This is a genomic window from Enterobacter sp. EC_64, from assembly GCF_019584165.1.
GTDB lineage: Bacteria > Pseudomonadota > Gammaproteobacteria > Enterobacterales > Enterobacteriaceae > Enterobacter > Enterobacter roggenkampii.
In genome coordinates this window covers 1-113,562 of the sequence record NZ_VDAS01000012.1, presented here as the reverse complement: position 1 = coordinate 113,562, position 113,562 = coordinate 1, and the positions used below count along the sequence as shown (strand labels likewise).

The 113,562-nt window shown below is 57.3% G+C and carries 109 protein-coding genes (1 of these 109 only partly in view); 61 read left to right on the top strand and 48 right to left on the bottom strand.

The window, feature by feature from the left end; genetic code table 11:
• Positions 1-271, top strand: the 3' portion of a protein-coding gene (psiE, locus tag FHC52_RS12090; protein WP_021242727.1) for a phosphate-starvation-inducible protein PsiE. 140 nt of this gene lie to the left of the window's left edge; only the last 271 of its 411 coding nucleotides appear in the window; its start codon lies off the left edge, out of view; the stop codon is at positions 269-271.
• Between the two features lie 97 nt (positions 272-368).
• Here the strand turns inward: psiE and malG are convergent, their stop codons facing one another.
• The 3 genes from malG to malE all read right to left on the bottom strand — a co-directional run bounded on the left by malG (position 369) and on the right by malE (position 4,130).
• Positions 369-1,259 carry a maltose ABC transporter permease MalG gene (malG, locus tag FHC52_RS12085; RefSeq protein ID WP_008500077.1) on the bottom strand — a complete coding sequence of 297 codons (891 nt, stop codon included), beginning with the start codon at positions 1,257-1,259 and terminating at the stop codon, positions 369-371.
• Between the two features lie 14 nt (positions 1,260-1,273).
• Positions 1,274-2,818, bottom strand: coding sequence for a maltose ABC transporter permease MalF (gene malF, locus FHC52_RS12080; RefSeq protein WP_023345256.1), 1,545 nt, complete (start codon positions 2,816-2,818; stop codon positions 1,274-1,276).
• 121 nt (positions 2,819-2,939) lie between these two features.
• On the bottom strand, positions 2,940-4,130 hold the full coding sequence (gene malE, locus FHC52_RS12075; protein ID WP_008500079.1) for a maltose/maltodextrin ABC transporter substrate-binding protein MalE: 1,191 nt from the start codon (positions 4,128-4,130) through the stop codon (positions 2,940-2,942).
• 370 nt (positions 4,131-4,500) lie between these two features.
• Between malE and malK the strand changes: the two genes are divergently transcribed.
• The 5 genes from malK (at position 4,501) to ubiA (ending at position 9,633) form a co-directional block, all read left to right on the top strand.
• Complete coding sequence (gene malK, locus FHC52_RS12070; protein WP_008500080.1) at positions 4,501-5,610, top strand: maltose/maltodextrin ABC transporter ATP-binding protein MalK; 1,110 nt, start codon at positions 4,501-4,503, stop codon at positions 5,608-5,610.
• A gap of 71 nt (positions 5,611-5,681) precedes the next feature.
• Positions 5,682-7,007 carry a maltoporin gene (locus FHC52_RS12065; protein ID WP_008500081.1) on the top strand — a complete coding sequence of 442 codons (1,326 nt, stop codon included), beginning with the start codon at positions 5,682-5,684 and terminating at the stop codon, positions 7,005-7,007.
• Between the two features lie 112 nt (positions 7,008-7,119).
• Positions 7,120-8,073 carry a maltose operon protein MalM gene (gene malM / locus FHC52_RS12060; protein ID WP_008500082.1) on the top strand — a complete coding sequence of 318 codons (954 nt, stop codon included), beginning with the start codon at positions 7,120-7,122 and terminating at the stop codon, positions 8,071-8,073.
• A gap of 180 nt (positions 8,074-8,253) precedes the next feature.
• Positions 8,254-8,751 (top strand): chorismate lyase, encoded by a 498-nt coding sequence (ubiC, locus tag FHC52_RS12055; protein ID WP_220420085.1) that lies wholly within the window; start codon positions 8,254-8,256, stop codon positions 8,749-8,751.
• A 12-nt stretch (positions 8,752-8,763) separates the two neighbouring features.
• Positions 8,764-9,633 carry a 4-hydroxybenzoate octaprenyltransferase gene (ubiA, locus tag FHC52_RS12050; RefSeq protein ID WP_023293539.1) on the top strand — a complete coding sequence of 290 codons (870 nt, stop codon included), beginning with the start codon at positions 8,764-8,766 and terminating at the stop codon, positions 9,631-9,633.
• A 90-nt stretch (positions 9,634-9,723) separates the two neighbouring features.
• Here ubiA and zntA read toward each other — a convergent pair whose 3' ends face one another.
• Together zntA and FHC52_RS12040 are read right to left on the bottom strand one after the other, a co-directional pair.
• Positions 9,724-11,895 (bottom strand): Zn(II)/Cd(II)/Pb(II) translocating P-type ATPase ZntA, encoded by a 2,172-nt coding sequence (gene zntA, locus FHC52_RS12045; protein ID WP_126288996.1) that lies wholly within the window; start codon positions 11,893-11,895, stop codon positions 9,724-9,726.
• 76 nt (positions 11,896-11,971) lie between these two features.
• On the bottom strand, positions 11,972-12,598 hold the full coding sequence (locus FHC52_RS12040; protein WP_008500086.1) for a lysoplasmalogenase: 627 nt from the start codon (positions 12,596-12,598) through the stop codon (positions 11,972-11,974).
• A gap of 129 nt (positions 12,599-12,727) precedes the next feature.
• On the opposite strand from FHC52_RS12040, the gene FHC52_RS12035 reads away from it, so the two are divergent.
• Positions 12,728-13,087 carry a DUF2500 domain-containing protein gene (locus tag FHC52_RS12035; RefSeq protein WP_008500087.1) on the top strand — a complete coding sequence of 120 codons (360 nt, stop codon included), beginning with the start codon at positions 12,728-12,730 and terminating at the stop codon, positions 13,085-13,087.
• Positions 13,088-13,169: 82 nt separating this feature from the next.
• Here the strand turns inward: FHC52_RS12035 and FHC52_RS12030 are convergent, their stop codons facing one another.
• Both FHC52_RS12030 and rsmD read right to left on the bottom strand, forming a co-directional pair.
• Positions 13,170-13,451, bottom strand: a complete 282-nt coding sequence (locus tag FHC52_RS12030) for a DUF1145 family protein (protein ID WP_008500088.1) — start codon at positions 13,449-13,451, stop codon at positions 13,170-13,172.
• Positions 13,435-14,037: a 16S rRNA (guanine(966)-N(2))-methyltransferase gene (gene rsmD, locus FHC52_RS12025; RefSeq protein WP_008500089.1), complete on the bottom strand. Its 603-nt coding sequence runs from the start codon at positions 14,035-14,037 to the stop codon at positions 13,435-13,437. The genes FHC52_RS12030 and rsmD overlap by 17 nt, the downstream gene beginning before the upstream one ends.
• Positions 14,038-14,164: 127 nt before the next feature.
• On the opposite strand from rsmD, the gene ftsY reads away from it, so the two are divergent.
• From ftsY to livJ, 6 genes are all read left to right on the top strand, one after another.
• A complete protein-coding gene (gene ftsY / locus FHC52_RS12020; RefSeq protein WP_039266986.1) occupies positions 14,165-15,625 on the top strand; it encodes a signal recognition particle-docking protein FtsY in 1,461 nt (486 codons plus the stop codon).
• Between the two features lie 2 nt (positions 15,626-15,627).
• Positions 15,628-16,299, top strand: coding sequence for a cell division ATP-binding protein FtsE (ftsE, locus tag FHC52_RS12015; protein WP_008500091.1), 672 nt, complete (start codon positions 15,628-15,630; stop codon positions 16,297-16,299).
• The gene (gene ftsX, locus FHC52_RS12010) at positions 16,286-17,341 is read left to right on the top strand and encodes a permease-like cell division protein FtsX (protein WP_023326488.1); all 1,056 of its coding nucleotides are present in this window, start codon (positions 16,286-16,288) and stop codon (positions 17,339-17,341) included. Before ftsE ends, ftsX begins: the two co-directional genes overlap by 14 nt.
• Before the next feature lie 251 nt (positions 17,342-17,592).
• Entirely contained in the window at positions 17,593-18,450 is an 858-nt protein-coding gene (gene rpoH, locus FHC52_RS12005; RefSeq protein WP_008500093.1) for an RNA polymerase sigma factor RpoH, read from the top strand.
• 136 nt (positions 18,451-18,586) lie between these two features.
• Complete coding sequence (locus tag FHC52_RS12000; RefSeq protein ID WP_023326489.1) at positions 18,587-19,852, top strand: 4-aminobutyrate--2-oxoglutarate transaminase; 1,266 nt, start codon at positions 18,587-18,589, stop codon at positions 19,850-19,852.
• Positions 19,853-20,049: 197 nt separating this feature from the next.
• Entirely contained in the window at positions 20,050-21,150 is a 1,101-nt protein-coding gene (gene livJ / locus FHC52_RS11995; protein ID WP_021242735.1) for a branched chain amino acid ABC transporter substrate-binding protein LivJ, read from the top strand.
• 177 nt (positions 21,151-21,327) lie between these two features.
• Here livJ and panM read toward each other — a convergent pair whose 3' ends face one another.
• Entirely contained in the window at positions 21,328-21,711 is a 384-nt protein-coding gene (gene panM / locus FHC52_RS11990) for an aspartate 1-decarboxylase autocleavage activator PanM (RefSeq protein ID WP_008500097.1), read from the bottom strand.
• A 424-nt stretch (positions 21,712-22,135) separates the two neighbouring features.
• Here panM and livK point away from each other — a divergent pair, with 424 nt between their 5' ends.
• The 10 genes from livK (at position 22,136) to ugpQ (ending at position 32,235) form a co-directional block, all read left to right on the top strand.
• Positions 22,136-23,245, top strand: coding sequence for a high-affinity branched-chain amino acid ABC transporter substrate-binding protein LivK (gene livK / locus FHC52_RS11985; protein WP_008500098.1), 1,110 nt, complete (start codon positions 22,136-22,138; stop codon positions 23,243-23,245).
• Positions 23,246-23,291: 46 nt separating this feature from the next.
• Complete coding sequence (gene livH, locus FHC52_RS11980; protein ID WP_008500099.1) at positions 23,292-24,218, top strand: high-affinity branched-chain amino acid ABC transporter permease LivH; 927 nt, start codon at positions 23,292-23,294, stop codon at positions 24,216-24,218.
• Positions 24,215-25,492: a branched chain amino acid ABC transporter permease LivM gene (livM, locus tag FHC52_RS11975; protein ID WP_008500100.1), complete on the top strand. Its 1,278-nt coding sequence runs from the start codon at positions 24,215-24,217 to the stop codon at positions 25,490-25,492. Before livH ends, livM begins: the two co-directional genes overlap by 4 nt.
• Positions 25,489-26,256, top strand: a complete 768-nt coding sequence (gene livG, locus FHC52_RS11970) for a high-affinity branched-chain amino acid ABC transporter ATP-binding protein LivG (protein ID WP_008500101.1) — start codon at positions 25,489-25,491, stop codon at positions 26,254-26,256. The genes livM and livG overlap by 4 nt, the downstream gene beginning before the upstream one ends.
• Position 26,257: 1 nt before the next feature.
• Positions 26,258-26,971, top strand: a complete 714-nt coding sequence (livF, locus tag FHC52_RS11965; RefSeq protein ID WP_008500102.1) for a high-affinity branched-chain amino acid ABC transporter ATP-binding protein LivF — start codon at positions 26,258-26,260, stop codon at positions 26,969-26,971.
• A 245-nt stretch (positions 26,972-27,216) separates the two neighbouring features.
• On the top strand, positions 27,217-28,533 hold the full coding sequence (gene ugpB, locus FHC52_RS11960) for a sn-glycerol-3-phosphate ABC transporter substrate-binding protein UgpB (protein WP_023326491.1): 1,317 nt from the start codon (positions 27,217-27,219) through the stop codon (positions 28,531-28,533).
• Positions 28,534-28,690: 157 nt separating this feature from the next.
• Positions 28,691-29,578: a sn-glycerol-3-phosphate ABC transporter permease UgpA gene (gene ugpA / locus FHC52_RS11955; protein WP_021242739.1), complete on the top strand. Its 888-nt coding sequence runs from the start codon at positions 28,691-28,693 to the stop codon at positions 29,576-29,578.
• Positions 29,575-30,420: a sn-glycerol-3-phosphate ABC transporter permease UgpE gene (gene ugpE / locus FHC52_RS11950; RefSeq protein ID WP_013099125.1), complete on the top strand. Its 846-nt coding sequence runs from the start codon at positions 29,575-29,577 to the stop codon at positions 30,418-30,420. Before ugpA ends, ugpE begins: the two co-directional genes overlap by 4 nt.
• A 1-nt stretch (position 30,421) precedes the next feature.
• Positions 30,422-31,492, top strand: a complete 1,071-nt coding sequence (locus FHC52_RS11945; protein ID WP_126288999.1) for a sn-glycerol-3-phosphate import ATP-binding protein UgpC — start codon at positions 30,422-30,424, stop codon at positions 31,490-31,492.
• Complete coding sequence (gene ugpQ, locus FHC52_RS11940; protein ID WP_039266982.1) at positions 31,489-32,235, top strand: glycerophosphodiester phosphodiesterase; 747 nt, start codon at positions 31,489-31,491, stop codon at positions 32,233-32,235. Before FHC52_RS11945 ends, ugpQ begins: the two co-directional genes overlap by 4 nt.
• Here the strand turns inward: ugpQ and FHC52_RS11935 are convergent.
• Positions 32,219-32,596 (bottom strand): DUF2756 family protein, encoded by a 378-nt coding sequence (locus tag FHC52_RS11935; RefSeq protein WP_008503356.1) that lies wholly within the window; start codon positions 32,594-32,596, stop codon positions 32,219-32,221. The two genes, ugpQ and FHC52_RS11935, sit on opposite strands and share 17 nt — an antisense overlap.
• A 123-nt stretch (positions 32,597-32,719) precedes the next feature.
• Here FHC52_RS11935 and ggt point away from each other — a divergent pair, with 123 nt between their 5' ends.
• Entirely contained in the window at positions 32,720-34,465 is a 1,746-nt protein-coding gene (gene ggt, locus FHC52_RS11930) for a gamma-glutamyltransferase (RefSeq protein ID WP_206513388.1), read from the top strand.
• An 86-nt stretch (positions 34,466-34,551) separates the two neighbouring features.
• Here the strand turns inward: ggt and yhhY are convergent, their stop codons facing one another.
• The gene (gene yhhY, locus FHC52_RS11925; RefSeq protein WP_021242744.1) at positions 34,552-35,040 is read right to left on the bottom strand and encodes an N-acetyltransferase; all 489 of its coding nucleotides are present in this window, start codon (positions 35,038-35,040) and stop codon (positions 34,552-34,554) included.
• Between the two features lie 256 nt (positions 35,041-35,296).
• Between yhhY and FHC52_RS11920 the strand changes: the two genes are divergently transcribed.
• The 5 genes from FHC52_RS11920 to gntU all read left to right on the top strand — a co-directional run bounded on the left by FHC52_RS11920 (position 35,297) and on the right by gntU (position 40,248).
• On the top strand, positions 35,297-36,334 hold the full coding sequence (locus FHC52_RS11920; protein WP_126289005.1) for an oxidoreductase: 1,038 nt from the start codon (positions 35,297-35,299) through the stop codon (positions 36,332-36,334).
• 123 nt (positions 36,335-36,457) lie between these two features.
• Entirely contained in the window at positions 36,458-37,153 is a 696-nt protein-coding gene (locus FHC52_RS11915; RefSeq protein ID WP_008503360.1) for a pirin family protein, read from the top strand.
• A gap of 101 nt (positions 37,154-37,254) precedes the next feature.
• Positions 37,255-38,250 (top strand): gluconate operon transcriptional repressor GntR, encoded by a 996-nt coding sequence (gene gntR, locus FHC52_RS11910; protein ID WP_021242747.1) that lies wholly within the window; start codon positions 37,255-37,257, stop codon positions 38,248-38,250.
• 126 nt (positions 38,251-38,376) lie between these two features.
• Positions 38,377-38,904 carry a gluconokinase gene (gene gntK / locus FHC52_RS11905; RefSeq protein WP_008503362.1) on the top strand — a complete coding sequence of 176 codons (528 nt, stop codon included), beginning with the start codon at positions 38,377-38,379 and terminating at the stop codon, positions 38,902-38,904.
• Between the two features lie 3 nt (positions 38,905-38,907).
• Entirely contained in the window at positions 38,908-40,248 is a 1,341-nt protein-coding gene (gntU, locus tag FHC52_RS11900; protein WP_220420084.1) for a gluconate transporter, read from the top strand.
• Between the two features lie 102 nt (positions 40,249-40,350).
• Here gntU and plsB read toward each other — a convergent pair whose 3' ends face one another.
• Entirely contained in the window at positions 40,351-42,771 is a 2,421-nt protein-coding gene (gene plsB / locus FHC52_RS11895) for a glycerol-3-phosphate 1-O-acyltransferase PlsB (RefSeq protein ID WP_021242749.1), read from the bottom strand.
• 154 nt (positions 42,772-42,925) lie between these two features.
• Between plsB and FHC52_RS11890 the strand changes: the two genes are divergently transcribed.
• The 4 genes from FHC52_RS11890 (at position 42,926) to FHC52_RS11875 (ending at position 45,742) form a co-directional block, all read left to right on the top strand.
• Positions 42,926-43,294 carry a diacylglycerol kinase gene (locus tag FHC52_RS11890; protein WP_021242750.1) on the top strand — a complete coding sequence of 123 codons (369 nt, stop codon included), beginning with the start codon at positions 42,926-42,928 and terminating at the stop codon, positions 43,292-43,294.
• Between the two features lie 108 nt (positions 43,295-43,402).
• Positions 43,403-44,011, top strand: a complete 609-nt coding sequence (gene lexA, locus FHC52_RS11885; RefSeq protein WP_008503366.1) for a transcriptional repressor LexA — start codon at positions 43,403-43,405, stop codon at positions 44,009-44,011.
• A 63-nt stretch (positions 44,012-44,074) separates the two neighbouring features.
• The gene (dinF, locus tag FHC52_RS11880; RefSeq protein ID WP_021242751.1) at positions 44,075-45,412 is read left to right on the top strand and encodes an MATE family efflux transporter DinF; all 1,338 of its coding nucleotides are present in this window, start codon (positions 44,075-44,077) and stop codon (positions 45,410-45,412) included.
• Positions 45,413-45,532: 120 nt separating this feature from the next.
• A complete protein-coding gene (locus FHC52_RS11875; RefSeq protein ID WP_014830284.1) occupies positions 45,533-45,742 on the top strand; it encodes a CsbD family protein in 210 nt (69 codons plus the stop codon).
• A 69-nt stretch (positions 45,743-45,811) separates the two neighbouring features.
• On the opposite strand, the gene zur is transcribed toward FHC52_RS11875, so the two are convergent.
• Positions 45,812-46,324, bottom strand: a complete 513-nt coding sequence (zur, locus tag FHC52_RS11870) for a zinc uptake transcriptional repressor Zur (RefSeq protein ID WP_008503369.1) — start codon at positions 46,322-46,324, stop codon at positions 45,812-45,814.
• A 115-nt stretch (positions 46,325-46,439) separates the two neighbouring features.
• Here zur and FHC52_RS11865 point away from each other — a divergent pair, with 115 nt between their 5' ends.
• The 4 genes from FHC52_RS11865 (at position 46,440) to pspG (ending at position 49,868) form a co-directional block, all read left to right on the top strand.
• Entirely contained in the window at positions 46,440-46,928 is a 489-nt protein-coding gene (locus FHC52_RS11865; RefSeq protein ID WP_023293524.1) for a cupin domain-containing protein, read from the top strand.
• A gap of 172 nt (positions 46,929-47,100) precedes the next feature.
• Positions 47,101-48,411 (top strand): conjugal transfer protein TraF, encoded by a 1,311-nt coding sequence (locus FHC52_RS11860; protein WP_021242754.1) that lies wholly within the window; start codon positions 47,101-47,103, stop codon positions 48,409-48,411.
• An 82-nt stretch (positions 48,412-48,493) separates the two neighbouring features.
• Positions 48,494-49,489, top strand: a complete 996-nt coding sequence (gene dusA / locus FHC52_RS11855) for a tRNA dihydrouridine(20/20a) synthase DusA (protein WP_126289007.1) — start codon at positions 48,494-48,496, stop codon at positions 49,487-49,489.
• A 136-nt stretch (positions 49,490-49,625) separates the two neighbouring features.
• Positions 49,626-49,868, top strand: coding sequence for an envelope stress response protein PspG (pspG, locus tag FHC52_RS11850; RefSeq protein ID WP_126289009.1), 243 nt, complete (start codon positions 49,626-49,628; stop codon positions 49,866-49,868).
• 184 nt (positions 49,869-50,052) lie between these two features.
• Here pspG and FHC52_RS11845 read toward each other — a convergent pair whose 3' ends face one another.
• On the bottom strand, positions 50,053-51,036 hold the full coding sequence (locus FHC52_RS11845) for a quinone oxidoreductase (RefSeq protein ID WP_126289011.1): 984 nt from the start codon (positions 51,034-51,036) through the stop codon (positions 50,053-50,055).
• Positions 51,037-51,096: 60 nt separating this feature from the next.
• On the opposite strand from FHC52_RS11845, the gene dnaB reads away from it, so the two are divergent.
• From dnaB to FHC52_RS11805, 8 genes are all read left to right on the top strand, one after another.
• A complete protein-coding gene (gene dnaB / locus FHC52_RS11840; protein WP_008503375.1) occupies positions 51,097-52,509 on the top strand; it encodes a replicative DNA helicase in 1,413 nt (470 codons plus the stop codon).
• A 16-nt stretch (positions 52,510-52,525) separates the two neighbouring features.
• The gene (gene alr, locus FHC52_RS11835; protein WP_126289013.1) at positions 52,526-53,605 is read left to right on the top strand and encodes an alanine racemase; all 1,080 of its coding nucleotides are present in this window, start codon (positions 52,526-52,528) and stop codon (positions 53,603-53,605) included.
• A gap of 22 nt (positions 53,606-53,627) precedes the next feature.
• The gene (pnuC, locus tag FHC52_RS11830) at positions 53,628-54,185 is read left to right on the top strand and encodes a nicotinamide riboside transporter PnuC (RefSeq protein WP_032656782.1); all 558 of its coding nucleotides are present in this window, start codon (positions 53,628-53,630) and stop codon (positions 54,183-54,185) included.
• Positions 54,182-55,192, top strand: a complete 1,011-nt coding sequence (locus FHC52_RS11825; protein ID WP_126289015.1) for an AAA family ATPase — start codon at positions 54,182-54,184, stop codon at positions 55,190-55,192. The genes pnuC and FHC52_RS11825 overlap by 4 nt, the downstream gene beginning before the upstream one ends.
• Before the next feature lie 75 nt (positions 55,193-55,267).
• The gene (tyrB, locus tag FHC52_RS11820; RefSeq protein WP_126289017.1) at positions 55,268-56,461 is read left to right on the top strand and encodes an aromatic amino acid transaminase; all 1,194 of its coding nucleotides are present in this window, start codon (positions 55,268-55,270) and stop codon (positions 56,459-56,461) included.
• A 253-nt stretch (positions 56,462-56,714) separates the two neighbouring features.
• Entirely contained in the window at positions 56,715-57,428 is a 714-nt protein-coding gene (gene aphA, locus FHC52_RS11815) for an acid phosphatase AphA (protein WP_021242762.1), read from the top strand.
• Between the two features lie 113 nt (positions 57,429-57,541).
• Entirely contained in the window at positions 57,542-57,958 is a 417-nt protein-coding gene (locus FHC52_RS11810; RefSeq protein ID WP_008503381.1) for a secondary thiamine-phosphate synthase enzyme YjbQ, read from the top strand.
• Between the two features lie 2 nt (positions 57,959-57,960).
• Complete coding sequence (locus FHC52_RS11805; protein ID WP_008503382.1) at positions 57,961-58,314, top strand: MmcQ/YjbR family DNA-binding protein; 354 nt, start codon at positions 57,961-57,963, stop codon at positions 58,312-58,314.
• 3 nt (positions 58,315-58,317) lie between these two features.
• Here FHC52_RS11805 and uvrA read toward each other — a convergent pair whose 3' ends face one another.
• Positions 58,318-61,140, bottom strand: coding sequence for an excinuclease ABC subunit UvrA (gene uvrA / locus FHC52_RS11800; RefSeq protein WP_008503383.1), 2,823 nt, complete (start codon positions 61,138-61,140; stop codon positions 58,318-58,320).
• A 251-nt stretch (positions 61,141-61,391) separates the two neighbouring features.
• Here uvrA and ssb1 point away from each other — a divergent pair, with 251 nt between their 5' ends.
• Positions 61,392-61,916, top strand: coding sequence for a single-stranded DNA-binding protein SSB1 (gene ssb1, locus FHC52_RS11795; RefSeq protein WP_008503384.1), 525 nt, complete (start codon positions 61,392-61,394; stop codon positions 61,914-61,916).
• Positions 61,917-61,978: 62 nt separating this feature from the next.
• On the opposite strand, the gene FHC52_RS11790 is transcribed toward ssb1, so the two are convergent.
• On the bottom strand, positions 61,979-62,260 hold the full coding sequence (locus FHC52_RS11790) for a YjcB family protein (protein ID WP_008503385.1): 282 nt from the start codon (positions 62,258-62,260) through the stop codon (positions 61,979-61,981).
• Positions 62,261-62,895: 635 nt separating this feature from the next.
• Here FHC52_RS11790 and FHC52_RS11785 point away from each other — a divergent pair.
• Positions 62,896-64,461, top strand: a complete 1,566-nt coding sequence (locus FHC52_RS11785; protein WP_220420083.1) for an EAL domain-containing protein — start codon at positions 62,896-62,898, stop codon at positions 64,459-64,461.
• Between the two features lie 6 nt (positions 64,462-64,467).
• Here FHC52_RS11785 and soxS read toward each other — a convergent pair whose 3' ends face one another.
• Positions 64,468-64,794, bottom strand: a complete 327-nt coding sequence (gene soxS, locus FHC52_RS11780; RefSeq protein WP_008503387.1) for a superoxide response transcriptional regulator SoxS — start codon at positions 64,792-64,794, stop codon at positions 64,468-64,470.
• Positions 64,795-64,892: 98 nt separating this feature from the next.
• On the opposite strand from soxS, the gene soxR reads away from it, so the two are divergent.
• The 4 genes from soxR to FHC52_RS11760 all read left to right on the top strand — a co-directional run bounded on the left by soxR (position 64,893) and on the right by FHC52_RS11760 (position 69,826).
• Positions 64,893-65,351 (top strand): redox-sensitive transcriptional activator SoxR, encoded by a 459-nt coding sequence (gene soxR, locus FHC52_RS11775; protein WP_008503388.1) that lies wholly within the window; start codon positions 64,893-64,895, stop codon positions 65,349-65,351.
• Positions 65,352-65,713: 362 nt separating this feature from the next.
• Positions 65,714-66,385, top strand: a complete 672-nt coding sequence (locus FHC52_RS11770; RefSeq protein ID WP_008503389.1) for a glutathione S-transferase family protein — start codon at positions 65,714-65,716, stop codon at positions 66,383-66,385.
• Positions 66,386-66,679: 294 nt separating this feature from the next.
• Positions 66,680-68,029 carry a guanine/hypoxanthine transporter GhxP gene (gene ghxP, locus FHC52_RS11765; protein WP_008503390.1) on the top strand — a complete coding sequence of 450 codons (1,350 nt, stop codon included), beginning with the start codon at positions 66,680-66,682 and terminating at the stop codon, positions 68,027-68,029.
• Positions 68,030-68,179: 150 nt separating this feature from the next.
• Positions 68,180-69,826, top strand: a complete 1,647-nt coding sequence (locus tag FHC52_RS11760; RefSeq protein WP_008503391.1) for a Na+/H+ antiporter — start codon at positions 68,180-68,182, stop codon at positions 69,824-69,826.
• Between the two features lie 81 nt (positions 69,827-69,907).
• On the opposite strand, the gene FHC52_RS11755 is transcribed toward FHC52_RS11760, so the two are convergent.
• On the bottom strand, positions 69,908-70,795 hold the full coding sequence (locus FHC52_RS11755) for a LysR family transcriptional regulator (RefSeq protein WP_021242768.1): 888 nt from the start codon (positions 70,793-70,795) through the stop codon (positions 69,908-69,910).
• 102 nt (positions 70,796-70,897) lie between these two features.
• On the opposite strand from FHC52_RS11755, the gene FHC52_RS11750 reads away from it, so the two are divergent.
• Positions 70,898-71,308, top strand: coding sequence for a CidA/LrgA family protein (locus FHC52_RS11750; RefSeq protein ID WP_021242769.1), 411 nt, complete (start codon positions 70,898-70,900; stop codon positions 71,306-71,308).
• Positions 71,301-71,990, top strand: a complete 690-nt coding sequence (locus tag FHC52_RS11745) for an LrgB family protein (RefSeq protein WP_008503394.1) — start codon at positions 71,301-71,303, stop codon at positions 71,988-71,990. Before FHC52_RS11750 ends, FHC52_RS11745 begins: the two co-directional genes overlap by 8 nt.
• A gap of 32 nt (positions 71,991-72,022) precedes the next feature.
• Here the strand turns inward: FHC52_RS11745 and actP are convergent, their stop codons facing one another.
• The 3 genes from actP to acs form a co-directional block, all read right to left on the bottom strand.
• Positions 72,023-73,672 (bottom strand): cation/acetate symporter ActP, encoded by a 1,650-nt coding sequence (gene actP / locus FHC52_RS11740; RefSeq protein WP_008503395.1) that lies wholly within the window; start codon positions 73,670-73,672, stop codon positions 72,023-72,025.
• The gene (locus FHC52_RS11735) at positions 73,669-73,983 is read right to left on the bottom strand and encodes a DUF485 domain-containing protein (protein ID WP_008503396.1); all 315 of its coding nucleotides are present in this window, start codon (positions 73,981-73,983) and stop codon (positions 73,669-73,671) included. The genes actP and FHC52_RS11735 overlap by 4 nt, the downstream gene beginning before the upstream one ends.
• Positions 73,984-74,117: 134 nt before the next feature.
• A complete protein-coding gene (gene acs / locus FHC52_RS11730; protein WP_126289022.1) occupies positions 74,118-76,076 on the bottom strand; it encodes an acetate--CoA ligase in 1,959 nt (652 codons plus the stop codon).
• A gap of 423 nt (positions 76,077-76,499) precedes the next feature.
• Between acs and gltP the strand changes: the two genes are divergently transcribed.
• Positions 76,500-77,813, top strand: coding sequence for a glutamate/aspartate:proton symporter GltP (gene gltP / locus FHC52_RS11725; protein WP_008503398.1), 1,314 nt, complete (start codon positions 76,500-76,502; stop codon positions 77,811-77,813).
• A gap of 83 nt (positions 77,814-77,896) precedes the next feature.
• Here gltP and FHC52_RS11720 read toward each other — a convergent pair whose 3' ends face one another.
• The 3 genes from FHC52_RS11720 to fdhF all read right to left on the bottom strand — a co-directional run bounded on the left by FHC52_RS11720 (position 77,897) and on the right by fdhF (position 81,314).
• Complete coding sequence (locus FHC52_RS11720) at positions 77,897-78,571, bottom strand: tetratricopeptide repeat protein (RefSeq protein WP_055322339.1); 675 nt, start codon at positions 78,569-78,571, stop codon at positions 77,897-77,899.
• Between the two features lie 121 nt (positions 78,572-78,692).
• Positions 78,693-78,845, bottom strand: coding sequence for a Hok/Gef family protein (locus FHC52_RS11715; protein WP_045909184.1), 153 nt, complete (start codon positions 78,843-78,845; stop codon positions 78,693-78,695).
• 321 nt (positions 78,846-79,166) lie between these two features.
• Positions 79,167-81,314: a formate dehydrogenase subunit alpha gene (gene fdhF / locus FHC52_RS11710; RefSeq protein WP_084833282.1), complete on the bottom strand. Its 2,148-nt coding sequence runs from the start codon at positions 81,312-81,314 to the stop codon at positions 79,167-79,169.
• 256 nt (positions 81,315-81,570) lie between these two features.
• On the opposite strand from fdhF, the gene FHC52_RS11705 reads away from it, so the two are divergent.
• Positions 81,571-82,302: a response regulator gene (locus FHC52_RS11705; protein WP_023293508.1), complete on the top strand. Its 732-nt coding sequence runs from the start codon at positions 81,571-81,573 to the stop codon at positions 82,300-82,302.
• A 3-nt stretch (positions 82,303-82,305) separates the two neighbouring features.
• On the opposite strand, the gene lpxO is transcribed toward FHC52_RS11705, so the two are convergent.
• The 7 genes from lpxO to FHC52_RS11670 form a co-directional block, all read right to left on the bottom strand.
• The gene (gene lpxO / locus FHC52_RS11700; RefSeq protein ID WP_126289025.1) at positions 82,306-83,214 is read right to left on the bottom strand and encodes a lipid A hydroxylase LpxO; all 909 of its coding nucleotides are present in this window, start codon (positions 83,212-83,214) and stop codon (positions 82,306-82,308) included.
• A 143-nt stretch (positions 83,215-83,357) separates the two neighbouring features.
• Entirely contained in the window at positions 83,358-84,362 is a 1,005-nt protein-coding gene (locus tag FHC52_RS11695) for a carbohydrate kinase family protein (protein ID WP_032655361.1), read from the bottom strand.
• Entirely contained in the window at positions 84,362-85,222 is an 861-nt protein-coding gene (locus FHC52_RS11690) for a ketose 1,6-bisphosphate aldolase (RefSeq protein ID WP_032622740.1), read from the bottom strand. Before FHC52_RS11690 ends, FHC52_RS11695 begins: the two co-directional genes overlap by 1 nt.
• 10 nt (positions 85,223-85,232) lie before the next feature.
• Positions 85,233-85,919, bottom strand: a complete 687-nt coding sequence (locus tag FHC52_RS11685; protein WP_023293504.1) for a D-lyxose/D-mannose family sugar isomerase — start codon at positions 85,917-85,919, stop codon at positions 85,233-85,235.
• Positions 85,920-85,968: 49 nt separating this feature from the next.
• The gene (locus FHC52_RS11680) at positions 85,969-86,910 is read right to left on the bottom strand and encodes an ABC transporter substrate-binding protein (RefSeq protein ID WP_021242935.1); all 942 of its coding nucleotides are present in this window, start codon (positions 86,908-86,910) and stop codon (positions 85,969-85,971) included.
• 30 nt (positions 86,911-86,940) lie between these two features.
• On the bottom strand, positions 86,941-87,936 hold the full coding sequence (locus FHC52_RS11675) for an ABC transporter permease subunit (RefSeq protein ID WP_008500046.1): 996 nt from the start codon (positions 87,934-87,936) through the stop codon (positions 86,941-86,943).
• Positions 87,933-89,453, bottom strand: coding sequence for a sugar ABC transporter ATP-binding protein (locus FHC52_RS11670; RefSeq protein WP_021242933.1), 1,521 nt, complete (start codon positions 89,451-89,453; stop codon positions 87,933-87,935). The genes FHC52_RS11675 and FHC52_RS11670 overlap by 4 nt, the downstream gene beginning before the upstream one ends.
• Before the next feature lie 181 nt (positions 89,454-89,634).
• Here FHC52_RS11670 and FHC52_RS11665 point away from each other — a divergent pair, with 181 nt between their 5' ends.
• The 3 genes from FHC52_RS11665 (at position 89,635) to yjdP (ending at position 93,058) form a co-directional block, all read left to right on the top strand.
• Positions 89,635-91,911: an ATP-binding protein gene (locus FHC52_RS11665; RefSeq protein WP_126289027.1), complete on the top strand. Its 2,277-nt coding sequence runs from the start codon at positions 89,635-89,637 to the stop codon at positions 91,909-91,911.
• Positions 91,912-92,032: 121 nt separating this feature from the next.
• Positions 92,033-92,659: a GNAT family N-acetyltransferase gene (locus FHC52_RS11660; RefSeq protein WP_008500049.1), complete on the top strand. Its 627-nt coding sequence runs from the start codon at positions 92,033-92,035 to the stop codon at positions 92,657-92,659.
• 75 nt (positions 92,660-92,734) lie between these two features.
• Positions 92,735-93,058, top strand: a complete 324-nt coding sequence (gene yjdP / locus FHC52_RS11655) for a DDRRRQL repeat protein YjdP (protein WP_126289029.1) — start codon at positions 92,735-92,737, stop codon at positions 93,056-93,058.
• An 82-nt stretch (positions 93,059-93,140) separates the two neighbouring features.
• Here yjdP and phnP read toward each other — a convergent pair whose 3' ends face one another.
• The 16 genes from phnP to FHC52_RS11575 form a co-directional block, all read right to left on the bottom strand.
• Positions 93,141-93,899 (bottom strand): phosphonate metabolism protein PhnP, encoded by a 759-nt coding sequence (gene phnP, locus FHC52_RS11650; RefSeq protein WP_220420082.1) that lies wholly within the window; start codon positions 93,897-93,899, stop codon positions 93,141-93,143.
• Positions 93,900-93,908: 9 nt separating this feature from the next.
• Positions 93,909-94,343, bottom strand: a complete 435-nt coding sequence (gene phnO / locus FHC52_RS11645) for an aminoalkylphosphonate N-acetyltransferase (protein WP_044597303.1) — start codon at positions 94,341-94,343, stop codon at positions 93,909-93,911.
• On the bottom strand, positions 94,336-94,887 hold the full coding sequence (gene phnN, locus FHC52_RS11640) for a ribose 1,5-bisphosphokinase (protein WP_220420089.1): 552 nt from the start codon (positions 94,885-94,887) through the stop codon (positions 94,336-94,338). Before phnN ends, phnO begins: the two co-directional genes overlap by 8 nt.
• On the bottom strand, positions 94,884-96,020 hold the full coding sequence (gene phnM / locus FHC52_RS11635; RefSeq protein WP_220420081.1) for an alpha-D-ribose 1-methylphosphonate 5-triphosphate diphosphatase: 1,137 nt from the start codon (positions 96,018-96,020) through the stop codon (positions 94,884-94,886). The genes phnN and phnM overlap by 4 nt, the downstream gene beginning before the upstream one ends.
• Positions 96,017-96,697, bottom strand: coding sequence for a phosphonate C-P lyase system protein PhnL (gene phnL, locus FHC52_RS11630; protein ID WP_220420080.1), 681 nt, complete (start codon positions 96,695-96,697; stop codon positions 96,017-96,019). The genes phnM and phnL overlap by 4 nt, the downstream gene beginning before the upstream one ends.
• A 106-nt stretch (positions 96,698-96,803) precedes the next feature.
• The gene (phnK, locus tag FHC52_RS11625) at positions 96,804-97,559 is read right to left on the bottom strand and encodes a phosphonate C-P lyase system protein PhnK (protein ID WP_008500057.1); all 756 of its coding nucleotides are present in this window, start codon (positions 97,557-97,559) and stop codon (positions 96,804-96,806) included.
• The gene (locus tag FHC52_RS11620) at positions 97,556-98,401 is read right to left on the bottom strand and encodes an alpha-D-ribose 1-methylphosphonate 5-phosphate C-P-lyase PhnJ (protein WP_095429364.1); all 846 of its coding nucleotides are present in this window, start codon (positions 98,399-98,401) and stop codon (positions 97,556-97,558) included. The genes phnK and FHC52_RS11620 overlap by 4 nt, the downstream gene beginning before the upstream one ends.
• A complete protein-coding gene (locus FHC52_RS11615) occupies positions 98,394-99,458 on the bottom strand; it encodes a carbon-phosphorus lyase complex subunit PhnI (RefSeq protein ID WP_021242918.1) in 1,065 nt (354 codons plus the stop codon). The genes FHC52_RS11620 and FHC52_RS11615 overlap by 8 nt, the downstream gene beginning before the upstream one ends.
• Positions 99,458-100,042, bottom strand: a complete 585-nt coding sequence (gene phnH, locus FHC52_RS11610; RefSeq protein ID WP_008500060.1) for a phosphonate C-P lyase system protein PhnH — start codon at positions 100,040-100,042, stop codon at positions 99,458-99,460. Before phnH ends, FHC52_RS11615 begins: the two co-directional genes overlap by 1 nt.
• Positions 100,039-100,491 carry a phosphonate C-P lyase system protein PhnG gene (phnG, locus tag FHC52_RS11605; protein ID WP_021242917.1) on the bottom strand — a complete coding sequence of 151 codons (453 nt, stop codon included), beginning with the start codon at positions 100,489-100,491 and terminating at the stop codon, positions 100,039-100,041. The genes phnH and phnG overlap by 4 nt, the downstream gene beginning before the upstream one ends.
• The gene (gene phnF / locus FHC52_RS11600) at positions 100,492-101,217 is read right to left on the bottom strand and encodes a phosphonate metabolism transcriptional regulator PhnF (protein ID WP_220420079.1); all 726 of its coding nucleotides are present in this window, start codon (positions 101,215-101,217) and stop codon (positions 100,492-100,494) included.
• Between the two features lie 20 nt (positions 101,218-101,237).
• Positions 101,238-102,017: a phosphonate ABC transporter, permease protein PhnE gene (phnE, locus tag FHC52_RS11595; protein WP_021242916.1), complete on the bottom strand. Its 780-nt coding sequence runs from the start codon at positions 102,015-102,017 to the stop codon at positions 101,238-101,240.
• A 102-nt stretch (positions 102,018-102,119) separates the two neighbouring features.
• Entirely contained in the window at positions 102,120-103,136 is a 1,017-nt protein-coding gene (gene phnD, locus FHC52_RS11590) for a phosphonate ABC transporter substrate-binding protein (RefSeq protein ID WP_220420078.1), read from the bottom strand.
• Between the two features lie 24 nt (positions 103,137-103,160).
• Entirely contained in the window at positions 103,161-103,949 is a 789-nt protein-coding gene (gene phnC / locus FHC52_RS11585; protein ID WP_021242914.1) for a phosphonate ABC transporter ATP-binding protein, read from the bottom strand.
• Between the two features lie 173 nt (positions 103,950-104,122).
• The gene (gene yjdN, locus FHC52_RS11580) at positions 104,123-104,563 is read right to left on the bottom strand and encodes a VOC family metalloprotein YjdN (protein ID WP_126289035.1); all 441 of its coding nucleotides are present in this window, start codon (positions 104,561-104,563) and stop codon (positions 104,123-104,125) included.
• A gap of 123 nt (positions 104,564-104,686) precedes the next feature.
• On the bottom strand, positions 104,687-105,022 hold the full coding sequence (locus FHC52_RS11575; protein ID WP_008500067.1) for a zinc ribbon domain-containing protein YjdM: 336 nt from the start codon (positions 105,020-105,022) through the stop codon (positions 104,687-104,689).
• A 594-nt stretch (positions 105,023-105,616) separates the two neighbouring features.
• On the opposite strand from FHC52_RS11575, the gene crfC reads away from it, so the two are divergent.
• Positions 105,617-107,962: a clamp-binding protein CrfC gene (crfC, locus tag FHC52_RS11570; RefSeq protein WP_021242912.1), complete on the top strand. Its 2,346-nt coding sequence runs from the start codon at positions 105,617-105,619 to the stop codon at positions 107,960-107,962.
• Positions 107,959-108,834, top strand: a complete 876-nt coding sequence (locus tag FHC52_RS11565) for a diguanylate cyclase regulator RdcB family protein (protein ID WP_008500070.1) — start codon at positions 107,959-107,961, stop codon at positions 108,832-108,834. The genes crfC and FHC52_RS11565 overlap by 4 nt, the downstream gene beginning before the upstream one ends.
• 57 nt (positions 108,835-108,891) lie before the next feature.
• Here the strand turns inward: FHC52_RS11565 and kdgT are convergent, their stop codons facing one another.
• Entirely contained in the window at positions 108,892-109,884 is a 993-nt protein-coding gene (gene kdgT, locus FHC52_RS11560) for a 2-keto-3-deoxygluconate transporter (RefSeq protein WP_008500071.1), read from the bottom strand.
• A gap of 650 nt (positions 109,885-110,534) precedes the next feature.
• Between kdgT and proP the strand changes: the two genes are divergently transcribed.
• Positions 110,535-112,037 carry a glycine betaine/L-proline transporter ProP gene (proP, locus tag FHC52_RS11555; RefSeq protein ID WP_008500072.1) on the top strand — a complete coding sequence of 501 codons (1,503 nt, stop codon included), beginning with the start codon at positions 110,535-110,537 and terminating at the stop codon, positions 112,035-112,037.
• Between the two features lie 32 nt (positions 112,038-112,069).
• Here proP and FHC52_RS11550 read toward each other — a convergent pair whose 3' ends face one another.
• The gene (locus FHC52_RS11550) at positions 112,070-113,023 is read right to left on the bottom strand and encodes a nickel/cobalt transporter (protein ID WP_025912324.1); all 954 of its coding nucleotides are present in this window, start codon (positions 113,021-113,023) and stop codon (positions 112,070-112,072) included.
• Positions 113,024-113,562 lie beyond the last annotated feature (539 nt).

Below are 113,562 nucleotides of genomic sequence, written 5' to 3'. Positions count from 1 at the left end.
CGCCCCTGAACAAACCAGCAAATATGCGCTGGTGGAAGGCCTGGTGGTCTACTTTCTCTACTTTGAATTTATCGCCCTGATTGTGAAGTATTTTCAGTCCGGCTTTCACTTCCCGCTGCGTTATTTTGTCTACATTGGGATCACCGCGATTGTGCGGCTGATCATCGTCGATCATAAATCCCCGCTCGATGTGCTGATCTACTCGGCGGCGATCCTGCTGCTGGTGATCACCCTCTGGCTGTGTAACTCGAAGCGGCTGAAACGCGAATAAAAAAATGGCGGCCCGGAGGCCGCCTAACAACAGTCACAAGTTGGGTCAATACAATACGTCTAAAGTTGAGGGTTGCAGTGGCATAACAAAATGAAACTTAACCTTTCACACCGCCCGCCGTCAGGCCGTTCACCAGCCAGCGCTGCGCCAGCAGGAACACCACGGTAATCGGGATGGCAGAGAGTACGGCCGCCGCGGCAAAGTCGCCCCACAGGTAGTTTTGCGGGTTGAGGTATTGCTGCATCCCTACGGCCAGGGTGTAGCTGTTCACATCACGCAGTAACAGTGAGGCAACCGGTACTTCGGTGATCGCAGCGATAAACGACAGGATAAACACTACCGCCAGAATCGGCACCGACAGCGGCAGCAGCACCAGGCGGAACGCCTGCCATGGGGTCGCGCCATCCAGCGCAGCCGCTTCTTCCAGCGAACCGTCGATGGTTTCGAAATAGCCTTTAATGGTCCACACATGCAGTGCGATACCGCCAAGGTAGGCGAAGATCACGCCGCCGTGGGTGTTCAGACCGATAAACGGAATGTACTGGCCCAGGCGGTCAAACAGGGCATATAACGCCACCAGCGACAGCACCGCCGGGAACATCTGGAAAATCAGCATCCCTTTCAGCAGCGTCGCTTTGCCCGGGAAACGCATGCGGGCAAAGGCGTAAGCGCAGGTGGTGGACAGCGCCACGATACCAATGGCGGTAATACCTGCGATTTTCACCGAGTTCCACAGCCACAGCAGCACCGGGAACGGCGGCGGCGTGACGCGGCCATCCGCGTGTTCCACGCTGAAGCCCAGCGCGAGCTTCCAGTGCTCCCAGGAGATTTCGTCCGGGATCAGGCTCCCGGTGGCGAAGTTACCCGAACGCAGGGAGATGGCGATAACCATCAGCAGCGGGAACATGATCGCCGCGATAAAAATCAGCAGGCCCAGGTGCGTCGCCAGGAGGCGCAGTTTCTGAGATTTGGGTTGTACCATAGCCATGTTCAGTGCCCTCCTTAGTCAAATTTCATACGCGTGGCTTTCAGGTTCACAATCGCCAGGGCGCCCACCAGCAGGAAGATCAGGGTGGCAATCGCTGCCGCCAGACCGAAGTCCTGACCGCCGCCGCCTTCGAAGGCGATACGGTAGGTGTAGCTCACGAGCAGGTCGGTATAGCCTGCCGGCGTGGTGGTGCCAAGACGGTCCGGGCCGCCGTTGGTCAACAGCTGAATCAGCACGAAGTTGTTAAAGTTAAAGGCGAAGCTGGCAATCATCAGCGGGGTGAGCGGCTTGATGAGCAGCGGCAGCGTAATCTTAAAGAAGTTCTGGAACGGACCCGCGCCGTCCATCGCCGAAGCTTCGTACAAGTCATCCGGGATGGCCTTCAGCAGCCCCATGCACAGGATCATCATGTACGGATAGCCCAGCCAGGTGTTCACGATGATGATCATCGAGCGGGCGGTGGTCGGGTCGCTGAACCAGGCCGGTTTGATGCCGAACAGCGCGCTCAGCATCATGTTGATTTCACCGAAGCTCTGGTTAAACAGCCCTTTGAAAATCAGAATCGAGATAAACGACGGTACGGCATACGGCAGAATCAGCAGCACGCGGTAAATCGCTTTGCCCTTCAGGGATTCCCACTGGACCAGACAGGCCAGCACCATACCCACGGCCACGGTCAGGATCACGGTCAGTACGGAGAAGACCACCGTCCAGACGAAGATGGCGAAGAACGGTTTCTGAATGCCTTCGTCGGTAAATACGCGGGTAAAGTTGTCCCAGCCGATGGTGACGGTGTAGCCCGGGCTGAGTTTGTCATCACCCCATTTGCCGTCGGCAGTAATGGATTGATAGAAACCAATGTCGTTATTCGGACGGTACTTCACGCCGCTCTGGTTGTTGGTCAGCGTGCCGTCATCCGCCAGGGTATAGAGCGGTTGGGTGCCGGAGAACTGGCGCAGCGAGCTCATGATCACTTTGCTGTCGTCTGGCAGCACGGCGGTGAGCTGGGTCAGCGCCTGACGGTTTTGGGTAATGACGCGCAGGTTGGCACGTTCACCTTCCGGCAGAGCCTGGGCCTCTTTTAAGGTCAGCTTCTGCTCGCCGCCAAATTTGAAGGCGTCAGAGACATAGTATTTCCCGCTTGCTTCGTCAGTAAGCGCTAACTTCCATTCGTTGCCTGCGGGATACAGGCCGAAGTTAAAGGTCTTGCCTGCCTGGTATGAGCGGTCCAGCAGGACCTGCTGCGCGCGTTCCTGCGCAAGCTGGTTGGTGCTGCTGTAGTTGGTAAACGCAATGGCGACGGTACAAATCAACGGGAACAGGACAAACAGCCCCATCCCGGCCACGCCCGGGTAGACATAGCGCCAGGCATAGGCTTTACGGTTGGCGAAAATATACAGGCCAGCAGAGCTTAAAATCAGCGTCATGATGGCGAACAGATATTCCCCTTGTACGTACATTAAAACAACAAGGTAACCCACCAGCAGGCACAGCAGACCGATCGCTGACCACTTCAGCGCGTCGCTTTGCCACCAGCGTTTCTTTTTAATGACATCCATGGGGTTCTTCCTCTACAACGGTGGAATCTTATCGTCAGGTGGCGCTGCGCTTACCTGACCTACGGATCGTGCCGTAGTCGTAGGGCGGGTAAGCGCACGCGCTACCCGCCGTTTTTCAGACTTACTTAGTAATACGACCCTGAGCATCTTTCAGTGCGGCATCGACAGTCTGACGACCGCTTGCAGCGTTGATAACCGCGGTACGGGTGGCGTACCAGAATGCGGCCATCTGTGGGATGTTCGGCATGATTTCGCCTTTCTGGGCGTTATCCATGGTGGCCGCGATACGTGGGTCTTTCGCCAGCTGATCCTGGAAGGATTTCAGCGCAACGGCACCCAGCGGTTTGTCCTTGTTCACCTCATCCAGACCCTGATCGGTCAGCAGGTAGTTTTCCAGGAACTCTTTCGCCAGCTCTTTGTTCGGGCTGGCGGCGTTGATGCCTGCGCTCAGCACGCCAACGAACGGTTTAGACGGCTTGCCTTTGAAGGTTGGCAGCAGCGTCACGCCGTAATTGACTTTGCTCTTGTCGATGTTGGTCCAGGCCCACGGACCGTTGATGGTCATCGCGGTTTCGCCTTTGTTGAACGCCGCTTCCGCGATGGAGTAATCGGTATCCGCGTTCATGTGTTTGTTCTTGATCAGGTCGACCAGGAAGGTCAGGCCCGCTTTCGCGCCCGCGCTGTCGACGCCCACGTCTTTCACGTCGTATTTGCCGTTTTCAAACTTGAACGCGTAACCGCCGTCGGCAGCAATCAGCGGCCAGGTGAAGTACGGCTCTTGCAGGTTGAACATCAGGGCAGATTTACCTTTCGCCTTCAGCTCTTTATCCAGTTTCGGGATCTCTTCCCAGGTTTTCGGTGGGTTAGGGACCAGGTCTTTGTTGTAAATCAGAGACAGGGCTTCAACCGCGACAGGGTAAGCGATCAGCTTGCCGTTATAGCGAACGGCGTCCCAGGTGAACGGGAACAGTTTGTCCTGGAAAGCTTTGTCCGGGGTGACTTCAGCCAGCAGGCCAGACTGTGCGTAACCGCCAAAACGGTCATGCGCCCAGAAGATGATGTCCGGGCCGTCGCCGGTTGCCGCAACCTGCGGGAATTTCTCTTCCAGTTTGTCCGGGTGCTCTACGGTCACTTTGATGCCGGTGTCTTTCTCGAATTTTTTGCCCACTTCGGCCAGGCCGTTATAGCCCTTGTCGCCGTTAATCCAGATAACCAGCTTGCCTTCTTCAATTTTGGCGAGCGCCGGTGCGGAAATCATCATTGCTGCAAGGGCGGACAATGCGAAAACGCGTGCGCCAGTCTTGATATTCATATCTGCCATCCTTTTTGGTGATGTCTCGTGGTATGACTTCAGTGGTTCAACGTGACTCAGTCTCCTTATTTGACATCCTCTTTCCATCCTCCCAACCCCTACGCCCCACCCCCCGTTTGTGTGATCTCCGTTGCATAAATTTAAGTTATGAGTGCTGGCGCACATAAAAACGCACTGAATTTTGCAGGCGGCTTCACGAATTTTGCCTCAGCCCGCCTACGCCGGTCGCAGAGCCTGCTCTCTCATCCTCCCGCCTCCTCCCCCATAAAAAAGCCGGGGGGTGGAGGATTCGTGAAAGTAATGGATCCCCCATAGTCACCTTATCTTGAATGTTTCTGTCGGTGACAGGTTGTAACGAAGGGAGAAGGGCATGGCGAGCGTACAGCTGCGTAATGTAACGAAAGCCTGGGGTGACGTTGTGGTGTCGAAAGACATCAATCTGGACATCCACGAAGGTGAATTCGTGGTATTTGTCGGCCCATCAGGCTGCGGTAAATCAACCCTGCTGCGTATGATTGCCGGTCTTGAAACCATCACCAGCGGCGACCTGCTGATCGGTGATACCCGAATGAATGACATCCCGCCTGCCGAACGTGGCGTAGGCATGGTGTTCCAGTCTTATGCACTCTATCCCCATCTTTCCGTCGCCGAGAACATGTCCTTTGGTTTGAAGCTGGCCGGCGCGAAGAAAGAGGTGATTAACCAGCGCGTGACGCAGGTGGCGGAAGTATTACAGCTGGCGCACCTGCTGGAGCGTAAACCGAAAGCGCTTTCCGGCGGTCAGCGTCAGCGTGTGGCGATTGGCCGTACCCTGGTCGCCGAGCCGCGCGTCTTCCTGCTCGACGAACCGCTTTCCAACCTGGATGCCGCCCTGCGCGTCCAGATGCGTATCGAAATCTCCCGTCTGCACAAGCGTCTTGGCCGCACGATGATTTACGTCACCCACGATCAGGTCGAAGCGATGACCCTCGCCGACAAAATCGTGGTGCTGGATGCCGGTCGCGTGGCGCAGGTGGGCAAACCGCTGGAGCTGTATCACTACCCGGCAGACCGCTTTGTTGCGGGCTTCATTGGCTCGCCAAAGATGAACTTCCTGCCCGTCAAAGTGACCGCGACAGCCATTGAACAGGTACAGGTGGAGCTGCCAAACCGCCAGCAGGTCTGGCTGCCGGTCGACAGCGCCAACGTACAGGTGGGGGCAAACATGTCCCTCGGTATTCGTCCTGAGCATTTACTGCCGAGCCACATTGCCGATGTGACGCTGGAAGGTGAGGTTCAGGTCGTCGAACAGCTTGGTCACGAAACACAGATTCATATCCAGATCCCCGCCATCCGTCAGAACCTGGTCTACCGCCAGAACGACGTGGTGTTGGTAGAAGAGGGTGCCACATTCGCTATCGGCTTGCCGCCAGAGCGCTGCCATCTGTTCCGTGAGGATGGCACTGCATGTCGTCGGTTGCACAAAGAGCCAGGCGTTTAAGCAATCCCAAAAGAAGACACGAAACCGACAGGTGAAGTGTTCAAAGAAAAGCAATGATCTCAGGAGATAGAATGATGATTACTCTGCGCAAACTTCCTCTGGCAGTTGCCGTCGCAGCGGGCGTAATGTCTGCTCAGGCACTGGCCGTGGATTTCCATGGTTATGCTCGTTCCGGTATCGGCTGGACGGGTAGTGGCGGCGAACAGCAGTGCTTCCAGGCAACCGGTGCCCAAAGTAAATACCGTCTGGGTAACGAATGTGAAACCTATGCGGAACTGAAGCTGGGCCAGGAAGTGTGGAAAGAAGGCGACAAGAGCTTCTACTTCGACACCAACGTAGCGTACTCCGTGGCGCAACAGAACGACTGGGAAGCTACCGACCCGGCGTTCCGTGAAGCCAACGTGCAGGGTAAAAACCTGATTGAGTGGCTGCCAGGTTCCACCATCTGGGCCGGTAAGCGCTTCTATCAGCGTCATGACGTTCACATGATCGACTTCTACTACTGGGATATTTCAGGTCCTGGTGCCGGTATCGAAAACGTCGATCTGGGCTTCGGTAAACTGTCTCTGGCAGCGACCCGTTCTCAGGAAGCAGGTGGCTCATACATCTTCACCAGCAACGATATCTATCATGACTTCAAAGACACCGCTAACGACGTCTTCGATGTGCGTTTAGCGCAGATGGAAATCAACCCGGGCGGCACGCTGGAGTTGGGTGTTGACTATGGCCGAGCTAACAAAACTGACGGTTACAGCTTCGCTGACGGCGCATCTAAAGATGGCTGGATGTTCACCGCTGAACATACCCAGAGCATGCTGAAAGGCTACAACAAGTTTGTTGTCCAGTACGCTACCGATGCAATGACCACTCAGGGCAAAGGTATTCCGCAGGGTTCCTTCACCGGCAACAACTATGACAAAGACGCTGAAATTGGTGTTGTAAATAACAAGATTAACAACAACGGTTCCCTGGTTCGTATTCTCGACCACGGTGCGATCTCTCTGGGTGACAGCTGGGATCTGATGTACGTCGGTATGTATCAGGATATCGATCGTGACGACAACAACGGTACGACCTGGTACACCGTGGGTGTGCGCCCAATGTATAAATGGACGCCAATCATGAGTACCTTGCTTGAAGTTGGCTACGACAACGTTAAGTCGCAGAAAACTGACGATACCAACAACCAGTACAAAATTACCCTTGCACAGCAATGGCAGGCCGGTAACAGCATCTGGTCCCGTCCAGCGATCCGTGTCTTCGCAACTTACGCGAAGTGGGATGAGAAATGGGGTTATGACAACGGCATTGCAAAAAGCGATACCAAAGCCACAACCTACAGCCGTGGTGACAACGATGAGTGGTCCTTCGGCGCCCAGATGGAAATCTGGTGGTAATCCCGTCTTAATCTGACGTAATGACCAAACTGAGGGGCGCAAGCCCCTCAATCCTTGGGACGGCGCGCTATTGCCTGGCTACCGCTGACCTGTGCATTTTGAGGTGATAACAATGAAAATGAACAAAACTCTCCTTGCCCTTTGTTTATCCGCAGGGTTGCTGGCGAGCGCGCCTGCTGTAACGCTCGCTAATGTGAATTTCGTTCCGCAAAACACAACATCCGCGCCGGCCATTCCGGCAGCTGCGTTGCAACAGCTGGTCTGGACGCCTGTCGATCAATCTAAAGCCCAAACGACCCAGCTCTCGACGGGTGGGCAACCGCTTAATGTTCCGGGTATTAGTGGTCCAGTGGTCGCGTACAGCGTGCCCGCTAACATTGGCGAACTGACGTTAACGCTCTCCAGTGAAGTCAATAAACAGACCAGCGTCTTTGCGCCGAACGTGCTGATTCTTGACCAGAACATGACGCCTTCTGCGTTCTTCCCGAGCGAATATTTTACCTATCAGGAACCGGGTGTCATGAGCGCCGATCGCCTGGAAGGGGTAATGCGCCTGACGCCTGCGCTGGGTCAGCAGAAAATTTATGTACTCGTCTTCACCACGGAAAAAGATTTGCAGCAAACCACCACGCTGCTTGATCCCGCTAAGGCCTATGCCAAAGGCGTAGGTAACGCCGCACCGGATATCCCGGATCCGATCGCCCGCCACACCACTGACGGCCTTGTGAAGCTGAAAGTGTCGACCAGCAGTGCGTCCAGCGTCCTGGTCGGCCCGCTGTTTGGCTCCTCCGGTACCGGCCCTGTCACCGTAGGTAATACCGCTGCGCCTGCCTATACCGCACCCGCTGCCACGGCAGCCGCACCGGTAGCGACCGCAGCGCCGGCCCCGGCGAAGAAAGCGGAGCCGGTACTGAACGACACCGAAGAATACTTCAACAATGCCATCAAGCAGGCAGTGAAGCGCGGCGATGTCGATAAAGCGCTGAAGCTGCTTGATGAAGCCGAACGTTTAGGTTCAACCACTGCCCGTTCCACCTTTATCAGCAGTGTAAAAGGCAAGGGGTAACCGTTTCCCCACAATGCTGATTTGTTAGTCGTTTGGTGCGCCTGAGTGGGCGCACTTTTTTTCGTCTCCGCCGGGCTGTTGCACTCTTGTTGCGATCGTGATCGTTAAATAACGTTTGGCCCCCCTCAATCCGCGTTTCTGCGATACAATGCCTGTACGTTATGTATCGGAGAGTCTGGCATGTCACACCCTGCGCTAACGCAACTGCGTGCGCTGCGCTATTTCGACCAAATACCTGCGCTTGATCCGCAGCAGCTGGACTGGCTGTTGCTGGAAGATTCCATGACAATACGTTTTGAGCAGCAGGGAAAAACGGTCACGGTGACCCTGATTCAGGAAGGGTTTGTCTCCGGCGATGAGATCGCCAACGAGCTGCCGCTGCTGCCGCACGAGCCACGTTACTGGCTGCGTGAAATTTTACTCTGCGCTGACGGCGAGCCGTGGCTTGCCGGACGGACGGTGGTGCCCGAGTCCACCCTTTCCGGGCCCGAGCTGGCGCTGCAGCGTCTGGGGAAAACGCCGCTGGGGCGTTACCTCTTCACCTCGTCAGAACTTACCCGGGATTTTATTGAAATTGGTCGTGATGCCGAACTGTGGGGGCGTCGTTCCCGCCTTCGCCTGAGCGGTAAACCGTTAATTCTGACGGAGCTTTTTTTACCGGCATCACCGTTGTACTAAGAGGAAGAAAAAATGGAGTGGAGCCTGACGCAGAATAAGCTGTTGGCGTATCACCGCTTAATGCGTACCGATAAACCGATTGGCGCGTTACTGCTGCTGTGGCCGACCTTATGGGCGTTGTGGGTCGCCACGCCGGGCGTGCCGCCGCTGTGGATCCTGGGCGTGTTTGTTGCTGGCGTCTGGCTGATGCGCGCAGCGGGCTGCGTGGTCAATGATTATGCCGATCGTAAATTCGACGGCCATGTAAAGCGGACTGCCGGTCGTCCGTTACCCAGCGGGCAGGTGACCGGGAAAGAAGCTCGCGTGCTGTTTGCTGTTCTGGTGCTGCTCTCTTTCCTGCTGGTGTTAACCCTGAACACCATGACCATACTGCTTTCCGTTGCGGCGCTGGCACTGGCCTGGGTTTATCCGTTTATGAAGCGCTATACCCACCTGCCTCAGGTGGTGCTGGGCGCAGCGTTTGGCTGGTCGATTCCAATGGCGTTTGCGGCAGTTAGTGAGTCCTTACCGCTCAGCTGCTGGCTGATGTTCCTGGCGAACATACTTTGGGCCGTGGCTTACGACACGCAATACGCGATGGTTGACCGCGACGATGACCTGAAAATTGGCATCAAATCCACCGCCATCCTCTTTGGCCGTCAGGACAAGCTGATTATCGGGATTCTGCAGGTCGCCGTGCTGGCGCTGATGGTGGCGATTGGCCGCCTGAACGGGCTGAACTGGGCGTTTTACTGGTCCGTGCTGGTGGCGGGGCTGCTGTTTGCCTACCAGCAAAAGCTGATTGCGAAGCGCGAACGCGACGCCTGCTTCAAGGCGTTTATGAACAATAACTACGTCGGTCTGGTGCTGTTTTTAGGGCTGGCGATGAGCTACTTCTTATAAAAAAAAGCCGGGTGGCGGCTTCGCCTTACCCGGCCTACGTTTTAGCAGGATATGTAGGCCCGGTAAGCGTCAGCGCCACCGGGCGTTTTTTTACCGGCGACGCAGCAGCCGCAGCGCGTTCGCCGTCACCAGCACCGTCGCGCCGGTATCCGCCAGCACCGCCAGCCACAGTCCGGTCATGCCGAGCAGGGTGGTCACCAGGAAAATCCCCTTCAGCCCCAGCGCGATGCCGATGTTCTGGCGTATGTTGGCACGCGTCGCCCGCGCAAGATCGATCATCTGCGCCAGTCCGGTCAGGCGGTTGTGGGTCAGCGCCGCGTCCGCCGTCTCTAGCGCCACGTCGGTGCCGCTGCCCATCGCAATGCCGATGGTGGACGCCTTCATCGCCGGGGCATCGTTAATCCCGTCTCCGACCATCGCCAGCGGGGCGTGCGCGTTCAGCTCCGTTACCGCGCTGACCTTATCCGCCGGCAGTAATCCGGCCTTAAACGCCAGCCCCAGCTCACCGGCAATCGTTGCCGCCGCGCGCGGGTTATCGCCGGTGAGAATTACGCCCTGCACGCCCAGCTGATGCAGCGCCGCCACGGCCTCTTTTGCGTCATCGCGCAGGGTGTCGCGCAGCGCCAGCATCCCTTTTGCGACGCCGTCCTGCATAACGGTCACGACAGTTTGTCCGGTCTGTTCTAACGCCTCCACCTCTGGAGTAGAAGACTTGCCCGCCGCGACAATCAGAACTTTTTTACCGTCAACGGTGGCCTCAATCCCTGTCCCGACCAGCGCCCGCTGAGCGGTTGCCGGTGGGATATTCAGCTCGCGCGACTGCGCTTCTCGCACAATCGCCAGCGCCAGCGGGTGAGTGGAACCCTGCTCAACGGCGGCGGCCAGGATCAGCAGTTCGTCTTCACTGATTTCCTGCGGATACACACCGGTCACCTGCGGCTTGCCGATGGTTAACGTACCGGTTTTATCGAAGGCGATATGCTGCACCTGACTCAGCTGCTCCAGCGCCGCGCCGCCCTTAATCAGCGCCCCGCGACGTGCCGCAGCCGCCAGCCCGGAGGTAATGGCCGCCGGGGTGGAAATCACCAGCGCGCACGGGCAGCCGATCAGCAATAGCGTCAGCCCTTTATAAATCCAGCCCTCCCACGGCGCGCCAAAGAACAGCGGTGGGACGACGGTGACCAGCAGGGCAACCAGCATAATGGCGGGCGTGTAGATGCGGCTGAAGCGGTCGATAAAGCGTTCGACCGGCGCGCGGCGCTCTTCGGCCTCTTCAATCAGCTTCAGGATGCGGTCGATGGCGCTGTCACCCGGCTCGGAAAGCACGGTGAGCTGCACCAGACGGTCGACGCTGGTGGCGCCAGCAGGCACTTTTTCACCTGCGGCACGTTCAACCGGAATGGACTCACCGGTCAGGGCACTTTCATCAAAGCTCGCGGTGGCGGTAAGCAGCGCGCCGTCGGCAGGCAGGCGTCCGCCTGCCGCGACTTCTATCACGTCGCCCGGACGCAGGGTCGTGATGGCGACCGTTTCACGCGTGCCGTTTACTACGCGCGTGGCGGTTTCCGGCTTAAGCGCCATCAGCGCGCTGACCCCTTTACGCGCCCGGCTCGCCGCCCAGCCCTCAAGACGTTCACCGATTAAGAACAGCAGCAATACCATCGCCGCTTCTGCCGTCGCGCCAATAAACAGCGCGCCGATGGCCGCCACGCTCATCAGCGTTTCAATGGCGAACCAGCTGCCGCTTTTCATCAGACGCAGCGCCTGGCGGGCAATCGGGAACAGCCCGACCAGCGTGGTGGCGATAAACGCCAGGTTGCCGAACGGATGGTTGATCTGTTCCAGCCCCCAGCTCAGGGCCATCATGATGATCAGGGTAATGAGCGGCAGGTTTTCTTTCAGTGAAGAGGTTTTTTCCGCGGGCGCGGCTTCACTACGCAGGCTGTAACCCGCCTTGCTTACCGCGTCTTCAACCTGTTTGCTGACGTCGTTATCGGCGCTAACCAGCAGCTTTTCGGTGGCGAACAGCACCTGAACGTGGCTGACGCCCGGCACCTGTTTCACCGCATTTTCCACTTTGCGGGCGCAGGCAGCGCAGTCCATGCCGTTAACGACCCAGCTGTAGCGGTTGCCGCTTTCAGGAAGCGTTTGAGTTTGCGTTTCGCACGCGCCTTCGCAGCAGCAGTCGTCTTTCGACGGAACGGGACTGAGCTTAAGCGCCGAGAATTGAGGGACTTTTTTGGGTGTTTCTGGAGTCGACATGGCAGTCTCCGGCAATGATAATTTTCTCATTAACCGCAGCATACACTCTGGAGTCGACTCCAGAGTCAAGCGTTATTTAGATATACAGCGAACGCACAATCAGGAAGTGCCCGGCAAAGTAGCAGGCGGCGGCAATCGCGTTATCCGCCCGGAAACGGCGGCGATAGTGGCTGCCCAGCCACACGATATTCCCAATCAGCAGCAGCGCGGCCCCGAAGAACGCGGACATCGCCGGAGCGGTCGGACGGAAGAACCACAGTTCACCTGCCAGCCATACCATCACCAGCGTCATGGCGATAAACGTGCAGATCGGCAACCGCATCTCTTCCAGACGCGACCAGATCACCGCGATCAGCAGGGCACCAATCACCAGCAGGACCAGCGGCAGCGGCCAGAAGAAAGAGAGCGTCATCTGGCTGGCGAAGTAAATGGTATACAGCAGATGCGACAGGAAAAATGCCCCTACGGCATACAGCAGGCGCTGGCGCGGCAGCAGGGTTAAGGCATCGCCAATCAGAGAGGCGCACAGCCCGGCGAGGACCAGATAGCTGACGGCATTAAACATCGGTGCTTGCCAGGCCAGCAGCAGGAGCAGCAACAGCGTGACGGGTTTAAACAGCCAGCGCTGCCAGGTGGGACCACGGTACGACGCATCTACATAAAGCCATGCGGAAAAACAGACAGCGATAAATGACCAAAGCATATTAACTCCCTGTATCTGTTAAGTCTGAATAATCAGTTTCTGATCCAGTGTAGTGACGCGGGCGGGCGTTTGGCAATGCCGGGGAAGGCAGGGTATCCTGAATTCCGCATAATCTGATGGGATAGTTGAATGAGCAAGATGCCGCTGTTTTTCATTATCGTGGTGGCGATTATCGTCATTGCCGCCTCGTTCCGCTTCGTGCAGCAGCGCCGCGAGAAGGCGGATAACGATGCCGCGCCGCTGATGCAAAAGCGCGTGGTGGTGACGAACAAACGCGAAAAGCCGCTCAATGACCGCCGCTCGCGCCAGCAGCAGGTGACGCCTGCGGGCACAACAATGCGTTATGAAGCGAGCTTTAAGCCGGAAACGGGCGGCCTGGAGATGACCTTCCGCCTGGAGGCGCAGCAGTACCACCAGCTGACGGTGGGGGAAAAAGGAACGCTGAGTTACAAAGGATCGCGGTTTGAGGGGTTTGTTCCGGAGTTGTAACGCCGGGCGGCACTGCGTTTGCCCGGCCTACGTGGTTTCGTAGGCCCGGTAAGCGAAGCGCCACCGGGCGACTAAACGCACCTTACTTCTTCACCTGCGCCTTAAACTTCTTCATCCACACCAGCAGCTCAAACACGCCGAAAATAAACACGCGCAGCTGCTGCCAGCCCGTCATCTGCGGGCCGTCTTTCGGCAGACCGTTTTTCAGCATCACCATCTGCAGGGCGTGCATGAACGAGGTGAAAATCAGCGCGACGTTAACAAAAATATTCATCGGGCGCGGGAACGGGTGCACCAGGTTGAGCAGCAAAAACGCCCAGACGCCCAGCATCAGCAGACGTCCCAGATTAATCAGTACCGGCATCGGATCCTCCTTGTGCCTGACGGTGATACAGACGATAAGCAACCTGACCTGCCACTTTTTCACGGTGCAGATCCCAGTGAGCGGGAACCGGCGGCAAACCGTTTTCCACTTCGCTTTCCACGTAAATCAATGCGTCATCCGCCAGCCAGCCGTTTTGCTCCAGCAGGGATAACGTCTCTTCCAGCAGCCCCTTGCGGAACGGCGGGTCGACAAACACCACGGTGTGCGGCGTGCCCTTTTGCGCGAGGAAGCTCAGCGTGTTGGTGTTCACCACTTTCGCGTTGCTCGCTTTCAGCGTCGCCAGATTTTGCTGCAGCGTCTGCGCCACGCCGCGCTCCATCTCCAGCAGCGTGGCGCTGGCAGCATAGCGCGACAGCGCTTCCAGCCCGAGCGCGCCGCTACCGGCGAAGCAGTCCAGGCAGCGGGCGTCTACCATTGACGGGGCCAGCCAGTTAAACAGCGTCTCGCGCACGCGGTCGGTAGTAGGGCGTAAACCGGGGCTGTCCGGCACCGGTAATTTCCGGCCTCGCCACTGACCGCCGATAATACGAATTTGACCGGCCGGGGCGCGGTTGGGTTTCTTCATCTCAGGAAAGCTCTGTTAACAATTGGCCTGCGATTGCGGGCGGTGATGTCAATTAAGTAAAGTGTTAGACTATTTCATCATTTTTTTAGCTTCCATGTATATAGCGCCGCGAGGAGTGTAGTCGCAGATGGCAAAACAAAAAAAACGTGGCTTCTTTTCCTGGCTGGGCTTCGGTGAAAAAGAGCAAGAAACAGAACAGAAAACCGAAGAGCAACAAGCCGTTGAAGAGCCATCGCAGCCTGAAACGCCAGTAGAAACCGCCGCGGTTGTCGATGCGGAAGAAACGGCGCACAGCAAAGAAGAGGTTGAAACCTTTGCTGAAGAGGTGGTTGAGGTCACTGAACAGGTTCAGGAGAGCGAGAAGCCAGAACCGGTTGTCGTAGAAGCCGCTATCGAAGCGCCACAGGCTGCTATCGAACACGAAGAGCTTCCGCTGCCGGAAGAGGTCAAAGACGAAGCGGTGTCTGCCGAAGAGTGGCAGGCCGAAGCGGAAACCGTTGAAATCGTTGAGGCGGTGGAAGAAGAAGCGGCGCTCGAGCCGGAGCTGACCGACGAAGAGCTGGAAGCCCAGGCGCTGGCGGCGGAAGCGGCTGAAGAAGCGGTCATCGTTGTGCCCGTAGAAGAGCAGGCCGAAGAAGAGATCGTTCAGGAGCAGGAAAAACCGACCAAAGAGGGTTTCTTCGCGCGCCTGAAGCGCAGCCTGCTTAAAACCAAAGAAAACTTAGGTTCCGGATTTATCAGTCTGTTCCGCGGCAAGAAGATCGACGACGATCTGTTTGAAGAGCTGGAAGAGCAGCTGCTGATTGCGGACGTTGGGGTGGAAACCACCCGTAAGATCATCACTAATCTGACCGAAGGGGCGAGCCGCAAGCAATTGCGTGACGCCGAAGCGCTGTACGGCCTGCTGAAAGACGAGATGGGTGAAATTCTCGCAAAAGTTGACGAACCGCTTAATATTGAAGGCAAAACGCCATTTGTTATTCTGATGGTCGGCGTGAACGGCGTGGGTAAAACCACCACCATCGGCAAGCTGGCGCGTCAGTTCGAGCAGCAGGGCAAATCGGTGATGCTGGCGGCGGGCGATACCTTCCGTGCGGCGGCGGTTGAGCAGCTGCAGGTCTGGGGCCAGCGCAACAACATCCCGGTGATTGCTCAGCATACCGGCGCAGATTCCGCATCCGTGATCTTTGACGCCATCCAGGCGGCGAAGGCGCGCAACGTGGACGTGCTGATTGCCGATACCGCAGGGCGTTTGCAGAACAAATCGCATCTGATGGAAGAGCTGAAGAAGATCGTTCGCGTCATGAAGAAGCTGGACGAAGACGCACCGCATGAAATTATGCTGACCATTGATGCCAGCACCGGACAAAACGCCATCAGCCAGGCAAAACTGTTCCATGAAGCGGTAGGACTGACGGGGATCACGCTGACCAAACTGGACGGCACCGCGAAAGGCGGGGTGATCTTCTCCGTGGCCGACCAGTTCGGCATTCCTATCCGTTACATCGGTGTGGGCGAGCGTATTGAGGATTTACGTCCGTTTAAGGCGGACGACTTTATTGAGGCATTATTTGCCCGAGAGGACTAACAATGATTCGCTTTGAACACGTCAGCAAGGCCTATCTCGGTGGGAGACAAGCGCTGCAGGGGGTGACCTTCCACCTGCAGCCGGGCGAGATGGCATTCCTGACCGGCCATTCCGGCGCGGGGAAAAGTACCCTGCTCAAGCTTATCTGTGGGATCGAGCGGCCAAGCGCCGGAAAAATCTTTTTCAGCGGCCATGAGATCAGCCGTCTGAAAAACCGTGAGGTGCCGTTCCTGCGTCGTCAGATCGGCATGATTTTCCAGGATCACCACCTGCTGATGGATCGCACCGTTTTCGATAACGTGGCCATTCCGCTGATTATTGCCGGCGCCAGCTATGACGATATCCGCCGCCGCGTCTCTGCGGCGCTGGATAAGGTCGGGCTACTGGACAAAGCGAAGAACTTCCCGATCCAGCTTTCCGGCGGTGAACAGCAGCGCGTGGGTATCGCCCGCGCGGTGGTGAACAAGCCTGCCGTGCTGCTGGCGGATGAACCGACCGGTAACCTGGACGATGCCCTGTCAGAAGGGATTTTGCGTCTGTTTGAGGAGTTTAACCGCGTAGGGGTTACCGTATTGATGGCAACGCACGACATCGGGCTGATTTCCCGTCGTTCGTACCGCATGCTGACCCTGAGCGACGGGCATTTGCACGGAGGCCACGGTGAACAAGCGTGATGCAATAAACCAGATTCGGCAGTTCGGGAACCGGTTTGACCGTTTCCGTAAGCCGCAGGGCGGTGGTGACGGCAATCGTAATGCGCCGAAGCGCCAGAAGGCCGCGCCAAAACCGGCCTCCCGCAAAACCAACGTCTTTAACGAGCAGGTGCGCTACGCGTTCCACGGCGCGCTGCAGGACCTGAAAAGCAAACCGCTGGCGACGTTCCTGACGGTGATGGTAATCGCCATCTCCCTGACGCTGCCAAGCGTCTGCTACATGGTTTACAAGAACGTCAACCAGGCAGCGTCGCAGTATTATCCGTCTCCGCAGATCACGGTCTATCTGGATAAAGCGCTCGACGATAACGCGGCGGCGCAGGTGGTTGGGCAAATTCAGGCCGAGCAGGGCGTGGAGAAGGTCAACTATCTCTCACGTGAAGACGCGCTGGGCGAGTTCCGCAACTGGTCAGGCTTTGGCGGTGCGCTGGATATGCTTGAAGAGAACCCGCTGCCCGCCGTGGCGGTGGTGATCCCGAAGCTGGATTTCCAGGGAACCGATTCGCTTAACACCCTGCGCGATCGCATCACACGCATTAAAGGCATTGATGAAGTGCGCATGGATGACAGCTGGTTTGCGCGTCTCGCTGCTCTGACCGGGCTGGTAGGCCGCGTCGCGGCGATGATTGGCGTGCTGATGGTGGCGGCGGTCTTCCTCGTAATCGGCAACAGCGTTCGTCTGAGCATCTTCGCTCGTCGCGATACCATCAACGTGCAGAAACTGATTGGTGCGACGGATGGCTTCATCCTCCGACCGTTCCTTTACGGTGGCGCACTGCTCGGTTTTTCCGGCGCATTTCTTTCACTGATATTGTCAGAAATTTTGGTGATGCGGCTTTCCTCTGCCGTGACTGAAGTGGCGCAGGTTTTCGGAACCAAGTTTGATATCAGTGGTTTAGGGTTCGATGAGTGCCTGTTACTGCTGCTGGTGTGTTCGATGATTGGGTGGGTGGCAGCGTGGCTGGCAACCGTTCAACATTTACGTCACTTTACTCCCGACTAATAAAAGCGTGATATAATCTTTCCCTGCACCGAGATGTTCGCTCTGCAGGGAAAGCGTCCCTGTTGTCTCTTCCCCTGTTATCATCTCCATGTCACATTTTGTGCGTAGTTTATTCACCGTTGCACCTGGAACTTGTGGATAAAATCACTGTCTGATAAAAGAGTGAATGCTAATCTCGTTGCTCAAACGCTTTGGCATGGTTGTTGCCTGACGGGGACAGCCTGGACCAGAAGAAACACTGAGAGGAATGAATGACCAAAGAAATGCAAACTTTAGCTTTAGCCCCTGTTGGTAACCTGGAATCCTATATCCGGGCTGCGAACACCTGGCCGATGTTAACGGCCGAGGAAGAAAAGGAGCTTGCTGAAAAGCTGCATTACCAGGGCGATCTGGAAGCAGCGAAAAAGCTGATCCTGTCTCACCTGCGCTTTGTTGTTCACATTGCTCGTAATTATGCGGGCTATGGCCTGCCGCAGGCGGACTTGATTCAGGAAGGTAACATCGGCCTGATGAAGGCTGTGCGTCGCTTTAACCCGGAAGTGGGTGTGCGACTGGTCTCCTTCGCCGTCCACTGGATCAAAGCAGAAATTCATGAATACGTGCTGCGCAACTGGCGTATCGTGAAAGTCGCCACGACAAAAGCGCAACGCAAACTGTTCTTCAACCTGCGTAAAACCAAGCAGCGTCTGGGCTGGTTCAATCAGGATGAAGTGGAAATGGTGGCGCGCGAGCTGGGTGTTTCCAGCAAAGACGTGCGTGAGATGGAATCCCGTATGGCCGCGCAGGACATGACTTTTGACATGTCTTCCGACGACGACGCATCTGACAGCCAGCCGATGGCACCGGTTCTGTATCTGCAGGATAAAACCTCTAACTTTGCCGACGGCATCGAAGAGGACAACTGGGAAGATCAGGCCGCGAACAAGCTGAGCTATGCGATGGAAGGCCTCGACGAACGTAGCCAGGATATTATCCGCGCCCGCTGGCTGGACGAAGACAACAAGTCAACGCTGCAGGAGCTGGCCGACCGCTACGGCGTCTCTGCGGAACGTGTCCGTCAGCTTGAAAAGAACGCCATGAAGAAACTTCGCGCCGCTATCGAAGCGTAATTAACGCGAAGTACACCGAGAACCCCTGGATGTGAGTCTGGGGGTTTTGTTTTTTTAGCGCCCGCTCTGGCGAATTCCCTCCCCCTGGCAAACACTTACTGATGCGCTAAGCAGGCGACTTTCTCAGGGGGACAGGGTGAAAAACAACGAACTGAACGACCGGCGGTTACAGGCGACGCCGCGCGGCATCGGCGTGATGTGTAACTTCTATGCCGATAAAGCCGAAAACGCCACGGTGTGGGACGTGGAAGGCAATGAGTACATCGACTTCGCCGCCGGGATCGCGGTGCTGAATACCGGCCATCGCCATCCCAAAGTCATTTCCGCCATCGAAAAACAACTCCACGCGTTTACCCACACGGCCTACCAGATTGTGCCGTACGAAGGCTACGTGGCGCTTGCCGAGCGCATCAACCAGCGCGTGCCGATTGACGGCCCGGCCAAAACCGCGTTCTTCTCGACAGGGGCTGAGGCGGTCGAAAACGCGGTGAAAATTGCCCGCGCCTTTACCAGACGCCCCGGCCTTATCACCTTCGGTGGTGCGTTCCACGGCCGCACCTTTATGACCATGGCGCTGACCGGCAAAGTTGCGCCGTACAAGCTCGGATTCGGACCCTTCCCCGGCTCGGTGTATCACGCCCAGTATCCGAATGAACTGCACGGCGTCAGCACGGCGGAAGCGTTGAAAAGCCTGGAACGCATCTTTAAAGCGGATATTGCCCCTGACCAGGTCGCGGCGATTATTCTCGAACCGGTTCAGGGAGAGGGCGGTTTCAACATCGCCCCGGCTGATTTTATGCAGGCGCTGCGCGCCCTGTGCGATACCCACGGCATTTTGCTGATTGCCGACGAGGTGCAAAGCGGTTTCGCCCGCACCGGCAAGCTGTTCTCGATGGAACATCACTGCGTGAAGCCCGATCTGATCACTATGGCGAAAAGCCTGGCGGGTGGGATGCCGCTCTCGGCGGTGTCGGGCCGTGCTGAAGTGATGGATGCGCCCGCGCCGGGTGGGCTGGGCGGTACCTACGCGGGTAACCCGCTGGCGATTGCGGCGGCGCACGCCGTGCTGGACGTGATTGATGAGGAAGATCTCTGCACGCGATCGGCGCATCTTGGCCATCACCTGGTGGAGGTGTTGAACAAGGCGAAGGAACACTGCCCGTATATCGCGGATATCCGCGCGCAGGGCTCGATGGTGGCGGTGGAGTTTAACGATCCGCAAACGGGTCAGCCTTCGCCGGAATTTACCCGCCAGGTGCAGGAGCGTGCATTGCAGGAAGGTCTGCTGCTTCTAAGCTGCGGCGTCTACGGCAACGTCATTCGTTTCCTCTATCCTCTGACGATTCCCGAAGTGCAGTTCCGTAAAGCGCTGGACATTATCTCCGCGTCGCTGACACGTTAAAGCCACATGCCCGGCGGAACTCTCTGCCGGGCTTATCATATATTCATTTCAAATTTGCTATTCCAAAATCATAAAAATGGGGTATGTTTTAGCAGAGTATGCTGAAAAAGCGCGAACAGCACACCTATAACTGAAATAAAGCGCTGCACAACAACATCACAACAATCGTAATAACCATAATAATGGGGAATCTCAGGATGAACATGAAGGGTAAAGCGTTACTGGCAGGATGTATCGCGTTGGCATTCAGCACCATGGCGCAGGCAGACATCAAAGTGGCTGTGGTTGGCGCCATGTCCGGTCCGGTAGCGCAGTACGGCGACCAGGAGTTTACTGGCGCAGAACAGGCGGTTGCAGACATTAACGCTAAGGGCGGTATCAAGGGCGAAAAACTGCAGATCGTAAAATATGATGATGCCTGTGACCCGAAACAGGCGGTCGCGGTCGCGAACAAAGTGGTGAACGACGGGATCAAATACGTTATCGGTCACCTGTGCTCTTCTTCTACCCAGCCGGCGTCTGACATCTACGAAGACGAAGGTATTCTGATGATCACCCCGGCGGCGACCGCACCAGAGCTGACCGCACGCGGTTACAAGCTGACTCTGCGCACCACCGGTCTGGACTCTGACCAGGGCCCAACCGCGGCGAAATACATCGTTGAAAAAGTGAAGCCGAAACGCATTGCCATTGTTCATGACAAGCAGCAGTACGGTGAAGGTCTGGCGCGTTCAGTGCAGGACAACCTCAAGAAAGCCAATGCCGACGTGGTGTTCTTCGACGGGATCACCGCCGGTGAGAAAGACTTTTCCACGCTGGTTGCGCGTCTGAAGAAAGAGAATATCGACTTTGTTTACTACGGCGGCTACCACCCGGAAATGGGCCAGATCCTGCGCCAGGCGCGCGCGGCCGGTCTGAAAACCCAGTTCATGGGCCCGGAAGGCGTGGCGAACGTTTCTCTGTCTAACATCGCGGGTGAATCCGCCGAAGGCCTGCTGGTGACCAAACCGAAGAACTACGACCAGGTTCCTGCGAACAAACCTATCGTAGATGCCATCAAGGCGAAGAAACAGGATCCAAGCGGCGCGTTCGTCTGGACCACCTACGCGGCGCTGCAGTCGCTGCAGGCGGGCCTGAACCAGTCAGCCGATCCGGCTGAGATTGCCACCTGGCTGAAAGCGAACACCGTCGAAACCGTTATGGGGCCTCTCTCCTGGGACACGAAGGGCGACCTGAAGGGCTTCGAGTTCGGCGTGTTTGACTGGCATGCGAACGGCACGGCGACAGACGCCAAATAATTTTCCCGTCGCCTTTCGCGCCGCAGGTGCGTTGGCTGCGTTATTCAACCCCGGTCACTTACTTATGTAAGCTCCCGGGGATTTCATAACTTGCCGCCTTCCTGCAACACGAAATGCTTGGGAAAATGCGGTAGAAATTGTAGGCCGGGCAAGGCGCAGCCGCCACCCGGCTTTCTTTTAGCGCTTCTCCCACCCGCTCTCCTGCGCCGTAAACCCTAACGCCTGCATAAACGCCGCCATGACGCCGCGGTCTTCCACGCCCACGTCGGCCATCCACCATGAGGTCACGCCCGGGTTTTCGCGGAGCACTTCTTCAATTAAATACTGCCCCACGCCGCGACGGCGGGTCACGTCACGCACGCGCAGCGAGTCCAGCGCCCCTTCCGTGCCGCTCAGCGTTACGCGAACGGCGGCCAGAAGACGCTCGTTAAAGCGCGCGGCATAGATACGGTGATTTTCGTCGACGGCCAGCGACGAAGGGGAATATTCCGGCCAGATCTTGCCCAGGTCGATATGATCCTGGTCGCTAAAGGTCACCAGACGCACGATAGTCAGTTTCATTAGCTGCTTGTCCAAATCAAATTGAGTAGAGGCAGTGTACTCAATTTATTCGCTCAGCGGCTTCCTCTTTTTATCGCCGTTTGCCAGGTGATTAGTTTTTTGGCAGCGCGTTGGGCAGTTTGAAAACACATGGATCGAAAAATAAGCAGGATTTTAACCTGAATGGCGGTGATTTATTCGGCGCTTTGTACCGTTATTTTATGCTGCAAACTGCACTTTTATTTGTTTATCTCTGCCTGATTTCAGAATATTATCTTTGCTTAATCGCCTGAAAAATAGAGATTTTAGTCTGGTTTTTGACAAAAACCTGCGCTAAACCATTAAAGGCACTGGTAAAAATAGCGTTGTTCATTAAAAGTACAGAATGCTTTTTAACCATAATAAAACAAAATATAAACACGACATCACGAATGGGGATTCAGAGATGAAAAGGAACGCGAAGACGTTAATCGCGGGGATGGTCGCACTGTCGATCTCGCATGCCGCCATGGCGGAAGACATAAAAGTTGCGGTAGTGGGTGCGATGTCCGGCCCTGTTGCCCAGTGGGGTGACATGGAGTTCAACGGTGCGCGCCAGGCCATCAAAGACATCAACGCTAAGGGCGGCATCAAGGGCGACAAGCTGGTGGGCGTGGAGTATGACGACGCCTGCGATCCGAAACAGGCCGTCGCGGTCGCCAACAAAATCGTCAACGATGGCATCCAGTATGTGATCGGCCACCTGTGCTCATCGTCCACCCAGCCCGCGTCTGACATCTACGAAGACGAAGGCATTCTGATGATCACCCCAGGCGCCACTAACCCTGAGCTGACCCAGCGCGGCTACCAGCACATCATGCGCACCGCCGGTCTGGACTCCTCTCAGGGGCCTACCGCCGCCAAATACATCCTTGAAACCGTCAAGCCGCAGCGTATCGCCATTATTCATGACAAGCAGCAGTACGGCGAAGGCCTGGCGCGCTCCGTTCAGGACGGCCTGAAAAAAGGCGGCGCGAACATCGTCTTCTTCGACGGCATTACCGCCGGTGAGAAAGACTTCTCCGCGCTGATCGCCCGTCTGCAAAAAGAGAATATCGACTTTGTTTACTACGGCGGCTACTACCCGGAGATGGGGCAGATGCTGCGTCAGGCACGCGCCACCGGTCTGAAAACTCAGTTTATGGGGCCAGAGGGCGTGGGCAATGCCTCCCTGTCCAACATCGCCGGGGATTCTGCCGAAGGCATGCTGGTGACGATGCCAAAACGCTATGACCAGGATCCGGCCAACAAGGCTATCGTGGATGCGCTCAAGGCGCAGAAGAAAGATCCGAGTGGTCCGTACGTCTGGATCACCTATGCCGCCGTACAGTCTCTGGCCACCGCGCTGGATCGTACCGGCAGCAAAGAACCGCTGGATCTGGTGAAAGATTTAAAAGCACACGGGGCGAACACTGTGATTGGGCCGCTGAACTGGGATGAGAAAGGCGATCTGAAGGGATTTGAGTTTGGTGTCTTTAAGTGGCACGCCGACGGTTCGTCTTCGGCCGCCAAATAATTATCCCACCGCCCGGCATGACGGGCGGGTATAAAAAGGTTTGCATATGTCCGAGCAGTTTCTCTATTTCCTGCAGCAGATGTTTAACGGCGTCACGCTGGGAAGCACCTACGCGCTGATCGCCATCGGCTATACGATGGTTTACGGCATTATCGGCATGATCAACTTCGCCCACGGCGAGGTCTACATGATCGGTAGCTATGTCTCCTTTATGATTATCGCCGCCCTGATGATGATGGGCATCGACAGCAGCTGGCTGCTGGTCGCCGCCGGGTTTGTCGGCGCGATTGTGATTGCCAGCGCCTATGGCTGGAGCATCGAGCGCGTGGCCTATCGGCCGGTGCGCAGCTCCAAGCGTCTGATTGCACTGATTTCCGCCATCGGGATGTCGATCTTCCTGCAAAACTACGTCAGCCTGACCGAAGGCTCGCGCGACGTGGCGCTGCCAAGCCTGTTTAACGGCCAGTGGATTGTGGGAGCCAGCGAAAACTTCGCGGCCTCTATCACTACCATGCAGCTGGTTATCTGGGTCGTGACCTTTATTGCGATGCTGGCCCTGACGCTGTTCATCCGCTACTCGCGGATGGGGCGCGCCTGCCGCGCGTGCGCAGAAGACCTGAAGATGGCGAGCCTGCTCGGCATCAATACCGACCGCGTGATTGCCCTGACCTTCGTGATTGGCGCCGCGATGGCGGCGGTAGCGGGCGTGCTGCTCGGCCAGTTCTACGGCGTGATCAACCCGTACATCGGCTTTATGGCCGGGATGAAAGCTTTTACCGCGGCGGTGCTGGGCGGTATCGGCAGTATTCCGGGCGCGATGATTGGCGGCCTGATCCTGGGCGTGGCGGAAGCGCTCTCTTCGGCGTACCTGAGCACGGAATATAAAGACGTGGTGTCGTTTGCCCTGCTGATTCTGGTTCTGCTGGTCATGCCTACCGGTATTCTGGGCCGTCCGGAGGTAGAGAAAGTATGAAACCGATGCATTTTGCAATGGCGCTGCTCTCTGCCGCCATGTTCTTCGTGCTGGCAGGCGTCTTTATGGGCGTCCAGCTTGAGCTGAATGGCACCAAACTGGTGGTGGATACCGCCCCCGACATCCGCTGGCAGTGGGTGTTTATCGGTACCGCCGTGGTGTTCCTGTTCCAGCTGCTGCGTCCGCTGTTCCAGAAGTCGCTGAAAAACGTCTCCGGGCCGAAATTCGTCCTGCCGGCCATCGACGGGTCTACCGTTAAGCAGAAGCTGTTCCTCGTGGCGCTGCTGGTGGCTGCCGTGGCGTGGCCGTTCGTTGTGTCTCGTGGAACCGTGGATATCGCTACCCTGACCATGATATACGTGATCCTCGGTCTCGGTCTGAACGTGGTGGTGGGGCTCTCAGGCCTGCTGGTGCTGGGCTACGGCGGCTTCTACGCCATCGGCGCCTATACCTTCGCGCTGCTGAACCACTATTACGGGCTCGGCTTCTGGACCTGCCTGCCGCTGGCAGGGCTGGTCTCTGCCGCCGCAGGCTTCCTGCTCGGTTTCCCGGTACTGCGCCTGCGCGGTGACTACCTGGCGATTGTGACCTTAGGCTTCGGTGAAATCGTCCGTATCCTGCTGCTGAACAACACCGAAGTGACCGGCGGCCCGAACGGCATCAGCCAGATCCCGAAACCAACTTTCTTCGGCCTGGAGTTCAGCCGTACCGCCCGCGAAGGCGGCTGGGACACCTTCAGTAACTTCTTCGGCGTGAAGTATGACCCGTCCGACCGCGTCATCTGGCTCTATCTGGTGGCGCTGCTGCTGGTGGTCATCACCCTGTTCGTGATTAACCGCCTGCTGCGCATGCCGCTGGGCCGCGCGTGGGAAGCGCTGCGCGAAGATGAGATCGCCTGCCGCTCCCTGGGCCTGAACCCGACCCGCATCAAGCTGACCGCGTTCACCATCAGCGCCGCGTTTGCCGGTTTCGCCGGGACGCTGTTTGCCGCGCGTCAGGGCTTCGTCAGCCCGGAATCGTTCACCTTTGCCGAATCCGCCTTTGTGCTGGCGATTGTGGTGCTGGGCGGGATGGGCTCGCAGTTTGCCGTTATCCTCGCGGCCATCCTGCTGGTGGTCTCGCGCGAGCTGATGCGCGACTTTAACGAATACAGCATGTTAATGCTGGGTGGTTTGATGGTGCTGATGATGATCTGGCGTCCGCAGGGCTTGCTGCCGATGACCCGTCCACAGCTGAAGCTGAAGAACGGGCAAGCGAAAGGAGAACAGGCATGAGTCAGCCATTATTATCCGTTAACGGTCTGATGATGCGTTTTGGCGGCCTGCTGGCGGTCAACAACGTGAATCTGGATTTGCACAAGAAAGAGATTGTCTCCCTGATTGGCCCGAACGGCGCGGGGAAAACCACGGTCTTTAACTGCCTGACCGGCTTCTACAAGCCGACGGGTGGCACCATCATGCTGCGCGATCAGCATCTTGAAGGGCTGCCGGGCCAGCAGATTGCCCGCATGGGCGTGGTGCGTACCTTCCAGCACGTGCGTCTGTTCCGCGAGATGACGGTGATTGAGAACCTGCTGGTGGCGCAGCATCAGCAGCTGAAAACCGGGCTGTTCTCCGGCCTGCTGAAAACCCCGGCCTTCCGCCGCGCCCAGGATGAAGCGCTCGATCGCGCCGCCACCTGGCTCGACCGCATTGGCCTGCTGCAGCACGCCAACCGTCAGGCGAGCAACCTGGCCTACGGCGACCAGCGTCGTCTGGAGATTGTGCGCTGCATGGTGACGCAGCCGGAAATCCTCATGCTCGACGAACCGGCGGCGGGCCTCAACCCGAAAGAGACCAAAGAGCTGGACGAGCTGATTGCCGAGCTGCGCGATCACCACGACACCACCATTCTGCTGATTGAGCATGACATGAAGCTGGTGATGGGCATTTCTGACCGTATCTACGTGGTTAACCAGGGTACGCCGCTGGCAAACGGCACGCCGGAAGAGATCCGCAACAACCCGGACGTGATCCGCGCATACCTGGGTGAGGCATAAGATGGAAAAAGCGATGTTAACGTTCGACAAGGTCAATGCGCACTACGGCAAGATCCAGGCGCTGCACGACGTCAGCCTGCATATCAACCAGGGTGAAATCGTCACCCTGATTGGCGCCAACGGCGCGGGTAAGACCACGCTGCTCGGCACCCTGTGCGGTGACCCGCGCGCCACCAGCGGGCGGATTGTGTTTGACGGCAAAGACATTACCGACTGGCAGACCGCCAGAATCATGCGCGAGGCGGTGGCGATTGTTCCGGAAGGGCGTCGCGTGTTCTCGCGTATGACGGTGGAAGAGAACCTGGCGATGGGCGGCTTCTTCGCCCACCGCGATGAATACCAGACCCGTATCAAGTGGGTGTACGAACTCTTCCCGCGCCTGTGGGAGCGCCGCATCCAGCGTGCGGGCACCATGTCCGGCGGTGAACAGCAGATGCTGGCGATCGGCCGCGCGCTGATGAGCCAGCCGCGCCTGCTGCTGCTGGATGAGCCGTCGCTCGGCCTGGCGCCGATCATCATCCAGCAGATCTTCGACACCATTGAGCAGCTGCGTAAAGAGGGGATGACCATCTTCCTCGTTGAGCAGAACGCCAACCAGGCGCTGAAGCTGGCTGACCGTGGCTACGTGCTGGAGAACGGCCGCGTGGTGCTTGAGGATACCGGAGACGCGCTGCTGGCGAACGAAGCGGTGCGGAGCGCTTACCTGGGCGGCTGAGCCGTCTGTATCGCCCGGTGGCGCTGCGCTTACCGGGCCTACAGGGATCGAGTAGGCCGGGTAAGGCGTAGCCGCCACCCGGCTTTTTCACATAAACCCCCTTCACACAACCATCATCCCCCTGACCCTTTGCTGTCACTTATCTGTAAACAAACAGTTATTTTTCTGTCATTCGAGCATGTCATGTTACCTCGCGAGCATAAAACGCGTGATATCGCGCATCCGGCACAATAAGAGAGATGACAATGACATCGTTACGACACACAGCTTTGGGTCTGGCATTGGGTCTGGCTTTTGCGACGAACGCAATGGCTGTGACGACCATTCCGTTCTGGCATTCCATGGAAGGGGAGTTGGGTAAAGAAGTTGACTCCCTGGCGCAGCGTTTCAACGACACCCATCCGGATTACAAAATTGTGCCGGTGTACAAAGGCAACTACGAGCAGAGCCTGAGCGCGGGCATCGCCGCCTTCCGTACCGGCAACGCGCCTGCACTGTTACAGGTTTATGAAGTGGGCACCGCCACCATGATGGCCTCCAAAGCCATCAAGCCGGTCTATGAAGTGTTCAAAGAAGCGGGTATTAACTTCGATGAATCCCAGTTCGTGCCAACCGTAGCGGGTTACTACACCGATTCCAAAACCGGACATCTGCTGTCTCAGCCGTTTAACAGCTCCACGCCGGTGCTGTACTACAACAAAGACGCCTTCAAGAAAGCCGGTTTAGACCCGGAGCAGCCGCCAAAAACCTGGCAGGACCTTGCCGAATACACCGCGAAGCTGAAAGCGGCGGGGATGAAGTGCGGCTACGCCAGCGGCTGGCAGGGCTGGATCCAGATCGAAAACTTCAGCGCCTGGCACGGCCTGCCGGTGGCGACCAAAAACAACGGCTTCGACGGCACCGACGCGGTACTGGAGTTCAACAAGCCGGAGCAGGTGAAGCACATCGCGCTGCTGGAAGCACTGAACAAGAAGGGCGACTTCAGCTACTTCGGGCGTAAAGACGAATCCACCGAGAAGTTCTACAACGGCGACTGCGCCATTACCACCGCCTCGTCCGGCTCGCTGGCGGATATTCGTCACTACGCCAAATTCAACTACGGCGTGGGCATGATGCCGTACGATGCCGACGTGAAGGGCGCGCCGCAGAACGCCATCATCGGCGGGGCGAGCCTGTGGGTGATGCAGGGTAAAGACAAGGGCACCTACAAAGGCGTGGCCGAGTTCCTTGACTTCCTGGCGAAGCCGGAAAACGCCGCCGAATGGCACCAGAAGACCGGCTACCTGCCGATCACCAAAGCCGCGTATGACCTGACCCGCGAGCAGGGCTTCTACAGCAAGAACCCGGGCGCGGATATCGCGACGCGTCAGATGCTGAACAAGCCGCCGTTGCCGTTCACCAAAGGCCTGCGTCTGGGCAACATGCCGCAGATCCGCACCATCGTGGATGAAGAGCTGGAAAGCGTCTGGACCGGAAAGAAAACGCCACAGCAGGCGCTGGATTCCGCGGTAGAGCGCGGGAATCAGCTGCTGCGCCGCTTTGAGCAGTCGACGAAATCGTAATCCGTGATTCGCCCGGTGGCGCTGCGCTTACCGGGCCTACGGGGATCGTGCGGGCTGATGCCCTCACCCCAACCCTCTCCCACGGGGAGAGGGAGAAATATTTGTAGGCCGGGTAAGGCGTAGCCGCCACCCGGCATTGCTCAGGAACCCAATCTCAATGTCATCATCCCGTCCGGTGTTCCGTTCCCGCTGGCTGCCGTACCTGCTGGTCGCGCCTCAGCTGGTCATCACCGTTATCTTCTTTATCTGGCCTGCGGGCGAAGCGCTGTGGTACTCGGTACAAAGCGTCGATCCGTTTGGGCTCTCCAGCCAGTTTGTCGGGCTGGACAACTTTACCGCGCTGTTCCATGACAGCTACTACCTGGACGCCTTCTGGACGACGATCAGGTTCAGCGCGCTGGTGACCGTCAGCGGTCTGGTTGCCTCGCTGTTTTTCGCCGCGCTGGTGGATTACGTGGTGCGCGGCAGTCGTATTTATCAGACCCTGATGCTGCTGCCGTACGCCGTGGCGCCCGCCGTCGCCGCCGTACTGTGGATTTTCCTGTTTAACCCCGGTCGCGGGCTGATTACCCATTTCCTGGCAGAGTTCGGCTACGACTGGAACCACGCTCAGAACAGCGGTCAGGCTATGTTCCTGGTGGTGTTCGCCTCGGTGTGGAAGCAGATCAGCTACAACTTCCTGTTCTTCTTTGCCGCGCTGCAGTCCATCCCGCGTTCGCTGGTGGAGGCCGCCGCGATTGACGGCGCAGGGCCGATTCGTCGCTTCTTCAGGCTGTCGCTGCCGCTGATCGCCCCGGTGAGCTTCTTCCTGCTAGTGGTTAACCTCGTCTACGCCTTCTTCGACACCTTCCCGGTGATCGATGCGGCCACCGCAGGCGGTCCGGTGCAGGCGACCACCACGCTTATCTATAAGATCTACCGCGAAGGCTTCGCCGGGCTGGATCTCTCGGCCTCCGCCGCGCAGTCGGTGGTCCTGATGTTCCTCGTCATCATCCTCACGGTGGTGCAGTTCCGCTATGTTGAAAGTAAGGTGCGCTACCAATGATTGAGAACCGTCGCGGGCTGACGATTTTCAGCCATACCATGCTGATTCTGGGGATTATCGTCATCCTCTTCCCGCTGTACGTGGCCTTTGTCGCCGCCACGCTGGACACCAAAGCGGTGTTCGATACGCCGATGACGCTGATCCCAGGCACGCATCTTTTCGAGAACATGAAGACCATCTGGACCCAGGGCGTGGGTGCCAACAGCGCGCCGTTCTGGCTGATGATGCTCAACAGCTTCATCATGGCGTTCGGCATTACGGTCGGCAAAATTACGGTGTCGATGCTTTCGGCCTTCGCCATCGTCTGGTTCCGCTTTCCGCTGCGCAACCTCTTCTTCTGGATGATCTTCATTACCCTGATGCTGCCGGTGGAGGTGCGTATCTTCCCGACGGTGGAAGTGATCGCCAACCTGAAGATGCTCGACAGCTATGCGGGCCTAACCCTGCCGCTGATGGCCTCGGCGACCGCCACCTTCCTGTTCCGCCAGTTCTTTATGACCCTGCCGGACGAGCTGATTGAAGCCGCGCGCATCGACGGCGCGTCGCCGATGCGCTTCTTCCGCGACATCGTGCTGCCGCTGTCGAAAACCAACCTTGCGGCGCTGTTTGTGATCACCTTTATCTACGGCTGGAACCAGTACCTGTGGCCGCTGCTGATTATTCAGGACGTCAATCTCGGCACCGCCGTGGCGGGCATCAAAGGCATGATTGCCACCGGCGAAGGCACCACCCTCTGGAACCAGGTGATGGCGGCGATGCTGCTCACCCTCATCCCACCCGTAGTCATTGTTTTAGCCATGCAGCGCGCGTTTGTCCGCGGCCTGGTCGATAGCGAGAAATAAGATGGCAGGTTTAAAACTTCAGGCAGTAACCAAAAGCTGGGACGGCAAAACCCAGGTGATTCAGCCGCTGACGCTCGACGTGGCGGACGGGGAATTTATCGTGATGGTCGGCCCGTCCGGCTGCGGCAAATCTACGCTGCTGCGCATGGTGGCGGGGCTGGAGCGCGTGACCTCCGGGGATATCTGGATTGACCGCCAGCGCGTCACCGAGATGGAGCCGAAAGACAGGGGCATCGCGATGGTGTTCCAGAACTACGCCCTCTACCCGCACATGAGCGTGGAGGAGAACATGGCCTGGGGGCTGAAAATCCGCGGCATGGGCAAAGGCCATATCGAGGAGCGCGTGAAAGAAGCGGCGCGCATTCTGGAGCTGGACGGCCTGCTCAAGCGCCGCCCGCGCGAGCTCTCCGGCGGCCAACGCCAGCGCGTGGCGATGGGGCGCGCCATCGTGCGCGATCCGGCGGTATTCCTCTTCGACGAGCCGCTCTCTAACCTCGACGCCAAGCTGCGCGTGCAGATGCGTCTTGAGCTGCAGCAGCTGCACCGTCGCCTGAAAACCACGTCACTGTACGTTACCCACGATCAGGTTGAGGCCATGACCCTCGCTCAGCGCGTGATGGTGATGAACAAAGGCGTTGCCGAGCAGATTGGTACCCCCGTGGAAGTCTACGAGAAACCGGCCACCCGCTTTGTGGCGAGCTTTATCGGCAGCCCGGCGATGAACCTGCTCGAAGGGCGCATCAGCAGCACGGGCACGCACTTTGAGCTGGAAAGCGGGATGGCATTGCCGATCAACTGGTACTATCGTGGCTTCGCCGGGCGTAAGATGACGCTCGGTATCCGCCCGGAACATATCGGTTTAACCTCTCAGGCGGAAGGCGGCGTTCCGCTGGTGATGGACACGCTGGAGATGTTGGGTGCAGATAACCTGGCGCACGGGCGCTGGGGCGAGCAAAAGATGGTGGTGCGTCTGGCGCATCAGGAGCGCCCGAAAGCAGGCAGCACGCTGTGGCTGCACCTGCCGGAAAATCATCTGCACCTTTTTGACGGTGAAACAGGACAACGAGTATGAGCAACTGGCCTTATCCCCACGTCGTCGCCCACCGCGGCGGCGGTAAGCTGGCGCCGGAGAACACCCTGGCGGCAATTGATGTTGGCGCGCGTTACGGCCACACCATGATCGAGTTCGACGCCAAGCTGTCGAAAGACGGCGAGATTTTCCTGCTGCATGACGATAACCTCGAACGCACCAGCAACGGCTGGGGCGTGGCGGGCGAGCTGCCGTGGCGCGATCTGCTGAAGGTCGACGCCGGAAGCTGGTACAGCGGCGAATTCAAAGGCGAACCGCTGCCGCTGCTGGCGGAAGTGGCCGACCGCTGTCGCCAGCACGGCATGATGGCCAATATCGAAATCAAACCGACCACCGGCACCGGGCCGCTGACCGGCAAAGTGATTGCCCTTGCCGCGCGCGAGCTGTGGGAAGGGATGACCGCGCCGCTGCTGTCATCATTTGAAATCGATGCGCTGGAGGCCGCACAGGCCGCAGCGCCGGAACTGCCGCGCGGGCTATTGCTGGACGAGTGGCGCGAGGACTGGCGTGAGCTGACGACGCGCTTAGCGTGTGTCTCTATTCATCTTAATCACAAGCTGCTGGATGAGGCGCGGGTGAAGGTGCTGAAAGACGCGGGTCTGCATATTCTGGTTTACACCGTCAATAAACCCCAGCGTGCAGCCGAACTGCTGCGCTGGGGCGTGGACAGCATCTGTACCGATGCGATTGACCTGATCGGCCCGGACTTTAGTTCTGCGGATTAAGCATACTGCCATTCGACTGCGGCGGCAGCATATGCTGCTGTCCGCTGCCTGACGAGGTCATCCCACCTAACATTCCGCCGTTTCTGTTCGGCAGCGGCTGCTCGCGCACCTGCCCCTGCTGCACGCGCTGGGTGTTGGCGTTCATCTGATTTTGCAGGCTTTGCTGCTGCATCTGGGTCTGCGTTCTCAGCTGCTGATTCAGCATCCCTTTTTGCTGCTGTTGCTGGCTCATCATCTCGGTCTGCATACGCTGCTGGCTCGGGATAACGTAACCCGGCTGGTTCGGGTTATTCATCGTATTGAGTGGCTGTGCGAGCGCGGCAAACGGGATCAGCGCCGTAAGAATCAATAAGCGTTTCATTGTCATTTCCTCCTTTTGAGGTCTCTCTTAAGTTTACCCTGATTTCACCATGACGATGATTTTTTAGGAGTTGTGAACCAGGCTTAAGCGGGGAATATGGATCCCTTCACCTGGAGAACAATAATGATGAAACCAACGTTTTTGCGCTGGGTCGCCCTCGCCGCGCTGATGGCAGGCGGTACATTTAGCGTGGCGGCCAACCCGCCCGCGGCGCCTCCGGTCTCTTACGGCGTGGAGGAAGATGTCTTTCATCCCGTGCGGGCAACCCACGGCATGGTGGCGTCGGTGGATGCGCTGGCGACCCGCGTGGGTGTTGATATTCTCAGGCAGGGCGGTAACGCGGTGGATGCGGCGGTCGCCGTCGGCTATGCGCTGGCGGTGACGCACCCGCAGGCGGGGAACCTGGGCGGCGGCGGCTTTATGATGCTGCGCACCAAAGACGGGAAAACCGCCGCCATCGACTTCCGTGAAATGGCGCCTTCTCAGGCGTCACGGGACATGTTCCTCGATGACCAGGGCAACCCGGACAGTAAAAAATCCCTGACCTCGCACCTGGCCTCCGGCACGCCGGGCACCGTTGCGGGCTTCTCGTTGGCGCTGGAAAAATACGGCACGATGCCGCTGAACAAGGTGGTTCAGCCTGCTATCAAGCTGGCGCGGGAGGGCTTTGTGGTGAATGACGCCCTGGCAGACGACCTCAAAACCTACGGCAGCGAAGTCATCCCGAATCACGAAAACAGTAAGGCGATCTTCTGGAAAGACGGTGAACCGCTGAAGAAGGGCGATAAGCTGGTGCAGAAGAACCTCGCCAAAAGCCTGGAGCTGATTGCGGAGCACGGTCCGGACGCTTTCTACAAAGGGGCGATTGCCGACCAGATTGCGGAAGAGATGCAGAAGAACGGCGGGCTCATCACCAAAGCGGATCTGGCGGACTACAAGGCGGTGGAGCGCGAGCCGATTAGCGGCACCTACCGCGGGTACGAGGTCTTCTCCATGCCACCGCCGTCTTCCGGGGGCATTCACATCGTGCAGATCCTCAACATTCTTGAAAACTTCGATATGCACAAGTTCGGTTTCGGCAGCGCGGATGCCATGCAGATAATGGCGGAAGCGGAAAAACGCGCCTATGCCGACCGCTCGGAATATCTCGGCGACCCGGACTTCGTGAAGGTGCCGTGGCAGGCGCTGACCAACAAGGCGTACGCCAAATCCATTGCCGATCAGATCGACATCAACAAGGCCAAGCCGTCGAGCGAGATCCGTCCCGGCAAGCTGGCACCGTATGAAAGCAACCAGACCACCCACTTCTCGGTGGTGGATAAAGACGGTAACGCGGTGGCGGTGACCTATACGCTCAACACCACCTTCGGCACCGGGATTGTGGCGGGCAACAGCGGCATTCTGCTGAACAACGAGATGGATGACTTCTCTGCCAAGCCGGGCGTGCCGAACGTCTACGGGCTGGTCGGCGGCGATGCGAACGCGGTAGGGCCGAAGAAACGTCCGCTGTCGTCCATGTCGCCCACCATCGTGGTGAAAGAGGGCAAAACCTGGCTGGTAACCGGTAGCCCGGGCGGCAGCCGGATTATCACCACCGTATTGCAGATGGTGGTGAACAGCATCGACTTTGGGATGAACGTCGCCGAAGCGACTAACGCCCCGCGTTTCCACCACCAGTGGCTGCCGGACGAGCTGCGCGTTGAGAAGGGCTTTAGCCCGGACACCATTAGACTGCTTGAGCAGCGTGGGCAGAAGGTGGCGGTGAAAGAGGCGATGGGCAGCACCCAGAGCATTATGGTGGGGCCGGACGGAGCGCTGTTTGGCGCATCAGACCCGCGTTCGGTGGATGATTTGACGGCGGGGTATTGATGTGTTGCCCGGTGGCGCTGCGCTTACCGGGCCTACAACTGCACGAACGTAGGCCGGGTAAGGCGAAGCCGCCACCCGGCAAATCACTACTTCATTCTCGCCATATAATACGCGTCCACATATTCGCCGTTGCGCAGGGCAAATTTCTTGCCGGTCCCTTCGATTTCAAAACCAAAATTTTTATAGAGGGCAACAGCCGCGGGGTTATCGGCAAAGACCGTCAGTTCGATACGTTCAATGCGCAACCAGTTGTCACACAGGTTGATCATCTCGCTCATGAGCCTGCGGCCTACGCCGCGTCCCTGCATATCCGCAGCCACGCTGATGCCGAATGTGGCAACATGGCTGCGACGCGGGTTTTCCATCACGTCCAGCGCCATATGCCCGATAACGCGCTGGTCCAGACAGGCAACGAGATGGCGCCGGCCTGGTTTTGTCGCAACGCGTTCGTGCCACATTTCCATAGAAGGATGAGGGAGCTGTAGCGTGTCGTGATACACATCAGGATGCGACATGATGTCACGTAAAGCTTCTGCATCGCTGGGTTCGATGTGGCGTATCACTATCTCACTCATTCCTTGTTCCTCAGTCAGTTAAAAGGCCCTTCCAACATCAATGACTTTAAAATTTGAGTCAACCGCTATTTTTTGCAAAAAGTATTGGACAAGTGCGAATGAGAATGATTATTATTGCTCTGCATTCAGGAAGACCGCTACGGGAACCTGAAAGCACGACATTGCTCACATTGCTTCCAGTATTACTTTAGCCAGCTTTTAGCTGGCTTTTTTTTTGTTATGGTTAGACTCAGTAACCTTCCAAAAGGACTGAGCCATGACACTACACTGTGCATTTATTGGATTTGGCAAAAGCACCACCCGCTATCACCTGCCGTATGTCCTCAACCGTAAAGATACCTGGCATGTGGCCCATATCTACCGCCGCCGCGCGAAGCCGGAAGAGCAATCTCCTCAGTATTCCCACATCCACTTCACCAGCGATCTCGATGACGTGCTTAACGATCCGCAGGTCACGCTGGTGATTGTCTGCACCCACGCCGACAGCCATTTTGACTATGCGAAACGCGCGCTCAATGCGGGTAAAAACGTGCTGGTAGAAAAGCCGTTCACCCCGACCATCGCCGAAGCGAAAGCGCTGTTCGCGCTGGCGAAAAGTAAAGGGCTGACCGTCACGCCGTACCAGAACCGTCGCTTCGACAGCTGCTTCCTGACGGCGAAAAAAGCGATTGAAAGCGGCAAGCTCGGCGAGATCGTGGAAATCGAAAGTCACTTCGATTACTACCGCCCGGTGGCGGAAACGCAACCCGGACTGCCGCAGGATGGTTCGTTCTACGGGCTGGGGGTGCATACCATGGACCAGATCATCTCCCTGTTTGGCCGCCCGGACCACGTGGCGTATGACATTCGCAGCCTGCGCAATAAAGCCAACCCGGACGATACCTTCGAAGCCCAGCTGTTCTACGGCGACCTGAAGGCCATCGTCAAAACCAGCCACCTGGTGGAGATCGACTACCCGAAATTTATCGTTCACGGCACTAAAGGTTCGTTTATCAAATACGGTATCGACCAGCAGGAGACCAGCCTGAAGGCCAATATCATGCCGGGTGAACCAGGCTTTGCCGCGGACGATTCCGTGGGCGTGCTGGAGTATGTGAACGACGAGGGCGTGACGGTCAAAGAAACGTTGAAGCCGGAAACCGGCGACTATGGCCGCGTCTATGATGCGCTGTTTGAGACCCTCACAAACGGCACGGCGAATTACGTCAAGGAATCTGACGTTCTGACCAACCTCGAAATCCTTGAGCGGGCCTTCGAACAGGCTTCTCCTGCCACGATAACCCTCGCAAAATAAGCAAAAACGGCTCCTCTGCACTTGTTCACAATTTTTGAACAGAGGAGTCAATTTTCACCCCCTATGATCCCAGGCCGTTTGCGTCCACACTTACTCCATCGAAACGAACTGAGGGTGAAAACAATGATCTACTTACGCAAAGCAAACGAACGTGGTCACGCGAATCATGGCTGGCTGGACTCATGGCATTCATTCTCGTTTGCCGACTACTACGACCCGAACTTCATGGGCTTCTCCGCACTGCGCGTGATTAACGACGACGTGATTGATGCAGGCCAGGGCTTTGGTACCCACCCGCACAAAGACATGGAAATCCTGACCTATGTGCTGGAAGGCGCGGTTGAGCACCAGGACAGCATGGGCAACAAAGAGCAGGTTCCGGCGGGCGAGTTCCAGATTATGAGCGCGGGTACCGGGGTGCGTCACTCCGAGTACAACCCAAGCAAAACGGAAAAACTGCACCTGTATCAAATCTGGATCATTCCAGAAGAGACCGGCATCACGCCGCGCTACGAGCAGCGCCGCTTCGACGCCAAACAGGGTAAACAGCTGGTGCTCTCCCCGGATGCGCGCGAAGGCTCCCTGAAAGTGCATCAGGATATGGAGCTGTACCGCTGGGCGCTGGCGAAAGATGAACAGTCCGTGCATCAGATTGCCGCTAACCGCCGCGTCTGGATCCAGGTGGTGAAAGGGGAGGTGTCCATCAACGGCACCAAAGCGACAACCGCCGATGGTCTGGCGATCTGGGATGAGCAGGCGATCTCGGTGCATGCCGACAGCGAAAGCGAAATTCTGCTGTTTGACCTGCCGCCGGTGTAATAAAACATAAATAAATCCCCATCCTTCCCTTTGACAGGGGAAGGATGGGCTTTGTCCGTGGTAAACTGAGCAAATCTCTCACTTCAAGATTTCTCAGGACGATGAAAAAGAAACGCCCCGTACTTCAGGATGTCGCCGATCGCGTCGGTGTGACCAAAATGACGGTCAGCCGTTTTTTACGTAACCCGGAACAGGTTTCCGTGGCGTTACGTGGCAAGATTGCCGCTGCCCTTGATGAACTGGGTTATATCCCCAACCGTGCACCCGATATTCTCTCGAATGCGACCAGCCGCGCGGTGGGCGTTCTGCTTCCTTCTTTGACCAACCAGGTTTTCGCCGAAGTTTTGCGCGGCATTGAAAGCGTCACCGATGCGTTTGGCTACCAGACCATGCTCGCCCACTACGGGTACAAGCCGGAACTCGAAGAGGAACGTCTTGAATCGATGCTTTCCTGGAACATTGACGGCCTGATTTTAACCGAACGAACCCACACTGCCCGCACGCTCAAAATGATTGAAGTGGCCGGTATCCCAGTCGTGGAGCTGATGGACAGCCAGTCGCCGTGCCTCGACATCGCCGTGGGGTTTGATAACTTCGAAGCGGCGCGCCAGATGACGGCGGCCATTATCGCCCGCGGGCATCGTCATATCGCCTATCTGGGTGCGCGTCTTGATGAACGTACTATCATCAAACAGAAGGGATACGAGCAGGCGATGCTCGACGCGAACTTAACCCCGTACAGCGTGATGGTGGAGCAGTCCTCTTCCTATACGTCGGGTATTGAGCTGATGCGTCAGGCGCGACGCGAGTATCCGCAACTGGACGGTATTTTCTGTACCAACGATGACCTTGCGGTCGGCGCAGCGTTTGAGTGCCAGCGTCTGGGGCTGAAGATCCCTGATGATATGGCGATCGCCGGTTTCCACGGCCATGACATCGGTCAGGTGATGGAGCCGCGTCTGGCGAGCGTCCTGACGCCGCGTGAACGTATGGGCCGCATTGGCGCAGAACGCCTGCTGGCGCGCATTCGTGGCGAGACGGTTACGCCGAAAATGTTAGATTTAGGTTTCACCTTGTCACCGGGTGGATCTATTTGAACTGACAAATTTGAAGTAGCTCACACTTATTCACTTCGCGCACGTTTGGATATTGCTTCTCTTTTGCCCCGGCAGGACAATGTTACCGATAACTGTTACCCGTAACAATTAACTGAGGGACATCCTTTGAGCACGACTAATCACGATCACCACGTCTACGTCCTGATGGGCGTTTCCGGTAGCGGGAAATCAGCCGTGGCCAGCGAAGTGGCGCATCAACTCCAGGCTGCGTTTCTTGATGGCGACTTCCTCCATCCGCGCAGCAACATCATGAAAATGGCCTCCGGCGAACCGCTGAACGATGACGACCGCAAACCGTGGTTGCAGGCGCTGAATGACGCCGCGTTCGCGATGCAGCGCACTAACAAAGTCTCCCTGATCGTCTGCTCCGCGCTAAAAAAAACCTATCGCGACCTGCTGCGCGACGGCAACCCAAACCTCTCTTTCATCTACCTGAAAGGAGATTTCGAGGTGATTGAAAGCCGCCTGAAGGCGCGTAAAGGTCACTTCTTCAAAACCCAGATGCTGGTGACGCAGTTTGAAGCGCTGCAGGAGCCGGGTGAAGACGAAAAAGACGTCTTAGTGGTTGATATCGATCAGTCACTGGAGGGTGTTGTTGCCAGCACCATCGAGGTCATTAATAAAAGGCAGTAAGTTTTGAGTACATTAACGCTAGTTTTGACAGCAGTAGGTTCGGTATTGCTGCTGCTGTTTTTAGTGATGAAGGCGCGCATGCACGCCTTTGTTGCTTTGATGGTGGTTTCTATTGGTGCTGGTCTCTTTTCCGGTATGCCGCTCGACAAGATCGCCGCGACGATGGAAAAAGGGATGGGCGGCACGCTGGGCTTCCTGGCGATTGTGGTCGCGCTGGGCGCGATGTTTGGCAAGATTTTGCACGAGACGGGCGCGGTCGACCAGATTGCCGTCAAGATGCTGAAATCCTTTGGCCACAGCCGCGCGCATTACGCGATCGGTCTGGCCGGTCTGATTTGCGCGCTGCCGCTGTTCTTCGAAGTGGCCGTTGTGCTGCTGATAAGCGTCGCCTTCTCCATGGCGCGCCATACCGGCACTAACCTCGTGAAGCTGGTCATTCCGCTGTTTGCGGGCGTGGCGGCGGCCGCAGCGTTTCTGCTGCCGGGGCCTGCCCCGATGCTGCTGGCTTCCCAGATGCACGCCGACTTTGGCTGGATGATCCTGATTGGCCTGTGCGCGGCAATCCCCGGGATGATTATTGCCGGTCCGCTGTGGGGCAACTTCATCAGCCGTTACGTTGAGCTGCACATTCCGGACGACATTACTGAGCTGCACCTGGGCGAGGGCAAAATGCCATCCTTCGGCTTCAGCCTGTCGCTGATCCTGCTGCCGCTGGTGCTGGTGGGCCTGAAAACCATCGCCGCGCGCTTTGTGCCGGTCGGTTCTACCGCCTACGAATGGTTTGAGTTCATTGGTCATCCGTTCACGGCGATCCTGGTGGCGTGCCTGGTGGCGATTTACGGCCTGGCGATGCGTCAGGGGATGCCAAAAGACCGGGTGATGGAGATCTGCGGTGCGGCGCTGCAGCCTGCGGGGATTATCCTGCTGGTGATCGGTGCAGGCGGCGTATTCAAGCAGGTGCTGGTGGATTCCGGCGTGGGCCCGGCTCTGGGCGAAGCGCTGACCGGGATGGGCTTGCCGATTGCGGTCACCTGCTTTGTGCTGGCTGCGGCGGTGCGTATCATCCAGGGTTCCGCCACCGTGGCGTGTTTAACCGCCGTGGGTCTGGTGATGCCGGTGATTGAACAGCTGAACTACTCCGGGGCCCAGATGGCTGCCCTCTCTATCTGTATCGCGGGTGGTTCGATTGTGGTCTCTCACGTTAACGACGCCGGCTTCTGGCTGTTCGGTAAGTTTACCGGCGCCACCGAAGCGCAAACCCTGAAAACCTGGACGCTGATGGAAACTATCCTCGGCACGACGGGTGCAATTGTCGGGATGATTGCCTTTACGCTGCTCAGCTAAATGCAATGATTTAACAAGGAAAAAAAAGGCCCGGTAGCGTCAGCGCTTACCGGGCCTTTTTATTATCCAGGGCGTCAGGCCGGGCCATAACCCGGCATTGTGTTACTCGCCCTGCGTGGCGCTCTCAATCGTTAAGCGCACGTCCGAGGTAATCAGCTCTGCCAGCATCTGGTACACCTTCAACGTCTCTTCCGGCTCGGCATCACCCGTATCGCTGATGAAGCCTTCATCGCGCAGCGTCAGCACCAGAGAACTGAAGACCGCTTTGTCGAAGAATTCAGGGGCGTTAATGCCATGCAGAACGGACAGGCGCTGGGCCAGCGTCCGGCTCTCTTTCTCCAGCGTACCGCGGTTGATGGACGGGTTCGCGCTCAGCAGCCAGAACGTGATGGCGTAGCGCTGCAGCGTTTCGCGCGCACCGGCCGCCAGCAGTTGCAGGGTGCGGGAGCGTGACGGATTGATGTGCAGCTCGTCGTTGTTCAGGGTAATCAGCCCCTGGCGACGCATCTCTTCCGTCATCTTATCCAGTTCTGTCGCCAGCTCATCCTTACTCCAGCGCAGGAACAGCTCCGCTTTCAGCATCGGATAGATGGTCTCAAGATGGCGCAATAGCTCCTGACGGGAGATATGACGATGCTGGGTAATAATGGCGGCCATGAGCGACGGCAGCATCAGCATATGCGTGATGTTGTTGCGGTAGTAGGTCATCAGCACCGCCTGCTCGCGCGGCAGAATGATGATGTCGCCGATCGTGTCCTTCTCCACTTCAAACTTGTTCATCTGCAACGCGTGATCGATAAGTTCACTGGCGGTTGCAGAAGGCACGGTCGAGTCAACCGAATACGGCACGTTACGCATCATATCCAGATAGCAATCCAGCTGCTCCGTGAGCTGTTCACGGGTCAGGGAACGCTGACGTGAAGCCAGAAGTGCCGTACAGCAGAGGTTCATGGCGTTAGCCGCACCGGCGTTGTTAATGCGCACCATCAGCTCGGACGCGATGCCGTTAACCGTTGGCGTCAGCCAGGCAGGACGCACCGCTTCGATAGGATCGATGGACTCGCGCCATTCCGGCACGTGATGGTTCAGGTAGGTCATCAGCGGCATCGGCTCGCCGAAGTTCACGTAGCCCTGACCGAGATTGCGCAGCTTGCTCAAGCCGCGCAGCATCTGCGGCAGGCTCTCTTTCTCTTTGGTCGCACCGCGCAGCTCTTTCGCGTACGTGCCCACTTCCATCACGTGCTCGTAGCCGATGTAGATAGGCACCAGCGTGATCGGACGGGTGCCTCCGCGCAGCATGGCCTGGATGGTCATCGACAGCGTGCCGGTCTTCGGATCGAGCAGACGACCGGTACGGGAACGACCGCCCTCCACGAAGTACTCCACGGAATAGCCGCGGCTGAACAGCTCGCCCAGATACTCGCGGAACACGGTGGAGTAGAGCTTGTTGCCCTTGAAGGTACGACGAATAAAGAACGCGCCCAGGCGACGGAAAATCGGGCCCGCGGGCCAGAAGTTCAGGTTGATACCGGCTGCGATGTGCGGTGGCACCAGCCCCTGGTGATAGAGCACGTAGGAAAGGAGCAGGTAGTCCATGTGGCTGCGGTGGCAGGGGACATAGACAATCTCATGGCCATCATGCGCCAGCTGACGCACGCGCTCGGCGTTATGGACGTTGATGCCCTGATACAGGCGGTTCCAGGTAAAGCCGAGAATACGATCGGACAGGCGAATCATCTCATAAGAGAAGTTCGCTGCGATCTCTTCCATCAGCGCAATGGCGTTCTGCTGAGCTTTCTCATGCGAAATTTTCTTGCTGCGCGCTTCGTCTTCAACGGCGCGGGCGATCGCTTTTGAAGCCAACAGCTTGTTGAACAGATCCTGACGCGCCGGAAGGCGTGGCCCTACGGCCGCCAGGCGCTGACGGGCGAAGTGCATACGCGCCACGCGCGCCAGTTTTTGCGCGATGATCTTGTCGGTGCCGTGCTCGTCCGCCATGCGACGCAGCGAAACGGAAGGAGAGAAGCGCACAAAGCTGTCGCGTCCCAGCCAGGAGACCGCGAAGAACTTCTGGATGCCGTTAAGCATGCGCAGCGGCGGATTCTCTTCGCCTTTTTCACGACCCGGACGACGACCAAACATCACCGATACCGGCACCATCTGCACATCCAGATCGGGGTTGCTGCGGTGCAGGTCGAGATAGTCATGGAACAGCTTGATGGACTCTTCTTTCGGCGTGTAATAGGTAAACACGCGCGGCCCGCCGTGGATGAAGACGTAGCGTGGCAGCAGCGTACCGTCAACTTCCAGCGGTTCAAGCGGGTCAGGTAAGTCATGCGCCAGACACTGGGCGCGAAGCGTCAGTAAGTCTGCCTTCGAGTTATAAGGCAAAACGTACATAATAGGGCGCGACGTATCGAGCCCCAGTTCCAGCGCGGGTTCTGCTGGGATAGACTTGCTTTTTACCAGGATGCTTAATGGTAAATTAAGTAATTTGTAGTAAATTCGTGGCCAGCCGGACATAAACGATGTAAAGCCTCTGGTTAATAATGCAATTGCGGCGCAAGGATAACAGAAAGCGCGCAAAATTTCTGTTGTTACCCGTCATACTTCAGGCTGTAGCGAAACGCGCTCCGCCTCATGTTAATGACGCTCTTTTTTAAAAAAGGTTCTTTTAATGGCCAATAATACCACTGGGTTAACGCGTATCATCAAAGCCGCCGGCTATTCATGGAAAGGTTTCCGTGCCGCATGGGTCAACGAAGCCGCTTTTCGCCAGGAGGGTGTCGCCGCAATCATCGCGGTGATCGTTGCCTGTTTCCTTGATGTTGATGCGATTACCCGCGTACTGCTTATCGGTTCCGTACTTCTGGTGATGATAGTGGAAATTCTTAATAGCGCTATTGAGGCCGTTGTTGATCGCATTGGTTCCGATTTCCATGAGCTTTCAGGCCGTGCAAAAGACATGGGCTCTGCTGCCGTGTTGCTGGCGATTATCACTGCCGTTATCACCTGGGTCACCCTGCTTTGGTCACATTTCCGATGAGCCTCGAGGAATAATTAAGTCCCTGGTTTTTTGTGCAGTTTTTGGTTCCAAAATCGCCTTTGACTGTATATACTCACAGCATAACTGTATATACACCCAGGGGGCGGAATGAAAGCGTTAACGACCAGGCAGCAAGAGGTGTTTGATCTCATTCGGGATCATATCGGCCAGACGGGTATGCCACCCACGCGTGCGGAAATCGCGCAGCGTCTGGGCTTCCGTTCTCCGAATGCTGCCGAGGAACACCTGAAAGCGCTGGCGCGTAAGGGTGTGATTGAGATTGTGTCAGGCGCGTCGCGTGGTATCCGCCTGCTGGTGGAAGAAGAGACGGGCATTCCGCTGATAGGCCGCGTTGCTGCAGGTGAGCCGCTGCTGGCACAACAGCATATTGAAGGTCACTACCAGGTCGATCCCGGCATGTTCAAACCGAGCGCTGATTTCCTGCTGCGCGTCAGCGGCATGTCGATGAAAGACATCGGCATTCTTGATGGCGATCTGCTTGCGGTGCATAAAACCCAGGACGTGCGAAACGGCCAGGTGGTGGTCGCACGCATTGATGACGAAGTGACCGTTAAGCGTCTGAAAAAGCAGGGTAACACTGTTCAGTTGCTGCCCGAAAACAGCGAGTTCACCCCGATTGTGGTCGACCTCCGCGAACAGAGCTTCTCTATTGAAGGTCTGGCGGTAGGCGTGATTCGCAACGGTGAATGGCTGTAATCTCTTCCTGACAGGCTACGCTTCTGCTGTAGCCTGCTTCATCCTCCTTTCCCGGTATTTTGCATGTCACTACTGACGGCATCAGATAAGGCATTGTGGCGTCTTGCCCTGCCGATGATTTTCTCCAATATTACCGTGCCCTTGCTGGGGCTGGTTGATACTGCCGTTATAGGCCATCTTGATTCACCGGTTTATCTTGGCGGCGTGGCGATTGGCGCGACGGCAACCAGCTTCCTGTTTATGCTGCTGCTCTTTTTGCGCATGAGTACCACCGGTCTTACCGCACAGGCTTATGGCGCGAAAGATCCGCTGCGTCTGGCGCGCGCACTGGTGCAGCCGCTGATCCTCGCGCTTGGCGCGGGTGCGTTAATCGTTGTATTGCGGGCCCCCCTGATCGATCTTGCGCTTCATATCGTCGGTGGCAGCGAAGCGGTACTGGCGCAGGCGCGACGGTTCCTGGAAATCCGCTGGCTCAGCGCACCCGCCTCGCTGGCAAACCTGGTTCTGCTGGGGTGGCTACTGGGCGTGCAGTACGCCCGCGCGCCCGTGATTTTGCTGGTGGTGGGTAATCTGCTCAACATTGTTCTGGACGTCTGGCTGGTCATGGGTCTGCATATGAACGTGCAGGGCGCGGCGCTGGCGACGGCGATTGCCGAATACGGGACCTTTATCATTGGCTTGTGGATGGTCCGGCGTGTGCTGGCCATGCGCGGGATCTCCCTGGCGCTGCTCAAAACCGCATGGCGCGGCAATATCCGTAAGCTGCTGGCGCTCAACCGTGACATCATGTTGCGCTCGCTTCTTCTTCAGCTCTGCTTTGGTGCGCTGACGGTTTTCGGGGCTCGACTGGGGCCGGAAATCGTTGCGGTGAATGCGGTATTGATGACGCTTCTGACCTTTACCGCCTATGCGCTGGACGGCTTTGCCTACGCGGTTGAAGCGCATTCCGGACAGGCGTACGGCGCGCGCGAAAGCGGGCAGCTACGGGAGGTCTGGCGGGCTGCCTGCCGTCAGTCGGGGCTGGTGGCGCTGGCCTTTGGTCTGGTTTACGCCTGCTTCGGTGAGCAAATCGTTGCATTGCTTACCTCTCTCCCTGCGCTGCGCGAGCTGGCGAGCCACTATCTGATCTGGCAAGTCGTCTTACCGGTGGTTGGCGTCTGGTGTTATCTGCTGGACGGCATGTTTATTGGGGCGACGCGCGGAGCCGAAATGCGCAACAGTATGGCTGTCGCGGCGGCCGGATTTGGCCTGACGCTCCTGACGCTCCCCTGGCTGGGGAATCATGGTTTATGGCTGGCCCTGGCCGTCTTCCTCTCGCTGCGCGGATTATCGCTGGCGTTTATCTGGCACCGGCACTGGCAAAACAATACCTGGTTTCCCTCGCGCTCCGATATATCGTGACGGTTAAAGATTCCGAATATGAAATTAACCACGGAATCCTTAACTACAATAATTATCACGTCCAGCAGAAAAGAACGTAACGGACGTTACGACCCGACGCTTAACGAAGAGGACACGATGATGAATAAAGACGAAATCGGCGGCAACTGGAAGCAGTTCAAAGGTAAAGCGAAAGAACAGTGGGGTAAGCTGACGGATGACGACATGACCGTCATCGAAGGTAAACGCGATCAGCTTGTCGGTAAAATCCAGGAGCGTTACGGCTACGCAAAAGACCAGGCGGAAAAAGAAGTGGGCGACTGGGAAAAACGCAACGACTACCGCTGGTAACCGGGTTACACCCGAAAGTACAAGGAAGTACACCCTGAGGGCGGCCATGAGCCGCCTTTTCATTTGCCGCTAACGCGGCTTTTTCTTCACCAGGATAGAGTGGTCGTGCTGACACGCGTCCTGATGGCGACAGGCTTCCACCTCCACGCACGCGGAACAGAGCCCGTGCGCTTCAATCACGTTATGACGCAGGGCAAAGCCCATTTTCGCTGCCAGCGTATGCATAATATCTTCCACGCCTTCCGCAGCCTCTTCTTTCACCACGCCGCAGCGGTCACAGATAAACATCGCCGATGTGTGGGTGGGCTGATCGAACAGATGGCATAGCACATAGCTGTTGGTAGATTCCACCTTGTGCACGAACCCTTGTTCAAGCAGGAAATCTAGCGCGCGATAGACCGTCGGCGGCTTTGCCTGCGGCTCGCTTTCGCGGAGCAGATCCAGAAGATCGTAGGCGCTGATGGCACCCTGCTGCAGGCTCATCAGACGTAATACTTCAAGGCGCTGCGGAGTCAGGCGCACATTGCGTTGCGCACACAGCTTTTCGGCCTGCGCTAACAGCTCTTTTGTGGACTTATCCATGTAGCACCCCGGATGTTATAGGACGGAAAACCTTCACTTTATCATGTTCTGCTAAAAACACCGAGATCCGCCAGTCTGTGCTATACCTGACCCATCGAAAACCGGGAGAACCAGAATGAAAAGACCTGACTGCATTCGACACTGGCGCGACGTGGAAGGCGCGGATGACTCGACCTACCCCGACAGCGATGAGCTGTTTTCCATTGGTGCACCGCTGGCTCGCAAGCTTGGGCTCGGGCGTATTGGCATCCATCATGAGCGCCTGCCGCCTGGGCGCAGAACGTCCTATCCGCATGCGGAGAGCGACGAAGAAGAGTTTGTTTACGTGCTCGAAGGCTACCCTGAAGCCTGGATTAACGGCCACTTGTGGAAACTGGAGCCTGGCGACAGCGTAGGTTTTCCCGCCGGAACCGGCATCTGTCATACCTTTATCAACAACACGGACGATGAGGTTCGGCTCCTGGTCGTTGGCGAGGCCAACAAGAAGCACAACCGCATCTACTACCCGCTCAACCCCGTGTATGCCGCCACGCGGGAAGATCGCTGGGTAGATCATCCCCCGCAGTTTTTTGGGCCGCATGATGGAAAACCTGGGAAAAAATAATTTCCTCTTCTATAAATATTGAGGGCCGTCACAAAATATAACAGGCCGTAAGGGAGTTTTACTTAGGGAAAGAAATAGCGGGTCTTTTACTACTTATTCACAGCAATAGTTCGTTCCTGTTTGGGTGATAACAGACAGGGGTTATTTCATAACAGACTATAACGGGCATACTGTGAAAAAAAATTTTAAATTTTCGGTGGTTAGCATTGCTGTCTCCTTGTTTATGGCAAATCAGGCGGGAGCAGCCAATACCTGGACAGAATCACGCAGCGACGCAATGGGTGGCACCGGCGTGGCTTCGGGAAGCTATGGTAGTGGGGCGTTAATCAACCCCGCGCTGCTGGCAAAGGCAAAACCGGACGATGATGTGACGGTCATATTGCCTTCGGTTGGCGCGCAAATCACGGATGAAGACAATCTTCAGGACGAGATTGATAACATCAACGACAAAATTAATCACTACAAGGATGTGGTTGATAATCTCACGCCACGAGAAATTATCACCAATCCATTAGGTTCCATTAATCAATTCCAGGGCGCGGCCAAAGATCTGGCCGATGAGCTGGACTATCTCAAAGGCAAAACCGCACGCGCAACGGCAGGGGCAGGGCTTGCGGTGAGTATCCCTAACGATGTCCTTTCGGTAGCCTTCATGGCGAAAGGCTATGCCCATGGCCGGGTGAGCTCGTCTATCGATCAGCAAGATATTGATTACCTTCGCCGTATTCAACGAAGCAATGTCGTGGCTGCCGGTGTCGCGCTGGACGCTGCGCTGAATGGTACGGATCAGATCACCAAAAACCTCAACTCAACGGCATCCGGCCGGGCGGCGATAGTCTCCGATTACGGTGTTGCTGTTGCCCGTCAGTTCGATCTGGGTGGCGTCCCGGTTTCCGTGGGGGTTACGCCAAAACTGCAAAAAACCTGGGTCTATAACTACACCACGTCAATCTACGATTACGACAGTAACAAGTGGAACGACAGCCGCTACCGCACTGACGATACGGGCTTCAACGTGGATGCCGGTATTGCGGCCGATTTCGGCGAACACTGGACCGTGGGCGTGAGCGGACAAAACCTGATGTCGCGTGATATCGACACCAAAGACATCCGTATTCGCAACGGCCGTACGGGAGAAGTGGTGAGCTATAAAGACACCTATCAGATCCGTCCGCTGGTGACCGCCGGTGCTGCCTGGCACAACGACCTGGTGACGCTGACCGCCGATGGCGATCTGACCGAAACCAAAGGCTTCAAGAGCGAAGATACGTCGCAGTACGTGGGTGTCGGTGCCGAGGTGACGCCGCTGAGCTGGCTGGCGGTGCGTGCGGGTTATCGTGCCGACGTGAAGGGTAACGACAGCAATGTCTTTACCGGCGGTGTCGGTTTCGCGCCGTTTAGCACCGTGCATGTTGACCTGATGGGCCTGTACGGTGAAGACGAAACCTGGGGCGCAGGGGCTCAGCTGAGCATGACGTTCTAAAGTCCACCGGAGGCGCTGCGCCTCCGGCTTTTCTTTGTGCTATAGTAGCGCCCCTTTTCCACCAGATGCTTAAAACTTCGCCATGTCGTCAGAATTACAGACCGCTTTCCCTGCACACCGTTTTTCCATTGCGCCGATGCTCGACTGGACGGACAGACACTGCCGCTATTTCCTGCGCCAGCTCTCCCGCCGTACGCTGCTGTACACCGAAATGGTGACCACAGGCGCAATCATTCACGGCAAGGGCGACTATCTGGCCTATAGCGAAGAAGAGCATCCGGTTGCCCTGCAATTGGGCGGCAGCGATCCGGCCGCCCTGGCGCAGTGCGCGAAGCTGGCTGAAGCGCGCGGCTACGACGAGATCAACCTCAACGTTGGCTGCCCATCCGATCGCGTGCAAAACGGCATGTTCGGCGCCTGCCTGATGGGGAACGCGCAGCTGGTGGCGGACTGTATCAAGGCGATGCGCGACGTCGTTTCCATTCCGGTGACGGTCAAAACCCGCATCGGCATTGACGACCAGGACAGCTACGAATTCCTGTGCGATTTCATCAATACGGTCTCCGGCAAGGGCGAATGCGAGATGTTCATCATCCATGCGCGAAAAGCCTGGCTCTCCGGCCTGAGCCCGAAAGAGAACCGTGAAATCCCGCCGCTGGACTACCCGCGCGTGTATCGGCTGAAGCGTGACTTCCCGCACCTGACGATGTCCATTAACGGCGGCATCAAGTCGCTGGAAGAGGCCAAAGCGCATCTCGAACATATGGATGGGGTGATGGTCGGGCGCGAGGCGTATCAGAACCCGGGCATTCTGGCGACGGTCGATCGCGAAATCTTTGGCATCGAAGGTGCAGACACCGATCCGGTTGGCGTCGTGCGTGCGATGTATCCTTACATTGAGCGCGAGCTGAGCAACGGTACGTATCTCGGCCATATCACTCGCCATATGCTTGGGCTGTTCCAGGGCATTCCGGGCGCGCGTCAGTGGCGTCGCTACCTGAGCGAAAACGCCCATAAAGCCGGGGCCGATATTGAGGTGCTGGAACATGCGTTGCGCCTGGTGGCGGACAAGCGATAACTTTCGCTAAAAGTTCGTCAAATTCACCACGCCCTGCGAATTCTCGCGGGGCGTTTTGCTTTAAGAACAACACGTTATGTCTGGCATGATTCTTGTAATGTTTGCTGCATCATTCGGGAACTCGTGGGAGAGCACCATGCTGGAACTACTTTTTGTGATTGGCTTTTTTGTCATGCTGTTAGCAACGGGCATTTCGCTGCTCGGCATTCTGGCGGCTATCGTGGTGGCGTCGGTCGTCATGTTTATTGGCGGATTGTTTGCCCTGACGATCAAACTGCTGCCGTGGTTACTGCTGGCCGTCGCGGCGGTGTGGGTGATACGGGCGATTAAATCGCCAAAAGTGCCCAGTTATCAGCGCAATAACCGCTTCCGTTACTAAGGTATTGAGGGGTTCGTCACAGAGTTGTAACTTTTCCGGCAGCCTGGCTTAGAACAGAATAGGATTTACTTATCGAATCTGTCACTATGACTGCCGTTAAAGAATTCATCGCGCTGTACCCTACATACAGCCGAACTACAAAAAGAAAGGGCTTCCCACGGGAAGCCCAATTTCTTTTTGGGGCTCAGGGAATCAATAAACTCGACCCCTGCGTTGCCCGGCTCTCCAGCACCTCATGCGCACGCTGCGCATCGGCTAGCGGGTATTTCTGCGCTTCTGCCACATCCACCTTAATGACGCCGCTGGCGATCAGCGAGAACAGCTCGTTGCTGGCTTCCTCAAGTTCTTCCCGGTTGGTGATGTAGCCTTGCAGGGAAGGGCGCGTGACGTACAGCGAGCCTTTCTGGTTAAGGATGCCCAGATTCACGCCGGTGACTGCGCCTGACGCATTCCCGAAGCTCACCATCAGCCCACGACGCTGCAGGCAGTCCAGCGACGCTTCCCAGGTGTCTTTCCCTACCGAGTCATACACCACGCGCACCTTTTTGCCGCTGGTGATCTCCTTCAGCCGTTCGACAATGCTCTCTTCACGGTAGTTAATCACCTGCCAGGCGCCCGCCTGCAGCGCGCGCTGGGCTTTTTGGGCATTGCCCACGGTGCCGATCAGTTTTGCGCCCAGCGCTTTTGCCCACTGACAGGCGATGAGCCCGACGCCACCCGCCGCGGCATGAAACAGGAACTGCTCGTCGGGTTTAATTTCATAGGTTTTGCGCAGCAGGTAGTAAACGGTTAACCCTTTCAGAAAGGAGGCCGCCGCCTGCTCAAAGGAGATGGCGTTGGGCAGCAGGGCGGCTTTATCCGCCGGGACGTTGTGGACGGAGCTGTAAGCGCCCAGCGGAGATTGCGCGTACACCACGCGGTCGCCTTCTTTAATATGCTTAACCGTGCTGCCCACTTTGACGACGACGCCGGCCGCCTCGGTGCCCAGTCTACTCGGCATCGATGGAGGCGGGTAGAGCCCGCCGCGAATATAGGTGTCGATGTAGTTTATGCCGATGGCTTTGTTTTCAACCTGCACTTCGTTTTCGCCAGGCGCGGTGGGGGTGAACTCCACCGCGTTGAGTACGTCAGGGCCACCATGCTTGTGAAATTCAATACGTGTTGCCATGCTTCCTCCAGAATGTGGTAATCTTTCGACCCACTCTTTATCTCGGTAACTCCATTCACTATGGCAGGAAACAAACCCTTCAACAAACAGACTGAACCTCGCGAGCGTGATTTCCAGGTCGCAGGGTTAAAAGTCCCGCCGCACTCGATTGAAGCGGAACAGTCGGTGTTGGGCGGTTTAATGCTGGATAATGAGCGCTGGGACGACGTCGCCGAGCGCGTGGTGTCTGAGGATTTCTACACCCGTCCGCACCGTCATATCTTTACCGAAATGGCGCGCCTGCAGGAGTCGGGTAGCCCGATTGACCTGATCACGCTCGCGGAATCGCTGGAGCGTCAGGGACAGCTGGACAGCGTCGGCGGGTTTGCCTATCTGGCAGAACTGTCAAAAAACACGCCAAGTGCGGCGAACATCAGCGCTTATGCTGACATCGTGCGTGAACGCGCCGTTGTCCGCGAGATGATCTCGGTGGCGAATGAGATCGCCGAAGCGGGTTTTGATCCGCAGGGTCGCACCAGTGAAGACCTGCTCGACCTTGCCGAGTCCCGCGTCTTCAAAATCGCCGAAAGCCGCGCCAACAAAGACGAAGGCCCCAAAAATATCGCCGACGTCCTCGACGCCACCGTTGCCCGTATCGAACAGCTGTTCCAGCAGCCGCACGACGGTGTGACCGGGGTGAACACCGGCTATGACGATCTCAACAAGAAAACCGCCGGTCTGCAGCCGTCGGATTTGATTATCGTCGCCGCGCGTCCGTCGATGGGTAAAACGACATTTGCGATGAACCTCGTCGAAAATGCGGCGATGTTGCAGGATAAGCCGGTACTGATTTTCAGCCTTGAGATGCCCTCCGAGCAGATCATGATGCGTTCTCTGGCATCGCTGTCGCGCGTGGACCAGACCCGCATCCGTACCGGTCAGCTCGACGATGAGGACTGGGCGCGCATCTCCGGCACCATGGGCATTCTGCTGGAAAAACGTAACATCTATATTGATGACTCCTCCGGCCTGACGCCGACGGAAGTCCGTTCCCGCGCGCGTCGTATCGCCCGTGAACACGGCGGTATCGGCCTTATCATGATCGACTACCTTCAGCTGATGCGCGTCCCGTCGCTCTCCGACAACCGTACGCTGGAGATCGCTGAAATTTCCCGCTCGCTCAAGGCGTTAGCCAAAGAGCTGCACGTGCCGGTGGTGGCGCTGTCGCAGCTTAACCGCTCTCTGGAACAACGTGCCGACAAGCGCCCGGTCAACTCTGACCTGCGTGAATCCGGCTCCATCGAGCAGGATGCCGACTTAATCATGTTTATCTACCGTGATGAGGTTTATCACGAGAACAGCGACCTGAAAGGGATCGCCGAAATTATTATTGGTAAACAACGTAACGGCCCGATCGGGACGGTACGTCTGACCTTTAACGGACAGTGGTCGCGTTTCGACAACTATGCCGGTCCTCAATATGATGATGAGTAATTTCTAAGGAATTCAAATGCAAGCGGCAACTGTTGTGATTAACCGCCGCGCTCTGCGACACAACCTGCAACGTCTGCGTGAACTGGCACCCGCCAGCAAGCTCGTTGCAGTCGTGAAAGCGAACGCTTACGGACACGGTCTTCTTGAGACCGCGCGAACGCTCCCCGATGCCGACGCCTTTGGCGTCGCCCGATTTGAAGAAGCCCTCCGCCTGCGCGCGGGGGGGATTACCCAACCGATTCTGCTCCTCGAAGGCTTTTTCGAAGCCGCCGATCTGCCAACCATCGCAGATCAGCATCTGCACACGGCGGTACACAACGAAGAACAGCTGGCCGCACTGGAAACCGCCGAGCTGAGCGAGCCGGTGACCGTGTGGATGAAGCTTGATACGGGCATGCATCGTCTGGGCGTGCGTCCGGAAAGTGCGGAAGCGTTTTATCAGCGTTTATGCCGGTGTAAAAACGTGCGCCAGCCGGTGAATATGGTCAGCCACTTCGCCCGTGCCGATGAGCCCGAGTGCGGTGCGACCGAGCGGCAGCTGGATATCTTTAACACCTTCTGCGAAGGCAAGCCGGGGATGCGCTCGATCGCCGCATCCGGCGGGATCCTGCTGTGGCCGCAGTCGCATTTCGACTGGGCGCGACCGGGCATCATTCTTTACGGCGTGTCGCCGCTGGATAATAAACCCTGGGGGCCGGACATGGGTTTCCAGCCGGTGATGTCTCTGGTGTCTACTCTGATTGCCGTGCGAGAACACAAAGCCGGTGAACCGGTGGGCTATGGTGGCACCTGGACCAGCGAGCGCGACACGCGTCTCGGCGTGGTGGCGATGGGCTACGGCGACGGCTATCCGCGCGCTGCACCAACGGGTACGCCGGTGCTGGTCAACGGTCGCGAGGTGAAGATCGTTGGCCGCGTGGCGATGGACATGATTTGCGTCGATCTGGGGCCAGAAGCGCAGGATAAACCCGGCGACGATGTGGTGATGTGGGGGGAAGGTTTACCCGTTGAACGTATTGCTGAAATCACTAAAGTGAGTGCTTACGAACTTATCACCCGCCTGACGTCGCGGGTGGCGATGAAGTACATCGACTAACATTTCATTCCAGGGAAGGATAATGTCCCCTTCAGAAATCGCTGCATGTCTGGCCTATGCTCTCTCCGTCTGGCTGGCCGCCAGAAACAATATCCATACGTGGTGGATAGGCATCATCGGTAGCGGGCTTTATGCCTGGGTCTTCTATTCTGTGCAGCTTTATGCTGACGTTACCCTTCAGTTCTTTTTCATCATAACGAGCATAACCGGCTGGCTGCATTGGCTTAAAGGCAATCATGGAGAGGTCTTGTCTGTCCGTCGTACCAGACCGGGACATTTTTTTATGCTTTTAGCCTGCGCCGTAAGCGTAGCAGCGGCGTACGGGTGGATATTGCATCTCTATACCAATGCATGGGCCCCCTGGCTGGACTCCATCATTTTGACATTCAGCATTCTTGCTCAGTTTATGTTGATGGGACGGCGTCTGGAAAACTGGTACATCTGGCTTGCCGTTAACACGCTGGCAGTACCGCTGTACGCGACGAGAGAACTGTATCTGACCGCCGGTTTATATCTGGTGTTTTGGTTTAATGCGTGGCACGGACTGTATCAGTGGCGCAAGGAGATCCGTGCGCAATGACGCTGTATGCCAACGGCCTGGTGGTAGGCAAATTCGCACCATTACATGCAGGCCATGAAGCGCTTATCAATACGGCACTTGAGCAGTGCGAGACGGTCTGTATCATCAGCTATTCGTCGCCGGAAATACGCGGTTACGAACCTGAAAAGCGGCTTAACTGGTTAACAACGCGCTTTCCGCAATGTCGCCACCTCGTGCTTTCGCCGCATGTGTTGGCTGCATATGGCCTTGCGCCACCGCCACCGAATGACGCTGATGACGATCTTCACCGGCATTATGTTGCAACGCTGTGTGAGGACATTTTGCACTGTCAGCCAGAGGCGGTATTTACTGCCGAAGACTATGGAGACGGGTTTGCCGCTTTCCTGAGCCAGCGTTTCGGACGACCGGTTGCGCACGTGCGTCTCCAGCGTCAACGGGGACCAGAGGCCCCTTCGGGAACGCTCATCCGTTCTGATGTTCATCGTTATCGTAAGATGATGTCCCCAGAGGTGTACCGCAGCTTTGTTTTTCGTATCTGCTTATTAGGTGGAGAATCGACGGGCAAAAGCACGCTAGCAAAGGCTCTGGCGCAGACGCTAAACGTTCCGTACGTTGCAGAGTATGGCCGTGAACACTGGGAAGCGAAGAACGGTATCCTGGATCGGGAGGATTTGCTGCATATTGCCCGCGAGCAAGTACGTCGGGAGGCATTAGCCTGCACGGCGCCTTATCTGGTCTGTGATACCTCACCTTTAACGACCCTGTTTTACGCACTCGATCAGTTTGGCAGCGCGCCGCAGGCGTTAAAGGAGTTAGCTGAACGAGACTATGCGCTGGTCGTACTTTGCGGAGATGAATTTCCGTTTGTGCAGGATGGCACCCGGCAGGGCGAGGCGTTTCGCCACCGACAGCAAGTATGGTATGAAGCAGAGCTGTCGGCACGAAATATTCCTTTTCTGCGCGTGCAGGGCTCACTGCCTGAGCGAATCGATCACATTTGCCGATATATCCAGGGACCGATCTGATATCGCTCTCGACCTTCATCTGCTTCCGGTTTATTGTTGAAATCCCTGCCTCATCGAATTCCGGAGAACCATCGCGTGTTTCAGAAAGTTGACGCCTATGCCGGCGACCCTATCCTCTCCTTAATGGAGCGTTTCAAAGAAGATCCTCGCAGCGACAAAGTGAACCTCAGCATCGGTCTGTATTACAACGAGGATGGCATTATTCCTCAATTAAAAGCCGTTGCCGAAGCCGAAGCGCGTCTGAACGCGGTTCCACACGGCGCGTCTCTTTATCTGCCGATGGAAGGGCTAAACGCTTATCGCCACACCATTGCACCGCTGCTGTTCGGCGCCGATCACGCTGTGCTCGCGCAAAAACGCGTGGCGACCATCCAGACGCTGGGCGGCTCGGGTGCGCTGAAAGTGGGTGCAGACTTCCTGAAAAAATACTTCCCGGATTCAGGCGTGTGGGTCAGCGACCCGACGTGGGAAAACCACGTTGCGATCTTCGAGGGCGCGGGCTTTAAGGTGGCGACCTATCCGTGGTTCGACAGCGAAACGAACGGCGTGCGCGTTGACGCGCTGCTGGAAAAGCTGAACACGCTGCCAGCGCGCAGTATTGTGCTGCTGCACCCATGCTGCCATAACCCAACCGGGGCGGATCTCACCAATGCCCAGTGGGATGCGGTGATCGAGGTGCTGAAGACCCGCGACCTGATCCCGTTCCTCGACATTGCCTACCAGGGCTTTGGCGCGGGTATGGAAGAAGACGCCTATGCCATCCGTGCCGCTGCCAGCGCCGGGCTGCCTGTACTGGTGAGTAACTCCTTCTCTAAGATCTTCTCCCTGTACGGTGAACGCGTTGGTGGCCTGTCCGTGGTGTGTGAAGACGCCGAAGCGGCGGGCCGCGTGCTGGGCCAGCTGAAAGCGACGGTGCGCCGTATCTACTCCAGCCCGCCAAACTTTGGTGCTCAGGTGGTGGCGACGGTTCTCGGTGACGAAACGCTGAAAGCATCCTGGCTTGCCGAAGTGGAGGCGATGCGTAAGCGCATCCTGTCGATGCGTCAGGAGCTGGTTAACGTCCTGAAAGAGGCTGTGCCAGGGCATAACTTCGACTATCTGCTCAAGCAGCGCGGGATGTTCAGCTATACCGGACTGAGCGCGGCGCAGGTCGATCGCCTGCGCGAAGAGTTCGGTGTCTACCTGATCGCCAGCGGCCGTATGTGCGTGGCGGGCCTGAATGCCAGCAACGTTCACCGCGTGGCGCAGGCGTTTGCAGCTGTGATGTAAGTACTCACTACTTTTTATCGCCCTCTCCCTGTGGGAGAGGGCATCAGGCCGCAGAAAATCTTGCCCGGTGGCGGCTGCGCCTGCGCCTTACCGGGCCTACATCACTCATCCACACTTTGTGATCGTCTTCTTTTTATTCCGCTTCATAAGCAAAAACTCCTTCCCTTCACCTCCCGCTGGGGTTAAGGTCGGATAGTTTTTTGACCATTCACTCAAAATAAAACGATAACAAGCTGAATATTCAGGGGAAAATATGCGCAAGATCACACTGGCGCTCAGCGCCGCCTGCTTATTGTTCTCACTTAATAGCGCCGTCGTCGCACGTGCCTCGGCGCCGACGCCGCTTTACACCGGCACCACCGCCGCCATGCTTGCCGAACAGGCGCCCATTCACTGGGTCTCCGTGGCCCAAATCGAAAACAGCCTGATGGGACGCGCGCCAATGGCCGTGGGCTTCGACATTGACGATACCGTGCTGTTCTCAAGCCCTGGCTTCTGGCGCGGCAAAAAAATGTATTCACCGGACAGCGAAGCGTATCTGAAGAATCCGGAGTTCTGGGAAAAAATGAATAACGGCTGGGACGAGTACAGCATCCCGAAAGAGGTCGCCCGGGCGCTTATTGCTATGCACGTTAAGCGCGGTGACAGCATTTACTTCGTTACCGGCCGTAGCCAGACCAAAACGGAAACCGTCTCCAGAACACTGCAGGACGATTTCCAGATCCCGGCTGCCAATATGAATCCGGTCATTTTTGCGGGTGACAAAGAGGGGCAAAACACCAAAATCCAGTGGCTGGAAAAGAAAAACATCAAAGTGTTTTATGGCGATTCGGATAACGACATTACCGCCGCGCAGGATGCTGGTGCCAGAGGGATCAGGGTGTTACGCGCGTCTAACTCGACCTATCGACCGCTGCCGATGGCCGGAAAGTTTGGTGAAGAGGTGATCGTCAACTCGGAGTATTAAGCCTCTGGCAGCGAGTTTGACTCTTTTTTAATCAAATCTCGCTGCTGCGGGTTTTACCTTTCGCCTTCTTGCTGCACACTTAGAAAGATTCATCTTTCATTACGGAGCAGCAGATGTGGTATCAACAGACCCTGACCTTAAGCGCTAAACCACGCGGTTTTCACCTGGTGACGGATGAAGTCATCGGGCAGCTCCGCGACCTGTCGCGGGTCAAAACGGGTTTGCTGCATCTGCTGCTTCAGCACACGTCAGCCTCTCTCACGCTGAATGAAAATTGCGATCCCACCGTCCGGTCTGACATGGAGCGTCATTTTCTGAAGAGCGTCCCGGACAACGCGCCCTACGAGCATGACTATGAGGGTGCGGACGATATGCCTTCGCATATCAAATCTTCCCTGCTGGGCGTATCGCTGATGCTGCCGGTCCACAACGGACGGCTGCTGTTGGGCACGTGGCAGGGGATCTGGCTGGGAGAGCATCGCATTCACGGTGGTTCGCGTAAAATTATCGCCACGCTACAAGGGGAATAAAGATGACAATTTCGGAGATACTTCAGTACTGCATGAGCAAGCCCGGCGCGGAGCAGAGCGTCCATAGCGACTGGAAAGCCACGCAGGTTAAGGTGGGGGATGTGCTGTTTGCGATGGTGAAAGAGGTAGAAGGCCGTCCGGCGGCGTCGCTGAAAACCAGCCCTGAACTGGCGGATTTACTGCGTCAGCAGCATGATGACGTGAGGCCGAGCCAGCACCTCAATAAGGCGCACTGGAGCACCGTCTATCTGGATGGATCGATTCCAGGCTCGCAAATTTACTACTTGGTGGACGCGTCCTATCAGCAGGCGGTTGAGCTGCTGCCGGAAACGACCCGACAGCAACTCTCCGTGTGACAATTACAGCAACGGTTTAAGGAAGCGCGCGGTGTGCGAGGCTTCGCACTCTGCAACGGTCTCTGGCGTACCGGAGACGAGGATTTCACCGCCGCCGCTGCCGCCTTCCGGGCCAAGATCGACAATCCAGTCCGCGGTTTTAATCACGTCCAGGTTATGTTCGATGACCACGATGGTGTTGCCCTGATCGCGCAGCTGATGCAGCACGTCCAGCAGCTGCTGGATGTCGGCAAAGTGCAGACCGGTGGTCGGCTCATCCAGGATATACAGCGTCTGGCCGGTACCGCGTTTTGACAGCTCGCGCGCCAGCTTCACGCGCTGCGCTTCACCGCCGGACAGCGTCGTGGCGGACTGCCCCAGACGAATGTAGGTCAGGCCGACGTCCATCAGCGTCTGCAGCTTACGCGCCAGCGCGGGAACGGCGTCAAAGAACTCGCGCGCCTCTTCGATGGTCATATCCAGCACTTCGTGGATGGTCTTGCCCTTGTATTTAATCTCCAGCGTTTCGCGGTTATAGCGCTTGCCTTTGCACTGGTCGCACGGCACGTAGATATCCGGCAGGAAGTGCATCTCAACCTTGATCACGCCGTCGCCCTGGCACGCTTCACAGCGACCGCCGCGCACGTTAAAGCTGAAACGTCCCGGCGTGTAGCCGCGTGAACGCGCTTCCGGCACACCGGCAAAAAGTTCACGTACGGGCGTGAAAACACCGGTATAGGTTGCCGGGTTAGAGCGTGGCGTACGGCCAATCGGGCTCTGGTCGATGTCGATAACCTTATCGAAATGCTCCAGCCCCTGAATGTCACGGTACGGTGCAGGTTCGGCCAGCGTCGCGCCGTTCAGCGCCGTCTGCGCAATCGGGAACAGCGTATCGTTGATCAGCGTCGATTTACCGGAACCGGACACGCCGGTGATACAGGTAAACAGGCCCACCGGCAGCGTCAGGGTAACGTCTTTCAGGTTGTTGCCGCGCGCGCCGGTCAGCTTCAGCACTTTTTCCGGGTTCGCCGCCACGCGCTGTTTTGGTACTTCAATCTTGCGCTTGCCGCTCATGTACTGGCCGGTCAGCGACTCGGGCACCGCCATAATGTCCTTCAGCGTGCCTTCCGCCACCACCTGGCCGCCGTGCACGCCAGCGCCAGGGCCGATGTCGATCACGTGGTCTGCGGCGCGGATCGCGTCTTCGTCGTGCTCCACCACAATCACCGTGTTGCCGAGGTTACGCAGGTGGACCAGGGTGCCGAGCAGGCGCTCGTTGTCGCGCTGGTGCAGGCCGATGGACGGCTCATCCAGCACGTACATCACGCCCACCAGGCCCGCGCCAATCTGGCTCGCCAGACGAATACGCTGGGCTTCACCGCCGGAGAGCGTTTCTGCCGAGCGTGAAAGCGTCAGGTAGTTCAGGCCGACGTTCACCAGGAACTTCAGGCGATCGCCAATCTCTTTCAAGACTTTTTCAGCAATTTTGGCGCGCTGGCCGGACAGCTTCAGGTTATTGAAGAAGTCCATCGCGTGGCCGATGCTCATGTCTGAGATGGTCGGCAGCGCCGTATTTTCCACAAACACGTGGCGCGCTTCGCGACGCAGGCGCGTGCCCTCGCAGGTGGCGCAGGAGCGGTTGCTGATGAACTTCGCCAGCTCCTCGCGCACCGCGCTGGATTCGGTCTCTTTGTAGCGGCGCTCCATATTGTGCAGCACCCCTTCGAACGGGTGGCGACGCACGGAGGTATCGCCGCGATCGTTCATATACTTGAACTCGATGTTCTCTTTGCCAGAACCGAACAGGATCACTTTGTGTACGTTCGGGCTCAGGCTGGCCCACGGCGCTTCCACGTCGAACTTGTAGTGCTCCGCCAGCGACTTCAGCATCTGGAAGTAATAGAAGTTACGCTTGTCCCAGCCGCGAATGGCGCCACCCGCCAGCGACAGCTCCGGATTCTGGATCACGCGGTCCGGGTCGAAATACTGCTGAACGCCCAGACCGTCACAGGTCGGGCACGCGCCCGCCGGGTTGTTAAACGAGAACAGGCGCGGTTCCAGCTCGCGCATGCTGTAGCCGCAAATCGGGCAGGCAAAGTTGGCGGAGAAGAGCAGCTCTTCCGCCTGCGGGTCGTCCATGTCGGAAACCACGGCCGTGCCGCCGGAGAGCTCCAGCGCCGTTTCAAACGATTCTGCGAGACGCGTGGCGAGATCGTCACGCACCTTAAAGCGGTCAATCACCACCTCGATGGTGTGCTTCTTCTGCAGTTCTAGCTTGGGCGGGTCGGACAGGTCACACACTTCGCCGTCAATACGGGCGCGGATATAGCCCTGGCTTGCCAGGTTTTCCAGCGTTTTGGTGTGCTCACCCTTACGCTCTTTAATGATTGGCGCCAGCAGCATCAGGCGTTTGCCTTCCGGCTGCGACAGCACGTTATCCACCATCTGGCTCACGGTCTGTGCCGCCAGCGGGACGTCGTGGTCCGGGCAGCGCGGCTCACCCACGCGGGCATACAGCAGACGCAGGTAGTCATGAATTTCAGTAATGGTACCGACCGTGGAGCGCGGGTTATGCGACGTGGACTTCTGCTCGATAGAGATAGCAGGAGACAACCCTTCAATGTGGTCGACATCCGGTTTTTCCATCAGCGACAGGAACTGACGCGCGTACGCCGAGAGCGATTCAACGTAACGACGCTGTCCTTCGGCATACAGAGTGTCGAAAGCCAGTGAGGATTTGCCAGACCCCGAAAGCCCGGTCACGACAATGAGTTTGTCGCGAGGGATTATGAGGTTGATATTCTTGAGATTGTGGGTGCGGGCGCCCCGAACTTCGATCTTATCCATTCACCTTTCCCGGTTGGAACACGGATTGCCTGGTTTGTTTGAAGGACAAACGGCTGTCAGAAACGGCTAATTATGACACAATTTGACCTGTTTTAATATACAGTATTGGAATGCATTTTCTGACGGACTGTGTAACAATGTTATGTTCGCACGAGAACTCTGGAATCCATCTCGCAGCTATCAAAATGCAGCGTGGAAATGGTACACTCGCGCGTTTACACTATTAAGAAACGTATTCAGGAGACACGAACATGGCCAGCAGAGGCGTAAACAAGGTGATTCTCGTCGGTAATCTGGGCCAGGACCCGGAAGTACGCTACATGCCGAGTGGTGGCGCAGTTGCCAACATTACGCTGGCTACTTCCGAATCCTGGCGTGATAAAGCGACCGGTGAGATGAAAGAGCAGACCGAATGGCACCGCGTTGTGCTGTTTGGCAAACTGGCAGAAGTGGCCGGTGAGTATCTGCGTAAAGGTTCTCAGGTCTATATCGAAGGCCAGCTGCGTACCCGCAAATGGACCGATCAGTCCGGTGCTGAGAAGTACACCACTGAAGTCGTGGTTAACGTCGGCGGCACCATGCAGATGCTGGGTGGCCGTCAGGGCGGTGGCGCACCAGCAGGTGGCGGCCAGCAGCAGGGCGGTTGGGGTCAGCCTCAGCAGCCACAGGGCGGCAACCAGTTCAGCGGCGGCGCGCAGTCTCGTCCGCAGCAGCAGTCTGCTCCGGCGCCGTCTAACGAACCGCCAATGGATTTCGACGACGACATTCCGTTCTGATTTGTGCGTCCTTCAAACAAAAAACCCAGACATCGTCTGGGTTTTTTTATTCCATAAAGGGATCAGGTAATCACCATTGGCCAGTCTGGTGGCGTGTGGCTCATCGCTTCAACCATCACCACTTTGATATTTTCCCAGACGGCGGCGATATCCAGCAGGGTAATGCCAAGCAGCCCCGTTGCAAACCAACATGCTGCACCCAGCCCCAACAGCGTGCTGATGACAGCGAGACCCGCGTAGTCAGATTTACGAAACTGAATGTTCAGCGTGCTGGCCAAAAACATCAGTACCGCACTCAACAAAGGCCAGCGCAGGAGAACCATGCTGGTAGTAATGGTTGCCATAAACCCATCCTCTACAAAACAGACGACCTGAATGAAACGGTGTTTCTCGTTACAGAATATGTGTGAACTATATCACATTTGTTGATTTATTCGCCAGTGTCTGTGCGATCAAAAAACGGTTTTTATTCCTCAGGTAAAGAGTGTGTGCAGGCTGGCCCTGCCTTCGGCACGCGAGGAGGCGCCCCCCAGCGTGCCGGAAACGTCCATCGGGCTAGTGGTGATACCTCAAAATCGGTTTTTATAAGAGGGGCTCAGTCGAATCATAAAATAGTGCGGCGAAGACTGATTATTTATAAATCAACGCACACAATGCCCCACAGTAAATAGCATAAAACGTCATGATAAAGGTGCGCTTTTTTCATGCTGCCAGAAGTTTGGCTTAATCAACGATCGTCTGTTGTGTTATCTTCCCTCCGTCCTCGAGGGCTGGATAATTATTTTCCTTAATTGAAACGGAACGAATACTTACAGTTTCACTTACGGGAAAATATTATCGTCATAACGAAATTTAAGATTTTTAATACGAAAAGTCAGTTGCTAACTTCGCATGATTCATGCAACGTAATCACCTGTTTAACACAGCATCCGGCCTTCATTACTACAGGCGTACAACATGCAGGGATATAGGGCGGGAAATGAATCGTAGCGCGCGGCGCAAGATGCTCAGGGTGGTAGGGATCATCATGGTAGTTATGCTGCCGGTGATGCTTGCGCTATGGTTTGCCCAGCTAAGAGCCGTGTCTGAAACAAGCGCCCAGCTACGGACATTTGCTGAACTGGCTTTAGACAAAACTGAGCTGGTTATACAACAGGTTGATCTGGCCCGGGACGAGGCAGAAAAATATCGGGGCGAGCTCTGTACCCCGGGACACCGTCAATATATGTTGAACGTTGTTCGTGGTCGCCTGTTTGTTGCCGATTTAATTTACGCTGAAGGTCAGAATTTTCTTTGTTCGACCGTTTTTACACCGGATCAACCCTACGCCATACCCGTCGCTAATTACACGCGAAAACCTGACGTCGCTATCTATTATTATCGCGACACCCCATTTTATACTGGCTATAAAATGACATATATGCAGCGCGGAAATTATGTAGTGGTCGTTAATCCACTTTCATACAGCGAAGTCATGTCCGCGGATCATTCTCTCTCGTGGGGGGTTTACGACACGGTAACCAATGCTTTCTTTTCCGTCAGTCAGAAAGCCAACGTTTCGTTATTAAATTCGCTGATTCGGGATAAGGAATCGGTATTTCAAAAAGATAACCGCTTTTATACGATCGTCACATCCCCTAAAAGACCGATTGCGGCCATCGTGTCGACATCGAATAAACGCTTTTATGAAACGCTTTATCATCAGGCGACATTAACGCTGCCGCTGGGCATGATCTGCAGCATTATTATTTTGCTGGTCTGGTCCCGTACTCATCGTGAGCTTAATTCGCCGGGGCGTTTACTGCATCGGGCGCTGAACAAACGCCAGCTTTGCGTGCACTATCAACCGATTATTGATATTAAGAACAACCGGTGTGTCGGCGCGGAGGCGTTGTTACGCTGGCCGGGTTTTAACGGGCAGGTGATGAGCCCGGCTGAGTTTATTCCGCTGGCTGAAAATGAGGGGATGAGCGAGCGGATTACGGATTACGTCGTTGAGGAAGTGTTCAGCGATTTGGGCCATTTCCTGGCCGAGCATCCGCATCTCTATATTTCGATTAACCTGTCGGCCACGGATTTCCACTCCTCGCGGCTGATCGCCATGATTTCTGAGAAGGCTCGCCACTACGCCGTCCGCGCGCAGCAAATCAAAATTGAAGTGACGGAACGCGGTTTTATCGATGTGCCTAAAACCACGCCGGTGATTCAGGCTTTCCGTCAGGCGGGGTATGAAGTGGCGATCGATGATTTCGGTACCGGCTATTCGAGCCTGCACAACCTCTACTCGCTGAACGTCGATATTCTGAAAATCGATAAATCGTTTATCGATACCTTAACGACCAACAGCACCAGCCACCTGATCGCCGAGCATATTATCGAGATGGCGCAAAGCCTGCGGCTGAAAACCATTGCGGAAGGGGTCGAGACGGCAGAGCAGGTGAGCTGGCTGTTGAAGCGCGGCGTCCAGTTTTGTCAGGGATGGCACTTCGCGAAAGCGATGCCGCCCCAGGAATTTATGACCTGGCAGCAGCAACCTTTGCACTGAGAGTAATTAATTCAACTGGTGGCGATAGTCGCTCGGCGTGCGGTCAAACTCGCGGCGAAACACGCGGGAAAAGGTTTGTTGCGACACATAGCCAAGATCCATCGCGATATCAAAAATCGGCCGCTGCGTTGAGCGTAGCGCCTGCGCCGCCAGCAGCAGCCTGCGCTGACGAATGTACTCGCCCAGCGTCTGATGCATGACCGTGCGGAACATTCTCTGTAAATACCATTTCGAATAGCCCGACTTTTTCGCGACCACATCAATGTTCAACGGTTGGTCGATATGATCGTCAATCCATTCAATAAGCGTCTGAATAATCTGCTGATGCGACATAAGGTTGCCCCTCTGTAGATACAACTTTCTCGGTTGATTCGTCGTTTTCTCTGCGGGGGAGTATAATTCCTCAAGTTAACTTTAGGTAAAGAGGTTTTATGGAAAAGAGATTGCCGCGCATTAAAGCGCTGTTAACCCCCGGCGAAGTGGCAAAGCGAAGCGGCGTTGCGGTATCGGCGCTCCACTTCTATGAAAGCAAAGGGTTAATTAAAAGCATCCGCAACGGCGGCAACCAGCGTCGCTATACCCGCGACGTGCTCCGCTACGTGGCGATTATCAAAATTGCGCAACGAATCGGCATTCCCCTGGCTACCATTGGCGAGGCATTTGGCGTGCTGCCGGAAGGGCATACGCTGAGCCCGAAAGAGTGGAAAGAGCTTTCATCCCAGTGGCGAGAAGAGCTGGACAGGCGTATCCATACGCTGGTCGCGCTGCGTGATGAGCTGGACGGTTGTATCGGCTGCGGCTGCCTGTCGCGCAGCGACTGCCCGTTGCGTAACCCCGGCGACAAACTGGGCGAGCAGGGGACGGGAGCGCGGTTGCTGGAAGAGGATTGAGATCGGTTTGCCGGGTGGCGGCTGCGCCTTACCCGGCCTACAACACCGAGAACGTAGGCCGGGTAAGCGAAGCGCCACCCGGCAAAACCCCGCATAATAAAGAACTAAAGCGCCACAAAGGGCGCTTTAGTTTTTCCCGGTCTTTGTCTTTCTCTCTATCCCGCTGGTTCACGGGAGGGTTTCCCCCGACGTCAGCACCCCTCATGTCGAGCTGGTTGGGGAGGTTCCGGATTGTGCTGACACTTTAATTCTATGCAAGACCCGTTTTTTCGCCAGCGTCGCTGACCGGTTTTTAGCCGAATTTTTTTCGCGGTGTTGTTCGATTTTCTATAGTTAAAAAGTATGAATAACAGGAGAAAACCATGCTCACGGTACACCACCTTAACCAGTCGCGCTCGCACCGCGTGATCTGGGCGCTGGAAGAACTCGGCCTGCCTTATGAGATCGTTCACTATCAGCGCGAAAAGAACATGCTTGCGCCGGAGGCTCTCAAAAAGGTGCATCCGTTGGGCAAATCGCCGGTCATCGAAGATAACGGGCTGATCCTCGCGGAGTCTGGCGCCATTCTGGAGTATCTGCAGGAAACATACGATGCCGAGTCGCGGCTTAAGCCTTTAGATCCGGCGCATAAGGTGCAGTATCGCTTCTGGCTGCACTACGCGGAAGGATCGCTGATGCCGCTGCTGCTTATGAAGCTGGTCTTCAGCAGTCTCGGCAAGCCGCCGGTGCCGTTTGGTATCCGAACCCTGGGCAAAGCGCTTGGGCAGGGGGTGCAGAAAGCGTACCTTAACCGCCAGCTGGAGACCCATGCGCGCTTTATTGAGTCGCACCTTGCTAAAAATAGCTGGTTTGCCGGGGATTCGCTCAGCATGGCCGACATTCAAATGAGCTTCCCGATCTTTGCCCTGCTGGCGCGCGGCGGTATCGACAACCTGCCGCATAGTCAGGCATGGAAAACGAAAGTTGAAAACAGCCCCGGCTGGCAACGAACCCTGGCACAAGGGGGACCGTTATCCATTCCGGGTGAGGATTGAAATGTAAACAAATTGCGCATAGACGATAACGTTTGCGCATCCTCTGTTTATTTCTTCAGCGTCATAAGGGAATTTTAGCGAAAAACGATAAAGTTCAGTTGAAAAGGGCGGGGATTAGGCTAGATAATCGTTTGCCTTAATTTGACCACCCGTTTGTAAGCGCGGAGCTAAACGTTTGCTTTTTCTGTGACGCCCTTTCGTCGCAAACGCAACACAAGGATTTGACGTTTAGCTGGCAGTGGCGTCTCCACCTCGCTTACGGACTTCCTAAAAAACTCTCAGGGGATGTTTTCTATGTCTACGCCATCTGCGCGTACTGGCGGTTCACTTGACGCCATGTTTAAAATTTCGGCCCGCGGCAGCACCGTGCGCCAGGAAATCGTTGCCGGTTTGACAACGTTTCTGGCGATGGTTTATTCCGTCATCGTTGTGCCGGGTATGCTGGGCAAAGCGGGCTTCCCGCCAGCGGCTGTCTTTGTGGCGACCTGCCTTGTGGCCGGCGTGGGCTCTATCGTGATGGGCCTGTGGGCGAACCTGCCGCTGGCAATTGGTTGCGCCATCTCCCTGACCGCGTTTACCGCGTTCAGCCTGGTGCTGGGCCAGCACATCAGCGTACCGGTTGCGCTTGGCGCCGTGTTCCTGATGGGTGTGCTGTTTACCGTTATTTCAGCGACCGGCATCCGTAGCTGGATCTTGCGCAACCTGCCGCAGGGCGTGGCGCACGGTACCGGCATCGGCATCGGCCTGTTCCTGCTGCTGATCGCCGCCAATGGCGTCGGTCTGGTTATCAAGAACCCGCTCGACGGCCTGCCGGTTGCGCTGGGCCACTTCGCCAGCTTCCCGGTGATCATGTCACTGATCGGCCTGGCGGTGATTATCGGTCTGGAAAAACTGAAAGTCCCGGGCGGCATTCTGCTGACTATTATCGGCGTGTCCATTGTGGGCCTGATTTTCGATCCGAACGTCCACTTCTCCGGCATTTTCGCCATGCCGTCGCTGAGCGATGACAAAGGCAACTCTCTGATTGGCAGCCTCGATATCGTTGGCGCGCTGAACCCGGTGATCCTGCCAAGCGTGCTGGCGCTGGTGATGACCGCCGTGTTTGACGCGACCGGTACCATTCGTGCGGTGGCCGGGCAGGCGAACCTGCTGGATAAAGACGGTCAGATTATTGACGGCGGCAAAGCGCTGACTACGGACTCCCTGAGCAGCGTCTTCTCGGGCCTGGTGGGCGCAGCGCCTGCGGCGGTGTACATCGAGTCCGCAGCGGGTACGGCGGCGGGCGGTAAAACCGGCCTGACGGCGATCACCGTGGGCGTGCTGTTCATGCTGATCCTGTTCCTCTCCCCGCTCTCCTATCTGGTTCCGGCGTACGCGACCGCGCCAGCGCTGATGTACGTTGGCCTGCTGATGCTGAGCAACGTGGCGAAAATCGACTTTGCGGATTTCGTTGACGCGATGTCTGGCCTGATTACCGCGGTCTTCATCGTACTCACCTGTAACATCGTGACCGGCATTATGATCGGCTTCGCGTCGCTGGTGATTGGTCGTCTGGTCTCCGGTGAATGGCGCAAGCTGAACGTTGGCACCGTTGTGATTGCCGTTGCGCTGGTGGCGTTTTACGCGGGCGGCTGGGCAATCTGAGTTGTCCTTTGATGCGAAAACGGGTGGCTCAGGCCGCCCGTTTTTATTTTCAGGACTCATCCTGTTGCCTTTTGCGTTACTCTGGTGAAGATAGAATAAAAGGCACGACGCCTTCCGGAGTACATAAGCAACACAGCAAACAGGGAACGCATGGAAATCTTCTTCACAATACTCATCATGACCCTTGTGGTCTCGCTATCCGGGGTGGTTACACGCGTACTGCCCTTTCAGGTCCCCCTGCCATTAATGCAAATTGCCATCGGCGCGCTGCTGGCGTGGCCAACGTTTGGCCTGCACGTGGAATTTGACCCCGAACTGTTCCTCGTGCTGTTCATCCCGCCACTGCTGTTTGCCGATGGCTGGAAAACGCCCACGCGCGAGTTCCTTGAGCACGGGCGAGAGATCTTCGGCCTGGCGCTTGCGCTGGTGGTGGTCACCGTCGTCGGGATTGGTTTCCTGATCTACTGGACGGTACCGGGTATCCCGTTAATTCCTGCCTTTGCGCTGGCCGCCGTGCTGTCGCCAACCGATGCCGTGGCGCTGTCCGGCATTGTGGGCGAAGGCCGCATTCCGAAGAAAATCATGGGGATTTTACAGGGTGAGGCGCTGATGAATGACGCCTCCGGCCTGGTCGCCCTGAAGTTTGCCGTGGCCGTTGCGATGGGCACGATGGTCTTTACCGTCGGCGGCGCGACGCTGGAGTTCTTTAAGGTAGCCATCGGCGGTATCCTGGCGGGCTTCGTGGTGAGCTGGCTGTACGGCCGCTCATTGCGCTTCCTCAGCCGCTGGGGCGGCGATGAACCCGCGACGCAGATCGTGCTGCTGTTCCTGCTGCCGTTCGCCTCTTATCTGATTGCCGAACATATCGGCGTGTCGGGCATTCTGGCCGCGGTCGCGGCAGGGATGACCATCACCCGCTCCGGCGTGATGCGCCGCGCGCCGCTGGCGATGCGCCTGCGTGCCAACAGCACCTGGGCGATGCTGGAGTTTGTCTTTAACGGCATGGTGTTCCTGCTGTTGGGCCTGCAGCTGCCGGGCATTATGGAATCCTCGCTGGTGGCGGCGGAGGCCGATCCGAACGTTGAAGTCTGGATGCTCTTTACCGACATCGTGCTGATCTACCTGGCGCTGATGCTGGTGCGCTTCGGCTGGCTGTGGACGATGAAAAACTTCAGCGTCCGCTTCCTGAAGAAAAAACCGATGGAGTTCGGCTCGTGGACAACGCGTGAGCTGCTGATCGCCTCTTTTGCGGGCGTACGCGGGGCGATAACCCTCGCCGGTGTGCTCTCCATTCCGCTGCTGCTGCCGACGGGCGATGTCTTCCCGGCGCGTTACGAACTGGTGTTCCTGGCGGCGGGGGTGATTCTGTTCTCCCTGTTCGTCGGCGTGATTATGCTGCCGATTTTGCTCCAGCATATTGATGTTGGCGATTCGACCCAGCAGCACAAGGAAGAGCGCATTGCGCGTGCGGCCACCGCCGAAGTGGCGATTGTCGCCATCCAGAAAATGGAAGAGCGCCTGGCCGCGGATGCGGAAGAGAACATCGACAATCAGCTGCTGACGGAGGTGAGTTCCCGCGTAATTGGTAACCTGCGTCGCCGCGCGGACGGGCGTAACGATGTGGAAAGCTCGCTGCAGGAGGAGAATCTGGAACGCCGGTTCCGTCTGGCCGCGCTGCGCTCAGAGCGTGCCGAACTGTATCACCTGCGCGCCACGCGCCAGATCAGCAACGAGACGCTGCAAAAGCTACTGCACGATCTGGACCTGCTGGAAGCGCTGTTGATAGAGAATCAGTAGCGTGCTTTTGCCCGGTGGCGCTGCGCTTACCGGGCCTACATTTGAACCGTAGGCCGGGTAAGGCGAAGCCGCCACCCGGCACTATTCAGACCGCACCCAAAACCCCTCACAACACTGCAGCCACGCCTGCGCGCTCTGCGACAAATAGACCCCTTCACGCCAGATCATCCCTAACTGCCAGTGCAGATCGCTCTCCAGCGGGATCCAGCGCAGCGTGTTTTTATCCAGACGCTCGCAAATCGGCTGCGGCAGAATGGCAATCCCCACGCCCGCCTGCACCATCGCGGCCAGGAAATCCCACTGACCGCTGCGCACCGCAATGCGTGGCTTGACGTTATGTTGGTTAAACAGCGTCATCAGCTGGCGGCTTAAGGCGAAGTCTTCGTTGTAGATCAGCAGAGGGTGCTCGCCGAGCAGCTCAGGCTTCACCGCGTCCCTTTTCAGCCAGTCGCCGGAGCGGGGAACCAGCACGCACAGCGGGTGGCTAAAGAGCGGAAGCGTCGCCAGGCCGCTCTCTTCCTCAACGGGGAGGGCGGTCATGGCCACGTCGAGCTCGCCGTTAGTGACGGCCTGCTGGACGGTTAAGCCACCAAACTCCGAAATCTTCAGCTCTACGCCAGGATAGCGCTGGCGAAACAGGCCGATCGGCCCGGCCATCATCATCCCCACCATCGGTGGAATGCCGAGGCGAAGCACCCCTTTGGTCAGATGATTAATATCGTCCAGCTCCGCTTCCAGCTGGCGGAACTCCGCCAGAATGGCCAACCCGCGTTCGAACACCACGCGTCCGGTGTCGGTCAGCAGCAGCTTGCGCCCGTCGCGGATCAGCAGGGTACAGTTCAGTTCATCTTCGAGGTTTTTCAGCATCTTGCTGATGGTGGGCTGGGTAACAAACAACTTCTCCGCTGCGCGGGTAAAACTTTGCTGGCGAACCACTTCGACAAAATAGCGCAGCGTTCTTATGTCCATGATTATTCCTCGAAACTATACCTGTGATGATTTTAATTCATTTCAGTCCATACCGTGCGCTCACTATACTGGCGCCTCGTCTCATTTTTGAGGAAAACCCCCATGGCCGTGGCGTTAAGCCGTGTTACGCCTGCCGTTGTGCAACGACTCCAGGTCCCGGTTCAGGTACTGCTTTACGCGGGACTGTTTGTTTTCGCCGAATATCTTGTCGGCTGGCTGCACCTGCCGCTGCCTGCCAACCTGGTGGGGATGCTGCTAATGTTGACGCTCATCCTCTGTCGCGTGATCCCCCTTAACTGGGTACGCGCCGGGGCGCGCTGGCTGCTGGCGGAGATGCTGCTGTTCTTCGTGCCTGCCGTGGTGGCGGTGGTGAACTATGCGCAGCTGTTGATGGTGGACGGCTGGCGCATCTTCGCGGTGATCGCGCTGAGTACGCTGATGGTGCTGGGAGCGACCGCCTGGGTGGTGGATAAAGTGTATCGCTTTGAAATCAGCAGGCACAAACATGACTAACTTTCAGATCAGCGTCTTGTGCCTGATCGCGACGCTGGCGATCTACTTTGCCAACAAGCGGCTGTATCGCCGGTTTCATGCGCTGCCGCTGATGCCGCTGGTCTTCACGCCGATCCTGCTGGTGCTGATGCTGGTCTTCGGCCACATCTCCTGGCAGAACTATATTGGTGAATCCCACTGGCTGCTGTGGCTGCTCGGCCCGGCGACCATCGCCTTTGCCGTGCCCGTTTACGACAACCTGGCGATTATCAGGCGCCACTGGATGTCGCTCAGCGCAGGCGTGATCACCGCTACGGTGGTCGCGGTCTGTAGCTCCGTCTGGCTGGCGAGACTGTTTACGCTGCCCGATGAAATTCAGCGCAGCCTGGCCGTGCGCTCGGTGACCACGCCGTTTGCGCTCGCGGCGGCGAAACCCCTCGGCGGACAGCCGGACCTGGTGGCGCTGTTTGTGGTGGTGACGGGCGTCTTTGGGATGGCGGTGGGCGATATGCTCTTTCTGCGGCTTTCTATTCGGGAAGGAATGGCCAAAGGCGCGGGGTTTGGCGCGGCGTCGCACGGCGCGGGCACGGCACGTTCCTATGAGCTGGGCCAGCAGGAGGGGGTTGTCGCGAGCCTGGTGATGATGCTGTCGGGCGTGGTGATGGTGCTGATTGCGCCGCTGGTGGCGTGGGTGATGTTTTAAGCTCCCCGGCCAGAATGGCCGGGGAGAAAGGTTTAGTGCGCGCGGCCCTGCTCAACGCCAAGACCGGTTTGTGAACGAATAAACTGGGCGCGGAATTTCTCGCGCTCCAGGTTACCCTCCGGCGAATTGTCGGTAGCCGAGAAGACCCAGATACCGATAAACGCCACGGCAATGGAGAACAGCGCCGGATATTCATACGGGAAGATGGCGCTGGCGTGACCGAGGATCTGCACCCAGATCGTCGGGCCCAGAATCATCAGGATCACCGCCGTCAGCAGCCCCAGCCAGCCGCCAATCATCGCGCCACGGGTGGTCAGCTTCGACCAGTACATGGAGAGCAGGATGATCGGGAAGTTACAGCTTGCCGCGATGGAGAAGGCCAGCCCCACCATAAAGGCGATGTTTTGCTTCTCGAACAGAATGCCCAGCAGGATCGCCACGACGCCCAGCACCAGCACGGTGATTTTAGAAACCTTCAGCTCATCGCGCTCGCTCGCGCCTTTGCGGAAGACGTTGGCGTAGAGGTCATGCGAAACCGCCGACGCGCCAGCCAGCGTCAGACCCGCAACCACCGCAAGAATGGTGGCGAAGGCCACGGCGGAGATAAAGCCGAGGAACAGGTTGCCGCCCACCGCGTCGGCCAGATGCACCGCCGCCATGTTGTTACCGCCAATCAGCGCGCCTGCCGCATCTTTAAACGCCGGGTTCGCCCCCACCAGCATGATCGCGCCAAAGCCGATGATAAAGGTCAGGATATAGAAGTAGCCCATGAAGCCGGTCGCGTAGAAGACGCTCTTGCGCGCTTCACGCGCGTCGCTCACGGTGAAGAAGCGCATCAGGATGTGCGGTAAGCCTGCGGTACCAAACATCAGGCCCAGACCGAGCGACAGGGCCGATATCGGGTCTTTCACCAGCCCGCCCGGGCTCATGATGGCTTCCCCTTTCGGGTGGACCGCCATGGCTTCGGTAAACAGGTTATTGAAGCTGAACCCGACGTGCTTCATCACCATAAAGGCCATAAAGCTGGCGCCGAATAGCAGCAGCACGGCTTTGATGATCTGCACCCAGGTCGTCGCCAGCATGCCGCCGAACAGCACGTACATCACCATCAGTACGCCCACCAGCACCACCGCGATGTGGTAGTTCAGGCCGAACAGCAGTTGGATCAGTTTACCCGCGCCCACCATCTGCGCAATCAGATACAGCGCCACCACCACCAGCGAACCGCAGGCGGAGAGGGTGCGAATCGGTCCCTGCTTCAGGCGATACGAGGCCACGTCGGCGAAGGTGTAGCGGCCCAGATTGCGCAGGCGCTCGGCAATCAGGAACAGAATGATCGGCCAGCCGACGAGGAAGCCGAGGGAGTAAATCAGGCCGTCATAGCCGGAGGTGTAGACCAGCGCGGAGATCCCGAGGAACGAGGCGGCGGACATAAAGTCACCCGCAATCGCCAGCCCGTTCTGGAAGCCGGTAATGTTGCCGCCTGCGGTGTAGTAATCGTTACGGGAGCGCACGCGTTTCGACGCCCAGTAAGTGATGTACAGCGTCAGCACCACGAAAATCAGGAACATCACAATCGCCTGCCAGTTGGTTGGCTGGCGCTGTACCTCGCCGGTAATCGCATCTGCCGCGTGGGCGGCAAAGGGAAGCGTGGCGGCGAGCGCCGTCAGAATTCTCTTCATGATGCTTTTACCTCTTGCAGTACCGCTTTATTAAGGCGATCGAATTCACCGTTCGCGCGCCAGACGTAAACGCCGGTCAGCACAAATGAAATCACGATGACGCCAATGCCAATGGGAATACCGCGCGTCACGCTGGTGCCCTCGTGCAGCGGGGTGCCCAGCCAGTGCGGCGCAAAGGCGATCAGCAGAATAAAGCCGACATAGATAATCAGCATGATGATGGAAAGGGTGAAGGCAAACCGTTGCCGCTTATCGACGAGCTCCCTGTAGTGCGCACTATTCTCTATCTGCTGACAAATATGGTCATTCATCACAGAGTCTCCAAAGGTAAGGTTGGTTTGTTTTTATCCCCTCTCCCCTATGGGGAGAGGGTTAGGGTGAGGGGAGGAAGGTGCGGTCTGATGCCCTCACCTCGGCCCTCTCCCACGGGGAGAGGGAGAAAAGATTACGATGGCATTGCGATGGCCTGCTTCTCTTCGAGCAGTTTGTCCACCACACCAGGATCCGCGAGCGTTGAGGTATCACCGAGGTTGCTGGTGTCCCCTGCCGCGATTTTGCGCAAGATACGACGCATAATTTTGCCGGAGCGGGTTTTCGGCAGCGAGTCGGTCCAGTGCAGCACGTCCGGCGTCGCCAGCGGGCCAATCTCTTTACGCACCCAGTTGCGCACCTCAGCATAGAGCTCTGGCGACGGCTCTTCCCCGTGGTTCAGGGTGACGTAAGCGTAAATTGCCTGGCCCTTGATGTTGTGCGGAATGCCGACAACGGCGGCTTCGGCAATCTTCGGATGCGACACCAGCGCCGATTCAATCTCCGCGGTGCCCAGACGGTGGCCGGAGACGTTCAGCACGTCGTCCACGCGTCCGGTGATCCAGTAATAGCCATCTTCATCACGACGCGCGCCGTCGCCGCTGAAGTACATGTTTTTAAAGGTCGAGAAGTAGGTCTGCTCGAAGCGATCGTGATCGCCGAACAGGGTACGCGCCTGACCCGGCCACGAGTCCGTGATCACCAGGTTGCCTTCGGTGGCCCCTTCCAGCGGGTTGCCTTCGTTATCCACCAGCGCAGGCTGTACGCCGAAGAACGGACGGGTTGCCGAGCCCGCTTTCAGCTGCGTGGCGCCCGGCATCGGGGTGATCATAAAGCCGCCGGTTTCGGTCTGCCACCAGGTGTCCATGACCGGGCATTTCTCGTTGCCGATTTTCTTCCAGTACCACTCCCAGGCTTCCGGGTTGATTGGCTCACCCACGGAACCGAGGATGCGCAATGAAGAGCGGTCGGTGCCTTCGATGGCTTTGTCGCCTTCCGCCATTAATGCGCGGATGGCCGTTGGTGCGGTGTAGAGAATGTTGACCTGATGTTTGTCGACCACCTGGCACATGCGCGCCGGGGTCGGCCAGTTCGGCACGCCTTCAAACATCAGCGTGGTGGCGCCACAGGCCAGCGGACCGTACAGCAGGTAGCTGTGCCCGGTGACCCAGCCCACGTCGGCGGTACACCAGTAGATGTCGCCCGGGTGGTAGTCGAAGACGTATTTGAAGGTAGTGGCCGCGTAGACCAGATAACCGCCGGTGGTGTGCAGCACGCCTTTCGGTTTGCCGGTTGAGCCAGAGGTATAAAGAATGAAGAGCGGATCTTCCGCGTTCATCTCTTCCGGCTGATGCTGGTCGCTCGCCTTTTCAATCAGGTCGCTCCACCACAGGTCGCGCCCCTCGTGCCAGTCGATTTTGCCGCCGGTACGCTTAAGGACGATGACGTTGCTGACCGTGTTGACGTTCGGGTTTTTCAGCGCTTCGTCGACGTTTTTTTTCAGGGGGATACTGCGTCCTGCGCGCACGCCTTCATCGGCGGTGATCACCAGTTTTGAGCTTGAATCGACAATACGACCCGCAACCGCCTCTGGCGAGAACCCACCGAAAATAACGGAATGAATCGCGCCGATACGCGCACAGGCCAGCATGGCCACCGCCGCTTCCGGCACCATCGGCATATAGATAGCGACCACGTCGCCTTTTTTAATGCCTTTATCCAGCAGGACGTTGGCAAAGCGGCACACGTCGCGGTGCAGTTCTTTATAGGTAATGTGTTTGCTCTGCGAGGCATCATCGCCTTCCCAGATAATCGCCGTCTCGTTCCCGCGCGCGGCAAGGTGACGGTCCAGACAGTTTGCCGCCAGGTTCAGCGTGCCATCTTCATACCATTTAATGGAGACGTTACCGGGCGCAAAGGAGGTGTTCTTTACCTTCTGATAAGGTTTGATCCAGTCAAGGATATGGCCCTGCTCACCCCAGAAGGTGTCCGGGGCGGTGATAGATTGCTGATATTTCTCGTGGTACTGCTCCGGGTTGATCAGGCAACGGTCCGCAATGTTTGCGGGAATGTCATGTTTGTGTATTTGGCTCATGGCTTTTTTTCTCCTTGTAAGATGTTAATAATATGTCGCAAAAACGTTAATAGTAGGGGCTTTACAAGCTTTGTTTATTATTTGGGCGACAGATCACGCATTGTTTGAACAGGTTGAAAAATGAGCGAATGAAACTTTGAAGGAAAATAATTTATGCTGACGATTATTCACATTTATGTTTAAAAAAGGTTTTTTATAACAAAAGGTTATTTATTAGAATCAGGAGAAACTCCCGTCACAGACGCTTTTACGAGTGAAATGCGTCGTTCTTTAAGGCTTGCGCAACAGGCCGCGCAAATGATACTCATACGCCGCGTTAAAAAATCCCATAAATCGACGCAACACAATTCATACCCTTTCAGTATGTCCCCATATTCATGCAGTTTAAGTGAATAAGGCGCTTCATTGAGGAAGTCAGTTTCTATGAAAAACGTTAAAGTCAGCCTGGCCTGGCAGATCTTAATCGCCCTTGTGCTGGGCATCCTGCTGGGCAGTTACCTCCACTATCACAGCGACAGCCGCGACTGGCTGATTGCGAACCTGCTTTCACCGGCAGGGGATATCTTTATTCACCTGATCAAGATGATCGTAGTACCGATTGTGATCTCGACGCTGGTGGTGGGTATTGCAGGCGTCGGCGATGCGAAGCAGTTAGGCCGTATTGGTGCGAAAACCATTATCTATTTCGAAGTGATCACTACGGTTGCGATCATTCTCGGTATCACCCTGGCGAACGTTTTCCAGCCGGGTTCCGGGATTGATATGTCGCAGCTGGCGACGGTGGATATTTCGAAATACCAAAGTACGACCGCTGACGTGCAAAGCCATGCACACGGCCTGATGGGCACGATCCTTTCTCTGGTGCCGACCAACATCGTGGCGTCGATGGCGAAGGGCGAGATGCTGCCTATTATCTTCTTCTCGGTCCTGTTTGGTCTGGGGCTCTCTTCACTGCCCGCGACGCACCGCGAACCGCTGGTGACCGTGTTCCGCTCGATCTCCGAAACCATGTTTAAAGTGACCCACATGGTGATGCGTTACGCGCCGGTAGGGGTGTTTGCGCTTATCGCCGTCACCGTGGCGAACTTCGGTTTTGCCTCCCTCTGGCCGCTGGCGAAGCTGGTGCTCCTGGTGCACTTTGCCATCCTGTTCTTTGCGCTGGTGGTGCTGGGAATTGTGGCGCGTCTGTGTGGGCTGAGCATCTGGATCCTGATTCGTATCCTGAAAGATGAGCTGATTCTGGCCTACTCCACGGCAAGCTCTGAGAGCGTGCTGCCCCGTATTATTGAGAAGATGGAAGCCTACGGCGCGCCAGCGTCGATCACCAGCTTCGTGGTGCCGACGGGTTACTCCTTTAACCTGGATGGTTCCACGCTGTACCAGAGTATCGCCGCTATCTTTATTGCGCAGCTGTATGGCATTGACCTGTCGCTGTGGCAGGAGATCGTCCTGGTGCTGACCCTGATGGTGACGTCTAAAGGTATCGCAGGCGTACCGGGCGTTTCGTTCGTGGTACTGCTGGCGACGCTGGGCAGCGTAGGCATTCCGCTGGAAGGCCTGGCCTTTATCGCGGGTGTGGACCGTATCCTCGACATGGCGCGTACGGCGCTGAACGTGGTGGGTAATGCGCTGGCGGTGCTGGTTATCGCCAAGTGGGAACACAAATTCGACCGTAAAAAGGCGCTGGCGTATGAACGCGAGGTGCTGGGTCGTTTTGATAAGACGGCTGACCAGTGATGTAAAAAGCCGGGTGGCGGCTTCGCCTTACCCGGCCTACACAAGCCGTAGGCCCGGTAAGCGCAGCGCCACCGGGCAATGGTTTACTCCCCGCTCAACGCATCAAACTCTTCGCACCCCGTATCAAACCCTTCCGTACAGCTCAGGTTTAACCAGTACAGCGCTTTCTGTTTATTGGGCGTGATAAAGCCTTTCTCACCCTGCCTGAACAACATCCCAGCCCAGTACTCGGCGTAGCCGGTACGCGAAAGGGCTGAACTCCGCTTGAACCACGAGGCGGCCTGCACGTCATCCTGCGCTACCTCGACGCCGTTGGCATAAATCAGCCCCAGCAGCAGCTGTGCATCGACCGCAGAGTCGCTGTCGATATCTTCGGTTGCCGTGTGCAGCAGTCTGATGGCCTGGGGATAGTCCGTTTTTCCCGCCTGAGTATTCACCAGAATGCGCGCCAGCATGATCGCGCCGCGTTTGCTGCCAGCAATGTTTGCCTGCTGTGCCAGGGCTTTGGCCTGTGTGTAATTGCCCTGCGTAAAGAGGATTTGCGAGAGCAACCCCATGGCGTCGACATCGCCGCCTTTAGCGGCTTTCTCGGCCCACAGCGCGGCCTGCTTGCTGTCGCCGGAGCTGAAGTACGTATCGGCAAGATAATACTGGGCACGCGCATCACCGGCTTCCGCCTGTTTCCGATACTGGCTGCCTATCTCATCGGCGCGGGCGAAGGATGTTAAAAACACTAACAACAGAAAAATGGCTTTCATGGATTCTTATCATCTGGGTACACGCCGCGCAGTATAATCGCGGGCGCAAAAGAAAAAAATGGGTGCATTAAGACCTCAGCATCCTACAAGCCGGGCGGAACCGTTGTTCCGCCCGTAGAGGTTAGCCTGGGTTGCAGGCTAATTTAGCCGCCACCTCCTGATGCTCACTCTTTATTGAAAACTCGCAGAGCTTACCGCGAGTAATAAAGGTAAAGATCACTATCGTCAGGCAAACAATAAAGACGATGCCTAACGCAGTTTTTAATGGCGTCATGCCTTTTACTCCTTGTCAAAAAAAGAATAAGAGGCTACTCTCAACCTGTTGGAGTTGAGGGAGTAGCCTCGGGTAAATGAAAATTTCCCGGGGCTTTCTACTTTCTGTCCCTCAACAATGCTCAAGACAGAAAGTCTTAAGCACCCGCAGAATATCTTATCCCTCTGAATTAAAATGCAAAGATGTAATTCTTTTTCGCGAAAATTACATTATTTCTGCGAGCCGTTTTCCAGAATATTAATTGATATTATTGATGGGTTACTCGGAAATAAAAAGGGAGTGAATATTTCACTCCCTTTATTCATCGATGAATTAACGGCTTCAACCCATTGCGCTTTCGCGCAGTCGGGCTTTTAGCTTGTTATATTCGTCGATCACATACTGTTCAGCGGCGTGCTGATCCGCAATCGGCTCAACGTTTACGGCGCAGTATTTATACTCCGGCGTTTTGGTTATCGGGCTTAAGTTCTCGGTCACCAGCTCGTTACAGGCACCAATCCACCACTGGTAGGTCATATAGACCGCCCCTTTGTTTGGACGATCGCTGACCTGCGCACGGGTGATAATCCGTCCTTTGCGCGAGTTCACCCACACCAGCGCCTCGTCCTCAATACCAAGGCGCTGCGCATCGGCGGTGTTGATTTGCGCGTAGCCGGGCTCGTCCGCCAGCGCGGCCAGCGCGGCGCAGTTTCCGGTCATCGAACGACAGGAGTAATGGCCCACTTCGCGTACGGTGGAGAGCACCATCGGATACTCATCGGTGAGTTTATCGATCGGCGCGACCCAGTCGCAGGTGAAGAACTGCGCCAGCCCGTTCGGGGTGTCGAATTTCTCCTTAAAGAGATAGGACGTCCCCTGATCGGCCTCTGACTCATCCCGACACGGCCACTGGATGTAGCCCAGCTCGCCCATTTTTTCATAGGTGGCGCCGTAGAAGTCCGGACACAGGCTGCGCAACTCATCCCAGATCTCCTGGGTGTTGTTGTAGTGCATCGGGTAGCCCATGCGGGTGGCGATTTCACTGATGATCTGCCAGTCCGTTTTCAGATCCCACTTCGGCTCGACCGCCTTGAAGAAGCGCTGGAAGCCGCGGTCGGCCGCCGTGTAGACGCCTTCATGCTCGCCCCAGGAGGTCGACGGTAAAATGACATCCGCCGCCGCCGCGGTTTTGGTCATGAAGATATCCTGGACAATCACCAGCTCCAGATCCTCAAACCCTTTACGCACTGCAGAAAGCTCGGCGTCGGTCTGAAGCGGATCTTCACCCATGATATAGGCCGCACGCACTTCGCCATGCGCCGCGCGGTGCGGCAGCTCGCTGATGCGATATCCGGTGTGTTCCGGCAGGCTTTCCACGCCCCACGCCTTCGCAAACTTGGCGCGGTTTTCCGGGAACTTCACGTACTGGTAGCCCGGATAAGTATCCGGCAGCGCGCCCATATCGCAGGCGCCCTGCACGTTATTCTGACCACGCACCGGGTTCACGCCAACGTGGGCTTTACCCAGATTACCGGTCAGCATCGCAAGGCTGGTGAGCGAGCGCACGGTTTCCACGCCCTGGTAGAACTGGGTCACGCCCATACCCCAGAGAATGGCGGCGGTTTTTGCCCCGGCATACATTCTGGCCGCCTGACGAATCTCCTGCGCGCTGACGCCGGTTATCGCTTCGACGGATTCAGGCGTATAGCCCTCGACTATTTTCTTATACTCTTCAAAGCCTTCTGTACGGGTCGCGACAAACGCCTGGTCGTACAGGTTCTCCTCAATAATGACGTGCCCCATTGCGTTCAACAGCGCGATGTTTGAACCGTTTTTCAATGCAATGTGCATATCCGCAATGCGCGCGGTTTCAATTTTGCGCGGATCGCAGACGATGATTTTCGCCCCATTCTGTTTAGCGCGAATAACGTGGTTCGCGACGATAGGGTGAGAATCCGCCGGGTTATAACCAAAGATGAAAACGAGATCGGTATTATCTATCTCGTTGATGGCATTACTCATTGCGCCGTTACCGACCGACTGGTGCAGACCTGCAACCGATGGGCCGTGTCAGACGCGAGCGCAGCAGTCGACGTTATTGGTACCAATAACGGCGCGCGCGAATTTTTGCATCACATAGTTGGTTTCATTTCCCGTCCCGCGGGAAGAGCCGGTGGTCTGGATGGCATCCGGGCCATACTTGGCCTTAATGGCACTCAGGCGCGTGGCGACATAATCCAGCGCCTCGTTCCAGGAGACGGCTTCCAGCTTGCCGCCGCGCTCGCGGCGGATCATAGGGGTTTTCAGGCGCGGGGTAAGGATTTGGGTATCGTTAATAAAATCCCAGCCGTAGTACCCTTTCAGGCACAGCGTGCCCTGGTTGGTTTTCCCCTGCGCGGCCTCCGCCCGGACGATTTTGCCGTTATCGACCACCAGGTGGATCTTGCAACCTGAGGCACAATAAGGGCAAACCGTGACGACTTTTTTCATCAGTCTGCTCCAGTTAATCGAATCGTTCGCACCCACTATGCAGCTTCTATGCCATGTTTTTTATATGGGTATCCCCTGACTTTACGGCCCATCTGGGGTGAAAACCCTGACAAAAAGCAGCCAATCGTCAAAATTGACGTGTCGACAGGGCGGCGGATGTGACATGGGTTGAATTTCCGTCACTGAAAAAACCTTTTGACTGGAGCCGACGGCAGAATAGTTCAGACTTAACATAATCCCCTGACGGAAGCATACGATGAAACCGGCGATTCTGGTGGTTGATGACGATACGGCAGTCTGCGAACTGCTTCAGGACGTGCTGAGCGAGCACGTCTTTAGCGTGCTTGTCTGCCATAACGGCCAGGATGCGCTGCGCCAGGTTCAGCAGGAGCCGAATATCGCGCTTGTGCTGCTGGACATGATGCTGCCGGATATCAACGGCCTGCAGGTTCTGCTGCAGCTGCAAAAGCAGCGACCGGCGCTACCGGTTGTGATGTTAACCGGGCTGGGCAGTGAGTCAGACGTGGTGGTGGGGCTGGAGATGGGGGCCGACGATTATATTGGCAAACCATTCAACCCGCGCGTTGTGGTCGCCCGCGTGAAAGCGGTGTTGCGCCGAACGGGCGCGCTGGCGGCAGAAGCCTCCGCAGCGCCCGTCGCGGGCATTGCGTTTAACGGATGGACGCTTGATACCACCCGCTGTGAGCTGATTGATCCGCAGCGTAATACCGTGCCCTTAACCCAGGGCGAGTACGGCCTGCTGCTGGCGCTCACGCAAAATGCCCGCCGGGTGCTGAGCCGCGATCGGCTGCTTGAGCTGACCCACAGCGAAAGTGCCGACGTGTTCGACCGCACGATTGACGTGCTGATCATGCGCCTGCGCCGGAAAATAGAGGCTAACCCGCATCAGCCTGCGCTCATCAAAACCATCCGCGGGCTGGGTTACGTGTTTGCCACTGACGTGAGCCGGCCCGAACAGGCGGCATAAGGCTTACGTTATCGCCGGAACAATGATGGCGGCAAAAATCGCGATGATGCACAAATACTTGAGGGCGTAATAGGCCTTACGGTTCCTTTTTTTCAGACGCTGCCCCCGTTCGCGGCTCGCATGAACGTATTTAAAAATGCGGTTAATGCCGCCGGTGCTGTCATTCTCGTCATTCGGTGAGCTGGCCGCAGACATCAGCGTGGTTCCCACCCAATGGTTAACCGCCTGCGCCCAGCGCCATTTCATCGGACGCTCGATATCGCAGAAGAGAATAATGCGCGTTTGATCCGATTTATTTTCTGCCCAGTGGACGTAGGTCTCATCAAAAATAACGGCTTCACCATCCCGCCAGCTGTGGCGCTGCCCGTCGACTTCAATAAAGCAGCGATCGTCATTCGGGGTGAATAAGCCCAGATGGTAACGAACCGAGCCCGCATACGGATCCCGGTGCTTGCCAAGCTTTGCACCCGCCGGCAGCTCGGCAAACATGGCCGCCTTCACCGAAGGGATTTCACTCACCAGCCGGGTCGTCACCGGGCATAAAGACTGCGCGGAGGGATGGGCATCGGCATACCACTTCAGATAAAAACGTTTCCAGCCGCGTTTAAAAAAGGTGTTAAAGCCAGCGTCGTTATTATTTTCCGCTGCCTTAATATGATGCTGCAAACGCAGCGCCTCTTCGCGAATAACCAGCCAGTTTTCCGTCAGCTTATTTAATTCCGGGAAGCGCTCTGTTTCAAAGAAAGGCTGCCTGGCGGGCAGGGAAGAAAACGCCGTCATAAACATATTGATGGGCGCCATAAACGTCGAATGGTCGAAGAGCTGACGGGAAAGCGTCTGTTTTTCTTTGCCGCGGGAATGCGCATAAATAACGCTGATAATGAAAATACCGATGATGATGACTGCGAACATTTTTCCCTTGTCCTCTTTCTATCTCATTTCGGAAAAGCGTGCGGACAGAGTGCTGCCCACGCCGAATATGCCAGATGGAGAGAGTGTAGTTCGGGAATATAAAATTCATAGAACTGTAATGAAAAATCGCAATTATTGTTAAATTAAATGCTCTCGCGAATAAACGCCTGCAGCTCGGCCAGCGTTTTTGCGCCGTCAATCGCATTGGCGGCCAGCAGGCTTGCCCGCGCGCAGGCGTGCGCCAGATAAATACTCTCTGTTAGCGGGAGCGATTCATGGCAGCCGTATAAAAAGCCCGCGCAAAAGGCATCGCCCGCGCCGACGCTGCCGATAATCTCTTCCTGCTCCAGCATCCATGACGGGATCCAGCGACCCGCTTCACCGCGAGCTTCTCCCCATGCGCCTTCCGGACAGTGGATCACCACCCGCTGGCGTACGCCGGCCGCCAGCAGCTGCGCCGCGGCGTCCGCGATATGGGCAATGTGCGGGGCGTCGTTTTCGTCACGCATTGTCAGGCCGCTAAACTCACCGGCCTCCAGTTCGTTAATCACCAGATAGTCGAGATGGCGAAGGGCAGGGAGCACCAGCGGCTGATAGCGCGGGTCGCCCTTGCGGGAAACCAGATCGAGCGAGGTTTCATACCCCTGGTCACGCATCTGCGCCAGCAGCCGCGCGCTGCGGGTGCCAAATTCGTCATCGGGCATATCCAGGCTGTCGAGCAGCAGGAGATAGCCGAGATGGAAGATCTTCATCGATCCGTCTAAGCGATCGAAAGCAGGAAGATCCAGCAGGCGGTTGGCCCCGGGCGAGTGGAAAAAGGTGCGCTGTCCGCTGGGGTCGGTCATCACCTGCGACATGGAGGTTGGCGCAAAGGTGGTGCGCTGTACGCGCTGGCGGTTGACGTGGTACTGGTCGAGCATCGCCAGAATGTAGTCCCCGTCGCCGTCTTCGCCAATCAGCCCCACCGCCTGCAGCGGCAGGCCAACGTGCATTTTTGCCAGCGTCAGCAGGACGTTGAGCGGCGCGCCGCCGGTTGAGCGTTCGCTGTGGGTGATTTCCGCCAGCCAGCCGCGCTCCGGCCACTGCACGATCTGGTGGACGTGGTCCACCAGCATATTGCCTGCGGCGATGATGCCTTTGCGTTCCATCATGCCTGCCCCGCGCTGCCGAAAATGCGCATCTGTTCGGCGACCGTATCGGTAATCGCTTCTTCAATGCCGAGCAGCAGTTCGGCAAACTCGTCGTACAGCGGCTGGCGGTTCCCCATGCGCTGCTCCACGGCGGCGAGCGCGGCCTGCGACATGCCGGTATAGAAATTGATTTTATGAATGCCCAGCTCGATGGCGCGGCGGAAGTCGGCATCGCTAATCCCGGAGCCGCCGTGTAAAACCAGCGGCAGCCCCGTCTGCTGACGAATGGCGTCCAGACGCGGGAAATCGAGCTTCGGCTCGCCTTTATACTTGCCGTGTGCGTTGCCGATGGCGACGGCCAGCGCGTCGATGCCGGTTAAATCAACAAATTCGCGCGCCAGCTGCGGATCGGTGAAGAAGGCTTCATCCGCATGTCCGTAAAGCGCGCCCCCTTCATCACCCCCGACCGCGCCCAGCTCTGCCTCCACGGAGACGCCCACCGCATGGCACATCTTCACCACTTCCCGCGTCTGGCGAACATTTTCCTCATAGCTCAGCGTAGAGCCATCGAACATCACGGAGCTGAACCCTAAGCGCAGGGCGCGCACGACGGCGTCATAATGCAGGCCGTGGTCGAGGTTGAGCACCACGGGAATAGCGTGGCGAGCGGCCTCGAACTTCACCGCTTCGACAAGGGAATCCAGCGACACGTACTTAAAATGCACTTCCGCGATGTTGATGATAAACGGCGAGCGTTCCTGCTTTGCGGCGGCGAATAGCGCGCGCAGGAAGTGGGAGTCGAGCACGTTAAACGCGCCCAGCGCATAGCGGTGTTGTCTGGCGTGCGCAAGACCGTCGGCAAGAGAAATCAATGGCATCATTCACCCCTTATATCCGAAACAGGTTGTACTCGTTGCACAGCACCAGCAGCGCCGGTTCGTCTTCTTCGATGTTGTTATAGCGGGCAACGGGCTGCAAAAAGTGGTTGTCGTGTTCATCGTCATTAACCGAGGAGACTTCGCCCACCAGCACGTCGCCGAAGCCGCGTTCGCCCCAGAAACTGTGGTAAAGAGTGGGCGTCAGGCAGATGCTTTCCCCTGGCGTGAGGCGCAGCTGGCTGCCGGGGGCGTGTGTCTGGCGGCAGCCGTCGACGGTGACGGTCACGTCGGTGTTTTCCGTCTCTTCATGCGCTCCGGCATTCCATAACTCAATGATCAGATTCCCGCCGCCCCGGTTGATGATGTCTTCGCGCTTGCGCCAGTGAAAATGCATCGGCGTCACCTGGCCGTCGCGCACGTGCATGATTTTTTCGGCATAGCTTTTTTCATAAGGCACGCCGTTGGGCGAGCCGTTGCGCAGGGTAAACAGCGTCAGGCCCTCAGCGGCAAAGTTGTTGCCGCCGAACGCCGTCACGTCCCAGCCGAGCTTGAGATCGAACACTTCCTGCCATGCGGCCTGGTCAAGCTGCTGCCATTTCGTTGGCGGAAAGCTGGCAAAAGGCGGGAGATGAACGTCGTGCATGGAGAAAAACTGCCGCGTGTGGCCGAGGATTTCATTGATGTCGGAGCGTTTCATGGGGACTCCTTGAAAACAGTACCCTCTCCCTGCGGGAGAGGGAAAAGGATCATTTAACCGTCCACCCCTTATACGTGCCGACGTTCTTTTTATCGATCATCGTCACCGGGATCAGCACGGGCGCTTTCGGCGCGGGTTTGCCCTGGAGAATGTCATAGCCGATCTCCACCGCCTTTGCCGCCATGACCTGCGGATCCTGCGCCGGGGTTGCGACAAACAGGGAATTTTCGCGCTTCAGCGCTTCCTCACCGTCCGGTGAACCATCCACGCCAACGATAAAGAACTCATTGCGCTGCGCCTGTTTCGCCGCCAGATCGGCGCCGATCGCGGTCGGATCGTTAATCGCAAACACGCCGTCGATCTTCGGATTGGCCGCCAGCAGGGAGGTCATGACTTCCAGACCGCCTTCACGACTGCCCTTGGCGTTCTGGTTATCCGAGAGCACCTTGATATCCGGATGTTTTTTGAATTCCGTCTGGCACCCTTCTACGCGGTTTTGTACCGCAGAGACCGGCGGTCCGTTGATGATCACCACGTTGCCTTTCCCTTTCAGGCGGTCGGTAATGTACTTACAGGCCATCTCACCCGCCTGGGTGTTATCGGAGGTGATGGTGGCATCAGCCCCTTCCGCCGCCACGTCAACCGCCACGACCACGATCCCGGCGTCCTTCGCGCGCTTCACCGCCGGGCCGATCCCTTTGGAATCCGCGGCGTTGAGGATGATCATGTCCACTTTCGCGGCAATGAAGTTGTCGATCTGCGCCACCTGCTGGCCCAGGTCGTAACCGCTGGAGACCAGCGTCACCTTGACGTTATCGCCCGCCAGCTTGCGCGCTTCCAGCTCGGCACCTTTGGTGATCTGCACGAAGAACGGGTTAGCCAGGTCGCCCACCGTCACGCCAATGGACTTCAGATCTTTCGCCTGCGCAAACGGCGTTGCGGCAAGCAGCGCGCCAGCACAGAGCGCGGTCACTAAGGGTTTCAAACGCATCTTGTCTTCCTCACTCGTAGGGTATTGTTGTTATGCACTTTGATGGTGTCGGGTACGGTATTTGTCGATCAGCACCGCAATGATGATCACCGCCCCTTTGATCACCAGCTGCCAGAAGTAGGAGACGCCCATCAGCGTCATGCCGTTGTTGAGGGTGGCGATGATCAAGGCACCGACCAGCGTGCCGGTGATCGTGCCGATCCCGCCGACGAAGCTGGTGCCGCCGAGGATCACCGCCGCAATTGCATCCAGCTCGTAACCCGTGCCGAGGTTACCGTTAGCGCTGTAGAGGCGTGAGGCGCTCATGACGCCGCCGAGGCCGGAGAGCAGGCCGCTCATGCCGTAGACAAACAGCAGCACCAGCCAGACCTTAATGCCCGTTAAGCGCGCCGCCTGCATGTTGCCGCCCACGGCGTAGATGTGAACGCCGAGCGTGGTGCGGCGCAGGATGAACCAGCACACCACAATGACCGCCAGGGCGATCGCCACCAGCCAGGGGATCGGGCCGAGGTAGTTATTGCCGATCCACTCGAAGTTGATGTTGGAGTTAATGACCGTCGTGCCGTCGGCCAGCAGATAGGCCGCGCCGCGCAGCGCCGTATAGGTGCCGAGCGTGACGATGAAGGGGGGCAGCCCGGCAAAGGCCACCAGTGCGCCGTTGAACAGGCCCAGCACCATGCCGAGCATCAGCGCGGCCGGAATGGACAGCCCGGCGAATTCGGGAATGAGCGACACTACCATCGCCGCCACCGCCGTGGTGCCGAGAATCGACCCCACCGAGAGGTCAATCCCGCCGGTGAGGATAATAAAGGTCATTCCCGCCGCCAGCACGATGTTGATCGACGCCTGACGGGTGATGTTGAGCAGGTTGCTCTCAGTGAAGAAGTTGGGCGCAATAAAGCCAAAAACCGCCACAATCAGGATCAGAATCGGCAAAATACCGACCGTTTGCATCAGATCGCTCATCAGCATTTTTTTGGCGGAGGCGGATTTCGCCACCTGCTGCGGATGGGTTGGAGTTGTCATGATTGCACCGCCTGATGATGAGTGTCGTTCACGCCGGTTGCCAGCGTCATAATGTTTTCCTGAGAGATGTCACGCCCGTGAAGCTCGCCCGCGATGCTGCCTTCCCGCATCACGTAAACCCGGTCGCTCATGCCCACCACTTCCGGCAGCTCGCTGGAGATCATCAGGATCGCCACGCCTTTGCGCGCCATCTGGTTCATGATGCGGTAGATCTCGCTTTTTGCGCCGACGTCCACGCCGCGCGTGGGTTCGTCCAGAATCAGAATGCGCGGGCCGATGGCGACCCAGCGGGAGATGAGCAGTTTTTGCTGGTTGCCGCCGGAAAGACCGCCTGCGCGCACCTGCGAATGGGGCACGCGGATATTGAGCAGGGCAATGGCGTCATCGGAAATGGACTGGGCTTTTTTGCGGTTCAGCCAGCCGAAGGTGGCGTCGCGCTCCAGCGTCGCCATAGTGATGTTCTCCTGCGCCGCCAGCTCCAGAAACAGCCCCTGCTCCTTGCGGTTCTCGGTGAGAAAACCGATGCCGTTTTCGATGGCCGCGCGCGGGGAGTGAATCACCACCGGCTCGCCGTCGACCTCAATCATGCCGCCCGTGGCTTTACGCACGCCGAAGATAAGCTGTGCCAGCTCGGAACGTCCGGCCCCGACCAGTCCCGCCAGCCCGACGATTTCGCCGGAACGCACCTGCAGGCTGCACGGCTGTACTTTTTTACCGTCGGTGAGGTGGTGGACGTTGAGACGCGGACTGCCGAGGGGAATATCACGCTCCTTGTTGAACAGGTCGCTTAGCGGGCGGCCCACCATCATCTTTACCAGTTCCGACGCGTTCAGCTTGTCGCGCGTCAGGCTCCCGACGTACTGCCCGTCGCGCAGAACGCTGACGCGGTCAGAGAGTTCATAGACCTCCGCCATGCGGTGGCTGATATAGATGATCGCCATCCCTTCATCGCGCAGGCGCAAAATCAGTTCAAACAGGCGATGGGTTTCGCGGGAGGAGAGGGCGGCTGTGGGTTCATCCATCACCAGAATGCGGCTGTTGCGGTGCAGCGCGCGAGCAATTTCCACCTGCTGCTGTTCGGCGATGGTGAGCTTCATCACCAGATCGGTGGCGCTAAACTGCGCGCCGAGGCGGTCAATCACCGCCTGCGCCTGGGCGGCCATCTCCTTGCGCTGGACCAGCCCGCCGCGCGACAGCTCGCTGCCGAGGAAGATATTTTCGGCTACGGTCAAATTGGGCGCGAGCTGCATCTCCTGGTAAATCAGCGTGATGCCTGCGGCCAGCGCATCCTTCGGCCCTTTAATGTGAAACGGCTGGCCGTCGATCAGGATCTCGCCGCCAGTGGCGGTATAGGCGCCCGCGAGGATTTTCATCAGCGTGCTTTTGCCTGCGCCGTTTTCACCCATCAGCGCGTGGATCTCACCGGCAAAGACCGTCAAATCCACACCCTTGAGCGCGTGGAAACTGCCAAACGTTTTGGCAATGCTGCGCATCTCTAATACCGGGGTTCTGCTCATGGCGGATCTCCTGTGAATGCCGATTTCTGCACTTCATCACAGGTGCGTAAATGCAAAATGTCAGAAGCTGTTCATATTTGTCATAGTTATGAATAGCTAATCGCCATCACATTTTCCTTTTCCCTCTCCCTGTGGGAGAGGGCCAGGGTGAGGGCACCAAACCGCACAGGAGCCCAACCCCATGCCATCACGCCCCCCGTTCTTCGCCAGCGCACGAGGCCGCCTGCTGATTTTCAATCTGCTGGTGGTCGCCGTGACGCTGATGGTGAGCGGCGTGGCGGTGCTCGGCTTCCGCCACGCCAGCCAAATCCAGGAGCAGGTCCAGCAGCAAACGCTGGACGACATGACCGGCAGCATGAACCTGGCCCGCGACACCGCCAGCGTGGCAACGGCGGCGGTGCGGCTCTCGCAGGTGGTCGGGGCGCTCGAGTACAAAGGTGAAGCCGAGCGCCTGAAGCAGACGCAAATGGCCCTGCGCCACTCGCTGGAGCAGCTTGCGGAGGCGCCGCTGGCGCAGCAGGAGCCAGCCCTGGTGGCGCGTATTATTCAACGAAGCAATGAGCTACAGCAGAGCGTGACGGAGATGCTGGAGCGCGGACAGCGACGCCATCTGGAGCGTAACGCGCTGCTGAGCTCGCTGTACCAAAGCCAGAGCTACCTGCGTCATCTGCAGGACATCAACCGCCGCTATGGCAGCAATGTTCCGGATGCGCAGCAGCTGATGGAGATGGACCGGCTGATCGCCGCCGCCATCGAAACCCCCTCGCCGCGCGCAACCGTTCAGCAGCTGGACGCGGTGGCCGCGATGCTGCCCCGGAGTGCCGCACAGCCGGTCGTGAAGGCAGTTTTGCCCGATTTTAATGCCGAGCTAGGTCAGCTCGCCCCGCTGTCGAAGCAGCTGGAGGAGAGCGATCTGGCGATAAGCTGGTACATGTTCCACATCAAGGCGCTGGTGGCGATCCTCAACAGCGATATTAATCAGTACGTTGAGCAGGTGGCGCAGGCCTCCCGGCTTCGCACCGCCCAGAGCCATCACGAACTGCAATCCATCAGCGTGTTTATCACCATTTTCGCCGTGCTGGCGCTGATCATCACCGGGTGTGCCTGCTGGTATATCTACCGCCATCTGGCCTCCAACCTGACGGCCATTTCCCGGGCGATGTCGCGTCTTGCTCACGGTGAACAGGATGTGTCCGTTCCCGCGCTGCAGCGGCGCGATGAGCTGGGCGAACTGGCGCGCGCGTTTAACGTTTTTGCCCGCAACACCGCCTCGCTTGAGCACACCACGCGCCTGTTGAAAGAGAAGACCACGCAGATGGAGATCGACCGCATTGAGCGTCAGGGGCTGGAAGAGGCGCTCCTGCACAGCCAGAAAATGAAGGCCGTCGGACAGCTGACGGGCGGGCTGGCGCATGATTTTAATAACCTGCTGGCGGTGATCATCGGCAGCCTTGAGCTGACCGACCCCGAATCAAACGACGCGCCGCGCATTACCCGGGCGCTGAAGGCGGCCGAGCGTGGCGCCTTGCTGACCCAGCGCCTGCTGGCGTTTTCCCGCAAGCAATCCCTGACCCCGCATGCGGTAGAGATGCAGCCGCTGCTGGAGAACCTCCGGGAACTGCTGCGTCACTCCCTCCCTGCCACCCTGACCCTGGAGATCGAAGCGCAATCCCCGGCATGGCCCGCCTGGATAGACGTTAGCCAGCTGGAAAACGCCATCATTAATCTGGTGATGAACGCGCGTGATGCGATGGAAGGGCAAAGCGGGGTGATTAAAATTCGCACCTGGAATCAGCGCGTTACCCGCAGCGACGGACGCAGGCAGGATATGGTGGCGCTGGAAGTCATTGACCGCGGCAGCGGCATGTCGCAGGAGGTCAAATCCCGCGTCTTTGAGCCGTTCTTCACCACCAAACAGACCGGGAGCGGGAGCGGGTTAGGCCTGTCGATGGTGTACGGCTTTGTCCGCCAGTCCGGCGGCCGCGTGGAGATTGAGAGCGCGCCGGGGCAGGGGACGACCGTCCGGCTTCACCTTCCGCGATCGACGCTACCCGTAGTTCCTGAAGATGAAACGCTCTCTGCCACCGCCTCCGTCGATAACGAGCGGCTGGTACTGGTGCTGGAAGATGAAGCCGATGTCCGTCAGACCCTGTGCGAGCAGCTGCACCAGCTTGGCTACCTGACGCTCGAAGCGGAAAACGGCGAGCAGGCGCTGAGCATGCTGGCGGCGTCGCCGGATATTGGCATGTTTATCAGCGACCTGATGTTGCCGGGAAGCTTGAGCGGAGCCGAGGTGATTAGCCATGTGCGCAGCCACTATCCGCAGCTTCCGGTGCTGCTGATCAGCGGACAGGATTTACGGCCCACGCATAATCCTCAGCTGCCGGACGTTCAGCTACTGCGCAAGCCGTTTACGCGGGTGCAGCTGGCGCAGGCGCTGCGGAAAATATGTTTTTAAATGCCCCTGTTTAGGATTTCATCAAGAGCATCGTTGACGCCGGTGATGTTAATCTGCGCAAAATTTAGCAGATTGGGATATAAAAGGAATTATGCCGGTACTCACAAAGGGGGACTCACAAATGATCGTGATGCCTACAACATATAGCCCGAGCACAATTGCCAGGTCGTTTAAACTCGTTGATGAGTTTGAGCTTTCCGGGCGAGTGCTACATGTTATTTTTGATAGCCAGACGCCAAGAGCTGCGATTATTGAAGCGGATATCGAAACCTTCGATGGGGTGCCCCGGCATCGGGTTGTTGCTGCCCTGGATTTACAACGTAAAACGCATTTGGGTGAAGATATCATTGCCGTCGAGCGCTGTTGGGAAGATGCCAATGTCATTCAGGTAGAAGGTATCTGTGTTGATCCCGCCGAGCGTGACAAGGGACTGGCAACTCGCCTGTATGAAGCCCTGGTATTACAGTGTGGCGTGACACTTGTCAGCGACTTTGAACAATATGAGGGTGGGAAGATGCTCTGGCAGAAAATTGCCCGCGAGTCTGACCAAATCGCTGTATTTGTTCTTGATACCGAGCAGGGCGCATTTTGGCCGTATGATGGTAGCAAGGTTATCTATGACGGAGGGTGTATCCCCGAAGATCGTATCTGGAGCCATTCGCCGGATCAAAAATGCTACGGCATCGTCCTGGTCGCAGAAAATAAACAGCGTGCGAATCAACTGATGGAAGTCCCAGGACACAACTGAATTTGAGATTCCTCCGCTACCCCCACACCCTGCTGTTCATTACCTTAAGGCCAGTTCACCTGCGAGTCTGGCATTATGAAACGTTACTCTACCGCTCTGTTATTTGGTCTGCTGTCACTCACCAGCCAACTGGCGCATGCCGATATCGTTGATGATGCTATTGGCAACATTCAACAGGCAATCAACGACGCCTATAACCCCAGCAGCCGCCGCAGCAACGATGATGACGATCGTTATGACGATAACCGTCGCATGGATAGCCGTCAGTATGACGATCGCCGTCGGCAGCTTGAAGACAGACGCCGCCGTTTAGATGAGCGTCAGCGCCAGCTGGATGACGACAGACGCCGTCTGGAAGAGGATGAGCGCAGGTTAGAAGACGATTACGATCGAGGCTAAAGCCTGGTGACGCTTCGCTGACGCAGGCCTGCAAAACCCTGGCGCGTAGGCCGGGTAAGGCGCAGCCGCCACCCGGCAAAACTCAGTCGAGAACCAACACCATCCCGTCATACCCCGCTTCAATGCCGGACGGCAGCGGGTTATCCATCATCCACACGTCAAACTGATGGCTGATATGCGTCAGGATCACCTGCGGGCAGCCAATCACTTCGTTTAACGCCATCACGGTATTTAAGTCGCAATGGTTTCGCGGCGTCTCGTCGCGCGGTTCGTGGCTGCAGTCGATAATCATCGCCTGCGGCTGATTGTTGAGCAGGAACTTCACCGTTTTTTTCGGCAGCCCGGCGGTATCGGACAGCCAGGCCACGCGGCTGTGGGCCGATTCCAGCAGATACCCGAAGGTCAGTTTCGAATGGTTGAGCGGCAGCGGCGTGACCCGCATTCCCTGAAGTTCAAACATCACAAACGGTTCGACCGTATGGCTGAAATCCAGAATCCCCGGATGTTTAAACAGGTCGTCACAGCCCACGTCATCCGGCGGACCGTAAACCGGAATCGTCGCGCCCACGCCCCAGCGCAGGGGGAAGAGTCCCTGAACGTGATCCATATGGTAATGGGTCAGCAAAAACTGCTGAAAGCTGCCCGCGGGCCAGTCGTCCATCAGATGTGGAATACCGGCATCCAGCAGGGTCACCGCATCGTTGAATTTGACCACCGCGCTACAGGGGCGACGGCGATAGGTCTCCTGCAGGCGCGCCCGGCGGCACGCCGCGCAGTCGCAGCCAAAGACCGGCACGAGTTGCGCGCTTCCGGTTCCTGTTAACGTGATTGTCAGACTCATAACGCACCTCTACAGCGGTTTGGTGAATCGGAAATGGCTCTGCGTATATCCTTCACGGACGTAAAAACGGTGGGCGTCCACGCGCTTCACGCTGGTGGAGAGTTCGGTCAGCTCCGCACCGGCCTCTCGTGCCACCCCTTCCGCCCAGGCCAGCAGCTGGCTGCCCACCTTTAACCCGCGCGCCTGCGGCATCACCACCAGCTCCTGGATCTCGCCGATCCAGCGTGCGTGGTGGAGGTGAAACTGCATGTGCAGGCCGATCATGCCGATGACCTGGCCGTCCAGTTCGGCAAGCTGGTAGCGCATGTTGTGATCCTGCAGATTGGCAAGATAGCCCGCGTGAAACGCCTGGTGATCAAATTCGGCCTGCTTTAATTCGCAGATTAACGCATAGACGATTTGCGCATCGTCGGCGGTGGCGGGGCGAAGCGTGCAGTCAGGCATGCTGTTTTTCCTTCTGACGGATAAGCGATAAAAAGGTCTCGACTGACTGTAGCAAACTTCCGTCGTTATTAAGGATATGGCAGTCGGACGGGGTGTAGCGCGCCGCACGCGCAAGCCGCTGATCGATCTCACGGGCGGATTCACGACCCCGGCTCTGCAACCGGCTGCGCAGGACGTCCGGTGAAACCTGCAGGCAGACCGGCAGCAGGGCCGCCCCATAGCGGGCGCGCGCTTGCGAAAGATGCGCCCGCGAGCCGTTGACCAGCACGTCGAACCCCGCATGCAGCCACAGATCGGTCTCGATGCCGATCCCATAGTAATAGCCGTTGGCGTGCCAGCTCAGCGCCAGCAGGTTTTGCCCGGCACGAATGAAAAACTCCTGCTCGCTCAGGGCGATATGGTTTTCACTCCCCGCATTGGCCGCGCGGGTAATGTACCGGTGCGCCACCAGCAGTTGCGGATGCTCCTGCTGCCGTAAGGCGGACAGCAGGCTGTCCTTACCGGAGCCGGACGGCCCCATTAACCAGATAAGTCTTCCCATCAGAACACCCTTTTTCCCTGACGCCAGACGTGGTCAATATGGATGTGCTCGCCCCTGCGGTGGGCCAGCACCAGATCCGCCCGCTTGCCTTCGGCTATCTCGCCGCGATCCTGCAAGTTAAGCGCCGAGGCCGGGTTTTTCGTCACCAGGCGAATCGCCTGCGGCAGCGTAAAGCGGTTGCCCTCGTCGTCGGCCACCCGGAACGCCGCGTCGAGCAGGCTGGCGGGGTAATAGTCAGAGGAGAGGATATCCAGCAGGCCGAGCGAGGCGAGCTTGCTTGCCGCCACGTTGCCGGAGTGCGACCCGCCGCGCACGATGTTCGGTGCGCCCATCAGGACGTTCATGCCGTGCTTGCGGGAGGCTTCAGCCGCCTCGAACGTGGTGGGAAATTCAGCGATCACGCTGCCAAGCTGGTGGGATTCGAGCACGTGATCGTGCGTGGCATCGTCATGGCTGGCCAGCGCGATATTGCGGTCCCGGCACATCGCCGCAATTCGGACACGGTTAGGCTGCGACCACCGTGCCGCAAGCGCCAGCTGCTCTTCTTCGTAACGAGCCATCTCCGCGTCGCTGAGAGAATATTTGCCCTGATAGTATTCGCGATATTTTTCAATGTTGGCGAACTGACGCTGCCCCGGCGAGTGGTCCATCAGGGAGACCAGCGACACCGGCTCGCGGCCGACCAGCTTTTCAAACAGCGGCAGGGTAGTGTGGTGCGGTAGCTCGCAGCGCAGGTGCAGGCGGTGCTCGGCGCGGTTGAGGCCGCGCTTTTGCGTCTCCTCGACGGCGTTGATCATCTTCTCCAGGTTCTCCAGACGGTCGCCGCCGTCGCGCACGTCACCGATGGCCACCGCGTCCAGTACGGTGGTGATGCCGCTGGCGACCATCAGCGCGTCGTGGCTGCTCATCGCTGAATGCGCGGGCCAGTCTACCTTCGGGCGGGGAGTGAAGAACTTGTCCAGATTATCGGTATGCAGTTCGATCAGCCCCGGCAGCAGCCAGCCGCCTTCACCGTCCATCGCCTCGGGCGAGCGGCTCTGGGTTTCAGCAAATGCGCGGATTGTTCCGTCCTGGATCTCAATCGAGCCGTCAACCACCTCATTGTCCAGTACTAACTTGACGTTATTGATAATCATGCGGGAGCCCCCATTGGGTGCAGCCTGTCCGCGACGCGGGTGCGAACGCTCTCGTCGTGGAAGATCCCGACGATCGCCGCGCCGCGCGCTTTGGCCTGTTCGATCAGTTCCACCACGGCGGCGCTGTTTTTAACGTCGAGCGAGGCGGTGGGTTCATCCAGAAGTAAAATCGGGTAGTCGACGATAAAGCCGCGGGCGATATTGACGCGCTGCTGCTCGCCGCCGGAAAAGGTCGACGGGGCAAGGCGCCACAGGCGCTCGGGCACATTGAGGCGCGTCAGCAGGCTGGCGGCTTTGGCGGCGCAGGTTTCGCGCGGCACGCCGAGATCCAGCAGCGGCTGCATCACCACGTCCAGGGCGGAGATCCGCGGGATCACCCGCAGAAACTGGCTCACCCAGCCGATTGTCGAGCGGCGCACCTCCAGCACCTTACGCGCCGGGGCCTGCACCAGGTCGATCCATTCATCGCCGTGGCGAATATGAATATGGCCTTCGTCGGGCAGATAGTTGGCGTAGAGGGAGCGCAGCAGGGTCGATTTTCCGCTGCCGGAGTGGCCGTGCAGCACCACGCATTCGCCGCGATTAACCTCCAGCGAGGCATTTTGCAGCACCGGCAGGCGCACGCCGTTTTGCTGGTGGAGCACAAAGGTCTTACTTACGTTTTGTACGTGGATCATGTTGGCCTCGCGATTCGTTTTGCCGGGTGGCGGCTACGCCTTACCCGGCCTACAGGTGCGCTATTCGTAGGCCGGGTAAGCGCAGCGCCACCCGGCAGCAGCAACCTCAGTTCTGCAACACGGACGACACCAGAAGCTGGGTGTACGGATGATGGGGATCGTCGAGCACGCGGTCGGTTAACCCACTTTCCACCACCTGGCCCTGCTTCATCACCAGCAGGCGGTCCGCCAGCAGGCGCGCGACGCCCAAATCGTGGGTGACAATCACCACTGCCAGGTTCAGCTCTACCACCAGGCCGCGCAGCAGATCCAGCAGGCGCGCCTGCACCGAGACGTCCAGCCCGCCGGTCGGTTCATCCATAAACACCAGCTTCGGATGGGTGACGAGATTGCGGGCAATCTGTAAACGCTGCTGCATGCCGCCGGAGAAGGTTGTCGGCAGGTCGTCGATACGCGAGGCGGGGATTTCCACTTCTTCCAGCCAGTGCTGCGCCGTGGCGCGGATGTTGCCGTAATGGCGCGCGCCGGTGGCCATCAGGCGTTCGCCGATATTGCCTCCCGCCGACACCTGACGGCGCAGGCCATCCATCGGGTGCTGGTGCACCACGCCCCACTCGGTGCGCAGCAGGCGGCGGCGCTCGGCCTCGCTCATGCCGTAGAGCGAGGCGCCCTCATACAAAATGTCGCCGTTCTGCGGCGTCAGGCGCGCGGAGATGGATTTCAGCAGGGTGGTTTTGCCGGAGCCGGACTCGCCGACGATCCCCAGCACTTCGCCCGGCCACAGCTCGAACGACACGTCGCTGAAGCCTTTGCCCGGCGCATACAGGTGGGTCAGGTGATTTACCGAAAGCAGCGGTTTCATTGGCCGTTCGCCTCGCTCTGTTGGCGGCAGAAATCGGTGTCGGAGCAGACAAACATCCGTTTGCCCGTGTCGTCCAGCACCACTTCGTCCAGGTAGCTGTGTTTGGATCCGCAGATGGCGCACGGCTCGTCCCATTCCTGCACCGTAAACGGGTGATCGTCAAAATCGAGACTTTCCACGCGGGTGTACGGCGGTACGGCGTAGATGCGTTTTTCACGTCCGGCACCGAACAGCTGCAGGGCGGGCATCATGTCCATCTTCGGATTATCGAATTTCGGGATCGGCGACGGGTCCATCACGTAGCGCCCGTTCACCTTCACCGGGTAGGCGTAGGTGGTGGCGATATGGCCGAAGCGGGCGATATCCTCATACAGCTTCACCTGCATGATCCCGTACTCTTCCAGCGCGTGCATGGTGCGGGTTTCGGTTTCGCGCGGCTCGATAAAGCGCAACGGCTCCGGGATCGGCACCTGAAAAATCAAAATCTGATCTTCCGTGAGCGGGGTTTCCGGAATGCGGTGGCGGGTCTGGATCAGCGTCGCGTCTTCGGTTTTTTCGGTGGTCGCGACGCCCGTTACCCGCTGAAAGAAGGTGCGGATCGATACGGCGTTGGTGGTGTCGTCCGCGCCCTGGTCGATGACCTTCAGCACGTCCGCCTCGCCGATCACGCTGGCGGTAATCTGGATGCCGCCCGTCCCCCAGCCGTAGGGCATCGGCATTTCTCGGCCGCCGAACGGCACCTGATAGCCAGGAATCGCCACCGCTTTTAAGATGGCGCGCCGGATCATGCGTTTGGTTTGCTCATCCAGATAGGCAAAGTTGTAGCCGCTTAAGTTAGCCATGTTTGCGCTCCCGTTGCAGGCGTTTCAGCAGTTCCAGTTCGGCCTGGAAATCGACGTAGTGCGGCAGCTTGAGGTGCGAGACGAAGCCCGCGGCCTCGACGTTATCCGCGTGGGCCAGCACAAACTCTTCGTCCTGCGCCGGGCCAGCAACGTGCTCGCCGTAGTCCGGTGCCTGCAGGGCGCGGTCGACCAGCGCCATGGCCATCGCCTTGCGTTCGCCGAGGCCAAACACCAGCCCGTAGCCGCGGGTAAAGTGCGGGTCTTCATTTTCGGGCGCGACAAAACCGTTCACCATTTCACACTCGGTCATCAGCAGTTCGCCGACGTTTACGGCAAAACCCAGCTCTTCCGGCACGATTTCGACGTCGATATAGCCGCTGCGAATTTCGGCGGCAAACGGGTGGTTGCGCCCGTAGCCACGCTGGGTGGAGTAGGCCAGCGCCAGCAGATAGCCCTCGTCGCCGCGCATCAGCTGCTGCAGGCGGGACGAACGCGAGCACGGGTAAACCGGCGGCGTGCGGGTGATGTCATCCGGCTGCGCGCCGGAGTCCTCTTCCGCCTTCGCCAGACCCTGTTTCGCCAGCAGGCTGAAGACGTGCGGAGACGGTTCCTGTTCGGCGTCAGAGGTACTGAGTCGTGGCGCCTCGCCGTTCGCCAGCAGGGTAAAATCCAGCAGGCGATGGGTGTAGTCATAGGTAGGGCCGAGCCGCTGGCCGCCGGGAATGTCTTTATAAACGGCAGAAATGCGGCGCTCCAGGCGCATCTCCGCCGTGTTGATGGGTTCGCTGACCGCCAGCTTCGCCAGCGTGGTGCGGTAGGCGCGCAGCAGGAAGATGGCTTCCACGTTATCGCCGCTGGCCTGCTTGAGGGCCAGCGCCGCCAGCTCGCGGTCGGCGATACCGCCCTCGGTCATCACCCGATCGACGGCGAGATTAAGCTGCTGTTCAATCTGGGCGACGCTCAGCTCAGGGAGCTGTTCATCACCCCGTCGTCTGTGCGCCTGCAGCGCATGGGCGGCGGCGATCGCTTTTTCGCCCCCTTTGACGGCAACGTACATCAGCACACCTCCACGTGGGTGGTCCGCGGGATGGCCAGCAGGCGCTCGCCGCAGGTCAGGATCAGGTCAATGCCCAGCGGGAACGGGTGCGGGCGCTCGGTCAGCTCGTGAATGATGCACTCCGGCAGCTGCGGCGCGACCATGCGTTCGTCGGCGATGCCTGCGCCCGTCAGGCGCAGCATGCGGCCGCCGCTCAGGCTGGCGACCTGCAAAATCAGCGTGGCGCTGGTTTCCGGGGCGACGGCGGTGCCTTCGCTCAGGGCATTCAGCTGTTCATGGCTGATTTGTTCGTCGGCCACGGCAAAGATTGCCTGCTGCGGCTGTTCAACAAGCGGGGCGCCGGTGTGAAAACGCAGGTTCTGGTTGGCGATATCGTTCGACAGCGCGCCCGAAAGCCATACCGGGGTATCGTTATCGGCAAGCGTCAGCAGCACGCTGGTTGTCGCCAGGTTCAGCGGCAGCCAGCCCTGAGAGAGCTGGTGCAGCGAGACAATCACGCCCGGCTCGCTCATGGCCTTCAGCAGGCGACGGAAACTGTGTTGGGCATCCTGGACGGCCAGGGTAAAAGCAGGTTGAAGCGTCATGCGTTGTCTCCGCGAACGAGCGTAAAGAAGTCGACCCGGCTGGTATTTACTTCGGCCTGACGCGCGGCAAGGCGTGCGGCGCGGTCGGCCTCCAGCGGGGAAATAAGGGTTTCCATCAGCGTCTGGAAATGCGGTTGTTCCTGTAAAAGCGCGTCGATGACCGCGCAGCGCTCGGCGTGGGCTTTATCACGCCCCAGCACGTAGCCGTAGCCCAGCGTGCCGCTGTGCAGGCGGATCGCTGCGCGGGTGAGGGTGGCGTCCCCGGCGAAAAAGCGCTCGCCGGTACCGCCCATGCGCGCCTGGATCTGAACGAGGCCGATCTCCGGCGCGCGGAGGAGGTCGTACCCGGGAGCCAGGCTAAGGGCGTTCATGCGGGCAGAGAGCGCAGCAGGCTGGCTGTGGGCCAGCACGCGCATCCAGCGCTGTCGGGTGGCGGTGTCGAAGTGCATTCAGTGCTCCATGGTGAATTCGATCATGTCGGCGCGGGTCAGGCTGACGGAGTATTCCGTCGCGTCGATCTCGCCGTCACGGTGGTTGAGGGTGCGCACGCAGAGCAGCGGGGCCATATTGGGGATCTCCAGCACCTTGCTCTCTTTCGCCTGCGCGCGGCGGGCGCTGATGCGCGTCTGGGTGCGTTTCAGCGCAATGCCTGTCGCATTCTGGAGAAAATCATGTGGCGAACCGCTGGAGAAATTCTGCAGCACCGGCCAGAGGGTGAGATCCGCGAAGTAGTGATCGATCTGGCATACCGCCACGCCGTTGACCCGGCGCAGCGTGCGCAGGTGGATGACGTTGTCGCCCTCCTGAATACCCAGCGCGTCCGCCACGTGGCTGGAGGCCGGACGCAGCACCGAGAGCAGCTTTTCGCTGGTCGGGTGGCTGCCCTGATCCAGCAGGTTCTGGCTAAAGCGCGCCTGGGCGTTAAGCGGGTAGTCGAACGGGCGCATCAGCACCAGCACGCCCACGCCCTGACGGCGCTGCACCCAGCCGCGCTCGACCAGCTGGTCAATGGCGCGGCGCAGTGTGTGTCGGTTCACCTCATAGCGGTCGGCAAGCTGCTGCTCGGCAGGAAGGTAGTCTCCGCAGCGGTAGTGCGTGCGCAGCTCCACTTCGAGCTTTGCCGCGATCTCTTGCCAGCGGGTGGGGAAACTGGTCGGATGTCTGGATAGGTGCATAGAAAACAAAGCCTCGCTTCTCAGATGAAGTGCTTACGCAAACGTTGAGAAAGGAAATCCAGCAGGCTGACGGTGACGATGATGAGCACCATCAGGGCGCAGGTTTGCTGGAACTGGAAACCACGAATCGCTTCCCACAGGGTGACGCCAATCCCGCCTGCGCCGACCATGCCGACGACGGTGGCGGAGCGGACGTTGGACTCAAAGCGGTACAGGGAGTAGGAGATGAGTAACGGCATCACCTGCGGCAGGACGCCGTAGAGGATCTCTTCGATTTTATTGGCGCCGGTGGCGCGAATGCCTTCCACCGGGCCGGGCTCGATGGCTTCGACCGCCTCGGAAAGCAGCTTGGAGAGCACGCCGGTGGTGTGAATGAACAGCGCCATGACGCCCGCGAACGGACCGAGGCCGACGGCGACCACGAACAGCATCGCAAAGACCATTTCGTTGATCGCCCGACAGGCGTCCATCAGGCGGCGCATGGGCTGGTATATCCACCACGGCACGATGTTTTCAGCGCTCATCAGGCCAAACGGAATGGAGAGAATAACGGCCAGCGCGGTGCCCCAGACGGCGATTTGCAGGGTGACCGCCATTTCACTGAGGTAGTCCTGCCACTGGCTGAAGTCCGGCGGGAAGAAGTCGGCGGCGAAGGTCGCCATATTGCCCGCGTCTTTGAAGAGCAGCAGCGGATCCATTTCCGCGCCCTTCCAGGAGATAACCAGCACCGCCAGCAGGATGGCCCAGCTTATGAGCGAGAACCAGCTGCGCTTCGGAGGCGGGAGGGTGATGGTTTGCATGTGTTACTCCGCAGGTCTTTGTGTGCCGGATGGCGCTACGCTTATCCGGCCTACGATCCAAAATGTAGGCCCGGTAAGCGCAGCGCCACCGGGCGAAAAGCGTTACTGCACCGCTTTATTCACGCTGGTCATCGCGCCGAGCGCGGCGGTCAGGCGGTCGAGGTCTTCAAGCTGGGCCTGAATCGCGGCCACTTTGCTGGTCTTCTCCTCGTCCTTCAGGCCTTTGTTGTCCTTCACGCCCTGCATCTCTTTAAACAGCGCCAGCTGGCGAATCGGGACCAACTGCAGGTCGCTTGACGGGCGGAACGGTGCCCAGCCCAGACGTTCCAGAACTGCTTTCTCTTCCGGCGTTTTGCCATAGGTCATAAAGAAGTCGTACACCTTGTCCTTGGTGCTTTCGGACAGGTTTTTACGCCACACGATCGGGTCGCCGGGGATCAGCGGGGATTTCCAGATAACCTTCAGCTCTTTCAGCTTGTCCGGGGCGGAGATCTTCAGCTTGTCGAGGTTCTCGGTGTTGTTGGTGGCAACGTCCACCTGCTTGTTGGCCACGGCCAGAGCGTTGGTTTCATGGCTGGCGTTTACCGTGCGCTTAAAGTCGCTGGCGGAGGCGTTGTTTTTGGCGAAGACGTAGTAGCCAGGGACCAGGTAACCCGAGGTGGAGTTCGGATCGCCGTTGCCGAAAGTCAGCTCTTTGCGTTTGGCGAGCATGTCGTTGAGGTTGTTGATCGGGCTGTCTTTGTTGACGATCAGTACGCTCCAGTAGCCCGGGGAGCCATCTGCCGCGACGGTCTGGGCAAAGACCTGGCCGTTCGCGCGGTCCACCGCTTCCATGGCGGAGAGGTTGCCGTACCAGGCGATGTCCACTTTATTAAAGCGCATCCCCTGGATGATGCCCGCGTAGTCCGGGGCGAAGAAGGCGTTCACTTTGATCCCCAGCTTGGTTTCCATATCTTTCAGGAACGGTTCCCACTGAGGTTTCAGGTTCTGCTGTGATTCCGTCGAAATAATGCCGAAGTTCAGCGCTTTTTCCTGCTCTTCCGCATACGCCGGGCTTAACAGGGTGCTGAGGCTGAACATGCTGGTAAAGGCCAGCGCGGCAACGGCTTTGTAGCTCATGTACTTTCCTCGGATCGGGTTTAATTAAGCAGCCTGCGCGTTCTCTTCGACGCGGTTAATGCTGCGGTAGAGATGGTCAAAACGTTCGTTATCAAACTGATGGCTCGCGCCATCAAAGAACACGTGCCCCTGACGCAGGGCGACGATGCGTTCGCAATAGCGCAGGGCGTAATCCACCTGATGCAGCGTGACCACCACGGTAATGCCGTCGTTCTGGTTAATATCGCGCAGGGTCTCCATCACGATGCGGGCGGACTCCGGGTCCAGCGAGGCGATGGGTTCGTCAGCAAGAATGATTTGCGCTTTTTGCATCAGCGCGCGCGCAATCGCCACGCGCTGCTGCTGCCCGCCGGACAGGGTGGAGACGCGCTGGTGGGCGAAATGCGCCATGCCGACGCGGGTCAGCGCCTGTAAAGCTTCCTGCTTCTGGGAAGGGGTGAACCAGCGCAGACAGGTGCGCCAGAACGGGGTGCTGCCGAGCGCGCCAATCAGCACGTTCTCCAGCACCGTCAGGCGGTTTACCAGGTTGAACTGCTGGAAGATGTAGCCCGTCTGGGCGCGGCTCTTGCGGATATCGCTCGCCAGACGCCCGGCGCGCTGTACGGTATTACCCAGCAGCTCAACGTGGCTTTCCGGCGTTTTATCGCCGGTGATAAGCCCGCTCAAATGGCGCAGAAGGGTGGATTTACCCGAGCCGGAAGGCCCGAGAAGCGCCACCATGTCGCCCTGCCGGACGGTCAGATCAACGGCATGCAGAGCCTTGTTATGATTGAAGGTCTTGCTCAGTTTCTCGACGTGGATGACAGTTTGCATGTGCGGGGCCTCACGATAAATGTGGCCTCATGCTGGCGCATCAATGTGACATTTGGGTTAAGTGCAGGTTGCGGGAGTTTGAAGAGTTGAGCGGAGTTTGATGACAATCACCGTAGGCCCGGTCAGCGCAGCGCCATCGGTCGCTGTTGCCGGCTGCGCTGCGCGTGTCCTGCCTACGACGTTTGTTGCTTGACGACGTTAATCATCCACGGCACGCCGTATTTGTCGGTGACTTTACCGAAACCGTGCGCCCAGAAGGTCTCCTGCCACGCCATGTCGATGTTCCCGCCCGCGGCGAGGTTGTCGAACCAGCGCTTGCCTTCATTGACGTCCTGGGTGTCGAGAACCAGCGTAAAGCCCGCGTACTGCGCGTTGCTGCCGGGCGGCATCCCGTCGCTCATCATGATATCGCTGCCCGCAATGCGGACGTTGGAGTGGGCGATAGCCGAATCCGGAAATTGCATACCGGACGGACAGCCTTCATCGCTGTTATCGCTTTTTGGCATTTCGCCGAAGGTAATTTTATAGAGAAGTTCTGCGCCGACGGCTTGCTGGTAAAAGGCGGTGGCCTCAGCGCAGTTGCCGGCGAAAGAGATGTAGGGACTTAACGGCATAATCTTTACCTCACGTAAGAAAAGCCCGTTAAGTTTAGTTCTTTTTTTGTAGGCCGGATAAGCGTAGCGCATCCGGCAAAAGCGCCCGGTGGCGCTTCGCTTACCGGGCGTACAGGTGAAAAATCAGTTCTTTTTCACGAACTCAGATTTCAGTTTCATTGGACCGAAGCCGTCAATTTTGCAGTCGATATTATGATCGCCTTCAACCAGACGGATATTCTTCACTTTGGTGCCGATCTTCAGCATAGAGGAACTGCCTTTCACCTTCAGGTCCTTAACGACGGTAACGCTGTCACCGTCCGCCAGCAGGTTGCCGTTCGCATCTTTTACGATGAGCGCATCAGCATCCTGAGCCGGCTCGGCATCATTCCATTCATGAGCGCATTCCGGGCAGATGAACATGCCATTATCTTCATAGGTGTATTCAGAATTGCATTTTGGGCAGTGTGGGAGAGACATATCGGTATCCTCAAAAGTGTAAACGCGCTGGAAAGTGCCAGCTAAATGACGGCAGGGTGCCGAAAAAGGCGGCAAGTATAGCGCAAATCCACACCGTTGTCGGTGATATTGTGAATTAAAAAAGCTAAAAAGCGTATCGGGAGTGACACGTTCTGTCAGTCAGTTACGCGAAGCTTATGTCCATTAACACGGTGGGAAGAAATGACGATAAATATATCGAATATTTTATTGCAGCAAATTGCTACGCTCTGCCATTTCGGATAAGGTGAAGCGACACATTGTTATTTATCTCCGGACTTTGCTGCCATACATATCTTATGGCAGTGGTGCATTACCTCTCTTTTTAGGTGGGTAAATAATGGTGATATATCCTGAAGTTTCTTAAAAATGGGCTACGCTTTTTTCTTTTGGCTATCAGGCCTGGAGAAGAGTTCTACACGCCATGCAAGGATAGGGAATTATTCCTGATTATCTTCAATCAGTTATATTTCGGCGAACATGTTTTCCACACGTGATCATATAAGCCTGAACAACATAATTAAAACCAGTGGCTTAATAAAAGTAATAAATTTGCGTTAAGGAAAGGCTTTTATCATGCACACACAGACCATTTTTGAATTAAGCCAGGAAGCCGAGCGTTTGTTACAGCTTGCCCTGCAAAATCTTGATACGTTGAAATCAATGCCCACTGAGATGCTGGAGAGCACAGAGGCTGCTATTACTGGCGAAACAAACAACGTTTTACCTTTGCATTTTAGCGCGCGCGGTGTCGACGCCCAGCAGGCGATGCTGAATAATGAATTACGCAAAATAACCCGGCTGGAAATGGTCCTGGCCATTGTTGGCACCATGAAAGCGGGGAAATCGACCACCATTAATGCGATTGTGGGTACCGAAGTGTTGCCGAACCGCAATCGTCCAATGACGGCGCTTCCGACGTTGATTCGCCACACGCCGGGTCAGAAGGAACCGGTGCTGCATTTCTCTCATGCCTCCCCGATTGATGAATTGATCCAACTGCTTCAGAAACAGCTCTGTGATTACGACCGCGGGAAGCTGGCTCAGCGTCTGGAAATTGATAAAGACATGAATACGCTGCTGGAGCGCATTGAAAAAGGGGAAGCGTTTGAGAAGCATCACCTGGGCGCGCAGCCGATTTTTCATTGTCTGAAAAGCCTCAACGATCTGGTGAGACTTTCCCAGGCGCTGGGTGTGGAGTTTCCGTTCTCTGAATATACGGCTATTGAACATATCCCGGTGATTGAAGTGGAGTTCGTGCATCTTGCGGGCCTGGATGCCCACCTCGGGCAGCTGACGCTGCTCGATACGCCCGGGCCGAACGAGGCCGGACAGCCGCATCTGCAAAAAATGCTCAGCGAGCAGTTGTCCCGCGCATCGGCGGTGCTGGCCGTAATGGATTATACCCAGCTTAAATCCATTTCTGATGAAGAAGTCCGCCAGGCGATTTCCGCGGCGGGAAAATCGGTGCCGCTGTATGCGCTGGTCAATAAATTCGATCAGAAAGATCGCAATAGCGATGATGAAGAACAGATTCGGGCGATGATCTCCGGCACCTTAATGAAAGGCAATATTTCGCCCGGTCAGATTTACCCCGTGTCGTCCATGTGGGCGTATCTGGCGAACCGCGCGCGCTATGAGCTAAGTTCGCATGGACGACTGCCGGATCATCAGGAGCAACCCTGGGTGCAGGATTTTGCCGAAGCCGCACTCGGACGTCGCTGGCGTACGGCGGACCTCGACGATATCGACCATATCCGACATTCTGCCGATTTGCTCTGGGAAGATTCGCTCTTCGAGCAACCGATACGGAAACTGATTTACGCCGCCTATGCCAATGCCTCGCTATACGCGCTGCGTTCGGCCTCGCATAAGCTTCTTAACTACGCGCAAAACGCCCGCGAGTATCTCGATTTCCGCTATCAGGGGCTGACGGTGGCCTTTGAGGCGCTGGAGCTGAATATCGCACGTCTGGAAGAGGACATGGCGCTTTTGCAGACGCGTCAGCGCGTGGTGAGCGATGAGGTGAAACACGAGGTTGAGGAAGCGCTGAACGCCACCGCAGACTTTATGGGATCCCAAAAAACCGCGCTTCACCAGGCGATTGACCAGGTGTTCAGCACGCCCCCGATTCTTGATTCGGCAGGCACCGAACGGCAGCAACTTCGCGGTGAGAGGGTGAAGCAGCTGGTGCTGGACGATGAAGGGCAGGCGCAGATTGCGCTGAGTAAATTACGCGCCTCCTGCGAGCGGGTGATGCTGGATGCCCAGACGAAGATCGGCCGGGAGCTGGCGTTACGCTTCGATCAGCTGGAGTCCACGCTGGCGCGTTCTCTTAACGAAGCCATGCGTCCCATCGAAACGCGTATTAAAGAGCATCTGAGCCATGCGGGTTTTCGGGCGCGGATCAGCTTCCCGGCGTTTCAGGCAAGCCAGCTTAACTTCAATACGCGAGCGCTGTTTAACGATGCGATTGCGCAGGACGACAGCCAGGCCGCCCCGCCTTCCGGCGGGAGCAGCATGCGCGAAACGGTCTCTCGCTGGCTCAATAATCCTGGCTGGGGCTGGGACGAGTATGTGGAAACGCGCACGCGCTATGTTATCGACATTGCGCAGCTACATGACAAATTTAAGCAACATATTGATCAGTTTTGTGAACAAATACGTAAAGCTTTGTCCGCGCAGGTCGATGTCTCTGTTACGGCAGGAATGGCGACGTTCTTTGCAGAATTTTCGTTGTGCCTGACCGGGTTACAGGAAAGCTTGCGTGATAGCCTCGCAGTGCGTCAGCAAAATGAGCACTCAACCCGAGCGCTCTGCCAGTTGTTGAAGCAAAGCATCACTACTGCGACGTGGATACAGGAAGATACCCGACTGTTACGCGATGATATTCAAACTCTATTCGCGGCAGAGCAACCATGACAACACCACTACTGGACGGCCCCGGGCGAACGCTGGAGTGTATTAATCCAAAATTTATGGTCGATCTGGTGCAGGGGGGAGACGCGGCGCGTCATCCTCGCCTGGGACCACAGCAGCTGCAGTTTCGCGAGCGTTTGACGCAGGAAATCATGACGCATACCCGGCTACGCCCCTGGGCGATGGCGGGGATGCTCAATGAAAATGCGGCGCTGCGCCTGGGGCTGGCGGAAAAGCTGGCCGGGATGCTTGATCCGGGCCATCTCGCGCTGACGCTGATGGCAGAGAAGCTGATTGCGCTGCGTCAGCAGACTCACCCGCGCACCCTGCAGTCTCCCGGACTGACGCAGCAGTACGCCGATCTCGTGTCTCATTTTACCCAACGCGCAGCCTGGAAAGAAAAGGCGCTGACCCAGCGCGGGCTAACGGTGCAGGCGGGTGAGCACAGCGAGCAAATTTTTACCCGCTGGCGGGCCGGACATTATGATGGCTGGTCGCTGGCCGGGCGCTGTTTTATCGTTCTGGAAGAACTGCGCTGGGGAGCATTTGGCGACGCATGCCGCCTCGCGAAAGAAGATGTGGCGGCCATGCTTAAGGATAACCTGCGCAGCATGGCGGCTAACTATCTGGCGCAGGGCATTAATGCCTCACCCACGACCCGCCATTTTTATCACCAGTGGCTGACTGCGCCTGCTTCTCCCGGATCGATCGATCATAAAGACATGCTGGGCTGGCTGGGGGACTGGTGTCAGGCGGATAAGCATCCGGTGAGCTGGTCAGTGACGCAAAACTGGCAGACCGTCGCGCTGGGGATGCCGAGGCTCTGTTCGGCAAAACGGCTGGTGGACGGGATGGTGGAAGAGATTTTTGGGTAAATCCCTTACCCCTCACCCTCTCCCCGCAGGGAAGAGGGGAGGGTTTGGTACGGTGTGTTAATGGCGGAGTTCGACCGCTTTTCGTTCGATATTCTGCTCGGGAGCATTGGCGTAGCGTTTCGCATATAGCGCCGTGATGATCGGCACCAGTAGCGCAGTGACAATCACGCTGGCGGCAACCAGCGCCGTCGCTGAAGCGGCTACCGGTTCGAAGGCCGGGTTAATCTGGGCAATAATCACCGGGTTGGCGACGGCAGCGCCTGCGGCTGAAGAGGCGGCGACGCCCGCCGTGCCGTTTCCTCCCCCGATCACGCGGTCGGCAACGATCAGCGGAATACCGGTAATGACGATTACGGCGACACCCAGCACAATACCCAGCAGGCCGGTATCAAGGATAACCTTCAGGTTGATGGTGTTCCCCAGCGCGAAGCCGAAGAACGGGATCAGCACCGGCGTGGCTTTGCTGAAGAAATCACGCAGATCGTGATCGAGGTTGCCAAGGGCAAAGCCGATCAGGAAGGGCAGGATTGCGCCGACAAAGTGGTGGGGTTCAAAAGAGGCCAGGCCAGCTGACCCCAGGATCAGCATCGTCATCAGCGGGCCTGATTCGAGAGACATCAAGACAAATGCGCCGGACTCTTCTTTCGTCCCGTACTGGTTCATCAGGCTGGCGTACAATCCGCCGTTAGTCATATCCATCGCGGAGACAATCGCCAGCACCGATAACCCCGCGAAGAACCCGGTCTGAATTCCATTCTCCGGGATGAACATCGCGCATATCATCGCCACCGCCCAGGCTACCGCTATTTTGGTTATTACCAGCGTGCCGGATTTCCGTAATACGGTACCGGTCGCCCGCAAATTAATGGATGCACCGATACAAAAAAACCAGACGGCAAGAATTGGAACCGTGCCCGTTATCATGCCTTTTGTGAAACCACCAAAATAAGCCCCGGTATCAGGGGCAAGGGTATTCAGGATGGCGCCCAGCACCAGCGGAACCAGCATCATACCGCCGGGTATGCGTTCTATCGTGGCTTTAATCTTCATGGACAATCCTCACATCTGACCCCGCAGGACGGGCGTTCGGTGTTAAAAATTAGTCAATAAATTCAATTGATTGGCATTTGTTTTTGAGTGGCGTTTCTCGATAATCCCGCCAGGAAAATAAATGTTTTCTCTCGGTTAACTTCATTGGAAAACACATGAAATGCTGTATTCGGATTTATCATGCGATCATTGGAATATTGATTCAATCAAAATAAAACATCGTTTTAGTTATCTTTGTCACATATTCAATGTAAAACTATCGGCGGCTTCCTGATGAAGAAAATTTATGTAAATTGAATGTGAGTAAACGTGGTTTGTTTTTTTGTTGCGAAAGAACTCATGACGTGCGTGAGAGAGCTCACGAGGCGGGGATGAGAAAGGGCTTATTTGCACTGATTGACAAATACTGGACTGAGTTGACCTGATGCTGAAATATGTGTGAAGTTGATCACAAATATAAACGCTGGTAGGGTAAAAAGGTCATTAACTGCCCAGGCAGGCGTCAACAGGTTCGGTTGTATCGACGTAAAACGTCAATGTAAGTAAACCTGCTACGCTTGAATAAGGCGATTCGCATGGAGCGGATCCCATGGTTCACAGAACGCACGCTGGACTGTGAAACAGACAGGGCCGAGTCAACGAGGATAGCTATGCTGAGAAGGAAAAAGATTAAACCCATCACGCTTCGCGACGTCACCATTATTGATGACGCCAAACTGCGTAAAGCGATTACCGCAGCCTCGCTCGGTAATGCGATGGAATGGTTCGATTTTGGTGTCTACGGCTTTGTGGCCTATGCGTTAGGTAAAGTGTTTTTCCCCGGGGCCGATCCCAGCCTGCAGATGATTGCGGCACTGGGTACGTTCTCCGTTCCCTTCCTGATTCGCCCGCTGGGTGGTCTGTTCTTCGGTATGCTCGGTGATAAATATGGTCGTCAGAAGATCCTGGCTATCACCATCGTCATTATGTCGATCAGTACATTCTGTATCGGCCTTATACCGTCTTACGCCACTATCGGCATTTGGGCACCGATTCTGCTGCTGATCTGTAAGATGGCACAGGGCTTCTCCGTGGGCGGTGAATATACTGGCGCCTCGATCTTCGTTGCCGAGTATTCTCCTGACCGTAAGCGCGGGTTTATGGGAAGCTGGCTGGACTTCGGCTCCATTGCCGGTTTTGTCCTGGGCGCGGGTGTGGTGGTCCTGATTTCAACCGTAGTGGGGGAAGAGAACTTCCTCGACTGGGGCTGGCGTATCCCATTCTTCCTGGCACTGCCGCTGGGGATCATTGGCCTCTACCTGCGTCATGCGCTTGAAGAGACGCCTGCGTTCCAGCAGCACGTTGATAAGCTGGAGCAGGGTGACCGCGAAGGGCTGCAGGACGGTCCGAAGGTATCGTTCAAAGAGATTGCCACTAAGCACTGGCGAAGCCTGCTGGTCTGTATCGGTCTGGTGATCTCCACCAACGTGACCTATTACATGCTGCTGACCTACATGCCGAGCTATCTGTCGCATAACCTGCACTACTCGGAAGATCACGGTGTGCTGATCATTATCGCCATCATGGTGGGTATGCTGTTTGTGCAGCCGATTATGGGCCTGTTGAGTGACCGCTTTGGTCGTCGACCGTTCATTATTCTGGGAAGCGTTGCGCTGTTTGCCCTCGCCATCCCGGCATTTATTCTGATCAACAGTAATGTACTGGGGCTGATTTTTGCCGGTCTGCTGATGCTGGCGGTGATCCTTAACTGCTTTATCGGGGTGATGGCCTCAACGCTGCCCGCGATGTTCCCGACCCATATTCGCTACAGCGCGCTGGCCGCGGCCTTCAACATCTCGGTGCTGATTGCCGGTCTGACCCCGACGCTTGCCGCCTCGCTGGTGGAGAGCACGCAGAACCTGATGATGCCTGCTTATTACCTGATGGTGATCGCGGTGATTGGTTTGATTACCGGTATTACCATGAAGGAGACGGCGAATCGCCCTCTGAAAGGCGCAACGCCTGCGGCATCGGATATCCAGGAAGCGAAAGAGATCCTCCGTGAGCACTACGATAATGTAGAGCAGAAGATTGAGGATATTGACGCCGAGATTGAAGAGCTGCAGAAAAAACGTTCCCGACTGGTGGATCAGCATCCACGCATCAATGAGTAACAAAAAACCCGCCGCTGGCGGGTTTTCTTTTATTAGCATCCTGCGGCGATGTAGTCGCCATTGGCGCTGATGGGGATCACCGTCAGGAACAGCACCGTCGCGAACAGGATCAGGACTATCCCTCCGGCAATTTTGACGGCCGGCACCAGCCATTTTAACGAGGCGCTTTCTCCGAACCAGGCCACCGTGCGTTCGCGGGCGTAACGTACAGCCAGTGAAAGCCCCATAATAGAAAGAGCGGTTCCCAGCGACATGGTCATGACTGCGGCCATCCCCCAGGTTACGATGCCCAGCGCGTTGGAGAACATCAGGATCATGATTGCCCCGCTGCACGGGCGTGCGCCGATCGCCAGAATTACGCCCAGACGGGTTTTCCAGTCGCCCTGCGTCAGGTCTGCACCTACGCCGTGATGGCCGCAGCCACAGTGTTCGTCGTGCTGATGAAGCGGCTTAATGGCAGAGACAGACATCCTGCGCGGGCGCAGACTCTTCAGCGCCTGGTAAATGACGAATGCGCCGAATGCGCCAATAAGCACTGCGCTGACCTTCTCCACATACCAGCGGCTGGTACTGATATCCCCTGAGGCGAGGTTAAACCCTACCGCCAGGATAAAGACAAACAGAATGGCGCTGACGCCCTGCATCAGGCTGCCCAGGAAGGGGACGACCCGGGCGGCCAGCTCGCTTTCCTTATTGGTAGTCAGATAGGTCGTCACAATGAATTTTCCGTGCCCGGGGCCAATGGCATGGAGTACGCCATAAAGGAAAGCCCCCGTTAACAACCATAATCCGCCGCTGTACTGGTGGTTATTCAGCTGCAGCAGGTACATCACCAGATAGCGGTGCAGGGTAATTTGCGTGGCGAGACACCACTGGATAAAGGCGTTCCAGTGCGCATGCAGGGTAAAACCGGCAAAGAGAATTGCCAGCAGCATCAACCCAGCGGTAGGGAGACGCCAGTCACGGGTGAGGCGTTGTGTGGTCATGAAGCGGCCTGCACAGAGAAGAGTATTTGCCGCCAGTATAGTTGATCTTGCCGCTCAGTTCGTGGGATCGCATTGGGATCCGTGCAGAATTGTGGATAACTTTGTGCATAAATGGGTATAAGGCGGGGTTTTGCTGGGGAATGCAGCAGTCAGTCATTTTTTTGCAACTTTTCGGTTGCGGTCGTTCGCGAACTCCCTATAATGCGCCTCCATCGACACGGCGGATGTGAATCACTTCACAGACAACGCGGTCGGTTGAAGAGAAAAAATCCTGAAATAACGGGTTGACTCTGAAAGAGGAAAGCGTAATATACGCCACCTCGCAACGGTGAGCGAAAGCCGCGTTGCACTGCTCTTTAACAATTTATCAGACAATCTGTGTGGGCACTCAAAGTGACATGGATTCTTAATGTCTTCGGACAATAAATGAATACCAAGTCTCTGAGTGAACATGCGTAATTCATTACGAAGTTTAATTCACGAGCATCAAACTTAAATTGAAGAGTTTGATCATGGCTCAGATTGAACGCTGGCGGCAG

What these genes read in the sequence shown, in the direction of transcription:
- yjdP (WP_126289029.1), top strand. Translation starts at nt 92,735, where the DNA reads ATGAAACGTTACTCTACCGCTCTGTTATTTGGTCTGCTGTCACTCACC.
- FHC52_RS11670 (WP_021242933.1), bottom strand. Translation starts at nt 89,453, where the DNA reads ATGAGCAGAACCCCGGTATTAGAGATGCGCAGCATTGCCAAAACGTTT.
- FHC52_RS11785 (WP_220420083.1), top strand. Translation starts at nt 62,896, where the DNA reads ATGAATCGTAGCGCGCGGCGCAAGATGCTCAGGGTGGTAGGGATCATC.
- FHC52_RS11665 (WP_126289027.1), top strand. Translation starts at nt 89,635, where the DNA reads ATGCCATCACGCCCCCCGTTCTTCGCCAGCGCACGAGGCCGCCTGCTG.
- FHC52_RS11660 (WP_008500049.1), top strand. Translation starts at nt 92,033, where the DNA reads ATGATCGTGATGCCTACAACATATAGCCCGAGCACAATTGCCAGGTCG.
- ggt (WP_206513388.1), top strand. Translation starts at nt 32,720, where the DNA reads ATGATGAAACCAACGTTTTTGCGCTGGGTCGCCCTCGCCGCGCTGATG.
- FHC52_RS11615 (WP_021242918.1), bottom strand. Translation starts at nt 99,458, where the DNA reads ATGTACGTTGCCGTCAAAGGGGGCGAAAAAGCGATCGCCGCCGCCCAT.
- FHC52_RS11825 (WP_126289015.1), top strand. Translation starts at nt 54,182, where the DNA reads ATGACGCTGTATGCCAACGGCCTGGTGGTAGGCAAATTCGCACCATTA.
- phnH (WP_008500060.1), bottom strand. Translation starts at nt 100,042, where the DNA reads ATGACGCTTCAACCTGCTTTTACCCTGGCCGTCCAGGATGCCCAACAC.
- FHC52_RS11695 (WP_032655361.1), bottom strand. Translation starts at nt 84,362, where the DNA reads ATGGAACGCAAAGGCATCATCGCCGCAGGCAATATGCTGGTGGACCAC.
- FHC52_RS11745 (WP_008503394.1), top strand. Translation starts at nt 71,301, where the DNA reads ATGACTAACTTTCAGATCAGCGTCTTGTGCCTGATCGCGACGCTGGCG.
- FHC52_RS11865 (WP_023293524.1), top strand. Translation starts at nt 46,440, where the DNA reads ATGAAAAGACCTGACTGCATTCGACACTGGCGCGACGTGGAAGGCGCG.
- malE (WP_008500079.1), bottom strand. Translation starts at nt 4,130, where the DNA reads ATGAATATCAAGACTGGCGCACGCGTTTTCGCATTGTCCGCCCTTGCA.
- FHC52_RS11680 (WP_021242935.1), bottom strand. Translation starts at nt 86,910, where the DNA reads ATGCGTTTGAAACCCTTAGTGACCGCGCTCTGTGCTGGCGCGCTGCTT.
- FHC52_RS11750 (WP_021242769.1), top strand. Translation starts at nt 70,898, where the DNA reads ATGGCCGTGGCGTTAAGCCGTGTTACGCCTGCCGTTGTGCAACGACTC.
- livM (WP_008500100.1), top strand. Translation starts at nt 24,215, where the DNA reads ATGAAACCGATGCATTTTGCAATGGCGCTGCTCTCTGCCGCCATGTTC.
- lexA (WP_008503366.1), top strand. Translation starts at nt 43,403, where the DNA reads ATGAAAGCGTTAACGACCAGGCAGCAAGAGGTGTTTGATCTCATTCGG.
- malF (WP_023345256.1), bottom strand. Translation starts at nt 2,818, where the DNA reads ATGGATGTCATTAAAAAGAAACGCTGGTGGCAAAGCGACGCGCTGAAG.
- pnuC (WP_032656782.1), top strand. Translation starts at nt 53,628, where the DNA reads ATGTCCCCTTCAGAAATCGCTGCATGTCTGGCCTATGCTCTCTCCGTC.
- phnP (WP_220420082.1), bottom strand. Translation starts at nt 93,899, where the DNA reads ATGAGTCTGACAATCACGTTAACAGGAACCGGAAGCGCGCAACTCGTG.
- FHC52_RS11715 (WP_045909184.1), bottom strand. Translation starts at nt 78,845, where the DNA reads ATGACGCCATTAAAAACTGCGTTAGGCATCGTCTTTATTGTTTGCCTG.
- livG (WP_008500101.1), top strand. Translation starts at nt 25,489, where the DNA reads ATGAGTCAGCCATTATTATCCGTTAACGGTCTGATGATGCGTTTTGGC.
- gltP (WP_008503398.1), top strand. Translation starts at nt 76,500, where the DNA reads ATGAAAAACGTTAAAGTCAGCCTGGCCTGGCAGATCTTAATCGCCCTT.
- plsB (WP_021242749.1), bottom strand. Translation starts at nt 42,771, where the DNA reads ATGTCCGGCTGGCCACGAATTTACTACAAATTACTTAATTTACCATTA.
- malM (WP_008500082.1), top strand. Translation starts at nt 7,120, where the DNA reads ATGAAAATGAACAAAACTCTCCTTGCCCTTTGTTTATCCGCAGGGTTG.
- soxS (WP_008503387.1), bottom strand. Translation starts at nt 64,794, where the DNA reads ATGTCGCATCAGCAGATTATTCAGACGCTTATTGAATGGATTGACGAT.
- pspG (WP_126289009.1), top strand. Translation starts at nt 49,626, where the DNA reads ATGCTGGAACTACTTTTTGTGATTGGCTTTTTTGTCATGCTGTTAGCA.
- FHC52_RS11805 (WP_008503382.1), top strand. Translation starts at nt 57,961, where the DNA reads ATGACAATTTCGGAGATACTTCAGTACTGCATGAGCAAGCCCGGCGCG.
- livH (WP_008500099.1), top strand. Translation starts at nt 23,292, where the DNA reads ATGTCCGAGCAGTTTCTCTATTTCCTGCAGCAGATGTTTAACGGCGTC.
- yhhY (WP_021242744.1), bottom strand. Translation starts at nt 35,040, where the DNA reads ATGAGTGAGATAGTGATACGCCACATCGAACCCAGCGATGCAGAAGCT.
- FHC52_RS11845 (WP_126289011.1), bottom strand. Translation starts at nt 51,036, where the DNA reads ATGGCAACACGTATTGAATTTCACAAGCATGGTGGCCCTGACGTACTC.
- FHC52_RS11755 (WP_021242768.1), bottom strand. Translation starts at nt 70,795, where the DNA reads ATGGACATAAGAACGCTGCGCTATTTTGTCGAAGTGGTTCGCCAGCAA.
- FHC52_RS11875 (WP_014830284.1), top strand. Translation starts at nt 45,533, where the DNA reads ATGAATAAAGACGAAATCGGCGGCAACTGGAAGCAGTTCAAAGGTAAA.
- malG (WP_008500077.1), bottom strand. Translation starts at nt 1,259, where the DNA reads ATGGCTATGGTACAACCCAAATCTCAGAAACTGCGCCTCCTGGCGACG.
- actP (WP_008503395.1), bottom strand. Translation starts at nt 73,672, where the DNA reads ATGAAGAGAATTCTGACGGCGCTCGCCGCCACGCTTCCCTTTGCCGCC.
- FHC52_RS11890 (WP_021242750.1), top strand. Translation starts at nt 42,926, where the DNA reads ATGGCCAATAATACCACTGGGTTAACGCGTATCATCAAAGCCGCCGGC.
- yjdN (WP_126289035.1), bottom strand. Translation starts at nt 104,563, where the DNA reads ATGCCGTTAAGTCCCTACATCTCTTTCGCCGGCAACTGCGCTGAGGCC.
- FHC52_RS11760 (WP_008503391.1), top strand. Translation starts at nt 68,180, where the DNA reads ATGGAAATCTTCTTCACAATACTCATCATGACCCTTGTGGTCTCGCTA.
- ghxP (WP_008503390.1), top strand. Translation starts at nt 66,680, where the DNA reads ATGTCTACGCCATCTGCGCGTACTGGCGGTTCACTTGACGCCATGTTT.
- livK (WP_008500098.1), top strand. Translation starts at nt 22,136, where the DNA reads ATGAAAAGGAACGCGAAGACGTTAATCGCGGGGATGGTCGCACTGTCG.
- FHC52_RS11735 (WP_008503396.1), bottom strand. Translation starts at nt 73,983, where the DNA reads ATGAATGACCATATTTGTCAGCAGATAGAGAATAGTGCGCACTACAGG.
- panM (WP_008500097.1), bottom strand. Translation starts at nt 21,711, where the DNA reads ATGAAACTGACTATCGTGCGTCTGGTGACCTTTAGCGACCAGGATCAT.
- FHC52_RS12065 (WP_008500081.1), top strand. Translation starts at nt 5,682, where the DNA reads ATGATGATTACTCTGCGCAAACTTCCTCTGGCAGTTGCCGTCGCAGCG.
- FHC52_RS11720 (WP_055322339.1), bottom strand. Translation starts at nt 78,571, where the DNA reads ATGAAAGCCATTTTTCTGTTGTTAGTGTTTTTAACATCCTTCGCCCGC.
- soxR (WP_008503388.1), top strand. Translation starts at nt 64,893, where the DNA reads ATGGAAAAGAGATTGCCGCGCATTAAAGCGCTGTTAACCCCCGGCGAA.
- ftsE (WP_008500091.1), top strand. Translation starts at nt 15,628, where the DNA reads ATGATTCGCTTTGAACACGTCAGCAAGGCCTATCTCGGTGGGAGACAA.
- phnF (WP_220420079.1), bottom strand. Translation starts at nt 101,217, where the DNA reads ATGCACCTATCCAGACATCCGACCAGTTTCCCCACCCGCTGGCAAGAG.
- FHC52_RS11945 (WP_126288999.1), top strand. Translation starts at nt 30,422, where the DNA reads ATGGCAGGTTTAAAACTTCAGGCAGTAACCAAAAGCTGGGACGGCAAA.
- FHC52_RS11770 (WP_008503389.1), top strand. Translation starts at nt 65,714, where the DNA reads ATGCTCACGGTACACCACCTTAACCAGTCGCGCTCGCACCGCGTGATC.
- FHC52_RS11565 (WP_008500070.1), top strand. Translation starts at nt 107,959, where the DNA reads ATGACAACACCACTACTGGACGGCCCCGGGCGAACGCTGGAGTGTATT.
- FHC52_RS11550 (WP_025912324.1), bottom strand. Translation starts at nt 113,023, where the DNA reads ATGACCACACAACGCCTCACCCGTGACTGGCGTCTCCCTACCGCTGGG.
- zntA (WP_126288996.1), bottom strand. Translation starts at nt 11,895, where the DNA reads ATGTCGACTCCAGAAACACCCAAAAAAGTCCCTCAATTCTCGGCGCTT.
- ftsY (WP_039266986.1), top strand. Translation starts at nt 14,165, where the DNA reads ATGGCAAAACAAAAAAAACGTGGCTTCTTTTCCTGGCTGGGCTTCGGT.
- aphA (WP_021242762.1), top strand. Translation starts at nt 56,715, where the DNA reads ATGCGCAAGATCACACTGGCGCTCAGCGCCGCCTGCTTATTGTTCTCA.
- phnG (WP_021242917.1), bottom strand. Translation starts at nt 100,491, where the DNA reads ATGCACTTCGACACCGCCACCCGACAGCGCTGGATGCGCGTGCTGGCC.
- livJ (WP_021242735.1), top strand. Translation starts at nt 20,050, where the DNA reads ATGAACATGAAGGGTAAAGCGTTACTGGCAGGATGTATCGCGTTGGCA.
- ugpQ (WP_039266982.1), top strand. Translation starts at nt 31,489, where the DNA reads ATGAGCAACTGGCCTTATCCCCACGTCGTCGCCCACCGCGGCGGCGGT.
- phnO (WP_044597303.1), bottom strand. Translation starts at nt 94,343, where the DNA reads ATGCCTGACTGCACGCTTCGCCCCGCCACCGCCGACGATGCGCAAATC.
- FHC52_RS12035 (WP_008500087.1), top strand. Translation starts at nt 12,728, where the DNA reads ATGAGCAAGATGCCGCTGTTTTTCATTATCGTGGTGGCGATTATCGTC.
- dnaB (WP_008503375.1), top strand. Translation starts at nt 51,097, where the DNA reads ATGGCAGGAAACAAACCCTTCAACAAACAGACTGAACCTCGCGAGCGT.
- FHC52_RS12040 (WP_008500086.1), bottom strand. Translation starts at nt 12,598, where the DNA reads ATGCTTTGGTCATTTATCGCTGTCTGTTTTTCCGCATGGCTTTATGTA.
- dinF (WP_021242751.1), top strand. Translation starts at nt 44,075, where the DNA reads ATGTCACTACTGACGGCATCAGATAAGGCATTGTGGCGTCTTGCCCTG.
- FHC52_RS11935 (WP_008503356.1), bottom strand. Translation starts at nt 32,596, where the DNA reads ATGAAACGCTTATTGATTCTTACGGCGCTGATCCCGTTTGCCGCGCTC.
- phnK (WP_008500057.1), bottom strand. Translation starts at nt 97,559, where the DNA reads ATGAAACCGCTGCTTTCGGTAAATCACCTGACCCACCTGTATGCGCCG.
- ubiC (WP_220420085.1), top strand. Translation starts at nt 8,254, where the DNA reads ATGTCACACCCTGCGCTAACGCAACTGCGTGCGCTGCGCTATTTCGAC.
- gntR (WP_021242747.1), top strand. Translation starts at nt 37,255, where the DNA reads ATGAAAAAGAAACGCCCCGTACTTCAGGATGTCGCCGATCGCGTCGGT.
- ugpA (WP_021242739.1), top strand. Translation starts at nt 28,691, where the DNA reads ATGTCATCATCCCGTCCGGTGTTCCGTTCCCGCTGGCTGCCGTACCTG.
- FHC52_RS11575 (WP_008500067.1), bottom strand. Translation starts at nt 105,022, where the DNA reads ATGTCTCTCCCACACTGCCCAAAATGCAATTCTGAATACACCTATGAA.
- phnD (WP_220420078.1), bottom strand. Translation starts at nt 103,136, where the DNA reads ATGAGCTACAAAGCCGTTGCCGCGCTGGCCTTTACCAGCATGTTCAGC.
- rsmD (WP_008500089.1), bottom strand. Translation starts at nt 14,037, where the DNA reads ATGAAGAAACCCAACCGCGCCCCGGCCGGTCAAATTCGTATTATCGGC.
- ubiA (WP_023293539.1), top strand. Translation starts at nt 8,764, where the DNA reads ATGGAGTGGAGCCTGACGCAGAATAAGCTGTTGGCGTATCACCGCTTA.
- FHC52_RS11705 (WP_023293508.1), top strand. Translation starts at nt 81,571, where the DNA reads ATGAAACCGGCGATTCTGGTGGTTGATGACGATACGGCAGTCTGCGAA.
- zur (WP_008503369.1), bottom strand. Translation starts at nt 46,324, where the DNA reads ATGGATAAGTCCACAAAAGAGCTGTTAGCGCAGGCCGAAAAGCTGTGT.
- acs (WP_126289022.1), bottom strand. Translation starts at nt 76,076, where the DNA reads ATGAGCCAAATACACAAACATGACATTCCCGCAAACATTGCGGACCGT.
- phnE (WP_021242916.1), bottom strand. Translation starts at nt 102,017, where the DNA reads ATGCAAACCATCACCCTCCCGCCTCCGAAGCGCAGCTGGTTCTCGCTC.
- lpxO (WP_126289025.1), bottom strand. Translation starts at nt 83,214, where the DNA reads ATGTTCGCAGTCATCATCATCGGTATTTTCATTATCAGCGTTATTTAT.
- proP (WP_008500072.1), top strand. Translation starts at nt 110,535, where the DNA reads ATGCTGAGAAGGAAAAAGATTAAACCCATCACGCTTCGCGACGTCACC.
- ssb1 (WP_008503384.1), top strand. Translation starts at nt 61,392, where the DNA reads ATGGCCAGCAGAGGCGTAAACAAGGTGATTCTCGTCGGTAATCTGGGC.
- FHC52_RS11920 (WP_126289005.1), top strand. Translation starts at nt 35,297, where the DNA reads ATGACACTACACTGTGCATTTATTGGATTTGGCAAAAGCACCACCCGC.
- FHC52_RS11690 (WP_032622740.1), bottom strand. Translation starts at nt 85,222, where the DNA reads ATGCCATTGATTTCTCTTGCCGACGGTCTTGCGCACGCCAGACAACAC.
- malK (WP_008500080.1), top strand. Translation starts at nt 4,501, where the DNA reads ATGGCGAGCGTACAGCTGCGTAATGTAACGAAAGCCTGGGGTGACGTT.
- rpoH (WP_008500093.1), top strand. Translation starts at nt 17,593, where the DNA reads ATGACCAAAGAAATGCAAACTTTAGCTTTAGCCCCTGTTGGTAACCTG.
- FHC52_RS11620 (WP_095429364.1), bottom strand. Translation starts at nt 98,401, where the DNA reads ATGGCTAACTTAAGCGGCTACAACTTTGCCTATCTGGATGAGCAAACC.
- alr (WP_126289013.1), top strand. Translation starts at nt 52,526, where the DNA reads ATGCAAGCGGCAACTGTTGTGATTAACCGCCGCGCTCTGCGACACAAC.
- FHC52_RS11675 (WP_008500046.1), bottom strand. Translation starts at nt 87,936, where the DNA reads ATGACAACTCCAACCCATCCGCAGCAGGTGGCGAAATCCGCCTCCGCC.
- FHC52_RS11915 (WP_008503360.1), top strand. Translation starts at nt 36,458, where the DNA reads ATGATCTACTTACGCAAAGCAAACGAACGTGGTCACGCGAATCATGGC.
- ugpE (WP_013099125.1), top strand. Translation starts at nt 29,575, where the DNA reads ATGATTGAGAACCGTCGCGGGCTGACGATTTTCAGCCATACCATGCTG.
- FHC52_RS11810 (WP_008503381.1), top strand. Translation starts at nt 57,542, where the DNA reads ATGTGGTATCAACAGACCCTGACCTTAAGCGCTAAACCACGCGGTTTT.
- phnM (WP_220420081.1), bottom strand. Translation starts at nt 96,020, where the DNA reads ATGATTATCAATAACGTCAAGTTAGTACTGGACAATGAGGTGGTTGAC.
- FHC52_RS11790 (WP_008503385.1), bottom strand. Translation starts at nt 62,260, where the DNA reads ATGGCAACCATTACTACCAGCATGGTTCTCCTGCGCTGGCCTTTGTTG.
- phnL (WP_220420080.1), bottom strand. Translation starts at nt 96,697, where the DNA reads ATGATCCACGTACAAAACGTAAGTAAGACCTTTGTGCTCCACCAGCAA.
- crfC (WP_021242912.1), top strand. Translation starts at nt 105,617, where the DNA reads ATGCACACACAGACCATTTTTGAATTAAGCCAGGAAGCCGAGCGTTTG.
- livF (WP_008500102.1), top strand. Translation starts at nt 26,258, where the DNA reads ATGGAAAAAGCGATGTTAACGTTCGACAAGGTCAATGCGCACTACGGC.
- dusA (WP_126289007.1), top strand. Translation starts at nt 48,494, where the DNA reads ATGTCGTCAGAATTACAGACCGCTTTCCCTGCACACCGTTTTTCCATT.
- kdgT (WP_008500071.1), bottom strand. Translation starts at nt 109,884, where the DNA reads ATGAAGATTAAAGCCACGATAGAACGCATACCCGGCGGTATGATGCTG.
- FHC52_RS11685 (WP_023293504.1), bottom strand. Translation starts at nt 85,919, where the DNA reads ATGAAACGCTCCGACATCAATGAAATCCTCGGCCACACGCGGCAGTTT.
- ugpB (WP_023326491.1), top strand. Translation starts at nt 27,217, where the DNA reads ATGACATCGTTACGACACACAGCTTTGGGTCTGGCATTGGGTCTGGCT.
- uvrA (WP_008503383.1), bottom strand. Translation starts at nt 61,140, where the DNA reads ATGGATAAGATCGAAGTTCGGGGCGCCCGCACCCACAATCTCAAGAAT.
- phnC (WP_021242914.1), bottom strand. Translation starts at nt 103,949, where the DNA reads ATGCAAACTGTCATCCACGTCGAGAAACTGAGCAAGACCTTCAATCAT.
- FHC52_RS12030 (WP_008500088.1), bottom strand. Translation starts at nt 13,451, where the DNA reads ATGCCGGTACTGATTAATCTGGGACGTCTGCTGATGCTGGGCGTCTGG.